The following is a 107,040-nucleotide window of genomic DNA, read 5'->3' as shown; positions in this document are numbered from 1 at the left end:
TCGACTTTCTGCACTGGGATGACAGACAGCGGCACTTCGCCTACCTAGACTCCGCGCCCTCACCTACCCGATGGATGGATGTATGCGAAGGATTGCGCCTGGGGCGTTGTATGCGCTTGCCTTGTCGCTAACAACGACCGACGCACTGGCAGACGACGTCGCGCCATATGTCGAGTACGAGGTGAACCCGGCAATACGATTGCGATCGGTGATGCCACGCTCGCGCCTGATGCAGCCGGTCGCCTTGGCTCGGTGACGGAACAAGGCCGCTCGCTGGTGACGTACGGCTACGATGCAGCGGACCAGCGCATCCTGCGTACCGAGACGGCCGGCGCGAAGACCTCGTTGATCCTCTACGACGAAGCCGGCCACTGGCTCGCCGACTACGACAGCGCAGGCAAGATCACACGGCAGGCCGTGTGGATGGACAACTACCTCGTCGGCCTCGTCGACAACGGCAAGCTGCTCTACATCGAGCCGGATCACCTCGGCTCGCCGCGCGCGGTGATCGATCCGGTGAGGAAAGCCACGCTGTGGCGCTGGCGGCCGAGCGACGATCCGTTTGGTACGGCCTTGCCGGATGAAGACCCGGACGCGGACGGGGCGCGCTTCGTGTTCGATCTGCGCTTTCCGGGGCAGCGCTATGACGCGGTGACGGGGCTCTATTACAACTACTTTCGTGATTACGACGCGGCATCGGGGCGGTATGTGCAGGCCGATCCGATCGGGTTGGCTGGGGGGATTAATCCGTATCTTTATGCGAATGGGTCCCCGCTCAGGCACACCGATCCTTCGGGCGAGTTCGCATTCGTCGGTGCAGTCATTGGCGCTGCCGTGGAGGCTGCAGTCCAGGCATACGACAACTACAGCAACGGATGCGACCTTCTGGATTACCACAACTACAGCTTCACCAACATTGGCATTGCGGCGGCAGGTGGGGCGTTCGCACCGGGATGGCTATCCGTCGGAAAGAAAGCCTTTACGTCTGGCAAAGCAATATCAAAGCTTGCGTCTCAATTTCGCCGCTCGCAGACCGTGAATCGTTTGGTAAAGATTGACTCGCGAATCGTCGCCCATGAGGAAGCGATCAAGGACCTGCTCGTTCCGCAACTAGGCATCCAAGCGACGAGTGCGGTTTTTAAGAAGATCTACGGTGCCGGTGGAGATGCGTGCGGCTGCCGTCAATGAAGAAAAGGTGGATATACTTTCTCTTCTGCCTCCCGATTGGATTCGTACGAGACTGGATACAGCTCTATCTGAGCGGGCCGATAGTTGTTGCTGTGGCGCTGGCCTATTTCTTTGTCGCTCGGCTAATTGCCGATAGATTTGGACAATAGCGTCCGAACTGTGCGCCTGACGCATACAAGGGAAGCGTCAAGTATCTCGACGAAGCGCTCGGTTTGGACCCGACTTCGGAGCTACATGTCATCGCTTGTTTGACGGATGTAGCTTTTGCGGCTCTTGAAGAATGGGTGACGCCATCGCCGCTGAAGCCGCTCCCACAGAGGGAGAGCCGCTCTACCGGAATTTCCAGAATCAGGCTTGCTACGGTTTGGTCGACGCGGTTGCAGCGGCGACGGCCCGCTTCGACGACCAGACGCTGCACGGATCGCCTTCCACCGCGCGTTTGCGGGTGGCGACGCCGAGCCACGCAAACCCTACCCCCATGGCGATGGCGACAAGATCCACGCCGAGGACGGCGAAACGGCCGTCGGCCAACGTGCGCATCAGGCGATCGCCATGGATCGCCATGTCGAGCAGGCCGACGAGGGCGCTCACGGTGGCCGTGGCCCAGAGCAGGTCCACCGCGGCCTTGGCCGGGCGCCGCCAGAGGGTCCAGAGCACGGCGGCCGCGAACGCGGTGAAACACACCGGCTGGACGATCGCCTCCGGCGTGGCGCCGAACAGCGGACCGACCAGGTTAGCCAGGAAGGTGACCGAGATGGCGAAGCACGTGCCGATGCATACGCCGACGGTGGCGGTGGCCATGGCACGTACCTTCATCGGTTGCCCGGCCTGACGACGCTTACGCCGCGTCTCGATGTAAAGCAGGTTGCCGGAGTAGAACAGGAACGCACCGGCAAGACCGAGCAAGAAGTACAACCAGCGCAGCGACACATTGCCGAAGGATCCGAAGTGCAGGCCGAAGATGGCGGCATAGGTCGCATGATTGGCATCGCGCGCGCCGCTCACCTGCACCTGCAACACGTGGCCGTCGATGGCATCGAGCGAGACCATGCCGTATTCGCCAAGCGTCTTGGTCGAGGTGCCACGTACTTCGGCGGCAGCACCCTGCTGGCCGTAGTGCACGTAACGCATGTAGTCGGGTTCGAAGCTTGCGGCACCGGAGGCGAGAGCGGCCCGACGTGCACGGGCGCCGAGCTCGGCCGGCGTCAGCATCGCCGCGGTGCCGCCCTTGGCCGTCGCCTCCGGCATCGCGCCGGTCATGCGCTCGAACGCGGGCATGAGCTTGCCGTCGAAGGCCACCGTGTTGAACGCCATGAGCATGACCATGGTCAGGCAGAGCAGTGCGCCGGTGATGGCGAAAACGATGTGGAAGGGCAGGCTGAGGATGCCGATGACATTGTGCGCGTCCTGCCAGAGCCGCTTGAGGTTGTGACCGGGACGCAGGGCGAACAGTTCGCGTACGAGATGGGGCAGGTGGATCAGCAGACCGGTGAGCAGGGCCAGGCCATAGATCACGCTGACGATGCCCATCAGGTAGATGCCGATCGCGGGGATGCCGAGGTCGTAATGCAGCTCGTAGACGAAGTCGGCAAGCCCATGCTCGTGGTCTTCGGCATCGCGCGCGCCGGCTTCGTCGAGCGACTGGGTTCTCCAGTCGCCACCCTTGTCCATCCAGTAGGCGGCCACCTTGTGCGACGGATGATCGGCCGGGAAGGTCACGCCGATCTGATCGCGCGCACCGGGGTGCGTCGCGACGATGTCCTCGAGCATCTTCGCCGCGCGCTCCATCGCACCGGCGCGAGCCATCTCGGCGCGGGGCGATGCCCAGGTATCGATGTCGTCGTGGAACATGGTCAGCGCGCCCGCATAGAACGCGATGAACAGCGCGAAGCCGGCGAGCAGGCCGGTCCAGGTGTGGACGACGGTGAATGTGCGGATGGTCGAGGCCTTCATCGGATCAGAGCCCCGGCATCGTGTGCTTGGCGAGGATCAGCGCGCCGAACGCGACGAGGTTGGCGAGGACAAGCCAGGCCCAGGCGTGCGCACCGCTGCGGAACAGATACGTGGCACCCATGATCCCGGTCCATACCGGGAAGAAGGCGACCAGGAGAGGCAAGGTCACGGATTCGCTCGAGCCCGGCCAGACCCAGATCACGAAGGCGATCAGCGCCAGCGCCAGCGGCAGGCCGAGCAGGATGCCGGCGAAGGTCTTGGCCAGCATCAGCGCGGCTTCCGCTCGGCGGCGGGGCGGACGAGCCAGGCGACATAAGGAAAGACGACCGCGCCGAGCATCAGCGCGGCAAGCGCGGCGACCGTCCCGGGCAGCGACGTTTCCCCCGCGATCCAGGCGGCGAACGCGACGGCGGCGAGGACGCCGGCGGCGAGGCGGGCCCCGCGCCCGAGCGGACGGCTCAACAGGCGCTGGTTCGGCGCGGCCAGGTAAGCAAGCGCCATGGCGACGAAGGCCGCCGCGCAGCCGAGAAGATTCATTCGGGTGACCGGGGAAATGATTGATTGATAATTATTATCATTTAGCGCCGGGGCGTCAATTTCATACGGGGGCCCCGGCTGGTCAACAAATCGCCAGCTGCTCAAGTTTTGACCAAACCGACCGTTAACTGAATACGGGGGGTTGGTAAAACTAGCGTTAACCCCATCGTTAAATTAGAATTAACACCTCACGAATCACCGCGTTGGCGCGTCTCGCCATGCGGTGCGACAGGAAAACACGATAACTCGTTGATATCGCAGCCATGTTGACCACTATCCTCATTGCCACCACGGTCGTTGCCTTCGCTCTTGCGGCGGCTTCGGTGCGACGCATCCCGGAAGGTCAGGTCTACAGCGTGCGCCGGTTCGGCCGCTCGCCATCGCTGCTCACCGCCGGCACCCACGTGCTCGTGCCGGTCATCGACCGCGTTTTCCACAAGATCGACCTCGGCGGCCAGGTGCTGCGTTTCGACGGCGGCACGGTCTATTGGCAGGTGCTCGAGCCGGAAGCGGCCGACGAAGTGTTCGATGAAGCCCCTGAGATGATCCGTAGCAACGTCGTCGCCGCCCTGCGCGACGCCAGCTCGGCCCATTCGGCGGATCGCCGCGCCGTCGGCACCCAGCTCAAGCACACCATGAACGGCTCGCTGCGTTCGCGCGGCATGCTGGTCACCCGCGTCGAGCTGGACGCCGCCTGATCCCCGGCGCTGGCGCCTTCGCGCCGGCGCTTTCATACTCTTGCGCCCCATCGCCTTTCCCCGGTGTCGCATGACTGCGCGCGAAGCCCTGCAAACCCAGCTCGAACGCGGTATCGCCACGCTCGGCACCGCCCTGCCCGAGGGCGCCGTGATGCGCCTGCTCGATTACCGGGAGCTGCTGGAGCGCTGGAACTCGGCATACAACCTCACCGCCGTGCGCAATGCGGACGAGATGGTAGCGCGCCATCTGCTCGATTCACTGGCCATCGTGCCCTTCGTCGAAGGGGCCACCCTCGCCGACCTGGGCACCGGTCCGGGGCTGCCGGGCATCCCGCTGGCGATCGCCGAGCCTGCGCGTGAAGTGCTGATGGTCGACTCCAACGGCAAGAAGGTCCGCTTTCTTCGCGAGGCGATCCGCTCACTGAAGCTGACCAACGGGCGCGCGCTGCAGAGCCGGGTCGAGGATGTGGAGGGAACGTTCGACTGCATCACCGCCCGCGCCTTCGCCAGCCTCGCCGACATGCTTGGCTGGGGCGGACACCTGCTGGCGCCGGGTGGCGTATGGCTTGCGATGAAGGGGAAGCATCCGGCGGAGGAACTGGATGGGGTGCCGGCCGGGTTTATCGTCGAGGGGATTCATGCGTTGACGGTGCCGGGCGTCGAGGGCGAACGGCATCTGGTCGTTATTCGCCGGGCGTGATCGCCAGCACCCTTCGCCGCTGAAGCGGCTCCCACACAGTGCTACGCTAGCGCCCCTTCCGCGCTCGGTAGATAACGACCCTCCATGGCCCGCATCCTCGCAGTCGCCAACCAGAAAGGCGGCGTCGGCAAGACCACCACCTCCGTCAACCTCGCTGCGGCCCTAGCCGCCGCGCGGCGCAAGGTGCTGCTTGTCGACCTCGATCCGCAGGGCAACGCCACCATGGCGTCGGGCGTGGACAAGCACGAGGCCAAGCCGAACGGCTGCGAAGTGCTGCTCGGTGAAGTGGAGATCGGCAGCGTGCTGGTGCGCACCGAGGCCGGCTACGACCTGCTGCCGGGCAATGGCGATCTCACTGCCGCCGAGCTGAAGCTGATGGACGGCATGGCGCGCGAGCACCGCCTGAAGGAACAGCTCGCCAAGGTCGCGGACAACTACCACACCATCCTGATCGACTGCCCGCCTTCGCTGCACCTGCTGACGCTCAACGCGCTCACCGCGGCCGACGGCGTGCTCATTCCGGTGCAGTGCGAATACTTTGCGCTGGAGGGGCTGTCGAGCCTGCTCGATACGATCAAGGCCGTGCGCATGCGCCTGAATCCGGAGCTCGAGGTCGAGGGCCTGCTGCGCACCATGTACGACGTGCGCAACAACCTCGGCAACGAGGTCTCGGCCCAGCTCACCCAGCACTTTGGCGACAAGGTGCTGCGCTCGATCATTCCGCGTAACGTGCGCCTGGCCGAGGCGCCCAGCCACGGTCAGCCGATCCATCTTTACGATCGCGGGTCGCGTGGCGCCATCGCCTACATCGGCCTCGCCGGCGAGATCATTCGCCGCGAACGCGCCATGCACGCGGCACAGGGCGCGGCAAGCGATACCCCCGAGACCGACGACGCGGCGCCCGACGCCACGGACACGGCCCCGACGGCACCTTAAGGAATTCCCGATGGCAGCAGCGAAGAAACGTGGACTTGGCCGAGGCCTGGATGCCTTGCTCGGCGGCGGTACCGGCCCGGATGCCAGCCCGTCGATCGTCGAGCAGGAAGGCGAGCTGAGACTGCTGCCCATCCACCAGATCCAGGCCGGCAAGTACCAGCCGCGCCGTCACTGGAACGACGAAGCGCTCGACGAGCTGGCGGCATCGATCAAGGCCCAGGGCCTGATCCAGCCGGTCGTGGTCCGCGCCATCGGCAAGAACAGCTACGAGCTGATCGCCGGCGAGCGCCGCTGGCGCGCCGCGCAGCGCGCCTCCATGAGCGAGATCCCGGCGCTGGTGAAAGACGTGCCGGAGCAGTCCGTGCTCGCCATGGCGCTGATCGAGAACATCCAGCGCCAGGAGCTCACCCCGCTGGAGGAAGCCCAGGCCCTGCAGCGCCTGATCGACGAGTTCGATCTCACGCACCAGCAGGCGGCCGATGCGGTCGGCCGTTCGCGCGCCGCGGTCTCGAACCTGCTGCGCCTGATCGACCTGCCGGCGTCGATCAAGACCCTGCTCGACGAGAGCAAGCTGGAAATGGGCCACGCGCGCGCCCTGCTCACCCTGCCGCATGCGATCGCCGAGCCGCTGGCGCTCGAAGCCGCGCGTCATGGCTGGACCGTACGCGAGCTCGAAGAAGCCGCCCGCAAGGCGCAGCTGGCACCGAAAGGCAAGGCCAAGGCCAATCCGACCGACCCGAACATCGCCAACCTCGAGCGCGAGCTGGCCGAGCGCTTCGCCACCCGCGTCGAGCTGGCCCATGGGCGCGGCGGCAAGGGCAAGCTGGTCATCCATTACCACAGCCTCGACGAACTCGACGGCATCCTGACCAAGGTCCGCTGAGCGCGGATCTGGCAGGTCGGTTCTGAAAGGAAAAAGGCATGCCGCCGGTCCATAAGGACGTGAACCCGAAGCAGCGCCAATACGAAGCGATGGTGCGCGCCCTGTCGGCCGACCTTTACCGGTTTGCCTTCTGGCTGTCGCGCAACGAATCCGTGGCCCAGGACCTGGTCCAGGAAACCTTCCTGCGTGCCTGGAAGAACCTCGACTCCCTGCGCGACGCCGAATCCGCCAAGCCCTGGCTGATCACCATCCTGCGACGCGAACATGCGCGTCTTTATGAACGAAAGCGCCTGGATACGGTGGAACTGGACGATACCGTGCCCGAAGAGGCCGCATTCGCCAGTCCCGAACGCAGTGGCGATGCCGCCCAGGTGCGCGACGCCATGTTGAAACTGCCCGATAAATACCGCGAGCCCCTGGCGATGCAGGTGCTCGGCGGCATGAGCTGCGACGAGATCGCCGCCGCCACCGACCAGCAGCCAGGTGCGGTGATGACCCAGTTGTTCCGTGCCCGCCAGCGTCTGAAGGACCTGCTCGGCGGACGCGCCGCGGCTGAAGGAGGCCGGAAATGAACTGCCTCGAATTCCGCCGCCGTATCGGCGCCGAACCACGCTCGCGTGCCCCCGAACTGCTCGCCCATCGCGACAGCTGCAAGGACGGCTGCGCCGCGTTCTGGCAACGTGCCCAGCGTTTCGACGACGACCTCGAAGCGGCCCTCGCCATCCCGGTGCCCGAAGGCCTCGTGGAGCGCGTCCTGCTGGCCCAGGCCACGGGCGAGCGTCGCCGCCAGATGGGCCGGCGACGCGCCTGGATGGCCATGGCCGCCTCGGTGGTCATCGCCTTTGCCGGCGTGGGCATGATGTGGCGTCAGAGCGATCTCAACTCGCTGCCGGCCCTTGCCGTCGCCCATATGCCCGGCGAGATCGACGCGCTCAGCCTGACCCGGCCGATGAGCGATGCCCAGGTCGAAGCCGGCTTCGTCGGCCGTGCGACCCGGCTGAAGGGGCCGATGCCGGCCGGGGTGACCTACGTGCGCGACTGCACCGTTGGACCCTATCCGGCCGTGCATCTGGTCACCCGCGTAGGCGACGAGCCCGTCGTGGCCCTCTACATGCCGGGCAAGATGGACACCCGTTTCGCTACCTTCGAGCGGGACGGCTGGGAAGGCCGGCAGATGCCGCTGCCTGGCGGCACCCTGGTGGTGCTCGCCCAGCGCGGCGCCAGCCGGGGCGCGATGGACGCCGCGGAGCGAGGCTGGCGGGCAGCGATCGAGGGTCCGGCCGCGCAGACCGTCGGCCAGATCTGAACGAACGCCGCGAGGTCGGCCCCATCACGGGCCGGTTGGGCGATAATGCCGCCCCGAATCGAGCCACCCCGGAATCGCGATGACCGAACTCGCCGTAGTCGTGCCCGTCTTCAACGAGCGTGACAACATCCCGCCCCTCCTCGCCGAGATCGCCTCGGCCCTGCGCGGCCGGATCGACTTCGAGATCATCTACGTCGACGACGACAGCACCGACGACAGCGTCGCGGTACTCACGGCGGCCAAGGCGCAGTATCCCGAGTTGCGCGTCATACGCCATATCACCCGCAGCGGGCAGAGCACGGCCGTGTGGAATGGCGTGCGTAACGCCCGTGCACCGTGGATCGCCACGCTCGACGGCGACGGCCAGAACGATCCGGCCGATATCCCGAAGCTGCTCGCCGCGCGCGATAGCTCGCCCGACCTGAAGCTGTTCGCCGGCTGGCGCGTCACCCGCCGCGACAGCTTCAACAAGCGCATCTCGTCGAAGGTCGCCAACGCGGTGCGTTCGCGCATGCTTCAGGACAGCACCCCGGACACCGGTTGCGGCCTGAAGCTGTTCGAGCGCGAGACCTTTCTGCGCCTACCCTACTTCGATCACATGCATCGCTATTTGCCGGCCCTGGTGAAGCGCGCCGGCTATGCCAGCCAGAGCGTACCGGTGGGCCATCGACCGCGCACGGCGGGCACGTCGAAGTACGGCATGCTGGACCGGCTCTGGGTGGGCCTCGCCGACTTGCGTGGCGTGGCCTGGCTGATGCGACGGGCGAAGGTTACGCGCACTGAAGAGGTGTGAGGCCTGGAGCATCGCCGCTGAAGCGGCTCCCACACAGAGCGGGTCCCTACACGGAGCGGATTCCTACATGGAGCGGATCCCCACATGGAGCGGATCCCCACATGGAGCGGATCCCTACATGGAGCGGATCCCCACATGGAGCGGGTCCCCACATGGAGTGGCTCCGCACAGAGTGGGTCCTGTGTGGAAGCGGCTTTTGTGGGAGCCGCTTCAGCGGCGATTCCCTAACTCTTTCGGATGCCATGCATCCAGCGCCCGCGCCGTCCGTTCCCTGCCCAGCTCGATCAGTTCACGCGCCCGGTAGAACTCGTACACCGTCGACACGTTGCGAGGGATCTCGATCAGCACATCGGGCGGATACGCCGCGAGGCGCAGTCGCGAGAGATTGGCCTGCATCAGGTCCATGGCCTGGGTCATCAGGTCGAAGGCGCCCGGATCCCTGAGCTTCGGCTTGCCATCCGACCCGGGCAGCACACGGCCGATCAGGCGCCCGAGCTTTGCCGTGTAGCCTTCGTCGGTCGTCACGGTGACGTCCTTCTCCGGCGGCCTCTGCATCTCCGCCGCGCCGTCGACGCTCACGGCGATGACGTAGTCCGCGTCTTCGCGCATCAGCGGCAGCACCGGCAGCGGGTTGAGCAACGCACCGTCCACCAGGCGACGGCCGTCGTGGACATAAGGACGGAACAGCGTCGGGATGGCGATCGACGCGCGTATCGCATCGAACAGCGGCCCTTTGGTCAGCCATACCTCGCGCTCGCGATCCAGGTCGGTGGCGACCGCGGTGTAGGAGATAGCGAGTTCCTCGATATTCACCTCGCCGATCAGCTCGCGTAGCGCGGCCATGATCCGGTCGCCCTTGATGAAGCCACCGCCGGAGAAACTCCAGTCGACCAGTCGCAGCACGTCGAAGCGCGCCAGCGTGGACACCCAGTCGCGATAGACATCGAGCTTGCCCATGCCGTAGATGCCGCCGATGAGCGCACCCATCGACGTGCCGGCGATCGCGACGACCTCGAATCCGCGCTCTTCGAGTACTTCCAGCGCACCGATATGGGCCAGGCCCTTCGCCGCACCCGCACCCAGCGCAAGGGCGACGCGCGGCTTTCGCGGCATGCCGCTGGCGGCGGGCAAGGCGCCCGGATCCGCGATATCGATCTCACTCATCTAGCGGCGGCACTCAGTGGTGGTTGTTCGACGTGTTCTGGTAGCCGGTCAAAGCCAGCTGAAGAAGGATCTTCATCTCTTCGCGCAGCGGCAACGGGGAGACGATCTCGGCATCCGGTCCGTACTTGAGCACGTCCATGAGCAACTCGCGCGAGTTCGAATACGGCACCTTCAGTTCGTAGCGACCGTCCGGCAGCGATTCGCCCTTCTGCTGGGAGTGCCAGTGTTCGTCGGCCACCCAGCGCGCGGCGTGCGATGAGAAGCGGATCGTCGCCCAGGCCTTCGGCTTGCCGGCGAAGATGCCGTAGCTCGAGGCGAGCAGGTCGTTGAGCTCGGCGTCGTCGACATCCTTCGCCCTGGCCTCCAGCGACTGCGGGTCGGCGATGCGGTCCACCGCAAAACTGCGCAGGGCTTCGCGGTCGTGGTCCCAGACATCCAGATACCAGTTGTCGCGATAGTGGGTCAGCCGCTGCGGCGACACTGTCCGCTTGGAATCGGCGTTGGTGGTACGCGCACGGTAGCGGAAGGTCAGCTGGCGACGCTCGAGTGTCGCGCCCGCGACGATGCGGAACACCTGCTGGTCCATCTTGCGCGCGCCCCAGGAGATGACCCGGATGCGGTCGACCGGCAACGCCTTGCCGCTGCCGTGATCGGAGAGCAGTCGTTCGATGCGCGCCTTGAACGGTGCAAGCGCCCCGGCGAGCACGCCGGGATCGGAGCGGCCGATGAGTTCGTTCAGGGCCATCAGCGCGGCCAGCTCGTCGCTGGTCAGCCACAGGCCGGGCAGTTCGAAGCTATCGGCCTCCGCGGCGTCGTAGCGGAAGGAGGCCTGTTCGCCGGCGACGCTCTGCACCGGCGCGCCGAGCGCATCGCGAAGGAAGGCGACATCGCGATAGAGCGTGGCTCGCGAGCATTCGAGCTCGTCCATCAGCCGGGACAGCGGCACGGGATAGTGCGCTGACTTGAGCAGTCGGTGCAGGGTGAGAATGCGCTCGTAGCGGTCCATGGGTATCGCCGGCTGGATGGTGCTTCGGGAAGTGTGTCCGCGCGGGCGTGACGCCCGTATCTACGCAGCTCAAGCATGGCGGTGGTGCTGGCCGTCCGCAAGGGACGTGAGACTCGGCCATTCGAGGGGGGCAGCGCGCGCCTCGGTTTGCGCCGGGAGCCATAAGGCGCAAAAATGCTGCTTTGCGATTCGCCGAAGGCCTCCCCCGACCATGGCGGAACCCGAGCACGCAGGCCCGGCCCGGGTGGATCCTCACGATCCGCCGGGCGACGCTCCTGACGCCGACATCCTGTTCACCGCCCCCCTCGTGGTCATCCAGACGGCCACGGCGTCCGGTTATGGGCTGTGGATGGTGCTGGGCGGCTCGACGGCGCTGGGGCTCTACCCCGATGGCCGCGGCGAGGTGCTGGTGCCGCTGTCTGTCGGGTTGGTCCTGGTCAGCCTCGGTCTCGTCGCGACCTGCCTGCGTTTCACGTTCGCACGGGACTGGCACGGCTGGAATCCAGCCCGGCGGATGATGCCGACGGTCGAAGGCCTGGTCGCCATGGCGAACTACCTGCCCATGCTCGCCCTGGCGGGACTGGCGCGGGGCGGTAACGACTTCTGGGCGACCCGGCTGGCGGGAGGCATCCTTGCCATCTGCACCCTCGCCACCGTCGTCTACACCGCGCGCAGCGCCTCGCGTCGGCTAGCCGCCCCCCTCGCCGCGGTAGCGAATACCCAGCCCGTCGGTCGCACGGTATCGGCCCTCTTCGCGGGTGGCCTGTGGTTCTGGGTCTGCGTCGCATTGCAAAATGAGACGCAGACCGACCGGCTCACGCCCTGGCGACTCGGCCTTCTCGCCGTGGCGCTGGCGCTGGGCATCGTCGAAGGGATGCGCTGGCGCGCGCTACGGCAGCTGGCCGAGGAGCGAGGCGTGCCCGATCGCGTGACCACCGGCGGGATCGCGGCGCGTCTGCTGCTCGGTCGCGTCGGCGTGGCGGTGCTCTCGGTCGGCCTGCCCTGTCTCCTGTTAGTGTCACACCCCGCCGGCCGCCTGCTGGCCCCGGCCGCTGGTTTGGCCGCGTTAAGCTGCGTTATCGGTCAATGTCTCGAGCAGCGGCTCTACGGGCGGGCGTACGCGCAGCTCGTCGTGGCCTGACGACACATCCAACTATTTCTCCACATCCGGGTAGACGATGAAACAACTCCTGATCGCCACGCTCGTCCTTGCCGCGCTGCCGTTCACCGCGTCGGCGCAGGACGCCAACGCCAACACCAGTGCTCCCGCCCCTGCCTCCGCCGATACGGGCGGCGGTGCCGCCGCACCGGCTTCCAACTCGGCGCAGAACGGCGGCTGGAGCGGCTCCGGCGAGTTCGGCTTCGCGTCGTCGCGCGGCAACTCGCACACGGAGAATGCCAACGCCAAGCTCGGCCTTAACCAGGAAAACGAGCTGTGGAAGAACAACATCTACCTCAACGGCCTGCGCTCGAAGGGCGAAACCTCGGTCACCGATGCCGACGGCAACACGATCGACAAGTTCAGCACCACGGCCAACCGGTACGACACCGGGGCCTCCGTCGGCTACAAGTTCGATCCGCGCAGCTACATCGTCACCGCCGCCCGTTACGAGCACGACGACTTCGGCGCCAACCTGTGGCAGGGCATCATCTCCGTCGGTTACGGTTACGTCGCCCTGAAGAACGAGCGCGCCGAGCTGTCGTTCGAAGTCGGTCCCGGTTACAAGCGCTACCAGCCGGCCAAGTCCACGCGTCCGGAACTCAACGCCGATGGCACGCCCGTGGTCGATCCGGCAACCGGCGCGCCTGTCTCCGTGCCCTATACCCCGAATACGGAAGGCGAAGTGGTCGCCCGTAGCCTGATCAACGGCAAGTACCGCCTCACCGACAACACGGCGCTGGAAGACACGCTGCTGGTCGAAGCGGGCTCGAAGAACCAGTACTACCAGAACGACATCGGCCTGTCGGTCAGCATGACCAAGAAGATGGCGCTGAAGCTCGGCTACCAGATTCGCTACAACAGCGACACGCAGCCGGGTACGGTCAGTACCGACAAGCTGATGACGACGAACCTCGTTTATAACTTCTGACGCTGGCACCCTATGGCCGAAAATCGGCTCCTACCAGGCAGGTTGGCGTACGCCGCGCGGTAGGAGCCGATTCATCGGCGATGTTTTCTGCGAGAGCGGCAATGCTTCACCGTTGAGGCTGCAGGAACGCCCCGGCCCCCAACCCGATGAGCATCGCCGCCACTTCGTGGCCAAGCTCCACCGGCGTATCGCCCTTTGCATCCGCCTGCGCACGCAACAACTCGCCCGTATGCGCATTGCCCACCATGCCATGCAAGGTCAGGCCGTACTCGGCGACAACGCACCATGCGCCGATCGCCACGGCGCAGCTGCCACCCAGTCGTTCGTTCATGGCGCGCTCCGCGTCCACGGCTATCTGCGTTTCCGGATCGCCCAGCGCCGCCATCAACTCGCTGACACGGGTATCGCTGGCGCGCGACTCTACGGCGATCGCGCCCTGGCCCGGCGCGGGGAGCCAGTCGGGACTGGCGAGGCGCGCGGTGATGCGTTGGCCCATGCCCAGGCGCTCGACGCCCGCGCAGGCCAGAATGATCGCGTCGTAGTGACCTTCGTCCAGCTTGGCCAGGCGTGTGTTCACGTTGCCGCGCAGATCGAGTAACTGAAGGTCTGGACGCACGGCGCGAAGTTGCGCCTGGCGACGCAGCGACGAGGTGCCCACACGCGCGGCATGCGGTAGCTCGGCGAGGTTCGCGTAGGCATTGCTGATGAAGGCATCGGCCGCATCCGCGCGCGGAAGAATGGCCGAGAGGACGAAGCCCGGTTCCAGTTCCGCCGGCACATCCTTGAGCGAATGCACGGCGATATCGGCGCGATCGTCGAGCATCGCGACCTCCAGCTCCTTCAGGAACAGACCCTTGCCGCCGATGGTCGCCAACGATCGGTCGAGGATCTCGTCGCCTCGCGTCGACAGCGGTACCAGCTCCACCTGGAGTCCCGGGTGCGCCTGGCGCAGCAGGGTGGCGACGTGCTCCGCCTGCCAGAGGGCCAGGGCGCTCTTGCGGGTGGCGATACGAAGCGGTGCGGTCATCTCTATCCTGGCGGTCGATCGGTCGAGGCGGGATTGTCCCGCGTTTCGGCCCGGTCGTGCACGTCAGTCGGCGTCGGCCCGGAGCAGCTGGCGCACGGCCGGCAGGTTGCGCCGACTCACTTCCGGCGTGACCTCGGTCCCGGACAGGCGTGCCAGCACACGGCCGTCGCTCAACGTTCGAAGGCCGAGCAGCCGCTCACGCGGGACGAGGCAGTTCCGGTGCAGCCGGACCAGCCGGTCGCCGTGCATGGTCTCGAGCTGGCGCAGGGATTCGTCGATCAACCACATGCCGCCGCCGTGATGCACGGCCACATACTTCTCGTCGGCCAGCAGGTAGAGCACGTCGTCCAGGCGTACGCGCACTTCGTCGGCACCGCTGCGTGCGCGCAGCCAGGCCGGCTGGGCGACCGGAGCGGGACGCAAGCGCGTCGCCACGCGATCGAGGGCTTCGTCCAGGCGTTCCGCACGCACGGGCTTGAGCAGGTAGTCCGTCGCACCGAGGTCGAACGCGCTCAGCGCGTGCTGTTCGTACGCCGTGCAGAACACCACTTGCGGTCGCGTCGGGGTTTCGGCGAGGCGGCGTGCCACGGCGGTGCCGCCGAGGCCGGGCATCTCGATGTCGAGCAGGATCAGGTCGGGTTGCAGCGTGGCGCAGGCCTCGAGCGCGGCTTCACCGTCGGCGACGCTGCCGACCACTTGCACATCGGCGCGACGGGCAAGCAGCGTGCCCAGTCGGGCCCGTGCCAGCGGTTCGTCATCGGCGATCAGTACGCGCATTCGCGGACTCCGGCAGGAAAACGGTCACGATGAAACGGTCGTCCACGGTTTCCACCCGCACGCTGGCTCGCTCGCCGTAATGGAAGCGAACGCGTTCGCGGACGTTGCGCAAGCCGTGGCCCGTGCCCGGCGTGGGCGCCCCATCGGCGACGGGATTGGCGATGACGATCTCGACCCCCCCGGGAAGCCGACGGCCGGCAAGGTGGATCGTCCCACCCCCGCGATTGGGCTGCACGCCGTGGCGGATGGCGTTCTCGACCAGAGGCTGCAAGAGCAGTCGCGGCATCGGCAGTTCGGAGGGCACATCGATATGCCGCTCCACCCGCAGCCGATCGCCGAGGCGCAGCGATTCGATATCCAGGTAGCGATCGACGAGGGTCAGCTCCTCGCCCAGTGTGCCGACGGATTCCGGGTCGCTGCCCAGCGCCGCGCGAAACAGCTCGGCCAGATTCTCGACGGTACGCTCGGCGGCATCGGGATCGACGCGGATCAGCGCGGCCACGGCGTTCATGCTGTTGAACAGGAAGTGCGGACGGATGCGTGCCTGCAGCGCAGCGACCTGCGCCTGTGCGGCGGCCGCCACGCGTACCTGCCACTGCGCGACGACGAAGAAATAACGCAGCAGGCCCGCGCCCAGCAGGCCCGTGGCGATCATGCTGTCGCGCACGAAACGGCTGGTCGGCGAGGGCGTGATCCCAACCAGGAGGCTCTGGTCCATCCAGCCAAGCACCCCCGCGCTGATCCCGACCGTCGCGACCAGCAGCAGCCAGACCGCCGCATAGGGAAGCAGGCCGGCCAGGCGTTGCATCCCTGCGCGCAGCTTGCACAGCAGGACGGTCAGCAGGACGGCGAGCCAGCTGGTGAAAAGAACAGCGATGCAGTAGTCGCGAAAGTTGCCCGAGCCGCCGGGTGCGAGCCACATCAGCGTGACCGTAAGCGCACCCACGACGAGCAAGGCGAACAGCACCGGCAGGCTGCAGAAGTCGGGCAGCGGTGCCGATGGCGGACGCGGTACGGCGGTCGTCTCGGAGGGGGTCACAGGCATGCGGGGAGTATGCCGGATGCCCGGTCACCTCGCCGCGTAGCCGATCACGCGCCGGCGAAACGTTCGCTCAGCCAGGCGCGTACGTCGGCGATTTCCGCCAGGCTGACCTGGTGAGCCATCGGGTAGGTATGCCAGTCGATGCGATGGCCGAGCGCTTCGAGTGCTTGTCGCGAGTGCTCGCCAAGCGCCAGCGGGACGATGGGATCGGCCGTGCCGTGTCCCCAGAAGATCGGCGTCGCATGGTTCGCACCGGCCCGCTCGGCTTCGATGGTGTCGTGCAGGGGCAGGTAGGCCGAAAGGATCATCAGGCCGGCCAGCGTCTCGCGGTGACGCAGCCCCGCCGAGAGGGCCATCGCCCCACCCTGCGAGAAACCGGCGAGGATGACCCGCGACGCGGGCACGCCACGCTCCGCCTCGCGCGCGATCAACGCTTCCACCTCATCGATGGAGGCGCGAATGCCCGCGGCATCCTGCTTGTCGGCGATGGCCAGGCCCTTGATGTCGTACCAGGCGCGCATCGGCGCGTTGTTGTTGACCGTCACCGGCCTCACCGGCGCATGCGGAAAGACGAAACGCACGCCCGGCCATGCCGCGTCGACGAGTTCCGGCACGATGGGCGCAAAGTCGTTGCCGTCGGCACCCAGGCCGTGCAGCCAGATGACCGACCAGGTCGGCGACGGCTTGGTTTCGGTTTCGACGGTGGGCAGGGGCATCGTGGCGTCCTCGTTGGCAAGGCCCGACATGTTACATGCCGGGCGTCGGCGCACATGCCAGGCGTCGGCCCCCGCCGGCTCGGCAGGAGCCGATTGATCGGCGATGCTCTTGCTCGCCTACCCTGAAGAAGTGCGGCACGAAACAGCTGGTATTCCGTGTGATCCGGTCGTCGTCCTCGCGGATGCCGATACCCGCCGGCTCGTCGCCGATTATCCAGGAACCCACCAGCGCATGCCTGCCGTCGAACACCGGTAACGGCGCGAGCGCCTGGTAGACCTGGGACGGCAAGCCGACCCCGCGCTCGCCGGGCCCCAGCACGACAATGCCCTCGCCTTCGCGACCCCAGTAGGGCTTGGCCACCACCGCGCCCTCGACGTCCTCGCGACGCCGGCTCGCGGGTAGCAGGTTCGGATGGCGCGGAAAGTACTCCCAGAGGATCGGCAGGATCGCCTTGTTCGACAGCAGCATCTTCCAGGGCGGCTCGATCCAGCGCGTTCCGCTCGCGGGAATATGCTGGGCGAAGGCTTCGCTCATCAGCCATTCCCACGGATACAGCTTGAACAGCCGGTCGATCGGGCGGTCGGCCAGATCGATGAATGCCTTGCCGGACCAGCCGATCGATTCGATATCGAGCGCTTCGACCGCGTGCCCCGCCTGCGTGCAGGTGTCGAGAAGATAGTCCGTGGTCGTCGCGTCTTCGGGGTTGTCGTAACACGCGGCGAAGTGAACACGCGGACCACCGCCGACGACGCGCCAGCGCTCGATCAGCTTTTCATGGATCGAGTTGAACTGGTCCGCATCGGGTGCGACATCCTCCAGCCAGTACCACTGCACCACGGAAGCTTCGAAAAGCGATGTCGGGGTGTCGGCATTGTATTCGAGCAACTTCGGCGGTGAGCGACCATCGAACGAGAGATCCATGCGGCCATACAGGGCGGGATCGCGATCGAACCAGCTTCGCTCGATCAGTCGCGCAGCGCGATCGTCGAGGCCGAGGTCGGCGTAGCGACCGGTACGGACGATGCGATCGACGGCGTCCAGGCAAAGGCCGTGCAGCTCGGCGGTCGCCGCTTCCAGCATGTCCACCGCGGCTTCGTCGAACACGTAACACGCATCTTCACGCCAGTAAGCCTGGCCATCGATGGTGTGAAAACCGAAGCCGAGGGCCTCGACCTTGCCTTGCCAGTCGTCGCGTGGCCCGATGGTCTGGCGACGCATCAGCCGCCCCGCGCGGACACGCGTCCGCTCGAGCCGAAGCCGCCGCGGCTGCCGAAATCGAATCCGGTCGGACCGTGGCCGCTGAAACCCCCGCCGGATGCGTAGCTGCGGCCAGGGCCAGGATCGCCTTTGATCGGACCGCTGCGCCAGTCGCTGCGGTACCAGGGACCGTAGTAGTGGTAGCCACCCGAGTAGCCTCCGCCACCGGATCCGGTGGCGCCCCCCACAGGCTGCTCGCGCGTGCACTGGCCGGTGGCGTAGTCGTGCTCGCAGTCCTCCTGCGAGTTGTAGCTGTTGCGCTGCACGTCCTTGCCGCCGAGGGTGGCAAAGCCAACCGCCGCCGCACCGAGCACCCCCAGGGTGATGGCGACCGTGCGCTTGCGCGTCAGTGGTTCCTGCTCGGGGTAGAACGAAGGGTGGCGATAGGCGGTGACAGGATTGAGTGCCGCGGTGTTCCGCTTGACGACAGGTGTCGACTTCCCTTTGTTAGACATGATGCCTGCCTCAGTAGGACATCGCGGCGGCATTCAGCGCGCCGACGCAGATCGCGACGACCGCGACGAACAGGGCGACCGACCGCACGTCCTCTTCGATCTTCCGGCGCAGGTCGCGCACCAGTAGCCGAAGCACGAAGTGAGTGAGCAACTGCACGACCCATGCGACCAGGCCCCACAGGGCCAGGTCGGTGAGGCTCACGCTGTGCGCGATGGCGCTGGCCAAGGGTTGCACGAAGCCGATCGCCGCGCCGCCGAGGCTGATCGCCGCGGCGACGTTGCCGTCGCGGATCAGCGCCATCTCGCGTTGCGGCGTGATCCAGATGTAGGTCACCACGAAGGCGACGAAGTAGAAGATGCCCAGCGCGAGATACGCGACGAAGGCGGGCAGGGTGAACAGGTCCGAGACGATCACGAAAGCTTCCTTGTTTGAGTGTTACGGCGGGCGCCGTTTCGCCGATGAATCGGCTCCCACAAAAAGCGACACGCTGCTCCGTGCGGGAGCCACTTCAACGGCGACGCCCCTCGCTCCCTGTGGGAGCCGCTTCAGCGGCGACGCCCTTCGCTTCTTGTTGGAGCCACTTCAGCCGCGATGCCCTTCGCTCCCTGTGGGAGCCGCTTCAGCGGCGAAGCTCTTCGCTCCCTGTGGGAGCCGCTTCAGCGGCGACGCCCTTCGCTCCCTGTGGGAGCCGCTTCAGCGGCGACGCTCTGTTCGGCAGACGGCAATGCTGCTATTCCCCCAGCCCCAGCTCCGTCGCGAAGAACGTCATCGACAGTGCCGCATTGCCGACGCGCTGGCTGAAGGGCGCCCCGATACCATGCCCCGCGTTCATGCGTGTCAGCAACAGCACCGGCTGGCCGGAACTCGTTGCATCCTGCAGCGCGGCGGCGAACTTGCGCGACTGCCAGGGGGCGACGCGGGGATCGTTGGCGCCCGTGGTCAGCAGGACAGCCGGATACGCCGTGCCCTTCTTGACGTTGTGCAAGGGCGACCAGGCCAGCGTGGCCTTCGCCTGCGCGTCGTCGGTCACCGTGCCGTACTCGCTGACGTTGTACGGGCCGTTGGCGAAGGCGGTTTCATGGCGCGGTACATCGTAGATGCCGACGGCGCCGACCACGGCGCGATACTGCTCCGGATGCTGGGTGAGCGCCGCACCCATCAACAGGCCGCCGTTGCTGCCGCCGAGGATGCCGAGGTGTTTGCTGTCGGTCCACTTCGCGGCGACCACGGCCTGCGCCGCGGCGTAGAAATCGTCGAACACGGTCTGCTTGTGCAGTTTCTGACCCTGCTCGTGCCAGGCCTCGCCGAACTCGTTGCCGCCACGGATGTTGGCGTAAGCCAGCACGCCGCCGCGCTCGAGCCAGGCGAGGTTGGCGCCGATGAAGGTCGGCGTCACCGGGATACCGAAACCGCCGTAGCTGTACAGAATGGTCGGTCGCTTGCCGTTGGGCGTGATGCCGTCCATTGCGATCACGGTGACCGGGACCTTGCTGCCGTCTTTCGAGACGCCGTCCACGCGGGTCACCCGCAGCTTCGAATAGTCCGCGGCGGGCTTCACTTCGAAGACCGTCTTCAGTGAGCCACTGGCGCCGTCGTATTCCGCCCAGTGCGTGGGCGTGGTCCAACCGGCGTAGGCGATCAAGGCCTTGTTCTGGCCGGACTCGGCGGCGACTCCGGCGATGGTCACGCCGGTCGCCGGCAGGGGTACGCGACGGACGAAGCCGGCCTTCGCGTCGTACTGGTCGGCCCACCAGTCGGGGCCGGCACTGCGCACGACCAGGAAGCCGTCGCCCAGTGGCGTCACGCGCTGGATCGCGCCTTCGCCCTGTTCGAGCACGGGCGTGGTCTTGCCACCCGCGCCGACCGCGACGATCCTGCCGCGCGGCGCACCGGCAAAGCTGACCACGAACAGGCGGTCGCCCACCCAGGCGGCCGAGCGCACATCGGCGTCGTGGCCGAGCACGCGGGCGAAGGCACCCTTGCCCTCGCGCAGGTAGACCTCGGCCGGACCGCCGTCGCCTTCGTTGGCGAGCAGGGCGACCGACTTGCCGGCGCTGCCTTCGAGCAGGATGTACTCGGCGACATGCGAGTAACCCTTGCCGAATACCGTACGGTCTTTCGTGGCGGGCTCGCCGATGGTGTGGTGTGCGAGTACGGCGTCGAACTCGCGCAACGTCTGACCGGCCTTGGGTGTTTCGAAGCGCGCGTAGGTCACTCCCTTCTCGTCGGCATCCCAGGCCAGTGCCTGCGGCGTGGTGCCGCCGCCGGCCAGGGGCAGGACATCGCCCAGCGCCTTGCCGTTGGCGGTGTCGAGGATGTGGATGGTGGTCAGCTCGCTGCCGCCTTCGGCCGTGCCATAGGCAAGATAACGGCCGCTCGGCGACGGCCAGTACTCGGTGATGGCCGTGTTGCCCTCACCCTGGTTGAGGTCGACGAGCGTGCGCGTGGGGCCATCCGGCCAGGCCTTGGCGACCAGGACCGGCTGCGGCTGGGGCGGCGTGTTCTCGAAATAGAACAGCGTGCCGCCCGCCAGCGTGGGCGAGGAGCGCGTGGTCGAGGTGATCGCCAGTTCGCGGATGCGCGCGCTCAGCGCCTTGCCCAGTGGCATCGCGCCGATGGTCGCCTCGGTATAGGCGTTCTGCGCGTCGATCCACTGGGTGACCTCCGCCGCGTCCGGGTTCTCCAGCCAACGGTAGGGATCGTTCACCGGCTGGCCGGCGAGCGTCTCGGCGACCACGTGTTTGGGCGTCGGCGGCGGCGTGGCGGTGGCGGCATGGGCGCCGCAGGCGACAAGCAGGCTCGCGGCGAGCAGGCGGGGAACGAGTACGCGCATGGGGACCACTCCGGTGCAGGGGAGCCGAGCGTAGCAAAGGCGCGCTATCCTCGGCCGATTTGCCGCTTCCGGAAAACGCTTCATGCGCGTACTCGCCGCTGCCCTGCTTACTGTCCTCGCCACCGCGCCGGCCCTCGCCGCGCCACCACCGCCGCTGGACATGGAAACGATCATGGCCAATCCGGACTGGATCGGCGCTCCGGTCGAAGATGCCTACTGGAGCGTCGACGGTACGCAGCTCTATTACTCGCTCAAGCGCGACGGCAGCCCCGTGCGCGATCTCTATCGTGTCGCGGCCAACGGAGGCGCGTCGGTCCAGCTCGATCCCAAGGCCACGGCGAACGCCGACGGTACGAAGCTGGTCTTCGACCGCGACCATCGCCATGCCGCCTTCATCCGCCACGGCGACGTCTTTCTCCGCGACCTCGGCACCGGGGTCACGGTGCAGGTCACCCGCTCGTCGGCGAAGGAGCAGGATCCCCGCTTCTCGCTCGACGGCCGCCTGCTCTCCTTCCGTAGCGGCACCAACTGGTTCACCTATGCGGTCGCCGGCGGCCCGGTATCGCAGGCGGCTCTGCTCGAAGAAAAGGACGACCCGAAGGCGAAGAAGTCCGACGACCTGAAAGACGACCAGCAGGCCATCTTCAAGACGCTGCGCAACCTGCGTGCGGACGACGAGGCGGTGAAGTCCGATGCCGAGGCACTCGCTGCCGCCGACCCCGGCCAGGCGCCCCAGCCGTTCTGGCTGGGCAAGAACGTGACGGTGACCGATACCTCGCTGTCGCCGGACGGTCGCTGGATGCTGGTCGTCACCCAGCCCAAGGACGCCGATGCGGGCAAGATCGCCGATCTCACCCACTACGTGACCGACTCCGGGTATGCCGAAGCCGAGGCCACGCGCGCCTATGTCGGCCGCAACGATCCGGCGCCGCAGTCGCTTCGCCTGCTCGACCTTCGCGCGCATGCGAGTTTCGACCTCGACACGGCGAAGCTGCCGGGGATCGGCGAGGACCCGCTCGCCGACCTGCGCGCGAAAACCGTCGCCGCCCTGCGCAAGGACGGCAAGGGTGACCGCGCCGACGCCCTGGCCGCGCCGAAGGTCCGCCCGGTCATCGTCAACGGCGAATACAGCCCGGGCATCGTCTGGACCGACGACGGGCACAACGTGGCCGTGCAACTGCGGGCGATCGACAACAAGGACCGCTGGATCGCCACGATCGACTTCGACCGGCACGCGCTGGTCAGCCAGCACCGCCTGACCGACAAGGCCTGGATCAACTGGGACGGTAACGATTTCGGCTGGCTCCGCGACGGTCGCACGCTGTGGTACCTCAGCGAGGAGTCCGGCTTTTCCCAGCTGTACACGCGCCCGCTCGGCGGCAAGGCCACGGCGATCACCAGCGGCCGGTTCGAAACCGATCACCCGGTGCTCAGCGCGGACGGTGCGACGTTCTATGTGCGGACCAACCAGGTCGCGCCGTACAGCTACGACATCTACCGCGTGCCCTCGAGCGGCGGCGCGCTGACCCGTATCACCCATTTCGAGGGCCTGGACGACTTCAGCCTTTCGCCGGATGGTCGCACGCTCGGCGTGCTGCATTCGTCGCCATACATCCCCTCCCAGCTGGCGACGATCGGCGTGGACGGCACGGCGGCCCACGAGCTGACCGACACGCGCAAGCCCGCCTACAAGGCGCGCGAGTGGATCGCGCCGAAGATCGTGCCGGTCCCGTCCAGCCACGGCGCGGGCACGATCTGGGCGAAGTTCTACGGTCCGGCCGACGGTGCGGCCGTCGCCTCGCGCCCGGCGGTGATCTTCGTCCACGGCGCCGGCTACCTGCAGAACGTGCACCTGTCGTATCCGGCGTACTTCCGCGAGCAGATGTTCCACAACCTGCTGGTGCAGCGTGGCTATGTCGTGATCGACATGGACTACCGCGCCTCGAAGGGCTACGGCCGTGACTGGCGCACAGCCATCTACCGCAACATGGGTCATCCGGAGCTCGACGACCTGCTCGACGGCAAGGCATGGCTGGTCGGCAACCAGCACGTGGATCCCCGGCGTGTGGGCATCTACGGCGGCAGCTACGGCGGCTTCATGACCCTGATGGCGCTGTTGCGCGCTCCGGGCGAATTCGCCGCGGGCGCCGCGCTGCGGCCGGTCACCGACTGGACCAGCTACAACCACGAATACTCGGCCAACATCCTCAACGACCCCCAGCTCGATCCCGAGGCGTACGCCACCAGCTCGCCCATCATGTACGCGGACAAGCTGTCCGACCCGCTGCTGATGGAGCACGGCCTGATCGACGACAACGTGCTGGCGAGCGATTCGATCCGCCTCTACCAGCGCTTCATCGAGCTGCACAAGAAGAACTTCTGGATGTCGCTGTATCCACTGGAGCGCCATGGCTTCGTTCATGCCGACTCCTGGTACGACGAATACCGCCGCATCGACGAGCTGTTCCAGCAGCACCTGGAAAAGTAAGGCGCCCACGGCCCCGAGGCGGGCACGGATGCCCTGGTAGGAGCCGATTCATGGGTAGGGCCGCATGTGGGAGCCGATTCATCGGCAGGGCCCCATGTGGGAGCCGATTCATGGGTAGGGCCTCATGTGGGAGCCGATTCATCGGCGATGGCTCTTCCGGCTAAGCCGCTCCGTGGGCTTTTCGCCGATGAATCGGCTCCCACAAAAAGCCGGCTCCTGCAGCCACAAGAAAGCCGGCTCCTGCAGCCACAGAAAGAAGCCGGCTCCCACAGACAGCCGTTCTGCTGAAAATTTACGAAAACGTTACGGCCTTTGCCGAATGCGATACGTAAGAAATATCGTCCCCGGAGAACAATGCGCCGTCTTCTTCGACGGAACGCACCCGTGGAACTCCTGTACGTCCTTCTCGTTGTCGTCCTTACGGCGGTGACGATCGGTTTCCTCATGATCTGCGACCGTCTCGGTCGCCGTTGAGGAACCTGTCATGACCCTTGTCCTGTTCATTGCCACCGTGGTGGCGGTCGCCCTCGTCGGTTACCTCTGCGTCGCCCTGCTGAAGCCGGAGTGGTTCGAATGACCGCGAACGACTTCTTCCAGGTCGGCCTTTACCTGGCCGTCCTTCTGGTGCTGGTGAAACCGATGGGCCACTACATGGCCCAGGTGTTCGCCGAGACGCCCAACCGCGTGAACCGTTTCGGCGCCCGCGCGGAAGGCCTGCTCTACCGCCTCGCCGGGATCCGTGCCGACGAGGACATGAGCTGGAAGCGCTATGCCATCGCCATGCTGGTGTTCAACGTGGCCGGCCTCGCGGTCGTCTATATCCTCCAGCGCACGCAGCAGTGGCTGCCGTTGAACCCGCAGCACTTCGGCGCGATCACGCCGGATTCGGCGATGAACACCGCCGTCAGCTTCGCCACGAACACGAACTGGCAGGGCTACGGCGGCGAGTCGACGATGAGCTACTTCACCCAGGCCATCGGCCTGGCCGTGCAGAACTTCCTCTCGGCGGCGACCGGCATCGCCGTGCTGATCGCGGTGATCCGTGGCTTCAGCCGCCGCGGCGTCGCGGCCGTGGGCAACTTCTGGGTCGACATGACCCGCGCCACGCTCTACGTGCTGATTCCCTTCTCCCTGGTGATCGCCCTGTTGCTGGTTTCGCAGGGTGTGGTGCAGAACGTGTCGGCCTACGTGGACGTCGCGACCCTGCAGCACGGCCAGCAGACCTTGCCGATGGGGCCGGCGGCCTCGCAGATCGCGATCAAGATGCTCGGTACCAATGGCGGCGGCTTCTTCAACGCCAACTCCGCGCATCCGTTCGAAAACCCGACGCCGTTCTCCAACTTCGTCGAGATGCTGGCGATCTTTCTTATTCCGGCGGCACTTTGCTACACCTTCGGCAGCATGGTTGGCGACCGCCGCCAAGGGTGGGCGCTGCTCGCCACCATGCTGCTCATTTTCGTGCCGCTGACGCTGGGACTCGTGGCCGCCGAACAGGCGGGCAACCCCGCGCTGCACGGGCTGGCCATCGACGCGCAGGCTTCCGCCACGCAGGCCGGCGGCAACATGGAAGGCAAGGAAACCCGTTTCGGTATCGCCGCGTCAGGCCTGTTCGCTGCGATCACCACGGCCGCCTCGTGCGGCGCGGTGAACGCGGCCCACGATTCGCTGACGCCGCTCGGTGGCCTGGTGCCCATGTGGCTGATGCAGCTGGGTGAGGTGATCTTCGGCGGCGTCGGCTCGGGTCTGTACGGCATGCTCGCCTTCGCCGTCGTCGCGGTGTTCATCGCCGGACTCATGGTCGGCCGCACGCCGGAGTACCTGGGCAAGAAGATCGAGGCGCACGAGATGAAGATGGCGAGCCTCGCCGTGCTGATTCCCTGCGCCCTGGTGGTGATCTGCACGGCCATCGCGGTGATGACCCCAGCCGGTACCGCGGCGGTCGCCAATCCCGGCGCCCACGGTTTCAGCGAGATCCTCTATGCGGTGAGCTCGGCGTCGAACAACAACGGCAGCGCGTTCGGTGGTTTGTCCGCCAACACGCCCTTCTGGAACGTGCTGCTGGCGATCTGCATGTACCTCGCCCGCTTCCCGCTGGCGATCGCCATGCTGGCGATGGCCGGCTCGCTGGCGGCCAAGCGCCACGTCCCGGAGACAGCCGGCACCCTGCCGACGCATACGCCGCTGTTCGTCACCCTGCTTGCCTGCGTCGTCATCGTCGTCGGCGCACTGACCTTCCTCCCGGCGCTCGCCCTCGGGCCGATCGCCGAACAACTGATGTCCGCCACGGGCCACTGATCCATGACTTCCCAAGCCCATACTCCGCGTGGTTTCGATCGCGCGCTGGTGACACGCGCCCTCGTCGACGCGTTCCGCAAGCTCTCGCCGCGCATGCAGTTCCGCAATCCGGTGATGTTCGTGGTCTTCGTGTGCAGCGTGGCGACCACCTTGCTGTGGATCCAGGCCCTCGCCGGCCATGCCGAAGCGCCGACCGCGTTCATCTTCTGGGTCAGCCTGTGGCTGTGGTTCACCCTGCTGTTCGCCAACTTCGCCGAAGCGCTGGCGGAAGGCCGCGGCAAGGCCCAGGCCGATGCGCTGCGCGGGTCCCGTCGTGACGTGATGGCGAAGAAACTCGCTTCGCCCGATCGCGATGCCGCCATCGTCTTCACGCCGTCTAGCGAACTTCGGCTCAATCACCATGTGCTCGTCGAGGCCGGCGACATCGTTCCCGGCGACGGCGAGATCGTGGTCGGCGCGGCCAGCGTCGACGAGAGCGCGATCACCGGGGAATCGGCACCGGTGATCCGCGAGTCCGGCGGCGATCGCAGCGCGGTCACCGGTGGCACCCGCGTGCTCTCCGACTGGATCGTCGTGCGCATCAGCAGCAATCCCGGCGAGAGCTTCCTCGACCGCATGATCTCGATGGTCGAAGGCGCTTCGCGCCGGAAGACCCCGAACGAGATCGCGCTGACGATCCTGCTGGCGAAGTTCACCCTGATCTTCCTGCTTGCCTGCGCCACCCTGCTGCCTTACTCGATCTACAGCGTGCAGGCCGCCGGCGCCGGCGAGCCGATCAGCCTGACCGTGCTCATCGCCCTGCTGGTATGCCTGATCCCGACCACGATCGGTGCCTTGCTCTCGGCCATCGGTATCGCCGGCATGGATCGCATGATCCGCGCCAACGTGATCGCCACGTCGGGGCGTGCCGTCGAAGCGGCCGGCGACGTCGACGTTCTGCTGCTCGACAAGACCGGCACGATCACGCTCGGCAATCGCCAGGCGGTGGCTTTCCATCCGGCCCCAGGCATCGAGGAGCGCGAGCTCGCCGAAGCCGCCGAGCTGGCCTCGCGCGCCGACGAGACGCCGGAAGGCCGCAGCATCGTCACCCTGGCCGCCAGGTTCGTCGCCAGCAGCGTGAGCGAGCGCCGCCACGACGACCGCCACGCCGAGTTCGTGCCGTTCACCGCGCAGACCCGCATGAGTGGCGTGGATGTCGGTACACGCCACATCCGCAAGGGCGCGATGGACGCGGTGGAGCGTTATCTCGACTCGCAGGACAGCCACCTGCCGCCGCTGGTCCGCCGGATGACCGAAGACGTCGCCCGTCGTGGCGCTACGCCGCTGGTCGTCGTCGACGGATCGCTGACCCTGGGCGTGATCGAGCTGAAGGACATCGTCAAGGACGGTATCAAGGAGCGCTTCGCCGAGATGCGCAAGATGGGCATTCGCACCATCATGATCACCGGCGACAATCCGCTGACCGCGGCGGCCATCGCAGCCGAGGCCGGCGTGGACGATTTCCTCGCCGAAGCGACGCCGGAAGCCAAGCTCAAGCTCATCCGCGACATGCAGGCCGAGAACCGCCTGGTGGCGATGTGCGGCGACGGCACCAACGATGCGCCCGCGCTGGCCCAGGCCGACGTGGCCGTGGCGATGAACAGCGGTACGCAGGCGGCCAAAGAAGCCGGCAACATGGTCGACCTGGATTCGAATCCGACCAAGTTGATCGAGGTCGTGGGCATCGGCAAGCAGATGCTGATCACCCGCGGCGCGCTGACCACGTTCTCCATCGCCAACGATATCGCCAAGTACTTCGCGATCATCCCGGCGGCGTTCGCCACGACGTATCCCGCATTGAACGCGCTCAACGTCATGCAGCTGGCGACCCCGCGCAGCGCGATCCTGTCGGCGGTGATCTTCAACGCCCTCATCATCATCTGCCTCATACCGCTCGCGCTCAAAGGCGTGGCCTATCGCGCGCTGGGCGCCGGCGCGCTGCTGCGGCGCAACCTGCTCGTCTACGGGCTCGGCGGCATCGTCGTGCCCTTCATCGGCATCAAGTTGATCGACATGTTGCTGGTCCTGCTCGGACTGGCCTGACCGAGGTCGCCCCATGCAATCCGTGAAGCTCACCGTTTTCATCGAAGACCACGCCGACCTGGACATGGAAGTCCGCGTGGTCGCCCAGGAACACGACGCGACCGTCGCAACCGTTGCAACCGCGCCCGTCGCGACGATCAAGCCACGCATCGTTCCGGTCACGCCACCCAACGACGACGAATACACGCTCGGCGGTTACGCCGGCATCTGACGCACCACGACAGAGCGGCCCGCTCCAGGGCGGCCCGCTCCTCGACAGTTCGAATCATTCACTCCACCGATAAAGGGGTCCCGAAAGGGATCGGTCAAAACGCCATGCGCACCACTCGTTATGCTTTCCTCGCCGCCATGCTCGCACTCGCTCCCGTCACCAAGGCCATGGCCTCGGGCAGTGACGACTGCTCCAAGAGCTTCGGTTCGCGCTTCGTCGCGGCCTATCGCGAAGACGCCCAGCCTGCCGACCCCAATGCGCCGGCACCGGCGCGTCGCGGCATGGATTCCCCCTTCGACTCGATGCCGTTTCCGTCCTCCGAGTGGCAGCTCGGTGGCGTCGACAATCCGATTGGTGTGCCGGATACAAACTCGCAGTATCCGTTGGAGAAAGCGCTGGCCTGTACCGGTGTCGGCCGCTGGATGCAGAACAACCGTATCGAAGTTTATGGCTGGATCAATCCGTCAGCCAACCTAAGCTCGTCGAGTTTTTCCAACTATCCGCTTTCCTACGCCACGCGCCCCAATCGCGTGGAGTTCGATCAGGCGCTCTTGCGTGTCGAGCGCTTGCCCGACACGGTTCAGACCGATCATATCGACTGGGGTTTCCATTTCGACGACCTGTATGGCTACGACTACCACTTCACCACCATGAAGGGTGTCACCAGCGACCAGTTGCTCAACCATCCCAATTCCAACAGTCCGCTGCCGGGCAAGCTCTACGGCAACGATCCGATGATCTGGTATGTCGACCTGTACATTCCCTGGGTGGCTCAGGGCATGCAGATCACGCTGGGCCGCTATCTGTCCATACCGGATATCGAGGCGCAGTTCTCCCCGCAGAACTATCTCCTGACGCACTCCATTCTCTATACGGTCGATGCGTATACCAATACCGGCATCATCGCGACCACCAAGCTCAACGATCAGTGGACGGTGCAGTTTGGCGTGCACGGCGGCGACGACTCGGCATTTTGGGACAGCACCAGTCGTTTGAGCGTGCAAGGTTGCGTGCGCTGGGTATCGGCGTCCAACAACGACATGCTGTATCCGTGCGTGGAGTCGTATAACAAATCCAAGCAGACCTACAACAATCTGCAGGAATTCGTGCTTACCTGGGGCCACCGGTTCAGCCACAACGTGCATATGCTGACCGAGGCTTATCGCATCTACGTGCGTGATCAGCAGGGAGCGCCTTCGGGCGTACCGGGTTACCCGTTGGGCGAGGCACCGAATTTTCCCACCGGCCATAATCCGGCGTTTGGCATCGTCAACTACTTCAATATCGAGCTCAACCCCCACAACATGATCTCGATTCGTAATGAGTTCTACAACGACGAACAGGGCCAACGCACCGGGTACGCGACGCGATACTCCAGCCATACGATTGGTTTGACGCATTGGGTATCGCAGGATCTGGAAATTCGCCCGGAGCTTCGCTACGAGCACGCCTATGATTTCCCAGCCTACAACGCCGGCCAGAAGAGCACTCAGGTGACTGCCCTGGTCGACGCCATTCTGCATTACTGAGGCAACCATCATGAGCAGGCTTATTCGCAACGCGTTGGTCATGCTGTTGTTGATGACCGTGATCACCGGCATCGCGTATCCCTTGGCGGTGACGGGTCTGGCGCAGGTACTGGCTCCCTCACAGGCCCATGGCAGCCTGATCGTGAAGGACGGCCGACCGGTCGGCTCCGCGCTGATCGGCCAGTCGTTCACGGCACCCGGCTACTTCTGGGGCCGCCCATCGGCGACGACGCCGACGCCGAACAACGGGGCGTCGTCCACCCCGTCGAACCTCGGTCCGACCAACCCGGCGCTGACCAAGGCGGCGAGCGATCGCATCGCCGCGCTGCGTGAGGCCGATCCGGCTAACAAGGCTCCGGTGCCGGTAGACCTGGTGACGGCCTCGGGCAGCGGCCTGGATCCGGAGATCAGCCCTGCCGCGGCCGAGTACCAACTGCCTCGCGTCGCCCGTGCGCGGCATCTGGACCCCGCGAAGCTGCGGGAGTTGATCGCGGCGAATACCGAGGGACGCCAGCTTGGCGTGTTCGGCGAGCCGAGGGTGAATGTGTTGAAGCTGAATCTGGCGGTGGATCAGGCGGCGCGGTAACGTCTATCGCCCCGCAACATCCATCGCCGCTGAAGCGGCTCCCACAGAAAGCGGGGCCCCCACACCGAGCGGGCTTTGTGTGGGAGCCGACTTTGTCGGCGATACCAGATCGCCTCGTCCTATCCATTACCCTTCCCCCATGTTCCCCTCCTTTCCCGGCCCACCCCATGACTGACGAACGCGACGCCCGCGCCGATGCGCTGCTCAGTGCCGCGAAGGAAGAGGACGGCCAGCGCCTGAAGGTCTTCCTCGGGGCGGCGCCCGGGGTCGGCAAGACCTACGCCATGCTCTCCGCCGCGCGCGACCTCAAGCGCCAGGGTATCGACGTGGTCGTCGGCCTCGTCGAAACCCACGGCCGCTCGGACACCTCGGCCCTGCTCGAAGGCCTCGAAGTCCTGCCCACGCGCCCCGTGCGCTACGCCGGGCGCGACTTCCGCGAGTTCGACCTGGAGGCCGCGCTGCTTCGCCGGCCCGCGGTCATGCTGGTCGACGAACTGGCCCATACCAATCTTCCCGGTGGCCGCCACACGCGCCGCTGGCAGGACATCGCCGAACTGCTCGATGCCGGCATCGAGGTCTACACGGCCCTCAACGTGCAGCACCTGGAAAGCCTCAACGACCAGGTCCGGCGCATCACCGGCGTCGCCGTGCGCGAGACCGTGCCCGATGCCTTCCTCGATCGCGCGCGCGACATCGTGCTGGTGGACCTGCCCCCGCGTGAACTCATTGGTCGCCTCAAGCAAGGCAAGGTTTACGTCCCTGAGACGGCCGCTGTCGCGCTGGATGCCTACTTCTCGCCGACCAACCTCGCCGCCCTGCGCGAGCTCGCGGTGGAAACCGTCGCGGCGCACGTCGACAGCGACCTGCGCGAGCACATGCTCGCCCGGGGCGATGCGATGCCGGTGCGCCGCCGTTGCATGGCGGCGATCGACGGCCAGGGCCAGAGTGAGTACCTCGTGCGCATCACGCGCCGGATCGCCGAGCGACGTGGCGCACCATGGAGCGTCGTCTTCGTCGACCGCGGCGGCCTCGATGCCGAACGCCGCGAACGCGTCGACGCCGCGATGCGCCTCGCCCGTCGCCTCGGTGGCGAAGGCGTGATCCTGCGCGGCCATGCCGTGGCCGACGAGTTGCTCACCTGGGCCGATCGCGAAGGCGTGGGCCAGATCATCGTCGGCCGCACGCGCGAGCGGCCCATCGCACGACGCCTGGGTTACTCGCTCACGCAACAGTTGCTTCGCCGAGCCGCCCATCTCGAACTGACCATCGTCGCCACGCCGGCCCAGCGGGCACGCGCGCGTCGGCGCCTGCGTTTCAAGGACGGCAACGGGTCGCGCCGCGAATACGCCTTCGCCACCGGCGCGACGGCGATCGCGATGGCGTTGTCCTTCGTCGCCGACCGCTTTCTTTCGGTGGCCAACCTCTCGCTGATCTTCCTCACCGCCGTGCTCGTCGTGGCGGTGCGTACGCGCATGGCCGTCGCCGTGTACACCGCGTTGCTGTGTTTCCTCGGCTACAACTTCTTCTTCGCGCCGCCGCGCTACACGCTGGCGATCGCCAACGCCGACGACGTGCTGGCGGTAGTCCTCTTCCTGGTCGTCGCGCTGATCTGCAGCCGGTTGGCGACACGTCTGTCCGGACAGGTGACGTCGTTGCGCGCGGCGCAGGTGCGCGCGCGCGCGCTGGTCGCCCTGGGTCAGCAGCTGGCCACCAGTGCCGACGCGGACAGCATTCGCAAGGCGGGCGCGGCGGCGCTGGCCCGTGCGCTGTCGATCGAGATCGCGATGCTCGGGCGTGATGCGAGCGGCCATTTCAAGGTCGTCACCTCGGTCCCCGATGCTTTCGCGCTATCCACACAGGATCTCGCCGCCGCCGACTGGTGCGAAGCCCATGCCGAGCCCGCCGGTCGCTACACCGACACCTTGCATGCCGCCTCGTGCTGGATGTTGCCGCTCGGCGCGGAGCACCAGCGCGCCGGCGTGGTCGCCTTGCGTTTTCCGCTCGGGGCGCGCGAGCCCGACGCCGATCGGCGCAGCCTCGCCCTGGCGATGGTGCAGGACATCGGCCAGGCCCTCGACCGCGCCCGCCTGGCGCACGAGCTGGAGAGCGCGCGTGTACAGGGCGAGACCGAACGCCTGCGCAGCGCCCTGCTCTCGTCGGTCTCGCACGATCTCCGCTCCCCCCTGGCATCGATGATCGGCTCCGCCGGCACCTTGCTCAGCTATGACGCGCAGCTGCCGACGAACGAGCGGCACGAGCTGCTGCAGGCGATCCTGGGCGAGGGCCAGCGCCTCGACCGTTATATCCAGAACCTGCTCGACATGACCCGCCTCGGCCACGGCACCTTGCAGCTGCATCGCGACTGGGTCGATGCCGGGGAGATCGTGGCGGCGGCCGTCTCGCGGATGCACAAGCTGTTCCCGGACGTGCGCATCGACATGCACCTGCCGACCGACACCGTGCTGCTGCACGTGCATCCGGCGCTGATCGAGCAGGCCCTGTTCAACATCCTCGAGAACGCCGGCCGCTTCAACTCGCCCGACGAGCCCATTCGTGTCACTGTGCGATCGGAGGCGGGCCGCCTGCTGATCGATGTGGCCGACCGTGGGCCGGGCATTCCGGAAGACGAGCGCGCACGGATATTCGACATGTTCTACTCGATGTCGCGAGGGGATCGTGGCGGCAAGGGCACCGGGCTTGGCCTGGCGATCTGTCGCGGCATGATCGGGGCGCACGGCGGCAGCGTGGAGGCCTTGCCCCACGCCGGCGGAGGCACGACCATTCGGGTCTCGCTGCCCCTGCCTCCGCCCCCCGACAAGCCTCAATGAACCCCACCTCCCCGCGCGTACTGGTGATCGACGACGAAGCGCAGATCCGGCGGTTCCTCGACATCGGCCTGCGCGCCGAGGGCTATCAAGTGCTGTTGGCCGCCGATGGCCGCGAGGGACTGGGCCTGGCGGTCACCCAATCGCCCGACGTCATCGTCCTCGACATCGGCCTGCCGGACATGGAAGGCCACGACGTGCTGCGCGAGATCCGCACCTGGAGCGAGGTGCCGGTGCTGATGCTCTCGGCGCGCAACGAGGAAAGCGAGAAGGTCCGCGCGCTCGATCACGGTGCCAACGACTACGTGACCAAGCCGTTCGGAATCCAGGAACTGATGGCGCGCCTGCGCGTGCTGTTGCGCCAGGGCGCCAAGGGCGGCCAGGCCGATGCGCCGGTACGCTACAGCGACGGCAGCCTGGTGGTCGACCTGGCGCGTCGCGAAGTGCTGCTCGACGGTGCGCCGGTGGCACTGACCCGGAAGGAATTCGCCGTCCTCTCCTTGCTCGTCCGCCACCCCGGTCGCGTGGTCAGCCAGCAGCAGATCCTTCGCGAAGTGTGGGGCGCGACGCATACGCAAGACACGCACTACCTGCGCATCGTCATGGGCAAGCTTCGCCTCAAACTCGGCGACGACCCGTCGACCCCGCGCTGGCTGAAAACCGAACCCGGCGTCGGCTACCGCTTCCCCGCCGCCTGACCGGCTTCGAGCGCCCCGTTCGATGAATGCCACGACCCGCTCCCTGTAGAAGTCACGACCCGCTCCCTGCAGGAGCCACAACGCGCTCCCTGTGGGAGCCGCTTCAGCGGCGAACGGGTGCCCGCAAATTCGGCACCTGAGAACAGCAGTTGCCGATTCATCGGCGAGCCCCACTCGCAAAAACGGCAGCGAAACCGGCGACACCACCTTCGACATTTCCTCACAGCCCGGCGCAACCGTGACGCACACCACACCGTTGCAAATCCGCCCCATTTTTCAGACTAATCTGATTCCCACCCCGCGATGAACCCATGACCTTCCGCTCCTCTCACTCAGGAGCAAGCCATGACATCGTCCCGGACCCACGCCGTTCTCCAACGCCTTTCCGTCGCCGCCAGCCTCATCTCCGGGCTCGTCACCGCGACTCCGGCGTTCTGCGCATCCCCCGTGTGCACCGGCGATCATTTCAAGACCGGCAAACTCACCCTGCCCAACTACGACGAAGCGATGGCCGAATGCATCGCGCAGGAGTCCGCGATGACCCACCCGGAGCTGGGTGCCTTCGAAGCGGTGCGGTCGTGTCACGACATCGGGCCGACGAAAAACCACGGACCGTGGCTGCACGGTCGCGTCGGTGTCGACGTGGTCGAGCGCCGCAGTGGAGACCGCTACACGTTCGAAGGCTTGTGGATGTGCAAGCCGGTCGCGGAGGCCGACATCGACCGCCCATCGAGCCGTTAATACGGCCCGCCTCGTGTGGGAGACGATGCATCGGCGAATGGGTGCTTGCGATCACCCGTTCCGCTACGCGAAAGGATCCATGGATCGGCTCGTAAGGAAGACCGCGGGCGGCGTTACGCCCCGCTGGCCTGGCGAGCGAGGTAACGTCCCGGCGAGTCGCCGAATGCGCGCCGGAACATGGCGACAAAGGCGCTCGGCGTGGCGTAGCCGAGCGCATCGGCGACGACCGACACCGGCTCACCGTGCGCCAGACGCTCGAGGCCACGCGCCAGCCGGGCCTGCTGTCGCCACTGCGCCACGCTGCACTGGGTTTCCTGGCGGAACAGGCGTGTCAGCGTGCGTGATGACATGCCGGCCCAATTGGCCCAGTCCTCGATGCCGCGGGTGTCGTGTGGGTTCTCGTACATGGCGACCGCGACCCGGCGAAGACGGCGGTCCAGCGGCATCGGCAGGTGGAGCGACTCGACGGGCGCGCGGCGGAGTTCGTCGAGAAGCACGGCGAAGAGCCGCTCGCGCTCCGGATTCACCTCGGTGGTGACCGCATCGATCGACCATGTCGCCGCACGCTTGATGATCGCGCGGAACAGGTCATTCACCCCGACCACGCAGGGTCGGTCGGGCAACCCGGCCGCTGCACATGGCGCGATGAAGACCCCCCAGGCGTGACTCGGTCCCGCAATGCTCACGGTATGCATGACGCCCGGCGGCATCCAGCCGGCACGGTGAGGCGGCAGGAGGTACGAGCCGTGCTCCGTGCGGTTGATGACAAGCCCTTCTTCCACGTAGAAAAACTGACCACGAACATGGCTGTGCCAGTCCGTCTCGCGCAGTGGAATCTCGCCTCGAGCCTCGTAGGCGATGAGCGGTGGACCGTCGGCGCTTTCCAGCAATCGGTGAATGACGTCGTCGTGCATTTGGCCGAATCTCGACATAAGTTGGCCCACTAACGATATCAGGCCGATAGCTTCGAGGGATGATTTCGAATATTCAGCCCTAGGCCCAACACGAGCATTAACGCATCCGCCAGGTTCTACGGGTTACCCAGCACCTTCGTCGAAAATTCGAATTTCTGTGCGCAAAGGCAGCGGCGGCGACGGCAAATCCGAACCTGTGATTGACGGGAGCGACTCACCTCGTCAAGCGACCATTAGTCGCCAAAGCAATGATCGGCTTACGGATCGGAAAGAATTAAGAGGTCTGTATTTACAAGGTGATTACTCGGGCATGGGCATCGTTGGCTGGTACCTCGATAGCTGCGATGGAGACTCTGTCCAACTCGGATCGAATTCAAAGGGCTCAGGAACGGTCCCAATACAGCCAGATTTGTTCGACGCCACCGCCCGTCACGGGCGACAAATGCAGGGATGCGAAGGCGAACATCGTCCGTCTCAAGCAATGCCTTCAGCTTCGGGAAGCATTTAGCGCAAAGTGGTATGGAGACAACGACCCGGGGCATATGATGGAAATTAACAATACCCGACGTGCAATCAAGAAGCTTGAAGATTACGTCGAAAAGAACTGCGGAGACGGCTGTGATAAATGATGTTGCTACCCTGCTCGCCGAGTATTCTCGCCTTCCGGAGTATTCCGAAATGGAGCTAGGTCATGTCGAAACGACTAGTCTCTTCGGTAACCAGCCCATCAATATTGCTGCGACCCGGGGAGTGATTTCGGAGGTCGAGACGCTCCTGTCGGCTGGCGTAAACATCAACAACAGGGGCGAACATGGATATATGCCTCTACACAACGCGGTCGAGCAAGATCATTTAGAACTCGTGAAGTTCTTGGTAGCGCGAGGGGCTGATCGCAATGGGCGAACTGATGACAACGTGACGCCTATCGAGCTTTCAGTGATGTTGCAGCGAGAGCAAATCACGGCATTTCTCAACTCCCTGCCGACGTGAGATGTCGAGCGGTGCGCATGCCTGTTCTTTACCCGGGGCCAGATGGGGCGTGAGCAAAGAGACGGGCGCGAAATCGCCACGACGGCCGCCATGAGGATTGGAGAGTTGACGTTGGATCCCTCGTCCATGACTGACGCGACCTTTGTCACGACTTCGACTAAACCCGGTTTCGCACACACTTGCTCGTGCTTGAAGCAACGGACTTTGCTGCGAGGAGGTGGGTACCGCCACGGCTAGTCTGATCCGCAGGCTGGGTCCCGTCGGCCGGATTCCACCGCCAAGTTATGGCTTCGATCTGATGCGAGTCAGCCATGAAGTTGAGCACTTGCTGACGCGATTAAGCGATCTCGACAGCCGTCGGCGCTTTCCAGCGATCAGTAACGTCGTCGTGCATTTGGCCGAATCTCGACATAACTTGGCTCACTAACGATATCGGGCCGTTAACTTCCATGACTATCATTTGCATCCCCAAGCAAATGTCCCCGCGCACGGCATCCCCCGACACCTGCGCCCGTGACCCTGAAGCGGAGATCCCTATGATCCGTCTCGTCACTACCGATTTAACCGAGCTGAGCGAGGGCCAGGAGGCCGGCGATGCCCTGGTGACCTTTGTCGCCTGCGCCCACGCCATGCTCGACGCGACCACCCCGGAAGAGCAGGTCCGGCGCCTGGAACCCCGCCTGCTGGCCCAGTTGCCGACCCTGAGAGCACTCGGTGTCTTCGACCTCTTCGAGGTGCGCGACCCTGCCCTGGCGGCGCTCCTGGCCGACGAAGGATGAATATCCGACAAATGTGAAATATGGGGCGTAAGTATATTTGCCTTGACAACTATATTTTGGGCAATAGAATGCGTGTCCATGAACAACCACCTGTGCCTTTCCTACGACGGCCGCGACAGCCTGGGCGCCCTCATCGGCATGGTGCGTAGCGAAATCGTCCGCGCGATCGAGTCCGATCTCGCCGCGCTGGGCGCGGACCTGAAGTTCACCCAGTTCCATGTGCTCAAGCGCCTCGCCACCCACGGCGCGATGACGGCGACGGAACTGGCCCGGGCGGTGGACCTCGATGGCGGCGCCATGACCCGCCAGCTCGACCAGCTGGAGTCCAAGGGCTACCTGCGGCGCAAACAGCACGAGCAGGATCGTCGGGCATTGCGCATCGAGCTGACCGAAGCCGGTGAGGCGCTCTGGAAACATCTGTACGAAAGCAATATCGCGACACTGGAGCGGGCCCAGAAGGACCTTTCCAAGACCGAGCGCGATCAGTTGCACGATTACCTGGAGCGCGTTCTCAAAGCGCTCCGCGACAAAGACTGAACTAAACGTCCGAGGCAAAACGCATGCGTCTGCACACTCTCGTGGCGGCCGTCGGGGCCGCGTTGATTCTTTCCGGCTGTGTCACCAGCCGTGGACTGGATCCGCAGGGTCGGCTCACCGACCCGACCACGCTCCACGCCGACCGTACCCTGTCCAAGGTCGCGGTTTCGCCGGCCGGCTGGCCGGCCGCCGATTGGTGGACGGGACTTGGCGACAGCCAGCTCACCTCGTTGATCGAAGAAGCGCTGAAGGACAACCCGGACCTGGCCACGGCCGACGCGCGTGTGCGCCAGGCGCAGGCCCAGGCCAGTGGCGCCGATGCCGCGCGCGATCCGACCTTCAATGTCGGTGCCGGCGTCGCTGGCGCGCACCTGCCGGGTTCCTTGCTGCCGTCGCCGCCGGGCAACCACTTCTCGTGGACCAAGTTCGGCTACGGCAACTTCAGCTGGGATCTGGATCTGTGGGGCGGCAAGCGTGACGCGTGGGAAGCCGCGCTCGGCAGCCAGCGTGCCACCGAGGTCGATGCGCGCGCCGCGCGTATCGAGATCTCGACCAATGTCGCCCGCGCCTATGTGCAGCTCGGCTACGCCTTCACCCAGTTGGACGTGGCGAAAGCGGAACTCGATCGAAGCAACGCCTCGCAGAAGCTGACCGTGCAGCGCGTGGCGGCCGGTGTCGACAACCAGACACAGGTGAAGCAGGCCGACAGCGAAGTGGCCTCGGCCGAGCGGGAAATCGCCGTGGCCGAGCGTGCCATCGACACCTCGCGCATCCAGCTCAGCATGCTGTTGGGCAAGGGTCCGGACCGTGGCATCGATATCGCGCGTCCCGCTCCCTTGAGCCCGTCGGCGGTGGCGATTCCGGCGAACCTGCCGGCCGACCTCCTCGGTCATCGCGCCGACCTGGTCGCCGCGCGCTGGCGTGTCGAAGCGGCGTCGAAGGACATCGCCTCGGCGAAGACGGAGTTCCTGCCCAACGTCTCGCTCGGCATCCTCGCCGCGCAGGCGGCGGGTGGCTCGGACAATCTGTTCTCGTCGCGCGCGCGCTTCTGGCAGGTGCTGCCGGCGGTGAGCCTGCCGATCTTCGACGGTGGTCGCCTCCGCGCCAACCTGTCGGGCAAGGACGCCGAGTACGACCTCGCCGTCGCGCAATACAACAAGACGCTGGTCGGCGCGCTCAACGAAGTGGCCGACGATCTGTCCGGGCTCGATTCGCTGGGTACGCAGATCCAGGCGCAGCAGCGCGCGCAGGACGCCGCGCAGCAGGCCTACGACCTTTCGCAGTTGCGCTACAAGGCCGGTGTCGGCAGCTACCTGGAGTCGCTCGTGGTGCGCCAGCAACTGCTCGAAGCCCAGCAGCGCATGGCGTCGCTGAAGGCCCAGCAGGTCGACACGTCCGTCCAACTCATTCAGGCGCTCGGTGGCGGTTATCGCCCCGAGGCCGACGACCAGTCGGTCGTCGCCGCCACGCCCGCAACTCACTAAAAATCGTCCCGAGGCAGCTTCCGATGTCACAAGAAACCATCGCCCCATCCGGCGCCGTCGTTGCGCCGCCGCCGAAGAGCCGTCGCGGCTTCTTCCTCAAGCTCCTGGTTGCCGTGATCGTGCTCGCCGCGATCGGCTGGACCGTCTGGTACTTCGTGGACGGCCGCTGGGAAGAAGATACCGACGACGCCTACGTCAACGGCAACGTCGTGCAGATCACCCCGCAGATCGCCGGCACGGTCACCTCGATCGGCGCCGATGACGGCGACCTGGTGCACCAGGGCGACGTACTGGTCAAGCTCGACCCGAGCGACGCGGAAGTCGCCCTGGAAAGCGCCCGCGCGAACCTCGCCAACACCGTGCGCAAGGTGCGTGGCCTCTACAACAACGTGACCTCGTCGCAGGCCGATGTGGCCGTGCGCCAGACCGCGGTGGATCGTGCTCGCCAGGACTACAACCGCCGCCGGGATCTCGCCAAGTCCGGCGCGATTTCCGCCGAGGAACTGTCGCATGCCGCCGATACGCTGACCTCGGCCGAGAGCAGCCTGGCCGCCGCGCAGCAGGCTTACAGCAGCAACAAGGTGCTCGTCGACGATACCGTCGTCGCCTCGCACCCGGACGTCCGCGCCGCGGCCGCCAAGCTGCGCTCGGCCTACCTCGACGACGTTCGCGCCACCCTGGTCGCGCCGGTGGACGGTTACATCGCCAAGCGCACGGTGCAGGTCGGCCAGCGCGTGCAGCCGGGTGCCGCCCTGATGGCCGTCGTGCCCCTCCATGAAGTCTGGATCGACGCGAATTTCAAGGAGACCCAGATGAACAAGATGCGCATCGGCCAGCCGGTCGAGGTGACCGCGGACGTGTACGGCGGCAAGACCGTGTACAAGGCGAAGATCCGCAGCCTGGGTATCGGCAGCGGCAGCGCGTTCTCGATCCTGCCGGCGCAGAACGCCACGGGTAACTGGATCAAGATCGTCCAGCGCGTGCCGGTCCGCGTGGTCTTCACCGACCCGAAGCAGCTCGACGAGAAGCCGCTGCGCCTGGGCCTGTCGACCAAGGTCACGGTGAACCTGCACGACCAGAGCGGCCCGCTGCTCTCGACGCAGGCGCCGACCAAGGCCGAGTTCTCCACGCCGATCTACGACAAGCAGCTTGCCGACGCCGACAAGGACATCGCGCGCGTCATCCACGAGAACGCATCGGCGGGTGAAGGCGAGCAGCAGAAGGCTCCGAAGTAAGGAGGCCAACCCATGAGCACCGAATTTCGACCGCCAAACCTGGCGCTGTCCACGATCGGCCTATCGCTTGCGACGTTCATGCAGGTGCTCGACACGACGATCGCCAACGTGTCGCTGCCGACCATCGCGGGCAACCTGGGCGTCAGCTCCAACCAGAGCACGTGGGTGATCACCTCGTTCGCGGTCAGCAATGCCATCGCGCTGCCGCTGACCGGCTTCCTGACCCGCCGCTTCGGTGAAACCAAGCTGTTCGTCTGGGCCACGCTGCTGTTCTCGCTGGCCTCGTTCCTGTGCGGTATCGCGCAGAGCATGACCATGCTCATCGTCTTCCGCGCCATCCAGGGCGCGGTGGCCGGCCCGATGTATCCGATCACGCAGAGCCTGCTGATCTCGATCTATCCACCGGCCAAACGAGGCATGGCCCTGGCCCTGCTGGCGATGGTCACCGTCGTCGCGCCGATCGCGGGCCCGATCCTCGGCGGCTGGATCACGGACAACTACACCTGGCCGTGGATCTTCTTCATCAACGTGCCGATCGGCATCTTCGCCAGCTTCGTCGTGGCGAACCAGATGAAGGGGCGCCCGGAAGTCACCGAGAAGCCGAAGATCGACTACGTCGGCCTGATCACGCTGATCATCGGCGTGGGTGCGCTGCAGGTGGTGCTCGACAAGGGCAACGACGAGGACTGGTTCTCGTCGCCGTTCATCATCGTCACCGCGATCATCGCGGCGATCGGCCTGGCCGTGTTCCTTATCTGGGAACTCACGGACAAGGATCCGATCGTGAACCTGAAGCTGTTCCGCCATCGCAACTTCGCCATGGGCACGCTGTGTCTCGTGCTGGCGTATGCGGCGTTCTTCGCGATCGGCCTGCTGGTGCCGCAGTGGTTGCAACGCAACGTGGGGTATACGTCGACGTGGGCGGGTCTTGCGGCGGCGCCGCTGGGCATCATTCCGGTGATCTTGACGCCCTTCGTCGGTCGCTACGCGCACAAGTTCGACCTGCGCGTGCTGGCCTCGGGTGCCTTCCTTGTGATGGGCGCGACATGCTTCATGCGCTCGGAGTTCTATCTCGACATCGACTTCTACAGTGTCGCGATGGTGCAGCTGATCCAGGGCCTGGGCGTGGCGTTGTTCTTCATGCCGATCCTCAGCATCCTGCTGTCCGACCTCCAACCGCGCGAGATCGCGGCGGGCTCCGGCCTCGCCACCTTCCTGCGTACGCTGGGCGGCAGCTTCGCGGCGTCATTGACCACGTTCCTGTGGGATCGCCGCGCGGTGGTCCACCACGAACGGCTGACCGAATCGATCACGCCGTTCGATCCGACCGCGCAGCAGGCGTTGACCACCATCGGTCACGGCGATTCGCAGTACGCGACATCGGCGCTGAACGCGATGATCACCAACCAGGGCTATCAGATCTCGTTCAACGAGGTATTCCATCTCCTTGGATACGTGTTCATCGGCCTGGTCTTCGTCGTGTGGCTGGCCAAGCCGCCGTTCGCGGCGAAGGCGGGGCCGGCTGCGGCGGGGCATTAGCCCGCGGCGCGATCGCATCCGGGAGCAGCGGTCCCCTCCGGACACGCGCTTCATGGGGGAGCCGCTTCAGCGGCGATGCTCATCAAAAGAAAGGCCGGCACTTCGCAGTGCCGGCCTTTTCTTTTTCTTTGCAGCCAGCGAACCTCGATCAGAGGTTGAAGCCGATACCCACCAGCGCCATCGTCTCGCCGCGGTTCGGCTCGTGGAAGCTACCGTTCGAGATATGGCGGATCTGGAAGCTCACGTTCTTCATCTGCCAGCCGAGCGTGCTGACGAACTGGTAGCTGCTGGAGAGCGCCTGGGTGTGACCGCCCGCCGTGCCCGCCACCTGGAAACTGAAGAAGAGCGGCTGGTACCAGTCGCTGTCGCTTCCGTAGTGGAAGCGTGCGCCGGCAGCGCCGATCCACACGTTGTTCGTTACACCGGGGCGAGAAAATTCGTAGCGCTGGATGTTGCGGCCGTCGATGTAACCGATCGAGACATCCGGCGACCAGGTGAAGCGGCTATGGCCGATCTGATAGGCGTTGAACACCGATTCGACGAAGAAGGCGCTCGTGCCATGGGAGTCCATGTAGCTGCGGCCGCCCTGGATTTCCAGATGGGTTTCGGCAGCGGCGGGGACGGCGACGGCGGACAACGAAAGAGCGGCCAGGAGAGCAAGGGAGAGGCGGGACGAGCGCATGGGGGAGCAGTCCTTATGGTGGGACATTTGTTTGTGAACTGGATCGTTCGGTAAATAGTGTTCAGCGAGCGTGAATAAAAGAGGTTACTTAAGAATATTCGTACCGATATTGCATGCCCCTTTCTTCCGAACCCGTGTTTCGACCCTGGTATCAAGACGGTGGGAACCCTGCCGTTACAGACGCACAGGGCCCCGCCGCCGGTAGGCCGCGGGAGAGGATCGGCGTTGGGGCGGAAGGGGGCTGGACGGTGGAAGGCGCGCTGGACAGGGGAGCGGCGATGCTGCGCACCCGGCGTATCCGTCTGACCACCTGGGGCGTCGCGCTCGGCCTTACCGTGGGTCTGGTCACGCTCGTCGCCATCCTCCAGGTCGATGCCTACCGGGGCATGCTGGCCAGCGGGCGTCGCCAGCTTGGCGCGTCGGCGGGGGGCACGGTACGCATGGTCGACCAGGACATCGACGCCAGCCTCGGCCCGCTGCTCGCCCTCCGTAACGCGGTGGTCAGTGCCGATCCCGGGCCACTGCACATGAGCCTGGCCGAGGTGCAGGCCAGGCATCCCGAGCTTTCCACGTTCGTCGCGCTGGACGGCGAAGGGGGCGTCCTCGCCTGCACCGACGCGTCCCTCATGAACTGGCGCGAGAACTTCCGAGCGCCTCGCCGCGAGGCCCTGGGTGCCAGCGTGCGCGTGGTCGTGGCCGATGGGCAGGGCGGCGTGCCGCCGGCCATCCGCGTCCTCGTCGACTCCCGCGTGGCCGCGCCCGCGGCCTTTGGCACCGTGATCGATGAGGCGCGCGTGCGCGAAGCCATGAGTCGCTCCGCGATGGGCGCCAGCGCCGACATGGCCGTCTTCTCGCTGGATGGCCGCCGCTTCGCCGGCAATCGCGTCGGCAGCGACAGCACCTGGACCGGCCCCACGCCGAACGCCGGAGCGAGCGGCCTGCATGAGGACGACCGGCGGCTCTACGCCTGGGCCGCTTCGCCGCATTACCCGTTCGCCGTGCAGGTCGGGCTGGAGCGGGCCGGGATCTTCGACGAGTGGGTCCACCAGGCTCGCCCGTCGATGCTGGCGACGCTTGCCCTGGTCCTGCTGCTCAACGCTTTCGCCGCCGCCTTCGATCGGGCTTACCGCCGGCAGAGCCACCTCATCCGCGCCCTGTCGCTCAGTACGCTGCACCAGCGCGATACCGACCGCGATCTTGCCGCCAGCGAGGCCGCGTACCGCCAGTTGATGACGCGCATGCCGCTGCCGGTGATCATCGTGCGCGACGATCGGATCGAATACGCCAACCTGCTTGCCGACGAACGCCTTGGCCAGGACGGTGCGACACTTGTCGGCCGTCACGCGGCGGAGTTCATGGACACCGACGCGCTCGAAGCGATGCGCGGTGGCGCGCCGGAAGGAACGAGCGTCAACGCCTGGCTGAACCCCGAAGACGGCATGCCCTTCGAGGCCGAGCTGGCGTTGTCGGACTACCGTGACTCGCGTGGGCGCGGCACCCTGGCCATTGTCCGCGACGTGACGCAGCAGCGCCGCTACGAAGAACGCCTGAACCACCAGGCCACGCACGACGAGCTCACCGGCCTGCCCAATCGCCGCGCGCTGCGCGAGAAGCTGGAGCAGCTGGTCGGCGAATCGCAACGCGACGGATCGGGCCTCATGGTGCTCTTCGTCGACCTCGACCACTTCAAGTTCATCAACGACGCCCTGGGCCATGCGCTCGGCGACCAGGTGCTGCGCGACATCACCTTGAAGCTGGGCGACGTGCTCGACGGCCTCGGTCACATCGGTCGCTTCGGCGGCGACGAATTCGTCGCGATGCTTCCTTTCACGTGTTCGCCGGCGCGTGCGCTCGACGTGCTGCCGCGGATCCAGCGTGCCATCGAGGAGCCGCTCGAAGTCGGCGGTACGATGCAACGCCTGAAATGCAGCATCGGCGTGGCCTTCGCCACGCGCGACGGTTTCGACGCGGACACGCTCATTCGTAACGCCGACACGGCGATGTACGACGCGAAGCGCTCCGGGCGGCACACCTGGAAACGCTATTCCGCCGACATGCATGCCACCGCGATGGCGCGCCTCACCGTGCTGTCGCGTTTGTCCGGCGCCAACCTCGACCACGAACTGGCACTGGCCTGGCAGACCCAGCACTCCGGTGACGATGGCCGCGTGATCGGCGTGGAGGCCCTCTTACGCTGGCCATCCGCACCGGGCGATCTGAGCACGCCCGACAAGCTGGTGCCCTTGCTGGAAGAAACCGGTGCCATCGTGCAGATCGGACAGTGGGTGCTGCGCGAGGCTTGCCGGCAGCAGCGACGGCTCGCCGAGCTGCTGGGTCCGGACTGCCGGGTCGCCGTCAACATCTCGGCGCAGCAGCTGGTCCATGTCGATCTGGTCGCCGAAGTGCGCCAGGCCCTCGCCGAAACCGGCGCGAGCGCATCGTCGCTCGAACTCGAGCTGACCGAGAGCGCTTTCATGAACGAGCCGGCACGCGCGATTCGCACGCTGCACGAGTTGCGCGCCATGGGGGTCAGCATCGCGCTCGACGACTTCGGCACCGGCTATTCGAATCTGACCTATCTGTCGCGGCTGCCCCTGGACAAGATCAAGATCGACCGCCACTTCACCAGCGCGCTGCTGCAGGACGATGTCGACGCGTCGATCTGCCGCTCGATCGTCTTCCTTGCCCACAGCCTGAATCTGCAGGTCGTTGCCGAGGGCGTGGAGACCGAACGCCAGCGGCGCTGGCTGCTCGACGAGGCATGCACCGCGATGCAGGGTTTCTTCTTTTCGCGACCGGTGTCGATCGACGAACTTGGTCAGCGCGTGCGGGAACTCCGTTCGAACTGACCTCGCCCGTCGTTCCCCGGAGGACTCAATGTGTTCTTCCCACGGTGATTTATCCCCCGGAGCGTACCCCCTACATTGTTAGCTGGAGGCAGCCGCCTCCGCTTCGTCAGGTGTCCGCCATGTTCCGCGCCCCCGCCCTATTCATTTCCCACGGTGCCCCGACCTTCGCGCTGGAGCCGGGCCTGCTCGGCCCACGGCTGACGGAGATCGGCGAGCGGCTGGCCAACGCCATGGCCATCGTGGTGGTTTCGCCGCACTGGCAGACGGGCGGCATCCGCGTGACCGGCGCGGCCATGCCGTCGACGATCCATGATTTCGGCGGGTTTCCGCCGCCGCTCTACGCGCTCACCTACCCCTCGCCGGGATCGCCGGGGCTGGCGTGCGAGACGGCATCGCTGTTGATCGACGCGGGGTTTGTCGGGATCGTCGATCCCGAGCGTGGCTACGACCACGGCGCGTGGGTGCCTTTGCGTTACCTGCGCCCGAATGCGGACGTGCCGGTGATCCAGGTCTCCATGCCGCACAACCTCGACGCCGCCGGGGCACTGCGCCTGGGCAAGGCGCTGGCGCCGCTGCGCGACCGGGGCGTGGCGATCGTCGGTTCGGGCAGCCTCACGCACAATCTGTACGAGGTGCGGCGGTCGGGCGACAACGCGGCGTATGCCAGCGAGTTCGCGGCCTGGAGTCGCAAGGCCGTGCTCGCGGGCGACACCGACGCGCTGCGCGACTACCGTCGCCTCGCGCCCAGCGCGATCCGTGCGCATCCCACCGAGGAACACTATCTCCCGCTGCTCGTCGCCGCCGGTGCGGCGGGTAACGATGCCCCCACCGCTATCGATGGGGGCATCACGTACGGCGTCCTCTCCATGGACTCCTACGCCTGGGGCCTCAACTAGATCTGGGCCTGGCCGCCGTCGACGAACAGTTCGACGCCGGTGATGTAGCTGGCGTCGTCGGAGGCGAGGAAGGACACGGCCTTGGCGATCTCGTCCGGCGTGCCGGTACGGCCGAGCGGCGTGACCGTCTCCACGTAGGCGGCGTAGTCGGCGATCTGCTGTTCGTTCATGCCGAGTTCGGAGCTATAGGCCGGCGTGACGACGGTGCCCGGGGCGACGACGTTGACGCGGATGTCGCGGCCCTTCAGGTCGCTGGCCCAGGTGCGGGCGAAGGAGCGCAGTGCCGCCTTCGTCGCCGCGTAGACGCCGAAGGCCGGCGCGCCCTTGATCGACACCATCGAGCCGTTGAGCACGATGGCCGAGCCCGGACCCATCAGTTCCAGCGCCTTCTGCACGGTGAACAGCGTGCCCTTCACGTTGATACCGAAGTACTTGTCGAACTGCGCTTCGCTGATCTGGCCGAGCGGCGCGAACTCACCGCCGCCCGCATTGGCGAACAGGATGTCGAGACGGCCGCTTTTCTCGCGGATCGTGCCGAAGATCCGGTCGAGGTCGGCGGCCTTGGCGATGTCGCCCTGGATCGGCGTGGCACCGACCGAAGCGGCGGCGCTATCGAGTTCCGCCTGGCGGCGGCCGGTGATGTAGACCGTCGCGCCTTCGCGGACGAAGCGCTCCGCGGTGGCCAGGCCGATGCCCGAGCTGCCGCCGGTGACGAGGACGATCTTGCCGGCATGGCGGGTGGTGTGGATGTTGCTGCTGGCGAGGGTGTGCATGATGGTTGGCTCCGAAGACCGCGGCGCGGTCGATTCACCCAAGATGGTTATTCGGTGAGTGTGGATAAATAATGGAATTACGATTTCATTATTTCTATGGGGAAACAGCCGTGGATCATCTGCTCGCCATCCGCGTCTTCGGCCGTCTGGTGGAAACCGGCGGCTTCGCCCGTGCGGCCGATGCCCTGCGCATGCCCAAGTCCACGGTGACCAAGCTCATCCAGGGCCTGGAGGCCGAACTCGGCGTACGCCTGCTCGAACGTACCACCCGGCGCGTTACGGTGACCGCCCAGGGCGCGGCGTACTACGAGCGCACCCGCCAGTGGCTGGCCGAACTGGACGAGTTCGAGACGACGCTGGCGGGTGGCCGCAACAATCCCGTGGGCAGCCTGCGAATCGACACGGGGGGATCGGTGGCGGCAGGCCTGATCATTCCGGCGTTGCCGGCGTTTCGCGCGCGCTATCCAGGCATTCGCATTCAGCTCGGGGTGACCGATCGCACGGTCGACCTGATAAGCGAAGGCATCGACTGCGCCATCCGCAGCACGGGGGACGACCCCAACCTCGTTACCCGGCAGATCGCCGAACTGCCGTGGACGCTTTGCGCGACACCGGACTATCTCGCCCGCCGCGGCATGCCGGCGGTGCCGGAGGACATCGTCCGTGACGGCCACGATGTGGTCGGCTATTTCTCCGCCCGGAGCGGTCGCATGCATCCGCTGCGCTTTCGCGATGGGGAGCGGGCCTTCGAGCTGGAATTCGCCGCCGTGGTCGAGGTCAACGAGAGCAATGCGCACACGGCCGCGGCGATCGCTGGTCTCGGACTCGTCCAGGCGTTGGGCTTTACCGTCGCCGACCACGTGGCAAGGGGCGAACTGGTGCCCATCCTGCCGGCGTGGCAACCGGCACCGCTTCCCGTCTACCTCGTCTACCCGCCGGACCGGCGGCACAATGCCCGCTTGCACGCCTTCGCCGAGTGGGTCGCTGCGGAGGGTTTTACCCGGAGGTATTGACGAGGCATTTAATCCGGGTAATATAGAGGAATCACTATCGTTCCCCGAGACATCATGACCACCTTCGTTGCCTTCCATGGCATGACGCGCCTCGCCGCGGGATCGCTCGCCGCCGTGGTCGAGCGCTGCAAGCTCCTGCTCGACGCGCAGCCGGATGCGTCGCCGATCATCTACGACGACAGCACCGGCCGGGTCGTCGATATCGACTACCGCGGTCCCACCCACGACGTGCTGGCAAGGTTGCCAGGTGGCGAGCCGGCCGCCAAGCGCGGGCCCGGGCGTCCGAAACTCGGCGTCGTGGCGCGTGAAGTAACCCTGCTGCCCCGACACTGGGGCTGGCTCGCGGCGCAACCAGGCGGTGCGTCCGTCGCCCTGCGCCGCCTGGTCGAGACCGCGAGCCGGGAACAAGCGCCGGCGGATCGCCTGCGCCAGGCGAGCGAGGCGGTGGACCGGGTGATGATGGCGCTGGCCGGCAACCTGCCCGACTACGAAGAAGCCTCGCGTGCCTTCCATCGCAGCGAACGCACGCGCTTCGATGCGCTGACCGAAGCGTGGCCGCCGGATATCCGCGACTACGTTCGTCATCTCGCCGCGCGTGCGGGCGGTGAGGCGTGACGCCCCCGAATCGCCGCGCCGCGCTCACCGAAGGTCCGATTGCCCGCACGCTGCTGCTCTTCTCGTTGCCGATCCTCGGCGCGAACGTGCTGCAATCGCTGAACGCGTCCATCAACGCGGTGTGGGTGGGTCACTTCCTCGGCGAGGCCGCGTTCGCCGCCACAGCCAACGCCAACCTGATCCTGTTCTTCCTGCTGGGTGTGGTTTTCGGCATCGGCATGGCGACGACGATCATGGTGGGGCAGACGGTCGGCGCGCACGATATTCCCGAAGCGCGGCGGGTCGTCGGCACGGGCCTGGGTTTCTTCGTCGCCATCTCGCTGCTCGTCGCCATCGGTGGCTTCATCGCCACGCCGGAGATGCTTCGCGCCATGGGCACGCCGCACGACGCGCAGCCCTACGCGATCGCATACCTGCGGATCATCTTCGTCGCGCTCCCCGCGATGTATCTCTACACCTTTCTCGGCATGACGCTGCGTGGCGCCGGTGACTCGCGCACGCCCTTCGTGTTCATGCTGATATCGGTGATCCTCGATATCGCGCTCAACCCGCTCTTCATCTTCGGTCTCGGTCCGGTACCGAAGATGGGTATCGCCGGTTCCGCCGTGGCGACCCTGATCGCACAGACGGCCACCTTGCTCGCCTTGCTCGTGTGGCTGTATCGGAAGAAGTACTTCCTGTGCATCCACCGCCACGAACTGCGCCTGCTGGTGCCCGACCCCGCCATCCTGAAGAGCCTGCTCGCCAAGGGCTTGCCGATGGGTGCGCAGATGGTGGTGATCTCGTCGTCGGCGATCATCATGATGTCGCTGGTCAACCGCCACGGCTCGCAGACGACCGCCGCCTTCGGCGCCGCCTCGCAACTGTGGACGTATATCCAGATGCCCGCGCTGGCGATCGGCAGCGCCGTATCGTCGATGGTCGCGCAGAACGTCGGGGCGAAGCGCTGGGACCGTGTCACCGGTATCGGCCGCGCGGGTGTGCTCACCAACCTCGTGTTGACCGGCACCCTGGTGCTGGTCATCTACCTGTTCAACCGCGCCGCGCTGGTGCTTTTCCTCGGCAGCGACAGTCCGGCGATCGGCATCGCGCAGCATCTGAACCACATCGTGGTCTGGTCCTTCCTGCTGTTCGGCGTGACCTTCGTGATGTTCGGCGTCGTACGCGCCGCCGGTGCGGTCATGTTGCCGTTGGTGGTGCTGATCATCTCGATGTGGCTGGTGCGCTATCCCTTTGCCGCGCTGCTCGAGCCGGTCATCGGTGCGGACGCGATCTGGTGGAGCTTCCCTGTCGGCTCGCTCGTCTCGCTGGCGATCACCACCGTGTACTACCGCCGCGGAAGCTGGAAGAAGGCACACATGTTGCCCGCCACGCCACCGCCCCTCGCCGCGGCGGACCCGGTGGCGTAACGCCACCAGGGGGAACCGGTGCGGAGCCGATGCATTCGCGACGCGCCATGTGGGAGCCGCTTCAGCGGCGATCCCGCGTCAGCGGGCCGGGGCGTTGCGAGCACCCATCGCCGCTGAAGCGGCTCCCACAACGAGCGGTGGCTCCTACAACGAGCGGTGGCTTCAGGCCTTTCTCGCCTTGCGGATCTTGAGCCAGCGCTTGTAGCGGCGCTTCAGCACGCGACGATGCTTGCGCCGCGCCACGCGGATCTTGCGATCGTGGTTCCAGAGATAGATGGCCGGCGTGCTCAGCAGGGTGAGCAACTGCGATACGAGCAGTCCGCCGACGATCGCAATGCCGAGCGGCCTGCGCATCTCCGAGCCGACACCGAAGCCGATCGCCAGCGGCAGCGCCGCGCCCATCGCGACGAGGGTGGTCATGGTGATCGGACGGAAGCGCACCAAGGCGGCCTGGCGAATCGCTTCCACCGGCGACATGCCGTGCTCGCGTTGCGCGACGAGCGCGAAGTCGACCATCAGGATGGCGTTCTTCTTCACGATGCCGATCAGCAACAACACCGCGATGATCGCCATCAGGGTGAGCTGGGTCTGTGTGACCAGCATGGCGAGGAAGGCACCCGCGCCCGCCGCCGGCAAGGTCGAGATGATGGTCAACGGATGGCCGAGGCTCTCGTAGAGAATGCCCAGCACGATGTACACCGCGAGGATCGCTCCGACCAGCAGCACCATGCCGTTGGACTGCGCGTCTTTCAGGCGTTGGTTCGCGCCCGTGAAGTCCATGCGGATGCCTTCGGGCAGGTTGAGCTGGCGCACGGCCTCCTCGACCATGGTGTTGCCCTTGTCCGCCGAAATCTTCTGCTCGAGGTTATAGGTGATGTCGGCCGATTCGAGCTGGTTCTGGTGGGTGATCGAGGTGGGCGTGGCCACGGGGGCGATCTTCGCCATGGCGGACAGCGGCACCATGACGCCTGTCCCACTCTTCACGTACGTATTCAGCAGTGCATCGGGGCTCAGCGTCTGCGCCGCGGCAGCGGTGAGCACCACCCAGTACTGGTTGATGTCCGAGTAGATGATCGAGACCTGGCGCTGACCGAAGGCGTTGTACAACGCGGAATCGACCATGCCCATGCCGACCGACAGACGCCCGGCGGCATCGCGGTCGACCTGCAGCATCTGTTGCTTGCCGACCACGTCGAAGTCGCTGCCGACATCCTTGAATCCCTTCACCGTGCGCATCTTGCGCACGAGCTTCATCACCCAGGGCTGAAGGGTCTCGCCGCCGGTACTGATCAGCTGGAACGAGTACTGGCCGCGGTTGCCGTTGTTGCCGCCGCCGCCGAGGAACTGCACGGGGCTCATGAAGACCTGGATATTGGAGAGCTTCTCGTAGTCCTTGCCCAGCCGATCCATGATCTCCTTGATCGACTCCTTCCGTTGCCCCGGACCGCTGCCCTTCGGCTTGAGATCGATGAACATCATGCCGGAGTTGCCGACGGCTGCGCCGTCGTTGCCGCTGCCGAGGATGGTCGTCACGTCGGCGACGGTGGGATCGTTCTGCATCATTTCGCCGACCCGCTTGAGTCGGCGTGACATTTCGTCGGGCGAGATGTTCGCGTCCGCGGTGACCTCGGCCTGCAGCATGCCGGTATCTTCGTCGGGCATGAAATTGCCGCCAGCGGTCTTCACCACGGCGAAGCCGAGGCCGAAGGTGGCGATCAGCAGGATCAACGGCTGCCAGCGCATGATTCGCCGATGCCGCAGCGCCCAGTCGAGGGCGCGCTGGTACACGCCGAGAAGGCCGCGGTCGAAGCGCTCGAGCGCGCGCTCCCAACGGCTTACCTTGCGGTCGGCTTCGTCGTGCTTGAGATACCTGGCGCACAGCGCCGGCGTCAGGGTCAGCGAGACAATGGCCGAGATCAGCACGGCGGCGGCGAGCGTCACCGAGAACTCGCGCAACAGCTTGGTGACCATGTTGTTGCCGAACAGCAACGGCGCGAACACGGCGATCAGCGACAGCGTGATGGAGACGACGGTGAAGCCGATCTCGCGTACGCCTTCGAGCGAGGCCGGCATCGGGCCGGACCCGCTCTCCATGTGCCGGACGATGTTCTCGATGACCACGATGGCATCGTCGACGACGAAGCCGATGCACAGCACCAGCGCCATCAACGACATCGTGTTGAGGGTGTAACCCAGGATCCACATCACCACGAACGCGCCGGCCAGCGACAGCGGCACGCTCAGTGTGGCGATCAGGGTCGGTCCGAGGCGACGCAGGAACACCATCATCACCAGCACCACCATCACGATACTGATGAGAAGCGCGACCTTGACCTCGTGCAGGGCCGACTGGGTGGTCTGGGTGAGATCGAAGATCGGCGTGACCACGGCGTCGGCGGGCAGAGTCGATTGGAAGCGCGGCAAGGCGGCGCGAATCGCCTCGGCAGTGGCAATGGAATTGGCTTCCGGCCGTTTGCTGATCTGCATGGTGACCGAGCGATCGCCCTGGAACCACGCCGCCTGGTACTGGTCCTGCTCGCCGCTGGACACCTTGGCGATGTCGGCCAGGCGCACCGGGACATTGTTGCGCACGGCGATCAGGATCTTGGCGAAATCCTTCGGATCGCGCAGGCCGTCGTTGGCGGTCACCGTCATTTGCGTGTGGCCGTCGGACAGCACGCCCTGCGGGGAATTCACGTTGGCCGCGTTCAGCGCGTTGGAGACGTCGTTGGCGGTGAGCTGCTTGGCGGCGAGCGCGTTGGTGTCCAGTTCGATGCGTACCGCGTGCGGCGTGCCGCCGAACACCTGTACGCGAGAGACCCCATCGATCTGCTTCATGCTGGGCATGATCAGCGTGTTGACCACATCGAAGAGCTTGTCCGGCGGCATCGTCTTCGAGGTGAACGCGACAAGCAGGACGGGAATCTGGCCGGTATCGAACTTGAAGTACTGCGGTGGCACGGGCATGCCGGCCGGCAGGTCGGCGGCGGCGGCATTGATGGCCGCCTGCACGTCGCGCGCGGCGGCGTCGGTGCTGCGGTCCATGGTGAAACGGACACGAACGAAGCCAGCCCCTTCGGAGCTGTTGGAATACATCTGGTCGACACCCGGAATCTGGCCGAGGTGGCGTTCCAGGGGCGCGATGATGGTCGACGCCATGGTCTGCGCGTTCGCGCCCGGCATCTGCGTCTGGATGAAGACCGCCGGCACCTCGATCGAGGGCAGCGCCGCCACGCCGAGCAGCATGTATGCGATCGCACCGGCAAGGGTCAGCCCCGCCGCGAGCAGCGACGTACCGATCGGCCGGCGAATAAATGGTGCGAAAAAGTTCACGACACTCCCTGTGATCGCGGGAAGCATACCCGCGCCCGTGGACTTTATGACGTCAGAGCGACGGCGTCGCGTGTGCCTTTAGTGGGGGCCCTGCCGGAAGGCAGGGGTGCCGTGTTCATTTATATCGAGGCAATAACCGAATCTATCGGCTTCGATCGGCAAAGAGCTCGCCGATGAATCGGCTCCCACACCAGACCTGCCTGACCCCTGCAGGGTGGTGGCCTCCCTGTGGAAGCCGACTCCATGTGAGCCGGTTCACATGCGGAGCCGGTTCACACGTGGAAGCCGATTCACGTGCGGAGCCGGTTCACACGTGGAGCCGGTTCACATGTGGGAGCCGATTCATCGGCGATGGGTTTCGCCTCAACGCGCCGGCGAATAGCGAACAGTCAGATAATACGTACGCCCCAGCTGGTTGTAATACGCCGCCGTCTCATAGCGACGGTCGAACGCATTGGCCAGGCGACCCTGTACGCTCCAGTCGCTGTCCACGTGCCAGGTGGCGCGCAGGTCGGTCGTCGCGTAACCGCCCACACGGGTCGTGTTGGCCGCATCGTCGTAGCTGTAGCCCGCCGAGTAGACCGAGCCGCCGACGGTGAACGCGCCGAGGTCGCGATCCACGTCCACGCGCGCCGTGCGCTTGGGGCGACGGGCCAGCAGGTTGTCGTACTCGTCGCCGCTGTCGCGGTTCTTCGGCTGCTGCAGGGTGGCGTAAGCACGCAGGTGCCAGCCGTCCACGTCCGCGCCCAGCTGTCCTTCCAGGCCACGAATGCGCGCCTTGCTGACATTGATCGGCAGGAAGTTCGTGTCGAAGCCGATCAGGTCGCTGACCCGGGTCTGGTAGGCGTTGACCGCCCAGTTCCAGATGCCAGGGCGGGCCGACAGGCCGATCTCGGCCGTGCGCGACTTTTCCGGACTCAGGTTCACCGGGGCCCCGTACGGGTAGTACTCGTCGTTGAAGGTCGGTGCGTGGAAGGCGGTGCCGTAGGAGGCGGTGACCTTCATGCCGTTGTCGAAGCGGAAGCCGTACGCCGCCTGACCGGTGGTGTGGTTACCGAACTGCGTGTTGTGGTCGTGGCGCGCGGAGAGCTGGATCTCATTGGCCCCGAAGATGCCCTGGTACAGGGCGAACACGCCGGTGTTCTCGCGTGTGTCCTTGAGGTAATCCGTATCGCTCTTCAGTTTCTCCTGCTGGTAATCCACGCCGACGCTCAGGGTCTGGCCCGCGGCGAGCGTGAGATCGTTCTGCCAGGAAGCCTGGTTGCGCTTGGAGTACAGGTAACCCACGCGCGCCTTGTCGACCCCGTAGTGCACGAAGTCCAGCGTCTTGTCGGCGCCATTGAGGTAGTTGTCGGCGCGATCCTGGTTCTGGCCCAGGCTGATCGACATGCGCCAGTTGTCCAGCGCATTGAAGGCGAGCTTGGTGCCGGCGACCTGCTGCGAGCGGCGTGTCAGGTTCTGGTAGTCGCCGTCGTACTCGATGTCGCCCTTGCTACGCAGCCAGCTGCCTGTCAGTTCCGTGCCGTTGTCCCAGCGGTAGCCGCCGGAGAGAGCACCGTTATAGGAGCGGTAGGCGTCGTGGTCGGGCTCGTCGGTGAAGCAGCCCTTGAAGGCTGCGGCCGCGCCGATGCGGCAGGCGTTGATCCCCGAGGTGTACTGGCCGCCGAGGCTGGCGTTGTACCAGCTGTGCTGCGTCCCGCCGGAAAGGCCGAACTGGCCGTCCGTATAGCCGTGGCTGCCGCCGGTGACCGACAACGACGGGGTCGGCGCTTCGCCGGCCTGGCCGTGACGGGTGAAGATCTGGATCACGCCGCCGATGGCGTCGGAGCCATACAGGCTGGACCGCGGTCCGCGGACGATCTCGATGTGGTCGATCTGGTCCACCGGCAGCTGCTCATAGGCCGGGATGCCGGCGCCCACGGTGCCGACACGGACGCCATCGACCAGGACCAGGGTGTGCGAGGAGTTGGTGCCGCGCATGAACAACGAGGTCTGCTGGCCGATACCACCCGAGTTCGCCATGACGATGCCCGGCAGGCCCGTAAGCAGATCCTGCACGCTGACCGGCTGCAGGCGCTCGATGTCGTCGTGGGTGATCAGCGTGACCGGAGCGAGCACTTCGTCCAGTGGCGTGGCACCGCGGTTGGCCGTGACCACGACCGGGTCGAGCCGGTCGGCGGGGGCGTCGGCCGCGTGGGTGGCGGCGATGGACGACAGCAGGGCCATCGCGAGCAGGGTCTTCTTCATGGAGCCGGTTCCTCGGCCGCATTCGCGCGGCCATGTCTTTGCGTCGCTACAGGCGACACGGAGGACAAACGGCGAACGGCATGCGGGCACGGATCGACCCGGAACGCTGTCCGGATTCGCCCTCCGCGAATCGCCCAACAGAAGACGCCCCGCGATAGTCGCGAGGCGAATGCATCGGGCCGGTCTCCGGACTCACGTCAGCCACGGGTGGTGGCGGGATCCGGCGCCTTCCCGCTTGCGCAGTGGCGTTGGCCGGTTCCCGGAAGACCTTCAGGTCTTCCTGTCGCTTACCGTTGCGGGGGCAGTGCCGGAATAGTCGTCGGACGACGCACCGGCTTCCCGTTTCATCCCGCCGGCGAACGCCGGTCGGGACACCCGAACGGCGCCACTCTAGCGGGCCGCCGGGTTCATGTCACGCGGATTTAACAACTCAGGCGAGGTCAGCCGACCACGCGAACGCCACCGATCCAGGTCTCGACGACCTCATGCCTGTCGTCCATCACGACCAGGTCGGCACGGTAGCCGGCGGCGATGTGGCCATGCGTCGCCCCGAGGCCTAGGAAGGCGGCGGGATAGGTCGAAGCCATGCGTGCGGCTTCGTCGTAGGGCACGCCGACCATGTTGATGGTGTTGCGCACGGCCGTGGCCATATCCAGCGCGGAGCCGGCCAGCGTGCCATCGGCGGTCTGGCAGACGCCGTCCTTCACGGTGATCGTCTCGCCCTTGAGGACGAAGGTCGGATCGTCCGAGCCCACCGGCGGCATGGCATCGGTCACCAGCATCATCTTCTCGCGTGCCTTCGCCGCGATGGCGACACGCAACGACGCCGGATGGACGTGGTGGCCGTCAACGATCAGGCCGCACCAACTGGCCGGATCCTCGAGCGCCGCGCCGACGACGCCGGGTTCGCGGCTGGTGAACGGGGTCATCGCGTTGAACAGGTGCGTGAAGCCGCGGATGCCGGTGGCCAGCGCGTTGCGCGTGGTGTCGTAGTCGGCGGCGGTGTGCCCGGCGGCGACGATCACGCCGTTGGCAACCAGCTCCTGCAGCACGGCGGCGCTGGCGCGCTCGGGTGCCAGGGTGAGCAGGGTGACGCCACCGTGGCGGCGCGCGACCATCGCCACGTCGCTGGCGTCGGCGATACGGAACTTGGCCGGATCGTGCACGCCCTTGCGCTCGGGCGCGATGAACGGGCCTTCGAGGTGGATGCCGAGCACGCCCGGCACGCCCTGGGCCACGGCCTCGTTCACCGCATCGATCGCCTTCGCCATGACCTCGGCGTCGTCGCTGATCAGCGTGGGCAGGAAGCCGGTGGTGCCGAACTTCGCGTGCGCCTCGCCGATCCGGCGAATGGCGTCGACGGTTGGCGCATCGTTGAACAACACGCCGCCGCCGCCATTGACCTGGCAGTCGATGAAGCCGGGGAGCAGCGTGCGTCCACCGAGGTCGTGGCGTTCGGCCGCGCGCACGCGCGGATCGGACGGCAGCGCGAGCCCGGTGATTTTTCCATCGTCGATAAGGACGGCGAAGCCACCCTGGAATCCGTTATCGGTAAGGACGCGGCCGTTGACGAGCGCGAGGGTCATACGAGGAAACTCCGAAGATCAGACGGTTTCCGTCACCTTGTTCAGGTGCGGCGGAACGTCGGGATTGAAGCCACGACGCAGCGCGAGCGCGGCGGTGGCGCGATAGAAGCTCTGCACGGTGACGAGCACCGCGGCGATCGGCGCGGTGGCGACCAGCGGGAGGATGTCGTCGCCCGTGGCACCCGGTGCGGCGACCCACACCTTGGCGCCGCGCTTGCGGAATTCGGCGGCCACTTCGAGCACGCCAGGCAGGGTGTCGTCGTTCTGGGCAAAGAACAGCACGGGGAAATGCGGACCGACCAGGGCCATCGGCCCATGCTTGACTTCGGCCGCGCTGAAGGCCTCGGCGTGCAGGCCACAGGTTTCCTTGAACTTGAGCGCGGCTTCGAGCGCGCCGGCGAAGCCGAAGCCACGGCCGACGACGAACAGGTTGTGCGCGTCCACCAGGCCGTCGGTAAGTGCCGACCAGTCGGCGTCCCAGCCATGGCGAAGCTGCCCCGGCAGCGCGGTGATCGCGTCGGCGATCTCGGGCTTGCCGCTCCAGCGCGCGGCGATGTGCAGGATGGCGAACAGCGCGCCGAGGTAGCTCTTGGTCGCGGCGACGCTGGTTTCCGGTCCCGCATGCAGCGGCACGACCACGTCGGCGACATCCGCCAGCGGCGAATCGACCACGTTGACGAGCGCGACCACATAGGCGCCGGCCTTCTTCGCGGCCTCTGCGTTGCGGACCAGGTCGGGACTCTTGCCGGACTGCGAAATGGCGACGTAGAGCGCGCCGTCGAGGCGCTGCGCGGCGTGGTAGATCGAGGTGACGGACGGCGAGGCCGAGGCGGTGACGACGCCGAGCTGGGTCTCGAACACGTATTTGGCGTACATGGCCGCGTGATCCGAACTGCCGCGCGCGCAGGTGATGACCATGCGCGGCGGATGGGCGCGCAGCCGCTCGGCCAGGGCGCCGATCACGGTTTCGTTGTGGGCGAGTTGCCGCTCGACGACCTCGGCGGTCTCATGCGCTTCGCGGAACATCAGGGTGTCTTGCGGCTGGATCGTCATGGTCTGGTTGGCTCGTTAGTCGCTTTGCAGTTCGGCGACGAAGTCATAGATGTCCCCGCGGTACCAGGAACAGGTGAATTCGACGATCCGGCCGTCGTCGAGAAAGCTGCGGCGCTCGATGCTGAGTCCCGCGCTGCCGGCGCTCAGGCGCAACAAGCGCGTCTGTGCCGGACCGAGCACCACGGCGCGCAGTCGCTGCAAGGCACGAAGCGGTCGGTTGCCCAGTTTGTCGAGGGCCTCGTATAGCGAGTCCTCGACCAGGTTGGGGTCAGGCAGGAGCGACAACGGCACGGCGCTGCGCTCGATCGCCAGCGGCTCGTCGCCGGCGTAGCGCAGGCGATGCAGGCGGACCACCTGGGTGCCCGGCGACAGGTTCATCGCCATGGATTCCTCGGGGGTGACTTCGCCGATCGCGCGCTCGAAGAACTCCGAACGCGGGTTCAGGCCGCGGGCGCGAAGATCTTCGGTGAAGCTGGTCATCCGCGAAAGCGGCTTGACGATGCGCTCGGAGACGAAGGTGCCGGCGCCGTGGCGTTGGGTGAGCAGGCCATCCTCGACCAGGCCACCGATGGCCTTGCGCACGGTGACGCGGGACAGGGTGAGGGCCCTGGCCAGGTCGCGTTCGCTCGGCAGGGCGTGGCCGACCTGTACCTCGCCGTTCTCGATCACGTTGCGGATGGCCCGGCGCAGGCGCATGTACGCCAGCGGCAGCCGGGCGGCCGGATCGTGTTGCAGGCGCTGGTATTCGGCGACAAGGGCGAGTTCCATCCCCGGAAGATACCAATACCCGACCACTGCGGCAAGCGCGTGCAAGTCTGCCCATACCACCGCCGGATTCAAACAGTCGTTTGCACGATCCAAATGGGCTACGCAAACGTTTCCGTTGCGTCATCATGCGGTGAATGGTGGCGAATCGCCGCGGCGATTGGTACGGGGCTGGTATGACCTGGTATGTCACTGGTACGATCCGGTGGCATCTCCCCTCGACGTTGAACAGGCCACTGTCGTGAGCGCACAACTCCTGCCGATCGAGCCCTTCGATCTGGTCATTTTCGGCGGCACCGGCGACCTCGCCGTCCGCAAGCTCCTCCCTGCCATGTACCACCGGTTCGTCGACGGCCAGATCCAGCCGAGCAGCCGGATCATCGGCGTGGCGCGCGAAGGGCTGGACGACGCCGGCTACCGCGAGCAGGTCCGCGCCGCCATCGAGAAAGGCGTGGCGCACGTCGCCAAGGCCCAGCTCGACGCCTTCATCGCGATGGTCGGCTACCGTTCGCTGGACGCCCGCAAGGCCGACGGCTGGGACGAGTTCGCGGCCCTCATGGCCGGCCAGCCCACCCACATCCGCGTGTTCTACCTGTCGACCTCGCCGGACATCTTCACCGACATCTGCCAGCGTCTGGGCTCACTGGGCCTCAATGGCGAACGCTCACGCGTGGTGCTGGAGAAGCCGATCGGCCGCGACCTGCAGAGCGCCAACGCGATCAACGACGCGGTAGCCGGTTACTTCAGCGAATCGCAGACCTACCGCATCGACCATTACCTCGGTAAGGAAACGGTGCAGAACCTGCTGGCGCTGCGCTTCGGCAACGCCTTGTTCGAGCCGCTGTGGAATGCGCAGCACATCGACCACGTGCAGATCACCGTCGCCGAAACCGTCGGTGTCGGCCATCGCGCCGGCTACTACGACCGTGCCGGCGCCCTGCGCGACATGGTCCAGAACCATATCCTGCAGTTGTTGTGCATGCTCGCCATGGAGCCGCCGTCGTCGCTGGCGCCGGACGCCGTGCGCGACGAGAAACTCAAGGTGCTGCGTTCGCTGCGTCCCATCGATGCCAGCAACGCCGGTCAGCTCACCGTGCGCGGCCAGTATCGCGCCGGCGCAGCCGAGGGCCAGAGCGTTCCGGGTTACCTGGACGAACTGGGCAGCGACCAGTCCAAGACCGAAACCTTCGTCGCCCTCAAGGCGGAGATCGGTAACTGGCGCTGGGCCGGCGTGCCGTTCTACCTGCGCACCGGCAAGCGCCTGCCCAGCCGCGTGTCCGAGATCGTGGTGACTTTCCGCGCCTTGCCGCATTCCATTTTCGATCCGGCCAACGGTCCGCTGCTGCCCAACCGCCTCACGCTGCGACTGCAGCCAGACGAAGGCGTGAAGCTGTGGCTGACCATCAAGCACCCGGGCCCGGGTGGCCTGCGCTTGCGCCACGTACCGCTCGACATGAGCTTCGCCGCAGCGTTCGGTATCCAGCAGCCGGATGCCTACGAGCGCCTGATCCTCGATGTGGTGCGCGGTAATCCGACCCTGTTCATGCGTCGCGACGAAGTCGAGGCGGCGTGGAACTGGGCCGGCCCCATCCTCCAGGCCTGGGAAGGCGGCGGCGAGACGCCCAAGCCTTACACCGCCGGTACCTGGGGCCCGAGCGCCGCCGTGGCGCTCATCGAACGCGATGGCCGTACCTGGGCCGAGGATGCCGCCTGATGAACGCAAAAGTGAATCGCCATGAATTCGCCGATCGCCTGACCCTGGGCGATACGCTGGCCAAGGATATCGCCGGCAAGCTCGACGCCGCCGTCAAGGCGCGTGGCAAGGCCAGTATCGCCGTCAGTGGCGGCGGCACGCCGAAGCTGATGTTCGCGGTGCTGGCCGAGCAGGAAATCGACTGGTCCAAGGTCACCATCACCCTGGTCGACGAACGCTGGGTGGACGAAACCAGCGATCGCTCCAACGCGGCGCTGGTCAAGCAGCACCTGATCGCCCACGAAGCGCATGTCGCCGGCTTCCTGCCGCTGTTCGACAAGGCGCACGGGGACGACGTCGACGCCGCGCTGGCGGACGTCGGCCAGCGTGTCGATGCACTCGGCAAGCCGTTCGATGTCGTCATCCTAGGCATGGGTCCGGACGGTCATACCGCTTCGTTCTTCCCGGGCGGCGACCATCTCACCCAGGCGCTCGACCTCGACGGTAAGCAGAGCGTGCTGTCGATGCGCGCCGAAGGTGCGGGCGAGCCGCGAATCACGCTGAGCCTGCCGCGTGTGCTCGACACGCGGGCGCTCTACCTGCACATCGAAGGCAACGACAAGAAGGACATCCTCGGCAAGGCCATCGCCGGTGAGGATTTCCCGATCGCCGCGGTGTTCAAGCAGGATCGCGTCGCCGTCGACGTGTACTGGTCGCCCTGAGCCTGCGGTTTCCCCTGAACTCTTGAAGCCAACGTGCCGTGCGCGATACGCGCGGCCCGGGTCGCCCCGGCGGGGGCCGGCGACCCCACTACGTAGCCACGCGGAACTGCCATGAATATCCACCCCATCCTCGCCGAGGTGACTCAGCGAATCGTCGAGCGTAGCCACGTCTCGCGCGCCGCCTACCTGGCGAAAATCGAAGGCGCGCGCGGCAAGGGTGCGAAGCGCCACCACCTGTCGTGCGGCAACCTCGCCCACGGCTTCGCCGCTTGCACCGAGAACGACAAGGAAGCGTTGCGTAACGGCCATGCCGCGAACATCGCCATCGTCACCTCGTACAACGACATGCTCTCCGCGCACCAGCCGTACGAAAGCTATCCCGAGCGCATCCGCGCCACCGCCCGCACGTTCGGCGCGACGGCGCAGGTCGCCGGTGGCGTCCCGGCGATGTGCGACGGTGTGACCCAGGGCCGCCCGGGCATGGAGCTGTCGCTGTTCTCGCGCGACCTCATCGCCATGGCCACGGCCGTATCGCTCTCGCACGATATGTACGAAGGCGCGCTTTACCTCGGTATATGCGACAAGATCGTGCCGGGCATGTTGATCGGCGCGTTGAGCTTCGGTCATCTCGCCAGCGCCTTCGTGCCGTCGGGTCCGATGCCCTCGGGCATTCCCAACGAGGAAAAGTCCAAGGTCCGCCAGGCCTTCGCCATGGGCAAGGCCACGCGTGCCGAACTGCTGGATGCGGAAGCACGCTCGTACCATGGCTCGGGTACCTGCACGTTCTACGGCACCGCCAACTCCAACCAGATGCTGATGGAGATCATGGGGCTGCATATTCCGGGCGCCAGCTTCGAAGCACCGGATACGCCGCTGCGCGAAGCGCTCACGGCGGCTGCCGTCGAGCGCGTGCTGGCCAACGATTGCCTCGGCGAGCACTACATGCCGATCGGTCGCATCGTCGACGAGCGCTCCATCGTCAACGGCGTCGTCGGCCTGCATGCCACCGGTGGTTCGACCAACCACCTGCTGCATCTCGTCGCCATCGCGCGTGCCGCGGGCATCGAGCTGCGCTGGGACGATTTCGACGCGCTCTCGGCCGTCGTGCCCCTGCTGGCACGCGTCTATCCGAACGGCTATGCGGACGTGAACCACTTCCATGAAGCCGGTGGCATGGCCTTCCTCATGGACCAGTTGCTCGATGCGGGCCTGCTCCACGGCGACGTGAACACCATCATGGGCCATGGTCTCGAGGCCTATCGCCATGTCCCTCATCTGCAGGGCAATGCGCTCACATGGCAGCGCGTGTCCAAAGAGAGCGGCAACCGCGGCGTGCTCCGTTCGATCGCCGAACCGTTTCGTCACGACGGTGGCCTGCGCATGCTCTCGGGTAACGTGGGCCGCGGCGTGATCAAGGTTTCGTCGGTGCCCGACGACCGCATGATCATCGAAGCGCCGGCGATCGTGTTCGACGAACAGGACGACGTGAAAGCCGCGTTCGATCGCGGCGAGCTCAATCGCGATTTCGTCGCCGTCGTGCGCTTCCAGGGTCCGCGTGCGCGCGGCATGCCCGAGCTGCACAAGCTCACGCCGACACTGAGCCTGCTTCAGGACCGCGGACACCGTGTCGCCCTGCTCACCGACGGGCGCATGTCCGGCGCGTCGGGCCGCGTGCCGGCGGCGATCCACGTGACCCCGGAAGCCGAAGCCGGTGGCCCCATCGCGCGCATCCGCACAGGCGATCTCGTGCGCCTGGATGCCGTGGCCGGGACGATCGAAGTCCTGGTCGAGGCCAGTGAGTGGAACAGCCGCACTCCCGACAACATCGACCTCGCCATGCACCACACCGGCATGGGTCGCGAGCTTTTCGCCATGTTCCGCCAGTCCGCCGTCACGGCCGATCTCGGTGCGGGCGTCTTTTGATCTTCCGGAGCAGTACCTGATGAGCAACGAAGCGAAGCAGCAACTCGTCGAAGCCACCCTGCGCCTGGCGCCCGTGGTCCCCGTGGTGATCATCGACGACGCCTCGAAGGCCGTCGGCATGGCGCGCGCGCTGGTGGCCGGTGGCATTCCGTCGATCGAGGTCACCCTGCGTACGCCGGCCGCGCTGGATGCGGTGCGTGCAATCGCCGCGGAAGTGGAAGGTGCCTTCGTCGGCGTCGGCACGGTGCTGACCGCGCGCGATCTCGAAGCGGCGTACAAGGCCGGCGCGAAGTTCGCTGTCTCGCCGGGCAGCTCGCCGCGCCTGCTCGATGCCGCCGCCGACCACGATCTACCGCTGCTGCCGGGCGCTGCAACGTCCAGCGAGGCGATGAACCTTCTCGAGCGCGGCTACCGCTTCCAGAAGTTCTTCCCGGCCGTCCCGGCCGGCGGCAGCAAGCTGATTGGCGCCTGGGCCAGCCCGTTGCCGCAGATCACGTTTTGCCCGACGGGCGGGATCAGCCTGGCCAACGCGGCCGAGTTCCTCGCGTTGCCGAACGTGGTTTGCGTGGGCGGGTCATGGCTGACGCCGGCGCATCTGCTGGCCGCCGGCGACTACGCCGCCATCGAAGCGCTCGCGCGCGAAGCGTCGCAGCTCGGTCGCTAGCACCCATCGCCGCTGAAGCGGCTCCCACATAAAGCCCGCACACCGGCCAGACCTGCAGGAGCCGCCTCAGCGCCAATGCCCCCCTGTGGGAGCCGCTCCAGCGGCGATGCCCCCTTGTGGGAGCCGCTTCAGCGGCGATGCCCTGTGGGCGCCGCTTCAGCGGCGATGCCCTGTGGGCGCCGCTCCAGCGGCGATGCCCTGTGGGCGCCGCTCCAGCGGCGATGCCTCCTGTGGGAGCCGCTTCAGCGGCGATGCTTCGTGTGGGAGCCGCTTCAGCGGCGATGCTTCATGCGAAACTCGCCACCTTCGCCCCACCGTATAAACCCCAGCCCATGAGCTACATCCTCCTCGCCGTCGCCTTCAGCGTCGCCGTCTCGGTCCTGTTGAAGCTCGCGCGCCGGGCCAACGTCGACATCGTCCAGGCGGTTGCCACCAACTACATCGTGGCCGCAGGGCTGGCGATGTGGCTGCTCGGCGCAAGGCCACAGGCAGCCCTGCAATCGGACGCACGCACACCGCTGATTCTGCTCGGCATCCTTCTGCCAGCCATTTTCGTCATGCTCGCCCGCTCGGTGAGAAGCGCCGGCATCGTCCGCACCGACGTGGCCCAGCGGCTCTCCCTGTTCCTCTCTCTGGCGGCCGCCTTCCTGCTGTTCGGCGAAGCGCTGGTGCCGCTGAAGATCCTCGGCATCGTTCTCGCCCTGGTCGCCGTCGCCTGCATCCTCTGGCGCAAGGAACGCGTCGAACGCGCAGGCTGGCTCGCCCCACTGGCGGTCTTCGCCGGCTTCGGTGCCATCGATATCTGCTTCAAGCTGGTCGCCCAGGCGCACGCACCCTTCCCCAGCGCCCTGCTCGCTTCGTTCCTCATCGCGCTGGTGCTGTGCTGGATCGCCGTGTTCGTGCGTGCGATCACGGGCCAGGCGGCATTGTCGCTGCGCAGTATCGGTTTCGGCGTCGTGCTCGGCGCGGCCAACTTCGCCAACATCCTGTTCTACATTCGCGGCCATCAGGCGCTGCCGAACGACCCTTCGCTGGTGTTCGCTTCGATGAACCTCGGTGTCGTGCTGCTTGGCGCGCTCGTGGGCGCGCTGGCATTCCGCGAGAAGCTGTCCTGGCTCAACTGGCTCGGGTTGGCCGTCGCGGTCGCCGCCATCGGCGTCATGACGGTCGCCTGATCGCGTCCAGGCAACACATCGTCGACGGTCAGGGGTGCATCGCCCGCAAGCAATTGTTTCGCCTCGCCATAGTCCGCGACCGCAGGCGGCGAACCACGTAGTGGCAGGCCGGCCGTTTCGCGCACGAAAAGCATCGTGACGACGCCGACCATCGCGGCGCCCATGAGGTAGTACGCCGGGACCAGGGGATCGCCGGTACGTTCGACCAGCCACGCGGTGACCAGGGGCGTCGTGCCACCGAACAGCGACACCGACACATTGAATGCAATCGACAGCGCGCTGTAACGCACCGGCGTGTAGAACAGCGCAGGCAGGGTCGAAGGCATCGTGCTGGTGAAGCACGTCAAGGCTACGCCGAGGCCCATCAGTCCCGCGAAGATCAGCAGGTCGTTGCCGGTTCCGACCAGCATCACGCAGGGAATCGCCAGCAGGAACATCGCAACGCAAGCGCCGATGACCATGGGCCGGCGCCCCAGCCTGTCGCTGAAGAAACCACCGACGATGTTCAGCGGCATCATCACCAGCATCACGATGAGGATAAGCAGCAACCCCTTCGCCTCGCTGTAGCCCAGTGTCACCGTCAGGTAGCTCGGCATGTACGTAAGCAGCATGTAGTCGGTTACGTTGAACACGAGGACGAGACCGATGCATTTCAGCAGCTGTGGTCCATGCACCGCCACCAACTCCCTGACACCGACGCGCGGCGTGTCGCCCGTGGCCTCCATCGCCTCGGCATGCGCCCTGAATGCAGGGGTCTCTTCCAGCTTCATGCGCATGTAGAGGCCGAGCAGGCCGAGTGGCCCGGCGATCAGGAAGGGCACGCGCCAGCCCCAGTCGAGCATCTGTGTCGCAGTGAGCAAGGACGTCAGCGCCGTGACCGCACCGGCACCGGCGATGTAACCACCCAGCGTGCCGAACTCGAGCCAGCTACCCATCTGGCCACGTCGTGCATCGGTCGAATACTCGGCGATGAAGGTTGCCGCGCCGCCGTATTCGCCACCGGTCGAGAAGCCCTGGATCAGGCGTGCAAGCAACAACATCACCGGGGCCCATAGGCCGATCCGCTCATAGCTGGGAATGAGGCCGATGGCGAACGTGCCCAGTGCCATCATGATCATCGTCGCCGCGAGTACGCGCTGACGGCCGAAGCGGTCACCGAGCGGCCCGAAGACGAGTCCGCCAACGGGACGCACGAGGAACGCGACAGTGAACGTGGCGAAGGTTGCGATCACCTGTGCCGTCGGGCTGCCGCCGGGGAAAAACACATGGCCGAGCGTCACGGCGAGGTAGCCATATACGCCGAAGTCGAACCATTCCATCGCGTTGCCCAGCGCCGCCGCGCCAACGGCACGTTTGAGCATGGCTTCATCGACGATGGTGAGGTCATCGGGCTGGAGGTGTTGGCGGCGACGGTTGAACCAACCGAAATGGGCATCGTGCCCGGCGTTGTCGTGCATGGATCGTGCTCCTGTCGCACAGGCGGACACACGCGCACGAAGCCGGTGTCGACCGCCCAGGGGAAAAGGTGCGCAACGCATGAAAGCGGCGCTCGAACGGTCCGTTGAAGGGACTCGTGGGGTTGCCGGCAAGATGCATCGAAGCACGACGCGGCGCGGACAACCCAACGAGAATATAACGATCGACGTTAAGAGCCTGTGGTCAGGCTCACAACCGCCGCGGCGCCGTCGATCCACGTACGACGAGATCGGGGCTGAAGCCCTCGTTCTCGATGATGTGCTCGTCACCATCGCGCTCGAGTTCGGCGATGAGCCGCTGCGCCGCGTGACGGCCGATCTCCTCGGTGTTCTGCCGCGCGGTGGTCAGCGCCGGCCACGACTGCTTCGAGAACGGGCTGTCCTCGAAGCCGGCGATCGAGAGCTCCCAGGGCACATCGACGCCGCCGGAGCGCGCCGCGGCGAGCACACCGGCGGCGATCTCATCGTTGGAGCCGAAGATCGCGGTCGGCGGTTCCTTCAGCGCGAGCAACTTGCGCGCACCGCGGAAACCATCGTCGAACGAGTAATCGCCCTCGACCACGAGCTTCTTGTCGACCGGCAGGCCGTACTCACGGAGTGCGTCTTCGTAGCCCTGGTAGCGCTCGGGGCTGGAACGATGTTCCTTGCCGCCCCAGAGGAAACCGATGCGATGGTGGCCGAGCTGGATCAGGTGCTCGGTGATCGCATAGGCGGCGTCGCGGTCGTCGACGAAGACGCAAGGCCAGCCGTCCTTCGGATCCTGGCGGGCGGAGATGATCCGCACGAAGGGGATCTTGTGCTCGGTCAGGGTCGCCAGCAGCCGTGGTTGCTCGGACATCGGCGGGGCGAGCACGAGCCCGGCCAGGCGGTTGCGTCGCACCAGGTCGCACAGTTGCTCGGCCAGCTTGGGCGCAGACGAGTCGCAGGGGTGGATCTGCAGGCCGAAACCGCGCTCCCGGCACACCGACAGCACGCCGTTCTGCATCGCGATGACGTAGTGGGCGTTCGGGTTGTCGTAGACCAGGCCCAGCGCGTAAGTCCGGGCGCTGCGCAGGCTTCGCGCCGCCTGGTCCGGCTGGTAGTCGAGGGCATCGATGGCGCGCTGCACCTTGTCACGGGTACGCGCGTGAACGGACGGCTCGTGGTTGATGACGCGGGAGACGGTCTTGAGCGACACGCCGGCCCGCTCGGCCACGTCCTTGATGGTAGGGCTACGCAATCTCGGACCCTCAATAGCAAGACGGCCATCCTAGCGGATGGCCGTTACGTAGCGAAGGCGGACGTCAGTCCTTGATGTGCTGACCGACCCGGTGGCCGGCCGCGCCGTAGTACAGGATGTACAGGTAGCAGGGGACCATCAGGCAGAGGAACACGGCCTGGAAGTCGTGGCTCTGCTTCAGGTGGGCGAAGGCCACCGGGATGATCGCGCCGCCGGCAATGCCCATGATCAGGAAGGCCGAGCCGAACTCGGTCAGGGCGCCGAGGCCCTTGATCGCCAGCGGGAAGATCGCCGGCCACATCATGGCGTTGGCGAAGCCCAGCGCGGCGACGAAACCGACCGCGGTATACCCGGTGGTCAGGTAGGTGCCGATCGAGAAGATCACGCCGAGGATGGCCGATAGCGCGAGGTACTTCTGCTGCGAGACGAACTTCGGAATCAGCAGCAGGCCGGCGATGTAGCCCAGCAACATGGCGAACAGCGTGTACGAGGTGAAGTGCTTGGTGTCCTCCGGCGTCATGCCGAAGCCCTGGCCGTAGGTGCCGATGGCGTCACCGGCCATCACTTCCACGCCGACGTAGACGAACAGGCAGAGCACACCGAGCCACAGGTGCGGAAAGCTGAAGATGCTGCCCTTCGCATGGCCGATCGCGCGCTCGGAATTGGCGCCGGAGGGCTTGATTTCAGGCAGCGACGAACGAACCACCCAGATAGCGAGGACGACCAGCAGGCCGGCCATCACCATGTACGGCATGTGCACCTTGGCGGCAAACGCGGCGAGCAGCGCGTCCTTCTCGCCCGGCGAGCCCGCGGCGGCGATCTGCTTGTCGAAGCTGCCGATATTGCTCATCACCACCGCACCGAAGACGAACGGCGCGAGCGCGCCGGCCACCTTGTTGCAGATGCCCATGAAGGCGATGCGCTGCGCGGCGCTGTCGATCGGGCCGAGGATGGAGATGTACGGATTGGAGGCCGTCTGCAGCAGCGAAAGGCCCGCACCGATGACGAACAGGCCGGTCAGCGCGCCCGGATACACGCGCATGGTGACGAACTGGCCGAACAGCACCGCGCCGATCGCCATGACGAACAGTCCGAGGCCCATGCCTTTCTTCATGCCGGTTTTCTTCAGGATGAAGGACGAGGGCAGGGCGAGGAAGAAATACGACAGGTAGAACGCCATCGGAACGAGGAAGGCACCCACGTCGTCCAGATTGAAGGCGAGCTTCACGAACGTGATCAGCGGGCCGTTGAGCCAGGTGACGAAGCCGAAGATGAAGAACAGGACACCGATGATGATCATCGGTACCAGGCTGGATTGCCGCGTCTGAGTGACGTCGACCGTCGTAGATGACATGGGTGCTTTCCCCTCGTGTTGTATTCGGTATCCGGACGGCGGCACCGCTGGATACGCCCCGATTTGTCGCCTTTATTGACTCGTGTGCGTAACGTTGTCAATTGGCCATTTACGCCGACCTCTCGAGGCCGTGCCGCTTTTTGACTTTCGATGTCGCGGCGCGTCAAACCCCTGATCGCTCGTGGTTTCCCCATGCCACAGGGCGCGCCACGCCGGGGCGGGAGGCAGAACGCGCGGCGTTGCAAACGTTTCCTGCTGCGGCGCGGGATGAAATGAAGGATGTCCTAGCCATTTGTCCTGTTGACAACGTTGTCATTCGCCTCACAGACTCCGCCTCAGTCAGGGGCGTGACCGTCATAAAGGGGCAGGGTGTGGGCGAATCGGCCAAACAGCGGGAAATCGTGCGTGCTTCGCGTTCCGCGGCGTTCATCGCCGCCGACGTGGGCGGAACGCATGCCCGTATCGGTCTGGTCCGTCGCGCCGCCGGCTCCACCGCGATCGACGTGCTGCGTTATGAACGCTATGCCTGCGCCGACTGGCCCAGCCTGACCGCCGTACTGCAGGATTTCGTTGGCCGGCTGGACGTACAGCAGCCCATCGAACACTGCGCCGTGGCCAGCGCGGGCTACGTGCTTGGCGACGCCATCGTCAACGAGAACCTGCCCTGGCCGGTCTCGATCGGTGACATCCGCGAGAGCCTCGGGCTGCTGGGCCTGGCCGTCGTCAACGACTTCGAAGCCGTCGCCTACGCTTGCCAGTTCCTCGAAAACCACCAGACCACCCCGATCATCGAGACCGCCGCCACGCCGGCCGTGGGTCCGATCCTCGTCATGGGGCCGGGCACGGGCCTGGGCTCCGCCGTGCTCCTTCCGGGAGCGCCGCACGCCACCGTGCTGCCGACCGAAGCCGGCCAGATTTCCCTCGCGCCCGGCAACGAGCGCGAGGTCGCGATCCTCGGCGAACTCGCTCGCGGTCGCGACTACGTTTCCTATGAGACCGCCCTCTCGGGCCCCGGTCTCGTCAACCTCTATGAAGCCATTTCGACGCTGCGCGGCACGCCCGCGACGCTGACCGAGCCCGCCGATGTCACGCGCGCCGCCCTCGACGGGAACGACCCCGCCGCGGTGGAAGCGCTGGATGTCTTCTGCGGCCTGCTCGGCAGTTTCGTCGGCGATCTCGCCCTTCTTTACGGCGCCCGTGGCGGCGTGTTCCTTGCGGGCGGCATCCTGCCCCAGGTTCGCGACCGCCTCCTCGCCAGCAGCTTCGCCACCAGGTTCTTCAACAAGGGCGTTATGCGCGCCTTTCTCCAGCAAGTACCGGTACGTCTGATGGACCACGGGCAGTTGGGTGTGATCGGTGCCGCCGGTCTCTACCTGCACGGTTCGAACGCTCACTGAAGAGCGGGAAAGGAACGCAGGCTCAGTACAACAACCGGGTCGAAAGACCCTTCGATAGCAACGAAGCATGACGCGGCCGCGAAACCCGTCATTGCTACATCCTCTGAGGGGAGGACACCATGTCGCATCGTAGAAACCTGCTGACGGCGAGCATCATCGCCGGACTCTGTTGTTTCACCAGCATCGCCGCCGCGCAAGACGCGACGCCGCCGCCGGACAAACCGCAGACCGCCCAGCAAAAAGCTGACGCCGCCAAGGCACAGCAGCTCGAGGGCATCACCGTCACCGGTATCCGCGCCAGTCTCGAGAAGTCTCTCGACACCAAGCGCAATGCCGACGCCATCGTCGAAGCGGTTACCGCGGAAGACATCGGCAAGTTCCCGAACACCAACGTCGCCGAAGCGATGACCCAGATCCCCGGTGTCACGATCGACCGTTCGTTCGGCCAGGGCGACCGCGTCTCGATCGACGGCACCGACCCCAGCCTCAACCTCACGTTCCTCAACGGCCAGCCGGTGTCGCAGACGCCGTGGCAGTACGGCGCGCAGCCGAACCGCGGCTTCGACTTCACCATGCTCGCCCCGGAGATCGTCGGCCGTCTGGAAGTCTACAAGTCGCCCGAAGCGCGTCTTACCGAGGGTAGCCTCGGCGGCACGATCCTCCTGCACACGCTGCAGCCGCTCGATCTGCCGGCCAACACCATCCGTGGCTCGTTCGGCCTGAACTACAACGACCAGGCCACACCGGGCGTGCGCCCGAACGGCTCGGCGCTGTACAGCTGGAAGAACGACTCCAACACCTTCGGCATCATCGGCTCGGTGCAGCACTACGAAGAGAAGATCGATCGCCAGGGCTTCGAGATCTTCAGCTACAGCCCGGTGTCCAAGTGGGCCTCGAGCCCGGCGGTCGCCGCCGGCATTGCCAACGGCACGCTGAACCCGAACGACAAGGTGCCCGACGAGATCAACTCGGCCTGGTTCCAGCAGAAGCGCAAGCGCGACACCGCCACGCTCGGCTTCCAGCTGCACCCGACCGACAACTGGGATATCGAGTCGAGCAACCTGTTCGTCCGCGAGAACTTCGATAACTGGAACCAGTCGCTGTATCCGTTCACCGGTGCGACGCCGGGTAACGTGACGAGCTTCGTCCCCGGTCCGAACGGCGTGATCCAGGGCGGCCATGTCTGCGGTAACGACTCGCCGAACTGCCCGGACATCGCGCAGGGCACCTTCGACAGCAATATCCGCAAGTCCGTCGTGCGCACGTTCGCTTACGACCTGAAGTCCACCTACCACGGCGATGGCTGGCAGCTCGGCGGCGCCGCCGGGTACAGCAAGGCGCACAACGACAACATCTCCCAGGCGGTGATGGAACCGGTGTACGCCGGTGGTTACACCTGGGACATCAACCGCGGCTTCAACTTCGACAGCCCGGCCGCGGCACGTAACCCGGCCAACTGGCACATGGGCGACGTTCCCGGTCTCGGCGGCTGGCCCGGCAACTACGGCGACTACTCCGCGGCTTCGCGTGATACCTACGCGCAGCTGGACTTCTCGAAGTACTTCGACTCGTTCTTCAACGAACTGGCCTTCGGCTATCGCTGGAACCGCCACGAGGAAGGCATGCAGGCGCATGTCTACGGCGGCAACGCGCCGACCAACCTCGCCGACCTCGGATTCGGTGGCTATACCAACACGCTCGACGCCTTCAACGCGCTGGACGGTTCGGCCAGCCATGTCATGCCGGACGAGAACGCGCAGTACAACTGGGTGCGTAACACCAACCAGGGCCACGAGGACGCCGGTACCTACCTCAACGGTACCTACCAGCTGATCGAGAAGACCAACGCGGCGTACGGGCAGGCCAACTTCGCCGGTGGCGGCTTCCACGGCAACATCGGCATCCGCTACGTGGACACTAAGACCGACGGCAGCGGCTTCAACTATAGCGGCACGCCTGTGCTTCCGGCACCGGCCGGTTCCTGGCAGACCTCGTCGCGCACGTCGAAGAACTGGCTGCCGAGCGTCAACGTGGCCTATGACGTCGCCGAAGACGTGGTGCTGCGTTTTGCCGCGGCGAAGGTGATCGCCCGTCCGCCGTACAACATGCAGGTGAACAACCTGTTCCTCAACGACTCGGTGCTGACCGGCTCGGGTGGCAACCCCAACCTGAAGCCGTACCAGTCGAAGAACTTCTCGCTCTCCGGCGAGTGGTACTTCGCGCCGCAGTCGTACGTGGCGGTCACCGGTTTCTACAAGAAGATCGACAACTACACCATCGTCGATTCCGCGCCCGAGCAGCAGTTCAACTCGGGTATCTTCAACGACCAGACGACCTTCGCGCGCCAGGTGGCACAGGGCCTGTGCACGCCGGATGGCTTCTGCACGTACAGCATCAGTCGTCCGCGTGACACGGGCGCCGGCAAGGTACGCGGCGGCAGCATCAGCTACCAGCAGGCGTTCTGGGATACCGGCTTCGGCGCGACCGCGAGCTTCACGTATGCCAAGGGCACGCTCGATTCCGGCGGCGCCCTGCCGTACAACTCGAAGACCTCGTACTCGATCAGCCCGTACTACGAGAACGGCCCGTTCAGCGCTCGCGTCACCTACAACTGGCGCAGCAAGTACCTCGCCGGTGGTTACATCGCCGGTGCGCCGCCGGCCACCACGGGCGAGTACGGCGACCTCGGTGCCACGCTGGGCTGGAAGCTCAACAAGCAGGTGTCGTTCACCCTCTCCGGCATGAACCTGACCAACGAGGAATACAAGCAGTACCTCGCCGTCGAATCGCTGCCGGTCGCGAAGTACACCACGGGCCGCCGTTACATGGCCGCGGTGCATTTCGACCTCTGATAAAGCGTCATGGATCAGCGGCCAAGGACGGCCGCAAACCCCTCGAAGCTTCATTCCCCACGGGCCCGACTACCCATTATCGGGCCCGCTTTTTTCTGTGCGTTTCCGGCACAATCGGGCGATTGCCTGAATCCGTAGGAGCTATCGATGCGCCGAACCCTCTTCCTCGCCCTGGCCTTCGGCCTTACCGCTTGCGCCAGCCAGCCGAGGCACGAAGCCGGCCCCGTCGATAGCACGCCGCTCTCGCTGATTCCGCAGCCGGCATCGCTGCAACGCCTGCCGGGCCATTTCCGTCTGGACGCCTCGACCACGCTTGTCGTGGCACCGGGCAACATCGCCGCAAAGAAGGTCGCCACTCAGCTGCAGGGCTGGATTCGCCAGGCGCATGGCATGAACCTCGCCATCGTCGAGGGCAAGCCGCGCAACGGCGCGATCGTGCTGCTCACCGATACGAACACCAAGGGCCGCGAAGCCTACACGCTGGATGTCGACGCCAATGGCGTGCGCATCGCCGCCAACGACGAGACCGGCTTGTTCTACGGCGCGGTGACTTATTGGCAGCTATCGACCGATCCGGCCTCGCAGGCTGGCGTGCCCGCCGTGCACATCGTCGACGCACCCCGTTTCGCCTGGCGCGGCCTGATGCTCGACTCCGCCCGCCATTTCCAGTCGGTCTCCGAGATCGAGCACCTGCTCGACCAGATGGCCCTGCACAAGCTCAACACCTTCCACTGGCATCTCACCGACGACCAGGGCTGGCGCCTGCAGATCCTGAAGTATCCGAAGCTGACCGAGGTCGGTGCCTGCCGCAAGCCGGTGGGTCCCGACGTCGCACTGACCGGCGATCCGGAACGTCCGTACTGCGGCTTCTATACGCAGGACGAAGCGAAGCAGATCGTCGCCTATGCCGCCGAGCGGCATATCACCGTCGTGCCCGAGATCGAAATGCCCGGCCACGCCCAGGCCGCGGTCGCGGCCTACCCGCAGTTCGGCGCCGGCGGCAAGAAGCTCGGCGTCTCCACGGACTGGGGCGTCAACACGGCGCTGTTCAACGTGGACGATGGCACCTTCACCTTCCTGCAGGACGTGCTCGACGAAGTGATGGCGATCTTCCCGTCGACTTACATCCATGTCGGTGGCGATGAGGCGGCCAAGGACGAGTGGGAGCATTCCAAACTCGTCCAGGCGAAGATGAAGTCGCTCGGCATCGACAACGAGGAAAAGCTGCAGGGCTGGTTCGTCGAGCGTATCGGCGGCTACCTCGACCGGCACGGGCGTCGCCTGATCGGCTGGGACGAGATTCTCGACGGCAAGGTGCCGGCCAGCGCGACGGTGATGTCCTGGCGCGGCACCAAGGGCGCGATCAAGGCCGCCAACGCCGGACACGACGTGGTGATGGCACCGTCGCCGACCCTCTACCTGGATCGCCTGCAGTCCACCTTGCCGGACGAGCAACCCGGCAGCCCCCAGGTGCAGACGCTGAAAGACGTTTACGATTTCGACCCCGTGCCGGCGGATATCGCCGCCGACAAGGCCAGCCATGTGCTCGGTGCGCAGGTCACGGTGTTCGCCGAGTACCTGCCCAACTGGTATCGCACGCAGCACGCGGTCTTCCCGCGCATCGCGGCGCTGGCCGAGCGCACCTGGTCGCCGAAGGCCGACTGGAACGGCTTCGTCGCCCGCCTGCCGGCGGAAATGTCGCGGTACCGCGCCGCAGGTATCGTGCCTGCCGATGGCGCGTACGCGGTGGCCATCGCCGCGAGTCCCACGGATAACGACAAGGCGAAGATCGCGCTCTCCAACCAGACCGGCTTCGGCACCATCCGTTACACCACGGATGGCTCCGCGCCGACGGCGCAGTCGACGGCGTATATCGCGCCCTTCGACGTGCCCTTGCCGACGACGGTCCGCGCCAACACCTTCGACAACAGCTTCGCCCTCGCCGGCCCGCGCGACGAAGCCATCGATGCCAAGTCGCTCCTGCATCGCAGCAGCGATCAGCTCGACACTTGTGCCAACAAGCTCGTGTTGCGTATCGAATCGCCGAACGCGGTGAACGGTGCGCGCCCGGTGTACAAGGTCGACATCATGGACACCTGCTGGGTGTGGAAGGGCGTGAAGCTCGACGGCCGCTACGGCGTGGACATCACCGTCGATCGCCTGCCGTTCAACTATGCGCTGTGGAAGGACGCGGCGGGCATCGTCTCGCGCAAGGCACGGTCGCGCGCCGGCGAACTGGAAATCCACCAGGACTCGTGCGACGGCCCGAAGATATCGACCATCGCACTGGACAAGGCGAAGGACGGGCGTGCGACCTTGCAGGGGATCCTGCCGAAGCGCGAGGGCGTGCACGACCTATGCTTCGTGATCACCGGCAAGCCGGGCCCGAAGATCTGGGTCATCGGGGATGTGCAGCTTCGTTAGAAGCATCGCCGCTGAAGCGGCTCCCACACGGGCGTTACCGATGAAGCGGCTTCCGCACGGGCATCGCCGCTGAAGCGGCTCCCACACGGGCATTCCCGATGAAGCGGCTTCCTGGCTTTATGTGGGAGCCGATTCATCGGCGACGCTCTCGCGTCAGAACGACATCGCCGTCGGGAATGTCGCATGCCTCTGCAATGCCGAGCGCGCTTCGCGCTCGTCGGCGCTCTCCAAGGGCATCAGCGTGACGAACTTGCCCGCGATCATCGCCGCCAACGGCATGCCGTCGCGGATGGCGATACGCGTGCCCAGCACCGCAGGTACCTTCGCCGCGCCCGCGACGATGCTGCCGATCAGGTTGAGCGGATCGGTACCGGCGATACAGACGATTTCCCCGTCGTGCGCGCGATGACGAATCTGCCGTAGCGCCGGCAGCGCTTCCGGCAAGGCGAACTGTTCGCCGACCAGTCCGTCGACGAATCGGCCGCCGCGGATTTCACCGCGGGCCTCCAGACGATGGAACACGCGTCGCAGGTCGCGCCAGGCCGGCAGCCACGCCGCTTCGCGCTCGAGGATGCGCCAGCTGACCACGCCATAGCGACGCAGCAGCGTGCGCGCCATATGCTCGAGTCCATCGGCGTCGTTACGCGCCTCGGCCGGACGACGCGCGAGCGACCAGCGTCCCGCGTCCTCGATGCCGCTCAGCATGTGCCGGCGCGTGCGGCGGTGACGACTCCCATGGCGCTTGGAGGCGGGCAACAACAATGCACGCAGTCCGGCGAAGCTGTCCGCGGTCACGCGGCCGGCGGCCACCAGCTCGCCCAGCGCGTCTTCCAGTTCCGTACGCAGCAGTCGCGTCGTCGTCGCCAGTTCGTCGAAGAACAATGCGCCCTCGTCACGCAAGGCGTCCGCGACCGCCTGCGCCCGCGAAGACAACGGTAGCTCCTCGGCGATCGGCGGCGCCGCCGCCGACCAGATCGGCAGTTGGCGACGCGGCAGAAGCACGATCGGGGTGGAACGAACCGGACCCCCGCTACCGGTCCCCAGGCGCAGTCGGCTCCATACCACGCGTCCCGCCCGGCACAGATCGTCGAGCCAGCCGATGCTGTAGTCGCTCACGCGGGCCGGAAGGAGTTCCGACTCCCAACCACCCGCCGCGGCCTCGAACCCTTCGAGTTGCGCGATCACCCCAGCCAGCGCATCGGGACCGGCGACCTGGGTCGCGCGGGTCACATGCTGCCAGTCGAGCAGGAAGCGCATGAAGTCGCGTGGCGCGACCGGCTCGATCTCGCGACGCAGGCGGCCGATCGTATAACGGTGGATGCGAGCGAGAAGATGACGCTCGCACCACTCCGTCTCGGTAGCGCCCGGCGAGAACGGCCCGCGCATGACATAGCCCTCGGTTTCGAGCGCGGTCAGTGCGAGCTCGAGTGCGCTGGTGTCGACGCCAAGGGATGCGGCGAGCACGCCGGCCGGCACTGGACCCAGACCACCCAGGCGACCGCGAACGATATCGATCAGGGCGGATTCCGGCGTCCAGGCCTGTGCTTCGAACTCCGCCGGGGCGGCGATCGCGGGCGAAAGCGTCGCGTCGGGATGGATGGCGCGCCATGCAGGCAGGCGCTCGGCAGCGACCCAGAGCGATACCCCACCGCGGCTCAGCGTCGTCGCTCGCGCGTCTTTCGACAGGGCACGTAGCAACACGGCCCAGGCCGGATGGTCCCGCACATCGTCGGCGGTGACGGCGCCGAGCAGCATCAGCGCTTCGTGCATCTCGTCGGCGCTGCGCGCCTCCGGCCATGCTTCCTCGCGTACGGAAGCGATCGCCTCGGCGTCGAGCCGGCCGAGATCGTCGGCGGTCTCCGCCTCGTTCCAGCGACGCGACTGCACGGCCTGGGTGCGGCGCTCTTCCAGCGGCGCGTCGTCGAGGAAGGCATACGGCGCGGCATTGAGGATCTCGGCGGCCAGCGGCGAAGGCGTGGCGAGATCGCGCGAGATCATGCGGATGGCGCCGGATTCCAGCCCGCGCAGGATGGCGAGCAGGCCTTCGCAGTCCATGGCTTCGTGCAGGCAGTCCTCGAGGGTCTGGTTGACCAGCGGGTGGTCGGGTACCTCGCGCTCGCCGACCAGGTTCTCGGCACAGGCGACCTGGTCCGGGAAGACGGTGGCGAGCAGGTCTTCACTCTTCATCCGCTGAAGCTGGGGCGCGACTTTCTTGCCCCCGGTGAAGCGTGGCAGCGCCAGCGCCGTCGTCGCGTTCCAGCGCCAGCGCACGCCGAACAGCGGCGCATCGAGCAAGGCCTGGATCAGCACGTGCTCGGCCGAGTTCGAATGCAGGTACCGCGCGACGTCGTCGAGCGGAAAGCTATGGCTGGTGGACAGCGACAGGACGATCGCGTCCTCGGTCGCCGCCGCCTGCAATTCGAAATTGAACTTGCGGCAGAAGCGCTTGCGCAGGGCGAGCCCCCAGGCGCGGTTGATCCGGCTGCCGAAGGGCGTGTGGATGATCAGCTGGGTGCCACCGGATTCGTCGAAGAAGCGTTCCATCACCAGGGTGTCGCGCGTAGGCAAGGCCCCGAGCGCCGCACGCGCGCGGAACAGGTAGTCGACGACCTGCTCGGCGGCGGCCCTGCCCAGGCTCAGTTCGGCGATCAACCAGTCCAGCGCCGCGTCGCGGCCGCCCTGGTCGAACTTCGCCGAGATCTCCGTACGCAGGCGCGAGACGCCGATGGAGAGTTCATCGGTGCGTCCGGGCGCTTCGCCGAGCCAGAACGGAATGTTGGGTGGCTGGCCCTGCGCGTCTTCCACACGCAGCCGGCCCATCTCCACACGCATGATGCGGTAGGAGCGGTTGCCGAGCTGGAACACGTCGCCGGCGAGACTCTCCACGGCGAAGTCTTCGTTCACCGTACCGACCGCGATGGCCTGCGGTTCGAGCAAGACGTTGTAGTCGCCCGTTTCGGGAATCGTGCCGCCCGAGGTGACGGCCGTGAGTTTCGCGCCGCGCCGTTCGCGCAGGCGCTTGTTCACCGCGTCGCGGTGGATGTACGCGCCGCGCGGACCGACCCGCGTGGTGAAGCCTTCGGCCAGCATGCGCACGGTTTCGTCGAAGGTCTCACGCTTGAGCGCGTTGAACGGATACGCGCGTCGTACCAGATCGAACAGGGCGTCCTCGTCCCATTCCTGGCAGGCCACTTCGGCCACGATCTGCTGGGCGAGCACGTCGAGCGGCTGGTGCGGCATCACCAGTGCGTCGAGCTCGCCACGGCGCACGCAGTCGAGCAAGGCGGCGCACTCGACGAGGTCGTCGCGCGAGGTCGGGAACAGACGGGCTTTCGGCGTGCCGCCCACGGCGTGACCCGCGCGGCCGGCGCGTTGCAGGAAGGCCGCGATCGAGCGTGGCGAGGCAATCTGGCAGACCAGGTCGATGTCGCCGATGTCGATGCCGAGTTCGAGCGAGGCCGTCGCGACCAGCGCGCGCAGCTCGCCCTTCTTCAGGCGCTGCTCCGCGTCCAGTCGCTGCTCGCGCGACAGGCTGCCGTGATGGGCGGTGACGGCTTCGCGTCCGAGCCGCTCGGAAAGGTGCCGCGCCACGCGCTCGGCCATGCGCCGCGTGTTGACGAAGATCAGCGTGGTGCTGTGTTGTTCGACCAGGTTGGAGAGCCGGTTGTAGACCAGCTCCCACATGTCGTTGGACATCACCGCTTCCAGCGGCACCGGTGGCACTTCCAGCGCTAGATCGCGCTTGCGCGTATGGCCGATGTCGACGATGGCGCAGTCTTCCTTCGCGTTGCCGATGAGGAAGGCGGCTACCTTCTCGATCGGCTTCTGCGTGGCGGAAAGCCCGATACGGGTGATGCGGCGCTGCGCCAGCGATTCCAGTCGCTCCAGCGACAGGGCGAGATGGCTGCCGCGCTTGCTCGATGCCACGGCATGGATTTCGTCCACGATCACCTCGCGCACGTTGGCCAGCATGGCGCGACCGGAGACGGAACCGAGCAGCACGTAGAGCGACTCCGGGGTCGTCACCAGGATGTGTGGCGGGCGCTTCTTCATGCGCTCGCGATCGGACGACGGGGTATCGCCCGTACGCACGGCCGTACGTATCTCGATATCGGGCAAACCCTGTTCGCGCAGTTGCTCGCGGATGCCGGCCAGCGGCGCCTCGAGGTTGATGCGGATGTCGTTGGAAAGGGCCTTCAGGGGCGACACGTAGAGGATCGTCGTGCGATCCGGCAGGCCGCCGTCGCGCACACCTTCGCGTACCAGCATGTCGATGGCCGACAGGAAGGCGGTGAGGGTCTTGCCCGAACCGGTCGGTGCGGCGACGAGGGTATGTCGTCCGGAGCGGATCGCCGGCCAGGCAGCCATCTGCGCGGCCGTGGGTTGCGGAAACGTGTTTCCGAACCAGGCAGCCACGGCGGGATGGAAGGCGTCTAGCGTCATCGACTTTTGTGAATTCATTGAATCACTTAAGTGGGGCCGAAACGGCCGTCGGTCAAGTTCGAGCCTACCCCGAAGCGGTCTCGCGGGTTGCGATAAAAGCGTTACTGAACGAACGTAGAGGTTTCCCCCGGATCGACTTCGCGACCATGACCGATACCGCCCGCCGCACCGCCCTCGCCTTCGCCATCACCGCCGGCCTCGCCGCCAGTGCCGGCGCGGCCACCCCGCCCGCCCGCCCCTGGATGGATCGCTCACTGTCGGCGGATCGCCGGGCCGAACTCGTGGTCGCGGCGATGACGGACGACGAGAAATTCCGCCTGATTCGTTCCGACTTCGGCCTGGCCAGCGACAAGCATGGCGTTCCCGAAGGCGCCGTGGGCGGTGCCGGCTATGTTCCCGCCCTGCCGCGCCTCGGCCTGCCCGCCATCAACGAGACGGATGCCGGACTGGGCGTGAACAAGCCCGGCATCGACGGCAAGGGCGCGATCTCGCTGCCCGCCGGCCTCGCCACCGCTGCCAGCTTCGATACCGCCGTCGCCCATGCCGGGGGCCGCATGATCGGCGGCGAGGCGCGCGGCAAGGGGTACGGCGTGCTGCTGTCCGGTGGCGTGAACCTGCTGCGCGATCCGCGCAACGGTCGCAACTTCGAATACGCCGGCGAGGATCCGATCCTGGCCGGCAGCATCGTCGGCGCCACGATCAAGGGCGTGCAGGAGCGAAAGATCGTCGCCACGGTGAAGCATTTCGCCATCAACGACCTCGAATCCGGCCGCAACACGCTCAGTGCGGATATCGATCCCGTCGCCTTGCGCGAATCCGACCTGCTCGCTTTCCAGCTCGCCATCGCCCACGGCGATCCCGGCTCGGTCATGTCCTCGTACAACCGTGTCAACGGCACCTTCGCCGGCGAACACGACTGGCTGCTCAACCAGGTGCTCAAGCAGGAATGGGGCTTCAAGGGCTTCGTCATGTCCGACTGGGGCGGCGCTCACAGTGGCGCCAAGGCGGCGCTGGCGGGACTGGACCAGGAGTCCGCGGGCGAGGTGTTCGATGCCGAGGTGTTCTTCGACAAGCCGCTGCGTGCCGCCGTCGCCTCGGGCGAGGTGCCGAAGGCGCGGCTGGACGACATGGCCCGGCGGATCATGCGCAGCCTCATTGCCCACGGGGTGATCGACGATCCCATTCCCACCAAGCCGACCACGCCCGTGCCGTACGACGCCGACCGCAAGGTCGCTCGCGACACGCTCGAGGCCGGCGCCGTCCTGTTGCGCAACCAGGCAGGCCTGCTGCCGCTGTCGCGCCAGGGCCAGTCGGTCGTGGTGATCGGCGCCCATGCGGACAAAGGCGTACTGGCCGGCGGCGGATCCTCGACGGTCACCGATGAGGGTGGCGATCCGGTGCCGGGGCTGCAGCCGACCGGCTGGCCGGGCCCGGTGCGTTACCACGCCTCCGCGCCACTCACCTTCATGCAGAAGCTCGGCGGCAAGGTCAGCTTCGATCCGGGTACCGACCCGGCCGCCGCGGCGAAGGCCGCCGCCGGCGCCGACGTGGCCGTGGTCTTCGTCACCCAGTGGGCCGCCGAGTCCTTCGACGTTCCCGACATGGCCCTCGCCGACGGCCAGGATGCGCTGGTCGCCGCGGTGGCGAAGGCCAACCCGAAAACCGTGGTCGTGCTGGAAACCAATGGCGCGGTGAAGATGCCCTGGCTCGACAGCGTCGGTGCCGTCCTGCAGGCCTGGTACCCGGGCTCGGGCGGTGGCGAAGGCATCGCCCGGCTGCTCTACGGCGAGACCGCGCCGTCGGGTCGCCTGCCGATGAGCTGGCCGAAAGACGAATCCCAGCTTCCCCGGCCGACGATCCAGGCGGCCGGCCTGTACTCGAAGGAGAAGCCGGCGGACAACGTCGACTACAACATCGAAGGCGCCGATGTCGGTTACCGCTGGTTCGAGAAGACCAAGCGCGAGCCGTTGTTCGCCTTCGGCTATGGCCTGACCTATACGAGCTTTGCCTACAGCGACTTCGCCGTGGACAAGGACGCCAAGGGCCGTCCGGTGGCCCATGTCACGGTGAAGAACACGGGCAAGACGAGCGGCGCCGACGTGCCCCAGGTGTATGTCACGGCGCCTGGCGCCGCGACGCGTCGCCTGGCCGGCTGGAGCAAGATTTCGCTCAAGCCTGGCGCGAGCCGCCGTGTCGATATTCCGCTGGAGCCGTTGGCGCTCGCCCGCTACGACGACACGGGCAAGCGCTGGCGCGTGGCTCCAGGCACCTACGCGGTGAAGCTGGGCCGATCGGCCACGGATATCGCCGCCGAAGTCACGGTAGCGGTTGGCGAAAGCTTTCCGCAGGTGAAGGCTCCCTGAGCCTGCACGACACCGCGACACGCGATCGCCACAATGCGCGCATGAACCTGCGCTCCGTATCGATCGTCGCCGCCCTCTTGTACCTGGGCTCCGCCCCGGCTTTCGCCGACCCGCCGGATTTCGACCGGCCCGGCGCGGGCTTCGCCACCAGCGTGCTCCCCGTGGGCACGCTGGCCCTCGAGCAGGGGTTGCCGACCTATGAGCGGCAGCGTCAGGACGGCCTGCTCGACAAGACGTATACCGCCGACAGCCTGATTCGCATCGGCCTGGGTGGGCCTGCCGAGCTGCAAGTCGGCGGGTCGGCGTGGAACCGGTTGGTGGAACGTGGGAGCGGCAGCCGGCGACAGGCAACGGGGCACGGCGACACCAGTGTCGGCCTGAAGATCGCTCCGGGCGGCTCCGGCGAGACCGGCACGTTCAGTTGGGCGGCACTGGGCCAGGTCTCGTTCGCCAACGGCGACCGTGATTTCGGCAATGGGGCCAAGCAGTACACCCTCGGCGTCACCGGCCAGTGGAAACCGACCGACACCTGGCAGGGCACGCTCTTCGCCAATGTCGACCGCCTGCGCGGCGGCAATACCTGGACCCTGGCACCGACCTTCGGCCGCACGTTGGGGGAGAACTGGATGGTTTACGTGGAGACGGATGCCATCCACGATGCCGGCGACGGCAACGAACTGCAGGCCGGCGGCGGTGTCGCCTACACCATCGGTGACCACGCCCAGCTCGATGCCTACGCCCTGCATCGTATCGGCGCGCATGGGCCTTCGGTGATCGCGGGCCTTGGTATTTCGGTGTTCTTCGGCAAGAAGGGCTAGCGCTTCGCCGATAAAAACATGGCCCTCGCGCTCACGCGGAGGGCCATGACGGACGTCCCTGGGTCCCGTGGCATGAGCCACACCAGAACGCGGCCCGGCGAAGCCGGCGCGACGTTATCTCCGATGAAGGGGGGATCGATCCTCTCGCTAGGGACGGACGGCATCCTGCCGTCGGATCGGTCATCGGGGATTCGGCGTCCCGTCCGGCTTTATGCCGGGCGGGACATAGGGCCTATCTTGCGTAGGTGCGCCGACGACGGATATAGGAGGAATCTGAAAAATGTCTGTTCGTTTCCGACATCGACGCGGAAACGCGCGCACTCATGCGCGAGCGTGGCGCTCCGGACGCGGTCGCACGCGATGCTCGCGCGCGTCGCGCGCGGGTGTCCCCAGCGTCGGCGCCGGCTTCGGCGCGGTCTCGGTCACGAGGACGCCACGGCTCGCGAGGCTACGCAGCCGCGCGCAATCGGAGGATCCGTAGTCACGTTTTCCGGGTTCGCGTTGCATCGATCCTCTCCTGCGGTCTTCCCGCCCGAGCGAGCAGCGTGATCCGGAAAAGAGAAAATTACGGTGGCGCGGCCGTGAACGTTTCGTGACACGTCTTCACAGGCCCGAAGGCCCGCGGGACGTTAAGGCGACGTCGAGACGGAGGGGGTGGTCGCCGGCATGCGCTGGATTAGTTCCGTGGCCAGCTGCTCGTAGTTCTCATCGAAATGGTGCGAGCCGGTTTTCCGGTACACGGTGACGAAAGACGGCAGCTTCGGATCGGTGCAGCCGCTGTCGTCGGCGTCTTCCGCGCCGTAGTAGCACGCCATCGGGGGCTTGCCGCCCAAGGCCAGGATCGGCGGTACCGCATCGGTATGAACCACGGGATTCACCCACTGCAACAGGTTGTGCGTGTGCGTCGTCCACCAGCCCTGCTGCATATAGCCCTCGAGTTCGATCTCGAAGTTCACATCGCGGCTGGCCGACAGCAGCACCAGCTGGGTCAGCTTCGCGCGGTTGTCCGGGCGCAGCTTGCCGACGATGGTCGGCAGCACGTCGGCACCGAACGAGTAGCCGATAAGCAGGACGCGCTTCTTGTTCCACTGGACGGTATAGCGGTCCAGCAGGCGGTCGAGATCGTGGGCCGACTCATCCGGCGAGCGATAACGCCAGAAATACTTGAAGGTGCTCACGCCGGCGACGGGAATGCCGCGCTGGGTGAACACCGCGCCGAGGCGCTGGTCGAGATCCCACCAGCCGCCGTCGCCGGAATAGATGACCACCAGCAGGTCTTCCTCGCCGGCGGGAGCGGCTTTCAGCGCCGGCAGTTCCACGGTGGACACCTCCATCGAGGCGTGGGTCCACGGATGCCAGGCGAGCAGGCCGAGAACGATCGCCGCGCCAACGGCGATGAGGATGTATCGCACGACTTTTCTCATCGACGCACCACACCGCCCAGGCCGCCCGAGATCAGGCTGGCGACGTTCGCGAGTGCCAGCGGCAGCGCGATGCCGCCGGCCACCGCGATGTAACGCGGCTCCCACTCGGGATCGAACTTGTCCTTGTAGCGGTGCAGCCCGCGGAAGTTGTAGAACCGCTCGCCGCGGCCGAACACCATGGCGCCGAAGCGACTCCACAGCGGTGCCGTGCGGCGGTTCTGCAGCCCCGAGAGCGGGGCCATGCCGAGATTGAACCAGCGATAGCCCTCGGCTTTCGCCCAGACCATCAATTCGATGAACAGGAAATCCATGATGCCGGAGGGTCCGTCGGGCAGGTGGCGCATCAGGTCGACGGACGCTTCTTCCTTGGTCGCCGTCACGAAAATATTGGCGAAGGCGACGGGCTCATCGCCCTGCCAGACCACCGCCATGGGCGTACGCGCGAGGTAGCGCTCGTTGAACAGACCGAGCGAGAAACGCTTCTCTCGCACTTTCTTGTCGCGCATCCAGGCGTCGGAAATCACTTTCAGGCGCGGCAGTAGCGCGGGCACGTCTTCCACCGGCACGATTTCCATGCGCAGGCCGTCGCGGGCCAGCTTGTTCACCGTGCCGCGCAGGGTCTTCTTCGACTTGCCGTCGAGGTTGAAGGTCTCCAGGCGCACGCGCGCCTCTTCGCCGATCTTGAGCAGGCTCATGCCGACTTCGAGATACAGGTCGAGGTCTTCCGGACGCACCTGGTAGAACAGTGGCCAACCGCCAGCGTGTTCGCACTCTTCGCGGAAGCGCCAGACCAGTTCGCGGCGGGCGTCTTCGCTCTCGCCTACCGGATCGCCCATGGCCACCCAGCTGCGGCCTTCGATGTCGTACATGATGAAGGCGCGGTCGTCCGGCGCGAACATGAGCATCTTGTCGCCGACCAGGGCGAGATGGCCCTGGGCCGACGAAAAACCCTTCAGCAACGGCATCGCCCGGGCCAGGTCGGCGTCGCTCGGCAGCGCACGGCGGGTACGCGCCGGTCGGATGAGGTTGGCCAGCGCGAACAGCATCACCACCGCCGTGGCGCCCACCAGCGCGCGCAGCGCGCGCGGCGCGCCGCCGTGATGGAAGCTGAATTCCCACCAGAGGTTGTTGCTGTATTCGACATGCTTGAAGCTGAAGAACACCAGCCATGTGGCGCAGCCGAGCACGGCGGCGATGGCCGCCATCCAGCCCACCGAGAAGCTGGCGCGAAACAGCGAAGCACGCCGGTAGAAGTGACGATGCGCCGGGGCCAGCGCGAGGGCCAGCAGCGATAGCAGCGTGGCTTCCTCGTAGTCGATGCCCTTGAGCAGCGACAGGACGGCACCGACGATCAGCAGCACCAGGGTCACCACATAAGCGGCATCCAGGCGTCGCTGCAGTCCGCGGGCGAGGATCAGCAGGAGCATGCCGACCACGCTGGAGAGGAAATGCGAGACCTCGACCAGGGGCAGTGGCACGAAGCCGCGCAGGATCTCCATGCGTCCCGGGATGGCCAGGGTGGCGCCCGAGAAAAGCAGCACGGCACCGGCAATCAGGGTCAATCCGGCGAAGAACGGCGGCAGGAGGCTGCTGAACCATGGCGTGATCAGCGCCGTCTGACGCAGGCCGCGGATCTCCCGCCAGATCACCATGACCGTGGCCACGCCCAAAGGCAGGAGGTAATACACCAGGCGGAAGGCGGTCAGCGAGCCGAGGATCGGCGCTTCCAGACCGTGGTTGCCGGTGGCGCCGAAGCCGGCCAGCATGACCGCCTCGAACACGCCCAGGCCGCCGGGCACATGGCTGATCAGGCCGGCCATCTGGGCCAGCACGAAGATGGCCAGGAAATGGCCGAAGCCACCCACGATTTCCTGCGGCATCAGGACGTACAGCACCCCCGATGCAAGGCCCCAGTCCAGCGCGCCGATCAGGATCTGCCGTGCGGCGACCTGCGGCGTCGGTGTGTTGACCGCCCAGCGCCAGACGCGGATGGGGCGGCGCACGAGCACCGCAGCGGCAAACCAGGCCAGCGGCACCAGGACAAGCACGATCGCCAACGGGATGCGCAGGCCCGAAAACGGCACGTCCGGAGGAATCGGCACGATCAGGAGCGTGACGCCGGTCAGCGCGGCCAGTCCGAGCCAGAAGCTCAGCGTCGTATAGAGGACGACGCGGGCGACCTCGCCCGTAGTCAGCCCGGCCTGGACGTAGAAGCGATAGCGGATCGAACCCGAAACGAGCAGGGACATGCCCAGCGCGTTGGAGAACGCATAGCTTATGAAGGAGATGAAGGCGACGCGCTTCGGCGGCAGGCGACGCCCGATACTGGCCAGGCCGAACCAGTCGTACAGCGTCATCACGGCGAAACCGGCACCGGTAAGCAGGATGGCCAGCGCGATATCGGCATTGGGCAGGCCGTGCACGTAGGCGCCGATCTGGCGATATGTGACCTCGGTGGCCATGGCGTGCAACGCCCACAGCGCCAGGCACAGCAGCAGGAGGGACAGCAGGGGGCCGCCTGCTCGACGCAGCAGAGTCGCGTATAGCGCGGGCTTCGTCAGGGGCGCATCGTTCACTGGCAGCTCCGCCCTCGTCTCATGCTCCACTGCTTCCGCGGCTCCGTCGTTTCTCGTAAGGTCGTGTAGGGTGCCACATAGCGCGGGCAGGCGGCAGGTCGTGGCGCCGCAGCGTTCATCCTTTCGCGGTGCTAGGGCAAAAGCTTACGATAAGCCCCGGGAAAGCTTTTTGTAAGCGATCCTATCTAACCTCGAAGCAACATCCTGCCCGCCCTTCGGCCGGCGACCTTCGGTGAGGCATCATGCGTTCTGCTCCTTCGGCCCCGGGCCCTTTGCGCCAGCGGTTCCGACCGCTCCTGTGGTTCGGTGTCCTGTTCGTCGGCGTGGCCTTCCTGGTCCGCCTTATCCTGTTGATCAAGACCGGCCACGACGTCCCGCGCGAGCCAGGCAGCTGGCTCTACCTGTTCGCCGTGGGCCTGGGCTACGACCTGGTCACCTTCCTCTATTTCGGCTGGCCGATGCTGCTGGTGCTCTGGCTGCTGCCGCGCCGGACCTACCTGTCGACCCTGGGCCACCGGATCTTCATCGGCTTCTGCTTCGTGCTGGCCTTCGCCGTGCTGTACCTGGGCGCCGCCGAGCTGGTGTTCTGGGGCGAGTTCAGCGCCCGCTTCAACTTCATCGCCGTGGACTACCTGGTCTACACGCACGAGGTGGTCGGCAACATCCAGGAGTCGTACCCCATCGTCACCTGGTCGCTGCTCTTGCTGCTGGCGACGGTACTGGTCATCTTCTTCAGCCGCCGCACGCTGAAGGCGCAGGACGAGGGCTCGCGTTTCGCCGGCCGCTCCGCCGTGGTCGGTGTCTGGCTGGTGCTGACTGTCGCGGTGAGCTTCGCCTTCGACGGCTCGATGAAGGATCGCTCGGCCAATAACTACGTCAACGAACTGGCCGGCAACGGCATCTACCAGTTCTTCGCCGCGTTCCGGAACAACGAACTGGACTACGCGAAGTACTACCCGACGATTCCCGACGACCAGGCCTTCGCCAACCTGCGGGAACTGGTGAAGACGCCCAATGCCACCTTCACCAGCGACGACCCGAAGGACATCACCCGCACGATCGCCGCGGACGGCCAGGAGAAGAAGCTCAACGTCGTGCTGATCAGCGTCGAGAGCCTCTCCGGCGACTACGTCGAGGGGTTGAACGTCAGCAAGCACCGCGGGCTGACGCCCAACCTCGACGCGCTGGCGGCGAAGAGCCTGTTCTTCACCCAGCTCTATGCCAATGGCACGCGAACCGTTCGTGGCCTCGAGGCGCTGGCGCTGTCGGTTCCGCCCACGCCGGGCGAGTCCATCGTCAAGCGTCCGGGCAACGAGAACCTCAATTCCCTGGCCGACGTGTTCAATGCGAAGGGCTACACCTCCGAGTTCGTCTACGGCGGGTACGGCTACTTCGACAACATGAATCACTTCTTCGGCAGCAACGGCTACACGGCGGTCGATCGCAACGTCATCGACAGCAAGGACATCCACGCCGAGAACGTCTGGGGCGTCGCCGACGAGGATCTGTTCACCCTCGTGATGAAGCGGATGGACGCGTCGTACGCGAAGGGCAAGCCGTATTTCGGCCATGTCATGACCACGTCGAACCATCGCCCGTACACCTTCCCCGAAGGTCGCGTGCAAGCCAAGCAGGGCGCTCGCGACTCCGCCGTGCGCTACACCGACTGGGCGCTCGCCGACTTCCTCAAGCGGGCATCCACCAAGCCCTGGTTCGACGATACCGTCTTCATCATCACCGCCGATCACTGCGCGGCGAGCGCGGGCAAGACCAGCCTGCCGGTGGACAAGTACCACATCCCGCTGTTCATCTATTCGCCCAAGCATGTCGCACCGGGTCGCGTGGATCGCCTGATGAGCCAGATCGACATCCCGCCTACGGTGCTCGGCATGTTGAACTTCAGCTACACCTCGCATTTCTACGGCTACGACCTGTTCAAGCTCGAGCCGGGACGCGAGCGCACGTTCCTCAGCACGTACCAGGAACTCGGCTACCTGCGCGGCGATCGCCTGACTTCGCTGATTCCGCGCGAGCCGGTGAAGGAGATGACGCCGGACCTGGCTTCGGGCGACGCGACGGTGGCCAAGGCCGATCCGGTGGATGCGAAGGATGCGATCACGTACTACCAGACCGCCGCGTATCTGTTTACCCATGGACTGATGACGAAGAAGGGCGCTGCGGCACCGCCCACGGCTCCCGCAGCACCGTAAGCCGTACTGTCCAGGTCTTGCGGGCGGGCTCCGTGTGGGAGCCGCTTCAGCGGCGATAGCCAGTCGAAGCAACCCATCGCCGGCATAGCCGGCGCCCACACAGAGCTCGTGGCCGGCTCCTACATGAAGCGCATGGCCGCCGTCTGCACCAGGCCTAACGCCCGGCAGCGGCGCGTTCGCGCACTTCCGCGAATGTCCAGTCGCGCAGCGGTTGGCCGTTCTCCCAGACGGTGACCATGGCTTCCTCCCAGCCCGGCTCAAGGTCGCCCGGTGCGAGCGATATCGCGTCGTCCGGCAAGGCCACGGTGCGATAGCTGCCGTACTCGCGATGGCGCACCAGCGTCATGCGACCGCGTTTGGACGTCTTGCCCTGGTCGGTGACGGGATCCTTCCAGACATCGCGCCACGTACCTTCGATGCGCACCGCCGAGCATTTGAGCGCGAACTTCTGCGTGTCCCGGGTAAGCTTCTGCAGCAGTGCGCCGCCCATGCCAAACGCGAGGTTGTCGGCCGAATAGCCGGCGCCGGTGATGCGTTCGAGGATGGCGCGGATGCTTTCGGGGTTCACGCCGTCGCCCTGGATGACGCGCACATGGTTGAGCACACGAAAGCCCTTGCCGTTCACCGTGCTGCCGAAAGCGTCGTTCAGCAAGCTCACGCAGCGATGCACGACCTCGACCGGGTCGCCGGAGTCGGGCCGTACGACGACGGTGGCACCCGATGCGATCACCTCGTCGCGCAACGTCTTGCCCCAGTGCTCGCTGATCGCGTGGTAGATGTCGTAGCTGTCCGAGACCACGGCAACGAGTGAGCCCGGCTTCGCGAAACGCCTGAGCATGTTCCGGTAGGCGTCGACTTCATGCTCGCGGCCCCAACTGGTGATCGTGCTGTGCTCGGCGGCAGGAATGGAATAGCCCGCCATGGGTTCCGCGTAGAAGGCACGCGCGGCCAGTACACCCGATACGGTGTCGGTGCCCATGAAGTTGACCAGATGCGCCATGCCGCCGAGCCCGGCGGACTCGGCGCTGGAGACCCCGCGCGCGCCGAAGTCATGCAACTTGAAGGGAATCTGTCCGGTGGGATCGTCGGAGGTCTTCGCCAGGTACTGCAGGATGGTCCGCCGTGCCTGCCAGCTGATCGTCGCCACGGTCACGGGGTACCACAGGCGCAACAGCAGTGTTTCCAGATAGGACGGCAACCAGAAAGCGTCCGGGTCGGTCGATTCGATCGTCACCAGCGCCTGGTGCGTGGGCACGACGGAGCCTTCGGGTACGGCGCGTATGCGCACGGGCAAGCGGCCGCCGTGGACATCCACGATGCGTCGCCAGCCGGATTCGTTGAAGGGTTCGCCATGAACGGCGAAGAAGTCGCGCGCCGCATCGACATGCGCGTGCGTTACGGCTTGGCCGAGGCGCGACTTGAGAACGGCCTGCAAGCCGAAGAACAGCGTGCTTTCGTACGTTCCTCCGCGTGATTCCACGTAGAAGAACGTGGCGTCGGTGCCCGGCGGATACTGCAGCCAGTGGCTGGCCTTGTAGCTGTCGGTGTCGAGGATGGGGTTGTCGAGGTAGGACATGCCGTGGGTCGTCATGACCCACAGCATACCCCTGGCGTCGCTTACGCCGCGCTATCGACCAGGACGAGTTCGGCATCGGCCGAGGCCGTGATGCGCAACGTGGTCTCGTCGCGGATCGCGGCGCCGTCGCCCTTGTTGAGCGTCTTGCCGTTGATCTGGATCGAGCCTTCCGCCGGCACCATGTAAGCGAAGCGACCCTCGCCCAGCGTGTACTCCACGGTCTGCCCGGCCTTCACGCTGGCGCCGAGGACGCGGGCGTCGGTGCGGATCGGCAGCGCGTCGCCGTCGCCGGCCATGCCGCTGGCCAGGGTGACGAACTGACCGGAGCGCTCGCCCTTCGGGAATGGGCGGGTGCCCCACGACGGCGCCTTGCGCTCGCCATCGGGAATGATCCAGATCTGGAAGATCCGGGTGGCCTCCGGCTCGGCGTTGTACTCGGCGTGACGGATGCCGGTGCCGGCACTCATCACCTGCACATCGCCCGCCTCGGTGCGGCCCTTGTTGCCCAGGCTGTCCTCGTGGGTGATCGCGCCTTCACGCACATAAGTGATGATCTCCATGTCCGAATGCGGGTGCGGCGGGAAGCCGGTGCCGGCGGCGATCGTGTCGTCGTTCCAGACGCGCAGCGCGCCCCAACCCATGCGCTTCGGGTCGTTGTAGGAGGCGAACGAAAAGTGATGCTTCGCATCGAGCCAACCGTGGTTGGCACCGCCAAGACTGTTGAAGCTGCGGACGTCGATCATGTCGTGCTCCCCCGGAATAACCGGACTGGATGGGTGAATGGGTGTATTTTCCTCCCCGCCCACGGCCTGCGGAGCATCGTTCCACCGAACGGATTGTTTCCCTGGAATCGCTTGTAAGGGTTGCAAAGCGCCCCCCGGCCGCCCATCTGGAACGAATTGGCGGTTCGCCCGCCTCCCCTTTCTAGAGGTGTCTGCGGATGATTCCGTTCTCGGTACTCGACCTGTCCCCGGTGGCGCGCGGCTCCAACCCCGGCGAATCGCTGCGTAACTCGCGCGATCTCGCCCAGCATGCCGAGGCCCTGGGCTTCCATCGATACTGGCTGGCCGAGCACCACAACATGACCGGCATCGCCAGCGCGGCGACCGCCGTGGTGATCGGCTTCATTGCCGAAGGCACCCGTACGATCCGCGTCGGCTCCGGCGGAATCATGTTGCCGAACCACGCGCCGCTGGTGATCGCCGAGCAGTTCGGCACGCTGGCATCGCTCTATCCGGGCCGTATCGACCTCGGCCTCGGCCGTGCGCCGGGCACCGACCAGGGCACCGCCCGCGCCTTGCGCCGGTCCATGGGCCCCAGCGACGACCGCTTCCCGGACGACGTCCAGGAACTCCAGCTCTTCCTCGGCCCGCAGCAGCCGGGCCAGACCGTGCGGGCGGTGCCGGGCATGGACACCAACGTGCCGCTGTGGCTGCTCGGCTCGAGCCTGTTCAGTGCGCAGCTCGCCGCGCACCTGGGCCTGCCGTTCGCCTTCGCTTCGCACTTCGCGCCGGACATGATGATGAAGGCGCTCGAGGTCTACCGGCACATGTTCCGTCCGTCGGATGTGCTCGACAAGCCCTACGCGATGCTTGGCATCAACGTGGTCGCGGCGGAGACCGACGAGGAAGCGCGCCGCCTGTTCACCTCGCAGCAGCAGGCTTTCTGGAACCTGCGCCGTGGTGCGCCGGGCCAGCTGCCGCCGCCGGTGAATTCGATGGATGGCGTGTGGACACCGATGGAAAAGGCGCAGGTGGATCACGCGCTGTCCTGCGCGGTGGTCGGCTCGCCGGATACCGTGCGCAATGGCCTGGCGGACTTCATCGAGCGTACCGGTGCCGACGAACTCATCATCACCGCGCAGATATTCGACCACGCGGCGCGCAAGGCGTCGTACTCGATCGTCGCTGCCCAGCACGCGAAGCTCGCCGAGCGTTCGGCGGCCTGATCGCGTGCGCATCGTCCTGGACACGAATGTCTGCCTGGACGCGTTCGTGTTCGACGATCCGCGTGCCGCGCCGCTGGTCGCGGCGCTCGCCGCCGGTAACGTCGAAGCGGTGACGAGGGCGGACTGTCGCGATGAATGGCTGGGTGTGCTGGCTTATCCCGCCCTGAAGCTGGATGAAGCGCGTCGCGCCGAAGCGGCGGCGCGCTTCGATCGATGCGTCACCTTGCTGGCGACCGCTCCCGACGCATCGTGCGTGGCGCTTCCCCGCTGCCGCGACCCGGACGACCAGAAATTCCTGGAACTCGCGGCGTCCGCCGGTGCCGCCATTCTCTTTTCGCGGGATGCGGAAGTGCTGCGTCTGGCCAGGCGAACCGTGCGCGATGGCCTGTTTGCCATCCTGCGACCCGAAGACTGGGTGTTTCGCGCAGAACCGATGTAATTCAGCCGGTTAGTCCTGCACGAGCCGTATTCGCCCCTCGAATGGCCGGCGCCGGATGTTCCTCCGCCATTTTGCGCCCGTAAAGTGGACCATGCAGGGGCCGATGGCCCGCTGTCTCGTCGCAGCATGCGCTGCGTACTCATCGTGGAAAAGGAGTTTCGGATGAAGAAGCACGCCATTTCAAACGACCTGCAGGGCAAGCTCGACGCGGCGATGGCGGAGCGTCGCGCCAACGTCGCCAACCCGGTGGCAACGCTGACCCCTTATATCTATGTCGACAGAACGGTCGATGCCGATCGGCTGCATAGGAACCTCATGGTGGAAGCGACGGATGCCGCGGGAGCGCCGGTGGGGGACGTGTTCATCGACTACAGGGTCATCGACAATAACGGGACGGGATCCACCTTCGTGCTCGACGGCAACCCGATCGGCAGCAGCCTGGGTATCACGGAGGGCGACGGCGGGTTTGCGATCGCCCAGGACTGGCTCCTTACGGGGAAGACACCAGGGCGCTTCATCGTCAGGGCGACGGCACCCGAAAGCGCCGATCCGGCGGTGGTTTTCGCCGAGTTCAGGATCACGATTTCGTCCCAGGTGCCAACCAGCTTCAGAATCGTCAGTCGCGGAAGTTCCTCCGCGCCCATCGGCGACATGGTGAAACCCGATGCGGTCGTCGAACTGCTGGACCAGGACGGCGAGCCGATCGAATTCGGCTCCATTCAAACCCAGATACACGACCCGAACGACACGGGATCGTTGTACTACTGGTCGAGCGGCGTCGTGAACTTCATCCAGACGAGCGTGGAACCTGGCGGTACCCCGCTGGTCGGTCTGCTGATTCCAGGCGAAGACAACCTGGGCAAAACGTTCTTCCTGCGGGTGAACCGGACCGGTCGTGAGCCGCACATCGATATTCCGTATGTCGGTGTCCAGACGGAATGACGCCCGTGCCGGTCCGCCAGCTATGGAACGGCCTTCAGTCCACCGGTACCAGCGCGATGAAGTTGCGCAGGCTGTAGTAGCGCTCGTGCTGGGGCCACTCCACCGAGGCGATGGCCTTGTGACCGGCCGCCCAGGGCTCGTTGTCGAGCAGCACTTCGACCTGGCTCTTGCCGTCGCCGACGTTGCCGTAGAACACGCGGATCCAGTGCACGTCGTTGGTCAGCGGTGCCGTGGAAATGGCGGCCTCGAGCGCGGAGAGGCCGTCTTCGGGAATCTCCATGGGTGCATCCTTCTCCCCGCGCAGGGTGAAGTCGCCGATGTAGGCGTTGAAGCGATGCACGCCGGCGGTGAGCTCGTGCACGGCTAGCTTGCTCTTGTTCACCGTATGCCAGCACGCGGCCAGCACCACGTGGAAATCGTTCCGCGCGAAGCTGTCCAGTGCATCGCGGCAACCGGCCTTGCCACTGCCGATACCGCCGAAGCTTTCCTCGATGGTGCGTTCCTCGTCGAGGACGATGTCCAGGTCCAGCCGGCCCATGGCGCCGTCCTTGCCTTCGTGCCAGATGCCACGCAGGGCCGGATAGTCGTCGCCCTCGGTCAGCAGCCAGTCTTCGTCGGGCTCGAGTTGCACGCCGTGCTCGGCGAAAAGGTCGATGAGGGTGTTCTGGATGAGACGGTCCATGGGTCGTCCGTTCGGGAAAGGGAGGGATTATGCGTTGTCCAGGAGCTTGTCGAGCGCCACGGCGGCCGACGGGTTGCGCTCCTTGGCCGCGGAGATGAAGTAGACGAAAACATCGCGCGGGGCGCCGTTCGCCAGCGCGTCGCCGACATGGGGCAGGTCGCGGGGATCGCCGCCCGCGGCCCACGTGGCCGCCTGTTTCGCCAGGACCTTCAGTTCTTTCGCGGGGTAGCCCTGCTTTTCCGCCGCCCGGCTGCGCATCAGGCGCGCATAGACGAAGGGACCGGTCAGGTCGGCGAAGGAGGGATGCTCGGGCGAGTCGGTGAAGACGGTCGCCACGCCGCGTTCCCGTGCCAGCGCGAGCCAGCGCTCGTCCATGAAGGTCTCGTTACGCACCTCGACCGCATGGCGGAGTGTCACGCCGCCGGCCTTTTCGGGAAGCAGGTCGAGAAAGGCCGCCATGTCGTCGGGGTCGAAGGCGCGGGTGGCGAGGCATTGCCAGAGGATCGGCCCGAGCCGGTCGCCCAGCGCGCTGGCCCCGTCGACGAAGCGTTCGATGCGATCGCCCGCGGTCGCCAGCTGTTTGGTCTGCACGATATGGCGCGGCGCTTTCACCGAAAAGACAAAGCCTTCCGGTGTTTCGGCAGCCCATTTCCGGTAGGTCGCCGCGTCCGGTGCGCGGTAATACGTGCCGTTGATCTCGATCGACCTGACCTGCCGGCTGGCATATTCCAGCTCGCGTTTCTGCACGAGGTCGTCCGGGTAGAACACGCCGCGCCACGGTGCGAACACCCAGCCGCCCATGCCCGTGCGAACGTGGCCGGGGGCCGAAGGCTTCTTGTCGGAGCGCTTGGTTGCCGTCATCGGTCGATGCTCGCAAGTTCATGGTGGAGGCGGTGTCGTTATACTCCGCCCATGCCGTCTATCCGCATCATGACCGTCGACGACCATCCTCTGCTACGTGAGGGCATCGCGGCAGTCATCGAAGGCCAGGACGAGCTTCAACTGGTCGCCGAAGCGAGCACGGGCGAAGAGGCGATCGAGCGTTACCGCGAACACCGCCCGGACCTCACCCTGATGGACCTGCAGATGCCGGGGATCGGTGGCATCGCGGCGATCGAAGCGATTCGTGCCGAGTTTCCGGATGCACGCATCCTCGTTCTCACGACCTACCGTGGTGACGTACAGGCGCTCCGGGCGTTCCGCGCGGGAGCGCAGGGCTACCTGCTCAAGAGCGAGCTGCGTAAGGAAATGCTCAGTACCATTCGACAAATCATGGACGGCAAGCGCCGCGTACCCGAGGAGATAGCGCACGAAATGGCAGGCCACGCGAACGACGACGAATTGACCCCCCGAGAGACCCAGGTACTCACCCGGGTCGCCATGGGCGAAGCCAACCGCGATGTCGCGGTTTCCTTGGGTATCGCCGAGGAGACCGTCAAGGCACACATGAAGAGCATCCTTGCCAAGCTCGCCGCGAACGATCGCACCCACGCGGTGGCGATCGCCCTGCGTCGCGGAATCATCGAGCCCTGAGCGGATCAGGCACGCGCGTGCGCGTGCCGCTTGCGATACTCCGCCGGGGTCACTCCGACCCGACGCACGAAGGCACGGCGCAGACCGTTGGCATCGGCGTAACCGCAGTGTGCAGCGACCCGCTTCGGCGTCTCGTGGCCTTCTTCCAGCAGACGGCGCGCGGCTTCCACGCGCATCGTCTCGACGAATTCCGCCGGCGTCATGCCGACCTCGTGGCGGAAGATGCGCGCGAAGTGGCGAGCACTCATGCCCACCCGTTCGGCCATGGCGGTGACGGAGTGCGCTTCGGCCGGATGGCTCGCCACGTAGCGCTGCAGCTCCTGCAACGCACCGCGGCCGGCAGGCGCGGCCTCGCCATGACGGCTGAACTGCAGTTGGCCGCCGGGACGCCGGTAGAAGACGACCAGCTCGGCAGCGACCGCCATGGCGATGTCGCGACCGAGGTCTTCCTCGACCAGGGCAATGGCCAGGTCCATGCCGGCGGTGACCCCCGCCGCGGTGCACACCGGACCATCGCGGACGACGAACGCGTCGGCTTCCACCTGTAGCGAAGGATGTCGCTCGGCGAGCAGGCCGGCGACTTTCCAGTGGGTGGTGACACGCCGGTCGTCGAGCAGGCCGGTCTGGGCGAAAAGCAGGGCGCCGCTGCAGATCGAGCCGTAGCGGCGCGACACCGCCGCGTGCCGACGCAGCCAGTCCAGCAGGCTGTAGTCGGTGGCTGCCGAGGACAGGTCGGGCGACCCGGCGACGAGCAGGGTATCGATGTGGTCGAAGCCCTCCAGGGTGCTGCGATCGGGCAGGAAACGCATGCCGGACGAAGCGGTGACGGCCAGCGGGGCGGTGCCCACGGTGAGTACCTGGTACACCTCACGCCGCGCCTGGCGATTGGCTTCGGCGAAGACGTCGGCCGGCCCGGAAACGTCGAGCATCTGCACGCCCGGCGGAGCGACGATCACGATCGTGAGGGAGGGCGGCGACTGCATGGCGCGCAACATGGCAGCATTTGCTACCTCGAGTCAAATCAAGACGCCCGACGGGAGGCGCCCAATAGGCTCACCCATCGCCTGAGAACCCCGCCATGTCCACCATCATCGCCGGCATCGCCATTCCCGACAGCGTTCTCGCCCGCGAGATCACCGAGCTGGTGCGCGACACCGAGTCCGACCTGCTTTACCACCATTCCCGTCGCGTCTTTCTCTTTGCCGCCCTGACCGGCAAGGCCAAGCAGCTGGCTTTCGATCCGGAGCTCCTCTACGCCGGCGCCATGTTCCACGACATGGGCCTGGTCCCGGCCTATTCGAGCAAGACCGAGCGCTTCGAAGTCGATGGCGCCAACGTGGCGCGCGACTTCCTGCGTGCCAGGGGCATCGACGAGGCCCAGATCGATATCGTCTGGGCGTCCATCGCGCTGCACACCACGCCTGGCGTGCCACAGCACATGAAGCCGGAAATCGCCCTGGTGACCGCAGGCGTCGAGATGGACGTGCTCGGCCTCGGCTTCGAGAACGTGGCAAGCGGCGACCGTGAGACGGTGGCGCAGATCCATCCTCGCGGCGGTCACTTCAAGGAAGGGATCATCGACGCCTTCTACAACGGCGTGCGCAACAAGCCGGAGACCACCTTCGGCAACGTCAAGGCCGACGTCATGGCGTACAAGCAGCCCGGCTTCCAGCGGACCGACTTCACCCGGTGCATCCTGCACAACGATTGGCCGTCGTAAGCATCCGTCAATTGATCTGAGAATCATTCGCAATTACGATGACGGCCTTTCGCTTCCCGCAAGGCCGTCTTCATGCCGCACCCGCGCCGTTTCCGTTCCGCGCTGAAAACGATGCACCTGTGGCTCGGCCTCAGCCTGGGCCTGGTGCTGGCACTGGTGAGCCTGACCGGCAGCATCTTGCTGTGGGAGGACCCGCTGTTCGCGGCCGGGCACCCCCAACTCGTCTCGCGGCCGCTCCCGGACCTAGCGACGCAAGGCCACTCGCTGGCGACCCTGCTCGCTTCGCCGGAAGGCAAGGGGCTGCGCGGGCTCTCGCTGCCCGACGAGGACCTGCCGGTGTGGGCAGCCCAGTCGCGCGGCGGTCGCAGCTACTTCGATGCGACCACGGGCGAGCTGCTCCTGCGGCGCGATAAGTCCAGCGACCCCATGCTCATGCTGATGGACTGGCATACCCACCTGCTCAGTGGCGAAGTGGGCGAGACCCTCCTCGGCGTGGTCGCCTGCACCGGGCTGTTCATGCTGTTCTCGGGCGTGTGGCTGTACTGGCCGGGGCGACGTCGCGCGCTGCAGCACCTCAAGCCGCATGCCAACCCGCCAGTGCTGCGTTGGGCGAGCTTGCATCGTTTCGTCGGTATCGTCGCCCTGCCCCTGCTTGTCGTCATGATCGGCACCGGCACCACCATGGCCTATCGCGGCGCCGTCCGTAACGGCCTGGCGTCGGCCTTCCACGAAGCGCCGCCCGCCCGGCCGCCGAAGCTGCCGCCCGCCCAGGCCGAGATCGACTGGCCGGCCGTCCTGGCGGCGGCCCAGGCCGCCGCTCCCGACGCCGAACTCACCCGCGTGATGCTGCCGCAGAAGGACAGCGGCACGCTCGTGCTGCGCATCCGCCGTCCCGGCGAATGGACCGAGGACGGACGCAGCTCCCTGTGGATGGACCCCGTCGCCGCCCGGGTGATCGGTGGCGACGACGCGACCCGGCTCGGCCCGGGCCTGCGCCTGGCCAATGCCCTGTTCCCGATCCATTCGGCGGCGGTCGGTGGCTTGCTCTGGCGCATCGTCGCCTGCGTTACCGGCGTGCTTCCGATGTTCCTGCTGGTGACCGGCTTCCTCTTCTGGCGCGCCCGCCAGCGTCGCCGCACACCCGCCTGACGCCCGCTGCGGGAGCAACTCCAGCGGCGATGCTCCCGCCCCCTGCGGCTCAGTGCCCCCCGCTCCCGCCCCCTGTGGGAGCCGCTTCAGCGGCGAACGCTCGCTTGCCACAACTTAGCCCCCTGCGCGGCACCCGCCCGCCCCACCCCCTCGCCTATCCTTCGCTCCGCCTTCCGATGGGAACACCGATATGCGCCGCCACCTGCTCGCCCTCGCCTGCTGCCTCGCCCTGCCCGCCTTCGCCACGACCCCGGCGCCGGTGGCGACAGGAGCCAACCCGACATGGACGCAGGCGGTCGCCCCGCACGTCATCTATGGCAACACCTACTACGTCGGCACCAAGGGCCTGGCGGCCGTCCTGATCACGTCGCCACAAGGCCATGTGCTGATCGACGCGCCTTACCCCTCGAATGCGAAGCTGATCGAGGCGAACATCCGCCAGCTCGGCTTCCGCGTCGAAGACATCAAGCTGATCCTCAACACGCACCCGCACCACGATCATGCGGGCGCGATCGCGCAGCTGGCCAAGGACAGCGGCGCGCCGGTACGCGCCACGGCGAAGGGCGCCGCGGCGATGCAGGTCGGCGGCAGGTATCCCGAGGACCCGCAGTACGACCCGAGCGAAAAGGCTTATCCGAAGGTGGATGCGAAGGGCGACATCGTCGAAGGCACGGTCGTCCGGGTTGGACCCGTGACGCTCACCGCGCATATCACGCCGGGTCACACGCCGGGCGGCACGGCCTGGACCTGGCAGTCGTGCGAAGGCACCTCATGCAAGAACATCGTCTTTGCCGACAGCCTGTATGCCTTCGCTTCGGACACCTATCGCTTCAGCGATCACCCGGCCTATGTCGCTGAATATCGCAAGACCTTCGACCGTGTCGCCGCGCTGCCGTGCGACGTGTTGATCACGCCGCATCCGGAACAGGGCGAAGGCAAGACCTGCAAGACCTATGCGGACGCCGGCCGCGAACGACTCGACGAGGTGCTCGCCAAGGAAGCCGCCCAATCGGCTCGGTAGAACCCGGCCGATCAGCGGCCCAACATCGCCGCTATGCGCGCGTCCTTCTCCGTCCACAGCTGGTTCACCCAGGTCTGGAAGCGTTCGCGATACACGGCATCGTTCTCATAGTCGCCGCGCATCGACGGATCGATGGCGAGGCGGCGCACGTGGATGCGGATCTCGCGAATGCGCCCGGCGATCAGGTCCATCATCGTGCCCGGCCCCGCCGGGTAGACGATGGTGACGTCGAGCATCTGCCGAATGGCGTCGCCCATGGCATCGATCACGAAGGCGACGCCGCCGGCCTTCGGGCGTAGCAGATGCGTGTACGGCGACTTCTGCGCGTCGTGCTTGGCCTTGGTGAAGCGCGTGCCCTCGGTGAAGTTCATCACCGAGACCGGCACGTGGCTGAACTTCTCGCAGGCGCGGCGGGTGGCTTCGCGATCCTTGCCGCGCAGTTCCGGCTTCGCTTCCAGTTCCTGCTTCGAATGACGCTTCATGAAGGGGAAGTCCAGTGCCCACCAGGCCGGTCCCAGCAAGGGCACCCAGATCAGCTGGCTCTTCAGGAAGAAGCGCATGAAAGGAATGCGCCGGTTGAAGATCTTCTGCAGCGCGGGGATATCCACCCAACTCTGGTGGTTGCATACCACGAGGTAGTTCTCGCGCATGTTCAAGCCGTCGAGGCCTTCGACCTGCCACTGCGTGCGCGTGAAGGCGCCGAACAACCAGGCGTTGATGCTCAGCCAGCTTTCGGCGATGTGCACCAGTACCGGGGCGAACGCCTTGCGCATCGAGCGTACGGGAATGATCAGGCGCACCACCGTCAGCAGCAGGAGCGGCAGCACATGCAGCACCGTGCTGGCCAAAAGCAGCAGGCAGGCAAGGGGGATACGTAGGAACCGGGGAAGCGAAACGAACATGGGGTCGTCACGAAAGGGTGAGGCGTAAGTTTACTTGGATCGCCTCGCTAGCGCCCCGCGAGGGCCTGGTCGACCATTGCGAGGTCCTGTTTCAGCGTGTCGATACCATCCCAGGGATCCTTCTTGAGACGCGCGAGCCGCTTCGGCACGCTGGTCAGGTCGAAGGCGTTGCCGGATCCGAGCTTGCCCAGTTCCTCCCATCGCAGTGGCACCGCGACCGGCGCGCCCGCACGCGATCGCAGCGAATAGGAGGCCACCGCGGTGGCGCCACGGCCGTTGCGCAGGTAGTCGATGTAGATCTTGCCGCGGCGGAAGCGCTTGCTGGCCGTGGCGACGAATTCCAGCGGATGCAGCTGTGCCAGGGTTTCGGCGAAGCCACGAGCGAAGCCCTTGACGGTGGCCCAGTCCGCGCCCGGGTTCAAGGGCACGACCACATGCAGGCCCTTGCCTCCGGTGGTGCGAACGAAGGAAACCAGCCCCAGTTGTTCGAGTAAACCCCGGACCATCCGCGCGGCGGCAATCACCCGGCGCCATTCGACGTCTTCGCCGGGATCGAGGTCGAAGACGACGCGGTCGGCGATATCGGGCGAATCGACGTGCGAACCCCAGGGGTGAAACTCCACGGCGCCGAACTGGATCAGCTCGATCACGCCGGCCTCGTTCTTCGGGTAGAGATACACCGCTTGCGCGCCGGTCTCTTCCTTGAGTCTGGCCGTGCCGACATGCTCGAGGCCGGCCATCACATGCTTCTGGAAGAAGCATGGGGAGCCGATGCCGCCGGGGCAGCGAATGGTCGAGGTAGGGCGATCGGCGATCTCCGGCAGGAGCCAGGGCATCACGGCCAGGTAGTAATCGACGACCTGCTGTTTGGTGATCCCGTCGTCGGGAAACACCACGCGGTCGGGGTGCGTGATCACGATCGCGGCGGCCGTGTCGCCTGGCTTCGTTGCCTTGGTCGTCGCGGTCGTCTTCGCCTTCGCCGGCGGGGCCCGGTCGGCGTCACGCAGATCCTTTGGTGCCTTGTCCACGCGCAGGGTCTTCAGGCTCGGTTGGCGCAGGAGCTGCTTGTTGCCGATGCCGCGGTAGTACACCTCGACGACCGCGGTCGGCGGTACCCACAGCGCGCCACGTAGTGTCGGATCGATCGCCTCGATGCGCACGGTGGGCTTTTTCGACCCGCCCTTCGCCAGGGTCTTGCCCAGGTCGCGGAGCATGTCATCGGTAAAGCCCGTACCGACACGCCCTGCGTAGGTCCATCCACCATCGGCGTCGGGTCGGGCCAGGAGCAAGGAGCCGAAGGTGAGCCGGGAGCCCTTGGCGGGCGTGTAACCGACCACGGCGAATTCGTCGCTTTCCAGGCGCTTGATCTTCAGCCAGTCGTCGTTGCGTCCACTGCGATAGCCGCCGTCGGCGCGCTTGGAAATGATCCCTTCGAGTTTCTGCGCCATCGCCATGGCGAACACCTCGTCGCCGTTGCCGAGGTGGTGGCCGCTGTACGAAAGCAGGTGAGGCGCGTGGGACAGCACGCGTTCGAGCAGTTGTTTTCGTGCGCTCAGGGCGACCTTGCCGAGGTCGTAACCCTGCAGATAGGGCATATCGAAAAGCATGTAGGCCAGTGGCGCCTGCAGCTCGCCAGCCAGGGTTCGTTGGAGCGCGTTGAAGTCGCTGCGTCCCTGCGCATCCAGCGCGATGAGTTCGCCGTCGAGTCGCGCACTGTCGAGGCCCAGGCCTTCGATGGCGGTGACGATCTCCGGCAGGCGGTCGTTCCAGGGCAGGGCGTTGCGCGACCACAGCATCACCTTGCCCTTAGCGACACTGGCCAGGATGCGATAGCCATCCCATTTCACTTCATGCAGCCAGGCATCGCCCTGTGGCGGTGTGTCGCGCAGTTTCGCGAGCTGGGGAGCGAAGAACTCGGTGGATGCACGCGCCTTGCGCGCGCCATCGAGAGCGGCGGCTTCTTTGCTCAGCGTGGCGGCCGGGACGCGGCGCGTCCCGCGTTTGGCGGCTGGATTCTTCGTGGCGCGCCGCGTGCTCTCGCGCATCGTCGCATCGAGCAGGTCATCCGCCTCGATGTCGCCGGCATAGGCGTCGCTCGCCTTGATCAGGAACCAGGAGGGCTGGCGCTCCTTCTTTCCACTGCGCACCAGATGCCAGCTTCCCTTTAGCCGCTTACCGAACAGCTCGAAGGTGAGATGGCCCTTGCGTAACTGCGCCTCGGCGTCGCCCGCGGTGGACCAGACCCCACGATCGAAGGTGTCGACGTGTCCCTTGCCATACCCTTCCTCGATATCGCCTTCGAAGTCCGCGTACGACACGGGATGGTCTTCGACTTCCACGGCCAGGCGTTTGACCTTCGGATCGTAACTGGGTCCCTTGGGTACGGCCCAGCTGCGCAGTACGTCGCCCACCTGCAGGCGGAAGTCGAAGTGCCGGCGCGAGGCGTGGTGCAACTGGACCACGAAGATAGCGCGGCCGTGCCCGCGCGCGGAGCCTTCGGGAACGGGCTCGCGCGTCCTGGCGAAGTTCCGCTTGCGGCGATATTCCTGCAGGCTCATGGGCGGATCATTGGCGTGACGCGGTGAACAGGCCGTGCAGCCCGGGTGGCGCGCTGTCGGCGGCATTTCAGAATTCTCCGATGGGCTTGGCATGACGAAATCCGCAGACTCGATGCGGTCTGTCTCGTGAAGTCATCGTCATGCCCCTTGTCCGCATCGTCCGCTTCGCCTTCCTGTTGTCGCTCGCCTCGATCCCGGCCCCGGCTCGCGCCGGTTGCCTGAAGCATCCATCGCAGGGTGGCCCACAGGTGCTGTCGTTCGGGACGGTCAATGTCCCTGTCGATGCGGCGCCGGGCAGCGTGCTGGCGGAGAAGCGGACGGCGGGCTGGACCTCGCCCAGGTTCAAATGCCTGTACCCGACGCGCACCGCCAGTCTCGGTCTCTTCACCACGCCCAGCGGACGGGGCGAGGGCATTTACGACACCAACGTGGCGGGTGTCGGCATTCGCGTCTATTTCCACAACAGCAACTACGGCGAGCTTCTCGTCCCCGATCACCTGTCCATCCCCTTCATTTTCGACGCGGTCCTCACGGACGCGCACTTTCGGGTGCAACTCATCAAGACCGGCGATGTCGACGCCGGCGACGCCCTCACCTCCGGCACCCTCGCCCGGGGTGGCTGGGACGGTCAGGCACAGGCCTGGGTCGACCTGACCGACACCCGCGTGGAGCCGGAACGACCGACCTGCGCCTTCACCTCGCGCAGCCTCGTCTTTCCCCTGGGGAAGGTCGATGGCCGCGAGCTTCTCGTGGTGGGCAGCAGCCCCTGGGTATCCCAGGCGCTGGTCTCCACCGGATGCAGGCATGCCACCCAGATCCTCATGAGCTTCAGCGCGGCGGCGAACGAGCAGGACGCGTCGTTGTTCAAGGTCGGCGGCGCGAGCCCGGCGACAGGCGTCGCCGTGGAGCTGCGCAGTGACGACCCGGACACCCAGGCCATTCCCAACAGCCCGTCGCCGCTGATTCTGCCGGCCGTGCGCGACGGACACAGTTACGGCTTCCGGGCCCGCTATCGTCGTGTCGGCCAGACGGTGACGGCCGGCGAGGCGAACACGTCGATCGTCGTCAACGTGAGCTACCGCTAGCCCGCACGGAGCCTGCTCCAGAGTTGTCGCGCCACCGTCCTGCTCTTACGCTCGGTCCTCCTTCGATATTCCGGATTCGAGAACCCCATGCGCGACGACGGCGAACCGACGATTCACCTGCCACGACGCCGCTTCGTCCAGGGCCTGGCGGTGGCCGGCATCGGGCTGGGTTCCGGTGTCGTCCGTCCCGCGTCCGCGACCGAGCCGATGCGTGGCGCAGGCGAACTGTCCGGTGCCGACATGATCCTCGACATTCGCCAGGCCGCCGTGGATTTCACCGGCCGTGCGCGCACCGCTGTCACCGTGAACGGTGGCGTGCCCGGTCCGATCCTGCGCTGGCGAGAGGGCGAGTCGATCACCCTGCGTGTCCGCAACCAGCTGGACACCGTCTCGTCGATCCATTGGCACGGCCTCGTGCTGCCTTTCGACCAGGACGGCGTGCCGGGGCTGAGCTTCGATGGCATCCCGGCGCGCGGCGAATTCACCTATCGCTTCCCCGTGAAGCAGTCGGGCACGTACTGGTACCACGCTCACAGCCGGTTCCAGGAACAGAGCGGCCTTTACGGCGCCATCGTGATCGCACCGAAGGATGGCGAACGACACGCCGTCGATCGCGAACACGTGATCCTGATCAGCGACTGGACCGACGAAGACCCCGAGCGCGTCTATGCGAGGCTGCGTTCGCGTAGCGATTTCTACAACTATGGCCAGCCGACCGTCGCCGATTTTCTTCGCGACGCCCATGCGAAAGGCGTCGGCGACGCCATGGCCATGCGCCGTATGTGGAACCGCATGCGAATGAACCCCACCGACCTGGCCGACGTGTCGGGCGCGACATACACGTACCTGGTCAACGGCAGCGCACCGGCAGGCAACTGGACCGGCCTTTTCCGGCCCGGCGAGCGGGTGCGCCTGCGCTTGATCAATGGTTCGTCGAATTCGATCTTCGACCTGCGCATTCCCGGCCTGCGCCTCAGCGTGGTGGCGGCGGACGGCCAGGATGTCGAGCCCGTCATGGTGGACGAGCTGCGGCTGTCCGCCGCCGAAACCTACGACGTGATCGTCGAGCCACGCGAAAACCGCGCCTACACGATCTTCGCCCAGTCGATCGACCGCTCCGGTTTTGCGCGCGCCACCCTGGCTCCGCAGCATGGCATGCGTGCCGACGTGCCCGCGCTCGACCCGCGGCCTCGCCTGGCCATGCGCGACATGATGGGCTCGATGGCCGACGACAGC

Annotated in this window: 85 protein-coding genes, 1 pseudogene and 1 riboswitch (1 of these 87 cut by a window edge); of the genes and pseudogenes, 51 read left to right on the top strand and 35 right to left on the bottom strand. The window is 66.1% G+C overall.

The genetic code is table 11. The annotated features are described in order from the left end of the window. The first annotated feature begins 78 nt into the window (after positions 1-78). Entirely contained in the window at positions 79-1,188 is a 1,110-nt protein-coding gene (locus VM621_RS19520) for an RHS repeat-associated core domain-containing protein (RefSeq protein WP_325470633.1), read from the top strand. A 357-nt stretch (positions 1,189-1,545) separates the two neighbouring features. Here VM621_RS19520 and VM621_RS19515 read toward each other — a convergent pair whose 3' ends face one another. The 3 genes from VM621_RS19515 to VM621_RS19505 are packed head-to-tail and all read right to left on the bottom strand — an operon-like array spanning position 1,546 to position 3,678. Further along, the gene (locus VM621_RS19515) at positions 1,546-3,141 is read right to left on the bottom strand and encodes a PepSY-associated TM helix domain-containing protein (protein ID WP_325470632.1); all 1,596 of its coding nucleotides are present in this window, start codon (positions 3,139-3,141) and stop codon (positions 1,546-1,548) included. Between the two features lie 4 nt (positions 3,142-3,145). Then, entirely contained in the window at positions 3,146-3,409 is a 264-nt protein-coding gene (locus VM621_RS19510) for a hypothetical protein (RefSeq protein WP_325470631.1), read from the bottom strand. Beyond that, on the bottom strand, positions 3,409-3,678 hold the full coding sequence (locus tag VM621_RS19505; protein WP_325470630.1) for a hypothetical protein: 270 nt from the start codon (positions 3,676-3,678) through the stop codon (positions 3,409-3,411). Before VM621_RS19505 ends, VM621_RS19510 begins: the two co-directional genes overlap by 1 nt. A gap of 263 nt (positions 3,679-3,941) precedes the next feature. Between VM621_RS19505 and VM621_RS19500 the strand changes: the two genes are divergently transcribed. From VM621_RS19500 to VM621_RS19470, 7 genes are all read left to right on the top strand, one after another. Next, on the top strand, positions 3,942-4,376 hold the full coding sequence (locus VM621_RS19500; RefSeq protein WP_325470629.1) for a hypothetical protein: 435 nt from the start codon (positions 3,942-3,944) through the stop codon (positions 4,374-4,376). Positions 4,377-4,446: 70 nt separating this feature from the next. Further along, entirely contained in the window at positions 4,447-5,076 is a 630-nt protein-coding gene (gene rsmG, locus VM621_RS19495; protein WP_325470628.1) for a 16S rRNA (guanine(527)-N(7))-methyltransferase RsmG, read from the top strand. An 84-nt stretch (positions 5,077-5,160) separates the two neighbouring features. Then, positions 5,161-6,012: a ParA family protein gene (locus tag VM621_RS19490; protein ID WP_325470627.1), complete on the top strand. Its 852-nt coding sequence runs from the start codon at positions 5,161-5,163 to the stop codon at positions 6,010-6,012. A gap of 10 nt (positions 6,013-6,022) precedes the next feature. After that, complete coding sequence (locus VM621_RS19485) at positions 6,023-6,895, top strand: ParB/RepB/Spo0J family partition protein (RefSeq protein WP_325470626.1); 873 nt, start codon at positions 6,023-6,025, stop codon at positions 6,893-6,895. 38 nt (positions 6,896-6,933) lie between these two features. Then, the gene (locus VM621_RS19480; protein WP_325470625.1) at positions 6,934-7,467 is read left to right on the top strand and encodes a sigma-70 family RNA polymerase sigma factor; all 534 of its coding nucleotides are present in this window, start codon (positions 6,934-6,936) and stop codon (positions 7,465-7,467) included. Then, entirely contained in the window at positions 7,464-8,201 is a 738-nt protein-coding gene (locus tag VM621_RS19475) for a DUF3379 family protein (protein ID WP_325470624.1), read from the top strand. Before VM621_RS19480 ends, VM621_RS19475 begins: the two co-directional genes overlap by 4 nt. A gap of 79 nt (positions 8,202-8,280) precedes the next feature. Then, a complete protein-coding gene (locus VM621_RS19470) occupies positions 8,281-8,994 on the top strand; it encodes a glycosyltransferase (RefSeq protein ID WP_414674578.1) in 714 nt (237 codons plus the stop codon). A 210-nt stretch (positions 8,995-9,204) separates the two neighbouring features. On the opposite strand, the gene VM621_RS19465 is transcribed toward VM621_RS19470, so the two are convergent. Both VM621_RS19465 and VM621_RS19460 read right to left on the bottom strand, forming a co-directional pair. Further along, positions 9,205-10,158 carry a patatin-like phospholipase family protein gene (locus VM621_RS19465; protein ID WP_325470623.1) on the bottom strand — a complete coding sequence of 318 codons (954 nt, stop codon included), beginning with the start codon at positions 10,156-10,158 and terminating at the stop codon, positions 9,205-9,207. A 13-nt stretch (positions 10,159-10,171) separates the two neighbouring features. Further along, positions 10,172-11,164: a YafY family protein gene (locus VM621_RS19460; protein ID WP_325470622.1), complete on the bottom strand. Its 993-nt coding sequence runs from the start codon at positions 11,162-11,164 to the stop codon at positions 10,172-10,174. 244 nt (positions 11,165-11,408) lie between these two features. Between VM621_RS19460 and VM621_RS19455 the strand changes: the two genes are divergently transcribed. Together VM621_RS19455 and VM621_RS19450 are read left to right on the top strand one after the other, a co-directional pair. After that, on the top strand, positions 11,409-12,305 hold the full coding sequence (locus VM621_RS19455; RefSeq protein WP_325470621.1) for a hypothetical protein: 897 nt from the start codon (positions 11,409-11,411) through the stop codon (positions 12,303-12,305). A 37-nt stretch (positions 12,306-12,342) separates the two neighbouring features. Then, positions 12,343-13,254, top strand: coding sequence for a DUF481 domain-containing protein (locus VM621_RS19450; RefSeq protein ID WP_325470620.1), 912 nt, complete (start codon positions 12,343-12,345; stop codon positions 13,252-13,254). A gap of 106 nt (positions 13,255-13,360) precedes the next feature. Here the strand turns inward: VM621_RS19450 and hemC are convergent, their stop codons facing one another. The 8 genes from hemC to VM621_RS19410 form a co-directional block, all read right to left on the bottom strand. After that, entirely contained in the window at positions 13,361-14,281 is a 921-nt protein-coding gene (hemC, locus tag VM621_RS19445; protein WP_325470619.1) for a hydroxymethylbilane synthase, read from the bottom strand. Positions 14,282-14,344: 63 nt separating this feature from the next. Next, positions 14,345-15,058: a LytTR family DNA-binding domain-containing protein gene (locus VM621_RS19440; protein WP_325470618.1), complete on the bottom strand. Its 714-nt coding sequence runs from the start codon at positions 15,056-15,058 to the stop codon at positions 14,345-14,347. Beyond that, positions 15,036-16,103, bottom strand: coding sequence for a sensor histidine kinase (locus VM621_RS19435; protein ID WP_325470617.1), 1,068 nt, complete (start codon positions 16,101-16,103; stop codon positions 15,036-15,038). The genes VM621_RS19440 and VM621_RS19435 overlap by 23 nt, the downstream gene beginning before the upstream one ends. A gap of 44 nt (positions 16,104-16,147) precedes the next feature. Continuing rightward, positions 16,148-16,816, bottom strand: coding sequence for an alpha/beta hydrolase (locus tag VM621_RS19430; protein ID WP_325470637.1), 669 nt, complete (start codon positions 16,814-16,816; stop codon positions 16,148-16,150). A 31-nt stretch (positions 16,817-16,847) separates the two neighbouring features. Further along, positions 16,848-18,035 carry a glutathionylspermidine synthase family protein gene (locus VM621_RS19425; RefSeq protein ID WP_325470616.1) on the bottom strand — a complete coding sequence of 396 codons (1,188 nt, stop codon included), beginning with the start codon at positions 18,033-18,035 and terminating at the stop codon, positions 16,848-16,850. Beyond that, positions 18,035-18,529: a hypothetical protein gene (locus tag VM621_RS19420; RefSeq protein WP_325470615.1), complete on the bottom strand. Its 495-nt coding sequence runs from the start codon at positions 18,527-18,529 to the stop codon at positions 18,035-18,037. Before VM621_RS19420 ends, VM621_RS19425 begins: the two co-directional genes overlap by 1 nt. A 10-nt stretch (positions 18,530-18,539) precedes the next feature. Then, positions 18,540-18,944 carry a DUF350 domain-containing protein gene (locus VM621_RS19415; RefSeq protein ID WP_325470614.1) on the bottom strand — a complete coding sequence of 135 codons (405 nt, stop codon included), beginning with the start codon at positions 18,942-18,944 and terminating at the stop codon, positions 18,540-18,542. Between the two features lie 316 nt (positions 18,945-19,260). Next, positions 19,261-21,363, bottom strand: coding sequence for a prolyl oligopeptidase family serine peptidase (locus VM621_RS19410; RefSeq protein WP_325470613.1), 2,103 nt, complete (start codon positions 21,361-21,363; stop codon positions 19,261-19,263). Positions 21,364-21,445: 82 nt separating this feature from the next. Between VM621_RS19410 and VM621_RS19405 the strand changes: the two genes are divergently transcribed. The 10 genes from VM621_RS19405 to VM621_RS19360 all read left to right on the top strand — a co-directional run bounded on the left by VM621_RS19405 (position 21,446) and on the right by VM621_RS19360 (position 34,818). Beyond that, positions 21,446-23,851 (top strand): S9 family peptidase, encoded by a 2,406-nt coding sequence (locus VM621_RS19405; protein ID WP_325470612.1) that lies wholly within the window; start codon positions 21,446-21,448, stop codon positions 23,849-23,851. Positions 23,852-24,335: 484 nt separating this feature from the next. Next, positions 24,336-24,428: a K(+)-transporting ATPase subunit F gene (kdpF, locus tag VM621_RS19400; RefSeq protein WP_325470611.1), complete on the top strand. Its 93-nt coding sequence runs from the start codon at positions 24,336-24,338 to the stop codon at positions 24,426-24,428. Beyond that, positions 24,425-26,146, top strand: coding sequence for a potassium-transporting ATPase subunit KdpA (gene kdpA / locus VM621_RS19395; protein ID WP_325470610.1), 1,722 nt, complete (start codon positions 24,425-24,427; stop codon positions 26,144-26,146). Before kdpF ends, kdpA begins: the two co-directional genes overlap by 4 nt. Before the next feature lie 3 nt (positions 26,147-26,149). Continuing rightward, positions 26,150-28,228 carry a potassium-transporting ATPase subunit KdpB gene (gene kdpB, locus VM621_RS19390; RefSeq protein WP_325470609.1) on the top strand — a complete coding sequence of 693 codons (2,079 nt, stop codon included), beginning with the start codon at positions 26,150-26,152 and terminating at the stop codon, positions 28,226-28,228. A gap of 13 nt (positions 28,229-28,241) precedes the next feature. Beyond that, positions 28,242-28,439 carry a hypothetical protein gene (locus VM621_RS19385; protein WP_325470608.1) on the top strand — a complete coding sequence of 66 codons (198 nt, stop codon included), beginning with the start codon at positions 28,242-28,244 and terminating at the stop codon, positions 28,437-28,439. A gap of 104 nt (positions 28,440-28,543) precedes the next feature. Then, a complete protein-coding gene (locus tag VM621_RS19380; RefSeq protein WP_325470607.1) occupies positions 28,544-29,968 on the top strand; it encodes an outer membrane beta-barrel protein in 1,425 nt (474 codons plus the stop codon). Between the two features lie 10 nt (positions 29,969-29,978). Then, positions 29,979-30,554 carry a potassium-transporting ATPase subunit KdpC gene (gene kdpC, locus VM621_RS19375; protein ID WP_325470606.1) on the top strand — a complete coding sequence of 192 codons (576 nt, stop codon included), beginning with the start codon at positions 29,979-29,981 and terminating at the stop codon, positions 30,552-30,554. Between the two features lie 167 nt (positions 30,555-30,721). Next, positions 30,722-33,382 carry a sensor histidine kinase KdpD gene (locus VM621_RS19370; RefSeq protein ID WP_325470605.1) on the top strand — a complete coding sequence of 887 codons (2,661 nt, stop codon included), beginning with the start codon at positions 30,722-30,724 and terminating at the stop codon, positions 33,380-33,382. Further along, complete coding sequence (locus VM621_RS19365) at positions 33,379-34,077, top strand: response regulator transcription factor (RefSeq protein WP_325470604.1); 699 nt, start codon at positions 33,379-33,381, stop codon at positions 34,075-34,077. Before VM621_RS19370 ends, VM621_RS19365 begins: the two co-directional genes overlap by 4 nt. A gap of 345 nt (positions 34,078-34,422) precedes the next feature. Further along, positions 34,423-34,818 (top strand): hypothetical protein, encoded by a 396-nt coding sequence (locus VM621_RS19360; protein ID WP_325470603.1) that lies wholly within the window; start codon positions 34,423-34,425, stop codon positions 34,816-34,818. Between the two features lie 113 nt (positions 34,819-34,931). On the opposite strand, the gene VM621_RS19355 is transcribed toward VM621_RS19360, so the two are convergent. Beyond that, complete coding sequence (locus VM621_RS19355) at positions 34,932-35,732, bottom strand: helix-turn-helix transcriptional regulator (protein WP_325470602.1); 801 nt, start codon at positions 35,730-35,732, stop codon at positions 34,932-34,934. A gap of 582 nt (positions 35,733-36,314) precedes the next feature. Here VM621_RS19355 and VM621_RS19350 point away from each other — a divergent pair. The 6 genes from VM621_RS19350 to VM621_RS19325 all read left to right on the top strand — a co-directional run bounded on the left by VM621_RS19350 (position 36,315) and on the right by VM621_RS19325 (position 42,296). Next, the gene (locus VM621_RS19350; protein WP_325470601.1) at positions 36,315-36,722 is read left to right on the top strand and encodes an ankyrin repeat domain-containing protein; all 408 of its coding nucleotides are present in this window, start codon (positions 36,315-36,317) and stop codon (positions 36,720-36,722) included. 536 nt (positions 36,723-37,258) lie between these two features. Beyond that, complete coding sequence (locus VM621_RS19345; RefSeq protein ID WP_325470600.1) at positions 37,259-37,501, top strand: hypothetical protein; 243 nt, start codon at positions 37,259-37,261, stop codon at positions 37,499-37,501. A 78-nt stretch (positions 37,502-37,579) separates the two neighbouring features. Next, entirely contained in the window at positions 37,580-38,038 is a 459-nt protein-coding gene (locus tag VM621_RS19340; RefSeq protein ID WP_325470599.1) for a MarR family transcriptional regulator, read from the top strand. Between the two features lie 23 nt (positions 38,039-38,061). Beyond that, positions 38,062-39,522, top strand: coding sequence for an efflux transporter outer membrane subunit (locus VM621_RS19335; protein ID WP_325470598.1), 1,461 nt, complete (start codon positions 38,062-38,064; stop codon positions 39,520-39,522). 23 nt (positions 39,523-39,545) lie between these two features. After that, on the top strand, positions 39,546-40,757 hold the full coding sequence (locus tag VM621_RS19330) for an efflux RND transporter periplasmic adaptor subunit (protein ID WP_325470597.1): 1,212 nt from the start codon (positions 39,546-39,548) through the stop codon (positions 40,755-40,757). 12 nt (positions 40,758-40,769) lie between these two features. Beyond that, positions 40,770-42,296 (top strand): DHA2 family efflux MFS transporter permease subunit, encoded by a 1,527-nt coding sequence (locus tag VM621_RS19325; protein WP_325470596.1) that lies wholly within the window; start codon positions 40,770-40,772, stop codon positions 42,294-42,296. 148 nt (positions 42,297-42,444) lie between these two features. On the opposite strand, the gene VM621_RS19320 is transcribed toward VM621_RS19325, so the two are convergent. After that, positions 42,445-42,978 carry an acyloxyacyl hydrolase gene (locus VM621_RS19320; RefSeq protein ID WP_325470595.1) on the bottom strand — a complete coding sequence of 178 codons (534 nt, stop codon included), beginning with the start codon at positions 42,976-42,978 and terminating at the stop codon, positions 42,445-42,447. A 278-nt stretch (positions 42,979-43,256) separates the two neighbouring features. Here VM621_RS19320 and VM621_RS19315 point away from each other — a divergent pair, with 278 nt between their 5' ends. Both VM621_RS19315 and VM621_RS19310 read left to right on the top strand, forming a co-directional pair. Continuing rightward, positions 43,257-45,827: an EAL domain-containing protein gene (locus VM621_RS19315; RefSeq protein WP_325470594.1), complete on the top strand. Its 2,571-nt coding sequence runs from the start codon at positions 43,257-43,259 to the stop codon at positions 45,825-45,827. 119 nt (positions 45,828-45,946) lie between these two features. Then, positions 45,947-46,723 carry a class III extradiol ring-cleavage dioxygenase gene (locus VM621_RS19310; protein WP_325470593.1) on the top strand — a complete coding sequence of 259 codons (777 nt, stop codon included), beginning with the start codon at positions 45,947-45,949 and terminating at the stop codon, positions 46,721-46,723. Here VM621_RS19310 and VM621_RS19305 read toward each other — a convergent pair. Further along, positions 46,720-47,496 carry an SDR family oxidoreductase gene (locus VM621_RS19305; protein WP_325470592.1) on the bottom strand — a complete coding sequence of 259 codons (777 nt, stop codon included), beginning with the start codon at positions 47,494-47,496 and terminating at the stop codon, positions 46,720-46,722. The two genes, VM621_RS19310 and VM621_RS19305, sit on opposite strands and share 4 nt — an antisense overlap. A 110-nt stretch (positions 47,497-47,606) precedes the next feature. Here VM621_RS19305 and VM621_RS19300 point away from each other — a divergent pair, with 110 nt between their 5' ends. Genes VM621_RS19300 through VM621_RS19290 form a run of 3 tightly spaced genes read left to right on the top strand, consistent with a single transcriptional unit; the run spans position 47,607 to position 50,533 of the window. Further along, entirely contained in the window at positions 47,607-48,509 is a 903-nt protein-coding gene (locus VM621_RS19300) for a LysR family transcriptional regulator (RefSeq protein ID WP_325470591.1), read from the top strand. A 54-nt stretch (positions 48,510-48,563) separates the two neighbouring features. Continuing rightward, positions 48,564-49,124, top strand: coding sequence for a DUF2239 family protein (locus VM621_RS19295; protein WP_325470590.1), 561 nt, complete (start codon positions 48,564-48,566; stop codon positions 49,122-49,124). Further along, positions 49,121-50,533: an MATE family efflux transporter gene (locus tag VM621_RS19290; RefSeq protein WP_325470589.1), complete on the top strand. Its 1,413-nt coding sequence runs from the start codon at positions 49,121-49,123 to the stop codon at positions 50,531-50,533. The genes VM621_RS19295 and VM621_RS19290 overlap by 4 nt, the downstream gene beginning before the upstream one ends. A 162-nt stretch (positions 50,534-50,695) precedes the next feature. Here VM621_RS19290 and VM621_RS19285 read toward each other — a convergent pair whose 3' ends face one another. From VM621_RS19285 to VM621_RS19265, 5 genes are all read right to left on the bottom strand, one after another. Further along, positions 50,696-53,866: an efflux RND transporter permease subunit gene (locus VM621_RS19285; protein ID WP_325470588.1), complete on the bottom strand. Its 3,171-nt coding sequence runs from the start codon at positions 53,864-53,866 to the stop codon at positions 50,696-50,698. A 363-nt stretch (positions 53,867-54,229) separates the two neighbouring features. Further along, positions 54,230-56,113, bottom strand: a complete 1,884-nt coding sequence (locus tag VM621_RS19280; RefSeq protein WP_325470587.1) for a TonB-dependent receptor domain-containing protein — start codon at positions 56,111-56,113, stop codon at positions 54,230-54,232. Between the two features lie 160 nt (positions 56,114-56,273). Continuing rightward, positions 56,274-56,507, bottom strand: a riboswitch (cobalamin riboswitch). A 46-nt stretch (positions 56,508-56,553) separates the two neighbouring features. Beyond that, complete coding sequence (nagA, locus tag VM621_RS19275; RefSeq protein ID WP_325470586.1) at positions 56,554-57,699, bottom strand: N-acetylglucosamine-6-phosphate deacetylase; 1,146 nt, start codon at positions 57,697-57,699, stop codon at positions 56,554-56,556. An 18-nt stretch (positions 57,700-57,717) separates the two neighbouring features. Continuing rightward, a complete protein-coding gene (locus tag VM621_RS19270; RefSeq protein ID WP_325470585.1) occupies positions 57,718-58,752 on the bottom strand; it encodes an SIS domain-containing protein in 1,035 nt (344 codons plus the stop codon). Positions 58,753-58,767: 15 nt separating this feature from the next. Then, positions 58,768-59,520 carry a GntR family transcriptional regulator gene (locus VM621_RS19265; RefSeq protein ID WP_325470584.1) on the bottom strand — a complete coding sequence of 251 codons (753 nt, stop codon included), beginning with the start codon at positions 59,518-59,520 and terminating at the stop codon, positions 58,768-58,770. 238 nt (positions 59,521-59,758) lie between these two features. On the opposite strand from VM621_RS19265, the gene zwf reads away from it, so the two are divergent. The 5 genes from zwf to VM621_RS19240 all read left to right on the top strand — a co-directional run bounded on the left by zwf (position 59,759) and on the right by VM621_RS19240 (position 65,694). After that, positions 59,759-61,231 carry a glucose-6-phosphate dehydrogenase gene (zwf, locus tag VM621_RS19260; protein WP_325470583.1) on the top strand — a complete coding sequence of 491 codons (1,473 nt, stop codon included), beginning with the start codon at positions 59,759-59,761 and terminating at the stop codon, positions 61,229-61,231. Then, the gene (pgl, locus tag VM621_RS19255) at positions 61,231-61,932 is read left to right on the top strand and encodes a 6-phosphogluconolactonase (RefSeq protein WP_325470582.1); all 702 of its coding nucleotides are present in this window, start codon (positions 61,231-61,233) and stop codon (positions 61,930-61,932) included. Before zwf ends, pgl begins: the two co-directional genes overlap by 1 nt. A gap of 111 nt (positions 61,933-62,043) precedes the next feature. Then, on the top strand, positions 62,044-63,855 hold the full coding sequence (gene edd / locus VM621_RS19250) for a phosphogluconate dehydratase (protein ID WP_325470581.1): 1,812 nt from the start codon (positions 62,044-62,046) through the stop codon (positions 63,853-63,855). A gap of 19 nt (positions 63,856-63,874) precedes the next feature. Next, on the top strand, positions 63,875-64,519 hold the full coding sequence (gene eda, locus VM621_RS19245; protein WP_325470580.1) for a bifunctional 4-hydroxy-2-oxoglutarate aldolase/2-dehydro-3-deoxy-phosphogluconate aldolase: 645 nt from the start codon (positions 63,875-63,877) through the stop codon (positions 64,517-64,519). A gap of 332 nt (positions 64,520-64,851) precedes the next feature. Next, positions 64,852-65,694 carry a DMT family transporter gene (locus tag VM621_RS19240; RefSeq protein ID WP_325470579.1) on the top strand — a complete coding sequence of 281 codons (843 nt, stop codon included), beginning with the start codon at positions 64,852-64,854 and terminating at the stop codon, positions 65,692-65,694. Here the strand turns inward: VM621_RS19240 and proP are convergent. From proP to VM621_RS19225, 3 genes and pseudogenes are all read right to left on the bottom strand, one after another. Continuing rightward, positions 65,664-67,151, bottom strand: a pseudogene (gene proP / locus VM621_RS19235) (glycine betaine/L-proline transporter ProP); the annotation flags it as partial. The gene VM621_RS19240 and the pseudogene proP sit on opposite strands and share 31 nt — an antisense overlap. A gap of 208 nt (positions 67,152-67,359) precedes the next feature. Then, entirely contained in the window at positions 67,360-68,388 is a 1,029-nt protein-coding gene (locus tag VM621_RS19230) for a LacI family DNA-binding transcriptional regulator (protein WP_325470578.1), read from the bottom strand. Between the two features lie 64 nt (positions 68,389-68,452). Further along, entirely contained in the window at positions 68,453-69,742 is a 1,290-nt protein-coding gene (locus tag VM621_RS19225; RefSeq protein WP_325470577.1) for a sugar MFS transporter, read from the bottom strand. Between the two features lie 371 nt (positions 69,743-70,113). Between VM621_RS19225 and glk the strand changes: the two genes are divergently transcribed. From glk to VM621_RS19210, 3 genes are all read left to right on the top strand, one after another. Further along, the gene (glk, locus tag VM621_RS19220) at positions 70,114-71,139 is read left to right on the top strand and encodes a glucokinase (RefSeq protein ID WP_325470636.1); all 1,026 of its coding nucleotides are present in this window, start codon (positions 70,114-70,116) and stop codon (positions 71,137-71,139) included. 119 nt (positions 71,140-71,258) lie between these two features. Then, positions 71,259-73,991 (top strand): TonB-dependent receptor, encoded by a 2,733-nt coding sequence (locus tag VM621_RS19215; protein ID WP_325470576.1) that lies wholly within the window; start codon positions 71,259-71,261, stop codon positions 73,989-73,991. Between the two features lie 147 nt (positions 73,992-74,138). Then, positions 74,139-76,415, top strand: a complete 2,277-nt coding sequence (locus VM621_RS19210) for a family 20 glycosylhydrolase (protein ID WP_325470575.1) — start codon at positions 74,139-74,141, stop codon at positions 76,413-76,415. A gap of 153 nt (positions 76,416-76,568) precedes the next feature. On the opposite strand, the gene VM621_RS19205 is transcribed toward VM621_RS19210, so the two are convergent. Continuing rightward, entirely contained in the window at positions 76,569-80,858 is a 4,290-nt protein-coding gene (locus VM621_RS19205) for a DEAD/DEAH box helicase (protein ID WP_325470635.1), read from the bottom strand. Positions 80,859-81,004: 146 nt separating this feature from the next. On the opposite strand from VM621_RS19205, the gene VM621_RS19200 reads away from it, so the two are divergent. After that, positions 81,005-83,221: a glycoside hydrolase family 3 C-terminal domain-containing protein gene (locus VM621_RS19200; protein WP_325470574.1), complete on the top strand. Its 2,217-nt coding sequence runs from the start codon at positions 81,005-81,007 to the stop codon at positions 83,219-83,221. A gap of 41 nt (positions 83,222-83,262) precedes the next feature. Beyond that, positions 83,263-84,039: a transporter gene (locus tag VM621_RS19195; protein ID WP_325470573.1), complete on the top strand. Its 777-nt coding sequence runs from the start codon at positions 83,263-83,265 to the stop codon at positions 84,037-84,039. A 321-nt stretch (positions 84,040-84,360) separates the two neighbouring features. Here VM621_RS19195 and VM621_RS19190 read toward each other — a convergent pair whose 3' ends face one another. From VM621_RS19190 to mprF, 3 genes are all read right to left on the bottom strand, one after another. Continuing rightward, positions 84,361-84,546: a hypothetical protein gene (locus tag VM621_RS19190; RefSeq protein ID WP_325470572.1), complete on the bottom strand. Its 186-nt coding sequence runs from the start codon at positions 84,544-84,546 to the stop codon at positions 84,361-84,363. Between the two features lie 122 nt (positions 84,547-84,668). After that, on the bottom strand, positions 84,669-85,451 hold the full coding sequence (locus tag VM621_RS19185) for a virulence factor family protein (RefSeq protein WP_325470571.1): 783 nt from the start codon (positions 85,449-85,451) through the stop codon (positions 84,669-84,671). A gap of 8 nt (positions 85,452-85,459) precedes the next feature. Next, entirely contained in the window at positions 85,460-88,039 is a 2,580-nt protein-coding gene (gene mprF, locus VM621_RS19180; protein ID WP_325470570.1) for a bifunctional lysylphosphatidylglycerol flippase/synthetase MprF, read from the bottom strand. Between the two features lie 242 nt (positions 88,040-88,281). Here mprF and VM621_RS19175 point away from each other — a divergent pair, with 242 nt between their 5' ends. Continuing rightward, complete coding sequence (locus VM621_RS19175) at positions 88,282-90,249, top strand: LTA synthase family protein (protein WP_325470569.1); 1,968 nt, start codon at positions 88,282-88,284, stop codon at positions 90,247-90,249. A 154-nt stretch (positions 90,250-90,403) separates the two neighbouring features. On the opposite strand, the gene VM621_RS19170 is transcribed toward VM621_RS19175, so the two are convergent. After that, positions 90,404-91,825: a nicotinate phosphoribosyltransferase gene (locus VM621_RS19170; RefSeq protein WP_325470634.1), complete on the bottom strand. Its 1,422-nt coding sequence runs from the start codon at positions 91,823-91,825 to the stop codon at positions 90,404-90,406. 41 nt (positions 91,826-91,866) lie between these two features. Then, positions 91,867-92,568: a pirin family protein gene (locus tag VM621_RS19165; RefSeq protein WP_325470568.1), complete on the bottom strand. Its 702-nt coding sequence runs from the start codon at positions 92,566-92,568 to the stop codon at positions 91,867-91,869. Positions 92,569-92,765: 197 nt separating this feature from the next. Here VM621_RS19165 and VM621_RS19160 point away from each other — a divergent pair, with 197 nt between their 5' ends. From VM621_RS19160 to VM621_RS19150, 3 genes are all read left to right on the top strand, one after another. Then, positions 92,766-93,773, top strand: a complete 1,008-nt coding sequence (locus tag VM621_RS19160; RefSeq protein ID WP_325470567.1) for an LLM class flavin-dependent oxidoreductase — start codon at positions 92,766-92,768, stop codon at positions 93,771-93,773. Between the two features lie 4 nt (positions 93,774-93,777). Next, positions 93,778-94,212, top strand: coding sequence for a putative toxin-antitoxin system toxin component, PIN family (locus VM621_RS19155; RefSeq protein WP_325470566.1), 435 nt, complete (start codon positions 93,778-93,780; stop codon positions 94,210-94,212). 162 nt (positions 94,213-94,374) lie between these two features. Beyond that, positions 94,375-95,154 carry a hypothetical protein gene (locus tag VM621_RS19150; protein ID WP_325470565.1) on the top strand — a complete coding sequence of 260 codons (780 nt, stop codon included), beginning with the start codon at positions 94,375-94,377 and terminating at the stop codon, positions 95,152-95,154. A 34-nt stretch (positions 95,155-95,188) separates the two neighbouring features. Here VM621_RS19150 and VM621_RS19145 read toward each other — a convergent pair whose 3' ends face one another. Both VM621_RS19145 and VM621_RS19140 read right to left on the bottom strand, forming a co-directional pair. After that, positions 95,189-95,836, bottom strand: a complete 648-nt coding sequence (locus VM621_RS19145; RefSeq protein WP_325470564.1) for a DUF6348 family protein — start codon at positions 95,834-95,836, stop codon at positions 95,189-95,191. A gap of 27 nt (positions 95,837-95,863) precedes the next feature. Continuing rightward, positions 95,864-96,697 carry a DUF72 domain-containing protein gene (locus VM621_RS19140; protein WP_325470563.1) on the bottom strand — a complete coding sequence of 278 codons (834 nt, stop codon included), beginning with the start codon at positions 96,695-96,697 and terminating at the stop codon, positions 95,864-95,866. A 51-nt stretch (positions 96,698-96,748) separates the two neighbouring features. Between VM621_RS19140 and VM621_RS19135 the strand changes: the two genes are divergently transcribed. After that, positions 96,749-97,369 carry a response regulator transcription factor gene (locus VM621_RS19135; protein ID WP_325470562.1) on the top strand — a complete coding sequence of 207 codons (621 nt, stop codon included), beginning with the start codon at positions 96,749-96,751 and terminating at the stop codon, positions 97,367-97,369. A 5-nt stretch (positions 97,370-97,374) separates the two neighbouring features. Here the strand turns inward: VM621_RS19135 and VM621_RS19130 are convergent, their stop codons facing one another. Continuing rightward, positions 97,375-98,364, bottom strand: coding sequence for a GlxA family transcriptional regulator (locus tag VM621_RS19130; RefSeq protein WP_325470561.1), 990 nt, complete (start codon positions 98,362-98,364; stop codon positions 97,375-97,377). 83 nt (positions 98,365-98,447) lie between these two features. On the opposite strand from VM621_RS19130, the gene VM621_RS19125 reads away from it, so the two are divergent. From VM621_RS19125 to bla, 3 genes are all read left to right on the top strand, one after another. Next, entirely contained in the window at positions 98,448-99,089 is a 642-nt protein-coding gene (locus VM621_RS19125; protein WP_325470560.1) for an HD domain-containing protein, read from the top strand. Positions 99,090-99,161: 72 nt separating this feature from the next. Continuing rightward, entirely contained in the window at positions 99,162-100,238 is a 1,077-nt protein-coding gene (locus VM621_RS19120; RefSeq protein ID WP_325470559.1) for a PepSY-associated TM helix domain-containing protein, read from the top strand. Positions 100,239-100,428: 190 nt separating this feature from the next. After that, positions 100,429-101,259, top strand: a complete 831-nt coding sequence (gene bla, locus VM621_RS19115; protein WP_325470558.1) for a subclass B3 metallo-beta-lactamase — start codon at positions 100,429-100,431, stop codon at positions 101,257-101,259. A gap of 11 nt (positions 101,260-101,270) precedes the next feature. Here bla and VM621_RS19110 read toward each other — a convergent pair whose 3' ends face one another. Beyond that, a complete protein-coding gene (locus tag VM621_RS19110; protein ID WP_325470557.1) occupies positions 101,271-102,161 on the bottom strand; it encodes an acyltransferase in 891 nt (296 codons plus the stop codon). A gap of 47 nt (positions 102,162-102,208) precedes the next feature. Continuing rightward, positions 102,209-104,719 carry a DNA ligase D gene (gene ligD / locus VM621_RS19105; RefSeq protein WP_325470556.1) on the bottom strand — a complete coding sequence of 837 codons (2,511 nt, stop codon included), beginning with the start codon at positions 104,717-104,719 and terminating at the stop codon, positions 102,209-102,211. 140 nt (positions 104,720-104,859) lie between these two features. Here ligD and VM621_RS19100 point away from each other — a divergent pair, with 140 nt between their 5' ends. Together VM621_RS19100 and VM621_RS19095 are read left to right on the top strand one after the other, a co-directional pair. Further along, on the top strand, positions 104,860-105,804 hold the full coding sequence (locus tag VM621_RS19100) for a fimbrial protein (RefSeq protein WP_325470555.1): 945 nt from the start codon (positions 104,860-104,862) through the stop codon (positions 105,802-105,804). Positions 105,805-105,891: 87 nt separating this feature from the next. Then, positions 105,892-107,040, top strand: the 5' portion of a protein-coding gene (locus tag VM621_RS19095; RefSeq protein ID WP_325470554.1) for a copper resistance system multicopper oxidase. Its footprint extends 540 nt past the window's final position; 1,149 of the gene's 1,689 nt are visible here — the first part of the coding sequence; its start codon is at positions 105,892-105,894; its stop codon lies off the right edge, out of view.

This window comes from Luteibacter sp., from assembly GCF_035539195.1.
Classification (GTDB): domain Bacteria; phylum Pseudomonadota; class Gammaproteobacteria; order Xanthomonadales; family Rhodanobacteraceae; genus Luteibacter.
Note: the sequence above shows the minus strand (reverse complement) of the source record. Positions and strands in the feature narration are given on the sequence as shown.

Excerpts from the sequence above, each read along its gene's own strand:
- nagA (WP_325470586.1), bottom strand. The coding sequence starts at position 57,699 with ATGACCCTCGCGCTCGTCAACGGCCGCGTCCTTACCGATAACGGATTC.
- VM621_RS19485 (WP_325470626.1), top strand. The coding sequence starts at position 6,023 with ATGGCAGCAGCGAAGAAACGTGGACTTGGCCGAGGCCTGGATGCCTTG.
- VM621_RS19215 (WP_325470576.1), top strand. The coding sequence starts at position 71,259 with ATGTCGCATCGTAGAAACCTGCTGACGGCGAGCATCATCGCCGGACTC.
- VM621_RS19100 (WP_325470555.1), top strand. The coding sequence starts at position 104,860 with ATGCCCCTTGTCCGCATCGTCCGCTTCGCCTTCCTGTTGTCGCTCGCC.
- VM621_RS19135 (WP_325470562.1), top strand. The coding sequence starts at position 96,749 with ATGCCGTCTATCCGCATCATGACCGTCGACGACCATCCTCTGCTACGT.
- VM621_RS19365 (WP_325470604.1), top strand. The coding sequence starts at position 33,379 with ATGAACCCCACCTCCCCGCGCGTACTGGTGATCGACGACGAAGCGCAG.
- VM621_RS19440 (WP_325470618.1), bottom strand. The coding sequence starts at position 15,058 with ATGCGCGTACTGATCGCCGATGACGAACCGCTGGCACGGGCCCGACTG.
- VM621_RS19325 (WP_325470596.1), top strand. The coding sequence starts at position 40,770 with ATGAGCACCGAATTTCGACCGCCAAACCTGGCGCTGTCCACGATCGGC.
- VM621_RS19405 (WP_325470612.1), top strand. The coding sequence starts at position 21,446 with ATGCGCGTACTCGCCGCTGCCCTGCTTACTGTCCTCGCCACCGCGCCG.
- VM621_RS19330 (WP_325470597.1), top strand. The coding sequence starts at position 39,546 with ATGTCACAAGAAACCATCGCCCCATCCGGCGCCGTCGTTGCGCCGCCG.
- VM621_RS19510 (WP_325470631.1), bottom strand. The coding sequence starts at position 3,409 with ATGCTGGCCAAGACCTTCGCCGGCATCCTGCTCGGCCTGCCGCTGGCG.
- VM621_RS19160 (WP_325470567.1), top strand. The coding sequence starts at position 92,766 with ATGATTCCGTTCTCGGTACTCGACCTGTCCCCGGTGGCGCGCGGCTCC.
- VM621_RS19200 (WP_325470574.1), top strand. The coding sequence starts at position 81,005 with ATGACCGATACCGCCCGCCGCACCGCCCTCGCCTTCGCCATCACCGCC.
- eda (WP_325470580.1), top strand. The coding sequence starts at position 63,875 with ATGAGCAACGAAGCGAAGCAGCAACTCGTCGAAGCCACCCTGCGCCTG.
- VM621_RS19420 (WP_325470615.1), bottom strand. The coding sequence starts at position 18,529 with ATGTCTAACAAAGGGAAGTCGACACCTGTCGTCAAGCGGAACACCGCG.
- VM621_RS19150 (WP_325470565.1), top strand. The coding sequence starts at position 94,375 with ATGAAGAAGCACGCCATTTCAAACGACCTGCAGGGCAAGCTCGACGCG.
- VM621_RS19280 (WP_325470587.1), bottom strand. The coding sequence starts at position 56,113 with ATGAAGAAGACCCTGCTCGCGATGGCCCTGCTGTCGTCCATCGCCGCC.
- rsmG (WP_325470628.1), top strand. The coding sequence starts at position 4,447 with ATGACTGCGCGCGAAGCCCTGCAAACCCAGCTCGAACGCGGTATCGCC.
- VM621_RS19370 (WP_325470605.1), top strand. The coding sequence starts at position 30,722 with ATGACTGACGAACGCGACGCCCGCGCCGATGCGCTGCTCAGTGCCGCG.
- ligD (WP_325470556.1), bottom strand. The coding sequence starts at position 104,719 with ATGAGCCTGCAGGAATATCGCCGCAAGCGGAACTTCGCCAGGACGCGC.
- kdpA (WP_325470610.1), top strand. The coding sequence starts at position 24,425 with ATGACCGCGAACGACTTCTTCCAGGTCGGCCTTTACCTGGCCGTCCTT.
- VM621_RS19465 (WP_325470623.1), bottom strand. The coding sequence starts at position 10,158 with ATGAGTGAGATCGATATCGCGGATCCGGGCGCCTTGCCCGCCGCCAGC.
- VM621_RS19515 (WP_325470632.1), bottom strand. The coding sequence starts at position 3,141 with ATGAAGGCCTCGACCATCCGCACATTCACCGTCGTCCACACCTGGACC.
- VM621_RS19425 (WP_325470616.1), bottom strand. The coding sequence starts at position 18,035 with ATGCGTCGCCAGACCATCGGGCCACGCGACGACTGGCAAGGCAAGGTC.
- VM621_RS19355 (WP_325470602.1), bottom strand. The coding sequence starts at position 35,732 with ATGCACGACGACGTCATTCACCGATTGCTGGAAAGCGCCGACGGTCCA.
- kdpC (WP_325470606.1), top strand. The coding sequence starts at position 29,979 with ATGAGCAGGCTTATTCGCAACGCGTTGGTCATGCTGTTGTTGATGACC.
- VM621_RS19145 (WP_325470564.1), bottom strand. The coding sequence starts at position 95,836 with ATGGACCGTCTCATCCAGAACACCCTCATCGACCTTTTCGCCGAGCAC.
- VM621_RS19360 (WP_325470603.1), top strand. The coding sequence starts at position 34,423 with ATGACATCGTCCCGGACCCACGCCGTTCTCCAACGCCTTTCCGTCGCC.
- VM621_RS19335 (WP_325470598.1), top strand. The coding sequence starts at position 38,062 with ATGCGTCTGCACACTCTCGTGGCGGCCGTCGGGGCCGCGTTGATTCTT.
- VM621_RS19110 (WP_325470557.1), bottom strand. The coding sequence starts at position 102,161 with ATGTTCGTTTCGCTTCCCCGGTTCCTACGTATCCCCCTTGCCTGCCTG.
- VM621_RS19120 (WP_325470559.1), top strand. The coding sequence starts at position 99,162 with ATGCCGCACCCGCGCCGTTTCCGTTCCGCGCTGAAAACGATGCACCTG.
- VM621_RS19270 (WP_325470585.1), bottom strand. The coding sequence starts at position 58,752 with ATGACGATCCAGCCGCAAGACACCCTGATGTTCCGCGAAGCGCATGAG.
- VM621_RS19520 (WP_325470633.1), top strand. The coding sequence starts at position 79 with ATGTATGCGAAGGATTGCGCCTGGGGCGTTGTATGCGCTTGCCTTGTC.
- VM621_RS19345 (WP_325470600.1), top strand. The coding sequence starts at position 37,259 with ATGATCCGTCTCGTCACTACCGATTTAACCGAGCTGAGCGAGGGCCAG.
- kdpB (WP_325470609.1), top strand. The coding sequence starts at position 26,150 with ATGACTTCCCAAGCCCATACTCCGCGTGGTTTCGATCGCGCGCTGGTG.
- VM621_RS19175 (WP_325470569.1), top strand. The coding sequence starts at position 88,282 with ATGCGTTCTGCTCCTTCGGCCCCGGGCCCTTTGCGCCAGCGGTTCCGA.
- VM621_RS19240 (WP_325470579.1), top strand. The coding sequence starts at position 64,852 with ATGAGCTACATCCTCCTCGCCGTCGCCTTCAGCGTCGCCGTCTCGGTC.
- VM621_RS19195 (WP_325470573.1), top strand. The coding sequence starts at position 83,263 with ATGAACCTGCGCTCCGTATCGATCGTCGCCGCCCTCTTGTACCTGGGC.
- VM621_RS19450 (WP_325470620.1), top strand. The coding sequence starts at position 12,343 with ATGAAACAACTCCTGATCGCCACGCTCGTCCTTGCCGCGCTGCCGTTC.
- VM621_RS19315 (WP_325470594.1), top strand. The coding sequence starts at position 43,257 with ATGCTGCGCACCCGGCGTATCCGTCTGACCACCTGGGGCGTCGCGCTC.
- VM621_RS19490 (WP_325470627.1), top strand. The coding sequence starts at position 5,161 with ATGGCCCGCATCCTCGCAGTCGCCAACCAGAAAGGCGGCGTCGGCAAG.
- VM621_RS19210 (WP_325470575.1), top strand. The coding sequence starts at position 74,139 with ATGCGCCGAACCCTCTTCCTCGCCCTGGCCTTCGGCCTTACCGCTTGC.
- VM621_RS19460 (WP_325470622.1), bottom strand. The coding sequence starts at position 11,164 with ATGGACCGCTACGAGCGCATTCTCACCCTGCACCGACTGCTCAAGTCA.
- VM621_RS19265 (WP_325470584.1), bottom strand. The coding sequence starts at position 59,520 with ATGGAACTCGCCCTTGTCGCCGAATACCAGCGCCTGCAACACGATCCG.
- VM621_RS19140 (WP_325470563.1), bottom strand. The coding sequence starts at position 96,697 with ATGACGGCAACCAAGCGCTCCGACAAGAAGCCTTCGGCCCCCGGCCAC.
- VM621_RS19385 (WP_325470608.1), top strand. The coding sequence starts at position 28,242 with ATGCAATCCGTGAAGCTCACCGTTTTCATCGAAGACCACGCCGACCTG.
- VM621_RS19480 (WP_325470625.1), top strand. The coding sequence starts at position 6,934 with ATGCCGCCGGTCCATAAGGACGTGAACCCGAAGCAGCGCCAATACGAA.
- VM621_RS19130 (WP_325470561.1), bottom strand. The coding sequence starts at position 98,364 with ATGTTGCGCGCCATGCAGTCGCCGCCCTCCCTCACGATCGTGATCGTC.
- edd (WP_325470581.1), top strand. The coding sequence starts at position 62,044 with ATGAATATCCACCCCATCCTCGCCGAGGTGACTCAGCGAATCGTCGAG.
- kdpF (WP_325470611.1), top strand. The coding sequence starts at position 24,336 with ATGACCCTTGTCCTGTTCATTGCCACCGTGGTGGCGGTCGCCCTCGTC.
- hemC (WP_325470619.1), bottom strand. The coding sequence starts at position 14,281 with ATGACCGCACCGCTTCGTATCGCCACCCGCAAGAGCGCCCTGGCCCTC.
- VM621_RS19340 (WP_325470599.1), top strand. The coding sequence starts at position 37,580 with ATGAACAACCACCTGTGCCTTTCCTACGACGGCCGCGACAGCCTGGGC.
- VM621_RS19475 (WP_325470624.1), top strand. The coding sequence starts at position 7,464 with ATGAACTGCCTCGAATTCCGCCGCCGTATCGGCGCCGAACCACGCTCG.
- VM621_RS19310 (WP_325470593.1), top strand. The coding sequence starts at position 45,947 with ATGTTCCGCGCCCCCGCCCTATTCATTTCCCACGGTGCCCCGACCTTC.
- VM621_RS19435 (WP_325470617.1), bottom strand. The coding sequence starts at position 16,103 with ATGCCTGTGACCCCCTCCGAGACGACCGCCGTACCGCGTCCGCCATCG.
- VM621_RS19505 (WP_325470630.1), bottom strand. The coding sequence starts at position 3,678 with ATGAATCTTCTCGGCTGCGCGGCGGCCTTCGTCGCCATGGCGCTTGCT.
- VM621_RS19295 (WP_325470590.1), top strand. The coding sequence starts at position 48,564 with ATGACCACCTTCGTTGCCTTCCATGGCATGACGCGCCTCGCCGCGGGA.
- VM621_RS19225 (WP_325470577.1), bottom strand. The coding sequence starts at position 69,742 with ATGTCATCTACGACGGTCGACGTCACTCAGACGCGGCAATCCAGCCTG.
- VM621_RS19410 (WP_325470613.1), bottom strand. The coding sequence starts at position 21,363 with ATGCGCGTACTCGTTCCCCGCCTGCTCGCCGCGAGCCTGCTTGTCGCC.
- VM621_RS19205 (WP_325470635.1), bottom strand. The coding sequence starts at position 80,858 with ATGACGCTAGACGCCTTCCATCCCGCCGTGGCTGCCTGGTTCGGAAAC.
- VM621_RS19165 (WP_325470568.1), bottom strand. The coding sequence starts at position 92,568 with ATGATCGACGTCCGCAGCTTCAACAGTCTTGGCGGTGCCAACCACGGT.
- bla (WP_325470558.1), top strand. The coding sequence starts at position 100,429 with ATGCGCCGCCACCTGCTCGCCCTCGCCTGCTGCCTCGCCCTGCCCGCC.
- VM621_RS19320 (WP_325470595.1), bottom strand. The coding sequence starts at position 42,978 with ATGCGCTCGTCCCGCCTCTCCCTTGCTCTCCTGGCCGCTCTTTCGTTG.
- VM621_RS19125 (WP_325470560.1), top strand. The coding sequence starts at position 98,448 with ATGTCCACCATCATCGCCGGCATCGCCATTCCCGACAGCGTTCTCGCC.
- VM621_RS19305 (WP_325470592.1), bottom strand. The coding sequence starts at position 47,496 with ATGCACACCCTCGCCAGCAGCAACATCCACACCACCCGCCATGCCGGC.
- VM621_RS19380 (WP_325470607.1), top strand. The coding sequence starts at position 28,544 with ATGCGCACCACTCGTTATGCTTTCCTCGCCGCCATGCTCGCACTCGCT.
- VM621_RS19190 (WP_325470572.1), bottom strand. The coding sequence starts at position 84,546 with ATGCAACGCGAACCCGGAAAACGTGACTACGGATCCTCCGATTGCGCG.
- VM621_RS19470 (WP_414674578.1), top strand. The coding sequence starts at position 8,281 with ATGACCGAACTCGCCGTAGTCGTGCCCGTCTTCAACGAGCGTGACAAC.
- VM621_RS19500 (WP_325470629.1), top strand. The coding sequence starts at position 3,942 with ATGTTGACCACTATCCTCATTGCCACCACGGTCGTTGCCTTCGCTCTT.
- VM621_RS19430 (WP_325470637.1), bottom strand. The coding sequence starts at position 16,816 with ATGCCCCTGCCCACCGTCGAAACCGAAACCAAGCCGTCGCCGACCTGG.
- pgl (WP_325470582.1), top strand. The coding sequence starts at position 61,231 with ATGAACGCAAAAGTGAATCGCCATGAATTCGCCGATCGCCTGACCCTG.
- VM621_RS19170 (WP_325470634.1), bottom strand. The coding sequence starts at position 91,825 with ATGTCCTACCTCGACAACCCCATCCTCGACACCGACAGCTACAAGGCC.